The organism is Mesorhizobium sp. WSM4814 (assembly GCF_055811595.1).
Map to the genome: position 1 here is coordinate 213282 of NZ_JBVVQT010000003.1, position 113821 is coordinate 327102.

The 113821-nt window shown below is 59.6% G+C and carries 104 protein-coding genes and 3 pseudogenes (2 of these 107 only partly in view); 64 read left to right on the top strand and 43 right to left on the bottom strand.

What is annotated here, in order from left to right; all coding sequences use genetic code 11:
* The 3 genes from AC0L2V_RS07385 to AC0L2V_RS07395 all read left to right on the top strand — a co-directional run.
* Positions 1-835, top strand: partial view of a malonyl-CoA decarboxylase gene (locus AC0L2V_RS07385; RefSeq protein WP_473509475.1) — the 3' portion only. The gene continues 560 nt to the left of window position 1, outside the view; only the last 835 of its 1395 coding nucleotides appear in the window; the start codon falls outside the window, past its left edge; the stop codon is at positions 833-835.
* Between the two features lie 22 nt (positions 836-857).
* On the top strand, positions 858-2378 hold the full coding sequence (locus tag AC0L2V_RS07390; protein WP_473509477.1) for a malonate--CoA ligase: 1521 nt from the start codon (positions 858-860) through the stop codon (positions 2376-2378).
* A 222-nt stretch (positions 2379-2600) separates the two neighbouring features.
* Positions 2601-3950 (top strand): SLC13 family permease, encoded by a 1350-nt coding sequence (locus tag AC0L2V_RS07395; RefSeq protein ID WP_128172146.1) that lies wholly within the window; start codon positions 2601-2603, stop codon positions 3948-3950.
* 164 nt (positions 3951-4114) lie between these two features.
* On the opposite strand, the gene hutC is transcribed toward AC0L2V_RS07395, so the two are convergent.
* The 8 genes from hutC to AC0L2V_RS07435 all read right to left on the bottom strand — a co-directional run bounded on the left by hutC (position 4115) and on the right by AC0L2V_RS07435 (position 12279).
* Positions 4115-4849, bottom strand: coding sequence for a histidine utilization repressor (gene hutC / locus AC0L2V_RS07400; RefSeq protein WP_287307349.1), 735 nt, complete (start codon positions 4847-4849; stop codon positions 4115-4117).
* Positions 4846-5868 (bottom strand): zinc-dependent alcohol dehydrogenase, encoded by a 1023-nt coding sequence (locus AC0L2V_RS07405; RefSeq protein ID WP_473509479.1) that lies wholly within the window; start codon positions 5866-5868, stop codon positions 4846-4848. The genes hutC and AC0L2V_RS07405 overlap by 4 nt, the downstream gene beginning before the upstream one ends.
* Positions 5869-5874: 6 nt before the next feature.
* Positions 5875-7197 (bottom strand): histidinol dehydrogenase, encoded by a 1323-nt coding sequence (gene hisD, locus AC0L2V_RS07410; protein WP_473519791.1) that lies wholly within the window; start codon positions 7195-7197, stop codon positions 5875-5877.
* Positions 7198-7232: 35 nt separating this feature from the next.
* The gene (locus tag AC0L2V_RS07415; RefSeq protein WP_473509483.1) at positions 7233-8033 is read right to left on the bottom strand and encodes an ABC transporter permease; all 801 of its coding nucleotides are present in this window, start codon (positions 8031-8033) and stop codon (positions 7233-7235) included.
* Entirely contained in the window at positions 8030-8974 is a 945-nt protein-coding gene (locus AC0L2V_RS07420; protein WP_473519792.1) for an ABC transporter permease, read from the bottom strand. Before AC0L2V_RS07420 ends, AC0L2V_RS07415 begins: the two co-directional genes overlap by 4 nt.
* Positions 8975-9102: 128 nt before the next feature.
* Positions 9103-10209 (bottom strand): ABC transporter substrate-binding protein, encoded by a 1107-nt coding sequence (locus AC0L2V_RS07425; protein ID WP_473509484.1) that lies wholly within the window; start codon positions 10207-10209, stop codon positions 9103-9105.
* A 35-nt stretch (positions 10210-10244) separates the two neighbouring features.
* Positions 10245-11390 (bottom strand): ABC transporter ATP-binding protein, encoded by a 1146-nt coding sequence (locus AC0L2V_RS07430; protein ID WP_473509486.1) that lies wholly within the window; start codon positions 11388-11390, stop codon positions 10245-10247.
* A 115-nt stretch (positions 11391-11505) separates the two neighbouring features.
* The gene (locus tag AC0L2V_RS07435) at positions 11506-12279 is read right to left on the bottom strand and encodes an SDR family NAD(P)-dependent oxidoreductase (protein ID WP_473509487.1); all 774 of its coding nucleotides are present in this window, start codon (positions 12277-12279) and stop codon (positions 11506-11508) included.
* 236 nt (positions 12280-12515) lie between these two features.
* Between AC0L2V_RS07435 and AC0L2V_RS07440 the strand changes: the two genes are divergently transcribed.
* Positions 12516-12764 (top strand): plasmid stabilization protein, encoded by a 249-nt coding sequence (locus AC0L2V_RS07440; RefSeq protein WP_473509489.1) that lies wholly within the window; start codon positions 12516-12518, stop codon positions 12762-12764.
* Between the two features lie 212 nt (positions 12765-12976).
* On the opposite strand, the gene AC0L2V_RS07445 is transcribed toward AC0L2V_RS07440, so the two are convergent.
* On the bottom strand, positions 12977-13219 hold the full coding sequence (locus AC0L2V_RS07445) for a hypothetical protein (protein WP_473509491.1): 243 nt from the start codon (positions 13217-13219) through the stop codon (positions 12977-12979).
* 524 nt (positions 13220-13743) lie between these two features.
* Between AC0L2V_RS07445 and AC0L2V_RS07450 the strand changes: the two genes are divergently transcribed.
* Together AC0L2V_RS07450 and AC0L2V_RS07455 are read left to right on the top strand one after the other, a co-directional pair.
* Positions 13744-14370 (top strand): transglutaminase-like cysteine peptidase, encoded by a 627-nt coding sequence (locus tag AC0L2V_RS07450; RefSeq protein WP_473509493.1) that lies wholly within the window; start codon positions 13744-13746, stop codon positions 14368-14370.
* A 302-nt stretch (positions 14371-14672) separates the two neighbouring features.
* Complete coding sequence (locus tag AC0L2V_RS07455; RefSeq protein WP_023799626.1) at positions 14673-15410, top strand: TylF/MycF/NovP-related O-methyltransferase; 738 nt, start codon at positions 14673-14675, stop codon at positions 15408-15410.
* Between the two features lie 135 nt (positions 15411-15545).
* Here AC0L2V_RS07455 and AC0L2V_RS07460 read toward each other — a convergent pair whose 3' ends face one another.
* Together AC0L2V_RS07460 and AC0L2V_RS07465 are read right to left on the bottom strand one after the other, a co-directional pair.
* A complete protein-coding gene (locus AC0L2V_RS07460) occupies positions 15546-15947 on the bottom strand; it encodes a class I SAM-dependent methyltransferase (RefSeq protein WP_473509495.1) in 402 nt (133 codons plus the stop codon).
* A 172-nt stretch (positions 15948-16119) separates the two neighbouring features.
* The gene (locus AC0L2V_RS07465) at positions 16120-17052 is read right to left on the bottom strand and encodes a GSCFA domain-containing protein (protein ID WP_473509497.1); all 933 of its coding nucleotides are present in this window, start codon (positions 17050-17052) and stop codon (positions 16120-16122) included.
* A gap of 405 nt (positions 17053-17457) precedes the next feature.
* On the opposite strand from AC0L2V_RS07465, the gene AC0L2V_RS07470 reads away from it, so the two are divergent.
* The 8 genes from AC0L2V_RS07470 (at position 17458) to AC0L2V_RS07505 (ending at position 27097) form a co-directional block, all read left to right on the top strand.
* Positions 17458-18105: an FkbM family methyltransferase gene (locus AC0L2V_RS07470; protein WP_473475395.1), complete on the top strand. Its 648-nt coding sequence runs from the start codon at positions 17458-17460 to the stop codon at positions 18103-18105.
* Positions 18106-18266: 161 nt separating this feature from the next.
* The gene (locus tag AC0L2V_RS07475) at positions 18267-19247 is read left to right on the top strand and encodes a glycosyltransferase family 2 protein (protein WP_473509499.1); all 981 of its coding nucleotides are present in this window, start codon (positions 18267-18269) and stop codon (positions 19245-19247) included.
* Between the two features lie 305 nt (positions 19248-19552).
* Entirely contained in the window at positions 19553-21358 is a 1806-nt protein-coding gene (locus AC0L2V_RS07480) for an ABC transporter ATP-binding protein (protein ID WP_473509501.1), read from the top strand.
* A 201-nt stretch (positions 21359-21559) separates the two neighbouring features.
* Positions 21560-22543, top strand: a complete 984-nt coding sequence (locus AC0L2V_RS07485; RefSeq protein WP_473519793.1) for a hypothetical protein — start codon at positions 21560-21562, stop codon at positions 22541-22543.
* An 8-nt stretch (positions 22544-22551) separates the two neighbouring features.
* Positions 22552-23736 carry a glycosyltransferase family 9 protein gene (locus tag AC0L2V_RS07490; protein ID WP_473519794.1) on the top strand — a complete coding sequence of 395 codons (1185 nt, stop codon included), beginning with the start codon at positions 22552-22554 and terminating at the stop codon, positions 23734-23736.
* Entirely contained in the window at positions 23726-24898 is a 1173-nt protein-coding gene (locus AC0L2V_RS07495) for a glycosyltransferase family 9 protein (RefSeq protein WP_473509506.1), read from the top strand. The genes AC0L2V_RS07490 and AC0L2V_RS07495 overlap by 11 nt, the downstream gene beginning before the upstream one ends.
* Before the next feature lie 154 nt (positions 24899-25052).
* Positions 25053-26126: a hypothetical protein gene (locus AC0L2V_RS07500; RefSeq protein WP_156942598.1), complete on the top strand. Its 1074-nt coding sequence runs from the start codon at positions 25053-25055 to the stop codon at positions 26124-26126.
* Positions 26127-26500: 374 nt separating this feature from the next.
* Positions 26501-27097 (top strand): sulfotransferase family protein, encoded by a 597-nt coding sequence (locus AC0L2V_RS07505; protein ID WP_473519795.1) that lies wholly within the window; start codon positions 26501-26503, stop codon positions 27095-27097.
* Positions 27098-27118: 21 nt separating this feature from the next.
* Here the strand turns inward: AC0L2V_RS07505 and AC0L2V_RS07510 are convergent, their stop codons facing one another.
* Positions 27119-28036 carry a sulfotransferase family protein gene (locus tag AC0L2V_RS07510; protein ID WP_287258369.1) on the bottom strand — a complete coding sequence of 306 codons (918 nt, stop codon included), beginning with the start codon at positions 28034-28036 and terminating at the stop codon, positions 27119-27121.
* A 174-nt stretch (positions 28037-28210) separates the two neighbouring features.
* Here AC0L2V_RS07510 and AC0L2V_RS07515 point away from each other — a divergent pair, with 174 nt between their 5' ends.
* From AC0L2V_RS07515 to AC0L2V_RS07545, 7 genes are all read left to right on the top strand, one after another.
* Entirely contained in the window at positions 28211-29380 is a 1170-nt protein-coding gene (locus AC0L2V_RS07515; protein WP_473509510.1) for a glycosyltransferase family 4 protein, read from the top strand.
* Between the two features lie 107 nt (positions 29381-29487).
* Positions 29488-30303 (top strand): glycosyltransferase family 2 protein, encoded by an 816-nt coding sequence (locus AC0L2V_RS07520; protein ID WP_287341683.1) that lies wholly within the window; start codon positions 29488-29490, stop codon positions 30301-30303.
* 78 nt (positions 30304-30381) lie between these two features.
* Positions 30382-31113, top strand: coding sequence for a glycosyltransferase (locus AC0L2V_RS07525; protein WP_091589996.1), 732 nt, complete (start codon positions 30382-30384; stop codon positions 31111-31113).
* A 1444-nt stretch (positions 31114-32557) separates the two neighbouring features.
* Positions 32558-33277, top strand: a complete 720-nt coding sequence (locus tag AC0L2V_RS07530) for a Crp/Fnr family transcriptional regulator (protein WP_473509511.1) — start codon at positions 32558-32560, stop codon at positions 33275-33277.
* A 409-nt stretch (positions 33278-33686) separates the two neighbouring features.
* The gene (locus AC0L2V_RS07535) at positions 33687-34457 is read left to right on the top strand and encodes a response regulator transcription factor (RefSeq protein ID WP_473509512.1); all 771 of its coding nucleotides are present in this window, start codon (positions 33687-33689) and stop codon (positions 34455-34457) included.
* 59 nt (positions 34458-34516) lie between these two features.
* Positions 34517-36457: a GNVR domain-containing protein gene (locus AC0L2V_RS07540; RefSeq protein WP_236473250.1), complete on the top strand. Its 1941-nt coding sequence runs from the start codon at positions 34517-34519 to the stop codon at positions 36455-36457.
* Positions 36458-36890: 433 nt separating this feature from the next.
* Positions 36891-37757, top strand: coding sequence for a sugar transferase (locus AC0L2V_RS07545; RefSeq protein ID WP_236473089.1), 867 nt, complete (start codon positions 36891-36893; stop codon positions 37755-37757).
* Positions 37758-37830: 73 nt separating this feature from the next.
* Here the strand turns inward: AC0L2V_RS07545 and AC0L2V_RS07550 are convergent, their stop codons facing one another.
* Positions 37831-38073 (bottom strand): hypothetical protein, encoded by a 243-nt coding sequence (locus AC0L2V_RS07550; protein WP_473509514.1) that lies wholly within the window; start codon positions 38071-38073, stop codon positions 37831-37833.
* Between the two features lie 438 nt (positions 38074-38511).
* Positions 38512-38730 carry a hypothetical protein gene (locus tag AC0L2V_RS07555; RefSeq protein ID WP_473509516.1) on the bottom strand — a complete coding sequence of 73 codons (219 nt, stop codon included), beginning with the start codon at positions 38728-38730 and terminating at the stop codon, positions 38512-38514.
* Positions 38731-39095: 365 nt separating this feature from the next.
* Between AC0L2V_RS07555 and AC0L2V_RS07560 the strand changes: the two genes are divergently transcribed.
* Positions 39096-40745 carry an FG-GAP repeat domain-containing protein gene (locus tag AC0L2V_RS07560; RefSeq protein WP_473509732.1) on the top strand — a complete coding sequence of 550 codons (1650 nt, stop codon included), beginning with the start codon at positions 39096-39098 and terminating at the stop codon, positions 40743-40745.
* A gap of 35 nt (positions 40746-40780) precedes the next feature.
* Positions 40781-41107, top strand: coding sequence for a hypothetical protein (locus tag AC0L2V_RS07565; RefSeq protein WP_473509517.1), 327 nt, complete (start codon positions 40781-40783; stop codon positions 41105-41107).
* On the opposite strand, the gene AC0L2V_RS07570 is transcribed toward AC0L2V_RS07565, so the two are convergent.
* Positions 41093-42790: a glycosyltransferase family 39 protein gene (locus AC0L2V_RS07570; RefSeq protein WP_473509519.1), complete on the bottom strand. Its 1698-nt coding sequence runs from the start codon at positions 42788-42790 to the stop codon at positions 41093-41095. The two genes, AC0L2V_RS07565 and AC0L2V_RS07570, sit on opposite strands and share 15 nt — an antisense overlap.
* A 396-nt stretch (positions 42791-43186) precedes the next feature.
* Here AC0L2V_RS07570 and AC0L2V_RS07575 point away from each other — a divergent pair, with 396 nt between their 5' ends.
* The 5 genes from AC0L2V_RS07575 (at position 43187) to AC0L2V_RS07595 (ending at position 48786) form a co-directional block, all read left to right on the top strand.
* Complete coding sequence (locus AC0L2V_RS07575) at positions 43187-44647, top strand: UbiA family prenyltransferase (RefSeq protein WP_473509521.1); 1461 nt, start codon at positions 43187-43189, stop codon at positions 44645-44647.
* Positions 44648-44670: 23 nt separating this feature from the next.
* Entirely contained in the window at positions 44671-45096 is a 426-nt protein-coding gene (locus AC0L2V_RS07580; protein WP_473509522.1) for a GtrA family protein, read from the top strand.
* Positions 45097-45164: 68 nt separating this feature from the next.
* Positions 45165-46409, top strand: coding sequence for an FAD-binding oxidoreductase (locus AC0L2V_RS07585; RefSeq protein WP_236473090.1), 1245 nt, complete (start codon positions 45165-45167; stop codon positions 46407-46409).
* Positions 46406-47152, top strand: a complete 747-nt coding sequence (locus AC0L2V_RS07590) for an SDR family oxidoreductase (protein ID WP_473509524.1) — start codon at positions 46406-46408, stop codon at positions 47150-47152. Before AC0L2V_RS07585 ends, AC0L2V_RS07590 begins: the two co-directional genes overlap by 4 nt.
* A gap of 221 nt (positions 47153-47373) precedes the next feature.
* Positions 47374-48786 (top strand): hypothetical protein, encoded by a 1413-nt coding sequence (locus AC0L2V_RS07595; RefSeq protein WP_473519796.1) that lies wholly within the window; start codon positions 47374-47376, stop codon positions 48784-48786.
* A gap of 205 nt (positions 48787-48991) precedes the next feature.
* Here the strand turns inward: AC0L2V_RS07595 and AC0L2V_RS07600 are convergent, their stop codons facing one another.
* From AC0L2V_RS07600 to AC0L2V_RS07615, 4 genes and pseudogenes are all read right to left on the bottom strand, one after another.
* Complete coding sequence (locus AC0L2V_RS07600; RefSeq protein WP_473509527.1) at positions 48992-49582, bottom strand: flavodoxin family protein; 591 nt, start codon at positions 49580-49582, stop codon at positions 48992-48994.
* A 213-nt stretch (positions 49583-49795) separates the two neighbouring features.
* Positions 49796-50104, bottom strand: a pseudogene (locus AC0L2V_RS07605) (ATP-binding protein); the annotation flags it as partial.
* Between the two features lie 222 nt (positions 50105-50326).
* On the bottom strand, positions 50327-51523 hold the full coding sequence (locus AC0L2V_RS07610) for an acyltransferase family protein (RefSeq protein ID WP_473509529.1): 1197 nt from the start codon (positions 51521-51523) through the stop codon (positions 50327-50329).
* Positions 51524-51644: 121 nt separating this feature from the next.
* Positions 51645-53081 carry a polysaccharide biosynthesis/export family protein gene (locus AC0L2V_RS07615; protein WP_473509531.1) on the bottom strand — a complete coding sequence of 479 codons (1437 nt, stop codon included), beginning with the start codon at positions 53079-53081 and terminating at the stop codon, positions 51645-51647.
* Positions 53082-53547: 466 nt separating this feature from the next.
* Here AC0L2V_RS07615 and AC0L2V_RS07620 point away from each other — a divergent pair, with 466 nt between their 5' ends.
* The 4 genes from AC0L2V_RS07620 (at position 53548) to AC0L2V_RS07635 (ending at position 58049) form a co-directional block, all read left to right on the top strand.
* Complete coding sequence (locus AC0L2V_RS07620) at positions 53548-54831, top strand: glycosyltransferase (RefSeq protein WP_473509734.1); 1284 nt, start codon at positions 53548-53550, stop codon at positions 54829-54831.
* A gap of 233 nt (positions 54832-55064) precedes the next feature.
* Positions 55065-56048, top strand: coding sequence for a class I SAM-dependent methyltransferase (locus AC0L2V_RS07625; protein ID WP_473519797.1), 984 nt, complete (start codon positions 55065-55067; stop codon positions 56046-56048).
* A gap of 25 nt (positions 56049-56073) precedes the next feature.
* Positions 56074-57033: a glycosyltransferase family 2 protein gene (locus AC0L2V_RS07630; RefSeq protein WP_473519798.1), complete on the top strand. Its 960-nt coding sequence runs from the start codon at positions 56074-56076 to the stop codon at positions 57031-57033.
* A gap of 26 nt (positions 57034-57059) precedes the next feature.
* The gene (locus tag AC0L2V_RS07635) at positions 57060-58049 is read left to right on the top strand and encodes a hypothetical protein (protein ID WP_473519799.1); all 990 of its coding nucleotides are present in this window, start codon (positions 57060-57062) and stop codon (positions 58047-58049) included.
* Here the strand turns inward: AC0L2V_RS07635 and AC0L2V_RS07640 are convergent.
* The gene (locus AC0L2V_RS07640) at positions 58036-58284 is read right to left on the bottom strand and encodes a hypothetical protein (RefSeq protein WP_473519888.1); all 249 of its coding nucleotides are present in this window, start codon (positions 58282-58284) and stop codon (positions 58036-58038) included. The genes AC0L2V_RS07635 and AC0L2V_RS07640 overlap by 14 nt on opposite strands.
* A 219-nt stretch (positions 58285-58503) precedes the next feature.
* Between AC0L2V_RS07640 and AC0L2V_RS07645 the strand changes: the two are divergent.
* Positions 58504-58732: pseudogene (locus AC0L2V_RS07645) on the top strand (transposase); the annotation flags it as partial.
* A 26-nt stretch (positions 58733-58758) separates the two neighbouring features.
* On the opposite strand, the gene AC0L2V_RS07650 reads toward AC0L2V_RS07645, so the two are convergent.
* The 4 genes from AC0L2V_RS07650 to AC0L2V_RS07665 all read right to left on the bottom strand — a co-directional run bounded on the left by AC0L2V_RS07650 (position 58759) and on the right by AC0L2V_RS07665 (position 63744).
* Complete coding sequence (locus AC0L2V_RS07650; RefSeq protein ID WP_473509541.1) at positions 58759-60204, bottom strand: lipopolysaccharide biosynthesis protein; 1446 nt, start codon at positions 60202-60204, stop codon at positions 58759-58761.
* Positions 60205-60992: 788 nt separating this feature from the next.
* The gene (locus AC0L2V_RS07655) at positions 60993-62216 is read right to left on the bottom strand and encodes a class I SAM-dependent methyltransferase (RefSeq protein WP_473519800.1); all 1224 of its coding nucleotides are present in this window, start codon (positions 62214-62216) and stop codon (positions 60993-60995) included.
* On the bottom strand, positions 62213-63466 hold the full coding sequence (locus AC0L2V_RS07660; RefSeq protein WP_473519801.1) for a class I SAM-dependent methyltransferase: 1254 nt from the start codon (positions 63464-63466) through the stop codon (positions 62213-62215). The genes AC0L2V_RS07655 and AC0L2V_RS07660 overlap by 4 nt, the downstream gene beginning before the upstream one ends.
* 20 nt (positions 63467-63486) lie before the next feature.
* Positions 63487-63744: a hypothetical protein gene (locus AC0L2V_RS07665; protein ID WP_473519802.1), complete on the bottom strand. Its 258-nt coding sequence runs from the start codon at positions 63742-63744 to the stop codon at positions 63487-63489.
* Between the two features lie 398 nt (positions 63745-64142).
* On the opposite strand from AC0L2V_RS07665, the gene AC0L2V_RS07670 reads away from it, so the two are divergent.
* Both AC0L2V_RS07670 and AC0L2V_RS07675 read left to right on the top strand, forming a co-directional pair.
* Entirely contained in the window at positions 64143-64562 is a 420-nt protein-coding gene (locus AC0L2V_RS07670) for a PIG-L deacetylase family protein (RefSeq protein WP_473519889.1), read from the top strand.
* Between the two features lie 34 nt (positions 64563-64596).
* On the top strand, positions 64597-66876 hold the full coding sequence (locus AC0L2V_RS07675; protein WP_473519803.1) for an FG-GAP repeat domain-containing protein: 2280 nt from the start codon (positions 64597-64599) through the stop codon (positions 66874-66876).
* Between the two features lie 208 nt (positions 66877-67084).
* Here the strand turns inward: AC0L2V_RS07675 and AC0L2V_RS07680 are convergent, their stop codons facing one another.
* Positions 67085-68425, bottom strand: a complete 1341-nt coding sequence (locus tag AC0L2V_RS07680; protein ID WP_473519804.1) for a nucleotide sugar dehydrogenase — start codon at positions 68423-68425, stop codon at positions 67085-67087.
* A gap of 325 nt (positions 68426-68750) precedes the next feature.
* On the opposite strand from AC0L2V_RS07680, the gene AC0L2V_RS07685 reads away from it, so the two are divergent.
* Together AC0L2V_RS07685 and AC0L2V_RS07690 are read left to right on the top strand one after the other, a co-directional pair.
* Positions 68751-69713, top strand: coding sequence for an NAD-dependent epimerase/dehydratase family protein (locus AC0L2V_RS07685; protein ID WP_027153593.1), 963 nt, complete (start codon positions 68751-68753; stop codon positions 69711-69713).
* A gap of 23 nt (positions 69714-69736) precedes the next feature.
* On the top strand, positions 69737-71017 hold the full coding sequence (locus AC0L2V_RS07690; RefSeq protein WP_473519805.1) for a glycosyltransferase family 4 protein: 1281 nt from the start codon (positions 69737-69739) through the stop codon (positions 71015-71017).
* Between the two features lie 565 nt (positions 71018-71582).
* Here the strand turns inward: AC0L2V_RS07690 and AC0L2V_RS07695 are convergent.
* Positions 71583-72626, bottom strand: coding sequence for an NAD-dependent epimerase/dehydratase family protein (locus tag AC0L2V_RS07695; protein ID WP_473519890.1), 1044 nt, complete (start codon positions 72624-72626; stop codon positions 71583-71585).
* The gene (gene rfbF, locus AC0L2V_RS07700; RefSeq protein WP_036262410.1) at positions 72562-73401 is read right to left on the bottom strand and encodes a glucose-1-phosphate cytidylyltransferase; all 840 of its coding nucleotides are present in this window, start codon (positions 73399-73401) and stop codon (positions 72562-72564) included. Before rfbF ends, AC0L2V_RS07695 begins: the two co-directional genes overlap by 65 nt.
* Before the next feature lie 89 nt (positions 73402-73490).
* On the opposite strand from rfbF, the gene AC0L2V_RS07705 reads away from it, so the two are divergent.
* The 4 genes from AC0L2V_RS07705 to AC0L2V_RS07720 all read left to right on the top strand — a co-directional run bounded on the left by AC0L2V_RS07705 (position 73491) and on the right by AC0L2V_RS07720 (position 78603).
* Complete coding sequence (locus AC0L2V_RS07705; protein WP_473509553.1) at positions 73491-74315, top strand: PIG-L deacetylase family protein; 825 nt, start codon at positions 73491-73493, stop codon at positions 74313-74315.
* Positions 74316-74922: 607 nt separating this feature from the next.
* Complete coding sequence (locus tag AC0L2V_RS07710; protein WP_473516140.1) at positions 74923-75459, top strand: FG-GAP repeat domain-containing protein; 537 nt, start codon at positions 74923-74925, stop codon at positions 75457-75459.
* 57 nt (positions 75460-75516) lie between these two features.
* The gene (locus AC0L2V_RS07715) at positions 75517-76365 is read left to right on the top strand and encodes an FkbM family methyltransferase (RefSeq protein WP_473519806.1); all 849 of its coding nucleotides are present in this window, start codon (positions 75517-75519) and stop codon (positions 76363-76365) included.
* A gap of 153 nt (positions 76366-76518) precedes the next feature.
* Positions 76519-78603 carry an oxidoreductase gene (locus AC0L2V_RS07720; protein ID WP_473519807.1) on the top strand — a complete coding sequence of 695 codons (2085 nt, stop codon included), beginning with the start codon at positions 76519-76521 and terminating at the stop codon, positions 78601-78603.
* 555 nt (positions 78604-79158) lie between these two features.
* Here AC0L2V_RS07720 and AC0L2V_RS07725 read toward each other — a convergent pair.
* Positions 79159-80415: a glycosyltransferase family 4 protein gene (locus AC0L2V_RS07725; RefSeq protein ID WP_473519808.1), complete on the bottom strand. Its 1257-nt coding sequence runs from the start codon at positions 80413-80415 to the stop codon at positions 79159-79161.
* A gap of 411 nt (positions 80416-80826) precedes the next feature.
* Here AC0L2V_RS07725 and AC0L2V_RS07730 point away from each other — a divergent pair, with 411 nt between their 5' ends.
* On the top strand, positions 80827-81744 hold the full coding sequence (locus AC0L2V_RS07730; RefSeq protein ID WP_473519809.1) for a glycosyltransferase family 2 protein: 918 nt from the start codon (positions 80827-80829) through the stop codon (positions 81742-81744).
* A 161-nt stretch (positions 81745-81905) separates the two neighbouring features.
* Here the strand turns inward: AC0L2V_RS07730 and AC0L2V_RS07735 are convergent, their stop codons facing one another.
* Positions 81906-83486, bottom strand: a complete 1581-nt coding sequence (locus AC0L2V_RS07735; protein ID WP_473519810.1) for a DUF4214 domain-containing protein — start codon at positions 83484-83486, stop codon at positions 81906-81908.
* A gap of 271 nt (positions 83487-83757) precedes the next feature.
* Here AC0L2V_RS07735 and AC0L2V_RS07740 point away from each other — a divergent pair, with 271 nt between their 5' ends.
* From AC0L2V_RS07740 to AC0L2V_RS07755, 4 genes are all read left to right on the top strand, one after another.
* Complete coding sequence (locus tag AC0L2V_RS07740; protein WP_473519891.1) at positions 83758-84918, top strand: glycosyltransferase family 4 protein; 1161 nt, start codon at positions 83758-83760, stop codon at positions 84916-84918.
* A gap of 165 nt (positions 84919-85083) precedes the next feature.
* A complete protein-coding gene (locus tag AC0L2V_RS07745) occupies positions 85084-85338 on the top strand; it encodes a FitA-like ribbon-helix-helix domain-containing protein (RefSeq protein ID WP_473519811.1) in 255 nt (84 codons plus the stop codon).
* Entirely contained in the window at positions 85335-85772 is a 438-nt protein-coding gene (locus tag AC0L2V_RS07750) for a PIN domain-containing protein (protein ID WP_473519812.1), read from the top strand. Before AC0L2V_RS07745 ends, AC0L2V_RS07750 begins: the two co-directional genes overlap by 4 nt.
* Before the next feature lie 116 nt (positions 85773-85888).
* A complete protein-coding gene (locus tag AC0L2V_RS07755) occupies positions 85889-86344 on the top strand; it encodes an NUDIX hydrolase (protein WP_473519892.1) in 456 nt (151 codons plus the stop codon).
* A gap of 58 nt (positions 86345-86402) precedes the next feature.
* Here the strand turns inward: AC0L2V_RS07755 and phnF are convergent, their stop codons facing one another.
* The gene (gene phnF / locus AC0L2V_RS07760; RefSeq protein ID WP_473519813.1) at positions 86403-87188 is read right to left on the bottom strand and encodes a phosphonate metabolism transcriptional regulator PhnF; all 786 of its coding nucleotides are present in this window, start codon (positions 87186-87188) and stop codon (positions 86403-86405) included.
* Entirely contained in the window at positions 87185-88366 is a 1182-nt protein-coding gene (locus AC0L2V_RS07765; protein ID WP_473519814.1) for an alpha-D-ribose 1-methylphosphonate 5-triphosphate diphosphatase, read from the bottom strand. The genes phnF and AC0L2V_RS07765 overlap by 4 nt, the downstream gene beginning before the upstream one ends.
* 120 nt (positions 88367-88486) lie before the next feature.
* Here AC0L2V_RS07765 and AC0L2V_RS07770 point away from each other — a divergent pair, with 120 nt between their 5' ends.
* The 3 genes from AC0L2V_RS07770 to phnE all read left to right on the top strand — a co-directional run bounded on the left by AC0L2V_RS07770 (position 88487) and on the right by phnE (position 90978).
* Positions 88487-89344, top strand: coding sequence for a PhnD/SsuA/transferrin family substrate-binding protein (locus AC0L2V_RS07770; protein WP_091590049.1), 858 nt, complete (start codon positions 88487-88489; stop codon positions 89342-89344).
* A gap of 97 nt (positions 89345-89441) precedes the next feature.
* On the top strand, positions 89442-90191 hold the full coding sequence (locus tag AC0L2V_RS07775) for a phosphonate ABC transporter ATP-binding protein (RefSeq protein ID WP_023799564.1): 750 nt from the start codon (positions 89442-89444) through the stop codon (positions 90189-90191).
* Positions 90184-90978 (top strand): phosphonate ABC transporter, permease protein PhnE, encoded by a 795-nt coding sequence (phnE, locus tag AC0L2V_RS07780; RefSeq protein ID WP_473519815.1) that lies wholly within the window; start codon positions 90184-90186, stop codon positions 90976-90978. The genes AC0L2V_RS07775 and phnE overlap by 8 nt, the downstream gene beginning before the upstream one ends.
* A gap of 67 nt (positions 90979-91045) precedes the next feature.
* On the opposite strand, the gene AC0L2V_RS07785 is transcribed toward phnE, so the two are convergent.
* Positions 91046-92155, bottom strand: coding sequence for a calcium:cation antiporter (locus tag AC0L2V_RS07785; RefSeq protein WP_473519817.1), 1110 nt, complete (start codon positions 92153-92155; stop codon positions 91046-91048).
* Between the two features lie 396 nt (positions 92156-92551).
* On the opposite strand from AC0L2V_RS07785, the gene AC0L2V_RS07790 reads away from it, so the two are divergent.
* Positions 92552-93208: a TerC family protein gene (locus tag AC0L2V_RS07790; protein ID WP_023799561.1), complete on the top strand. Its 657-nt coding sequence runs from the start codon at positions 92552-92554 to the stop codon at positions 93206-93208.
* Positions 93209-93319: 111 nt separating this feature from the next.
* Here the strand turns inward: AC0L2V_RS07790 and AC0L2V_RS07795 are convergent, their stop codons facing one another.
* The 3 genes from AC0L2V_RS07795 to AC0L2V_RS07805 all read right to left on the bottom strand — a co-directional run bounded on the left by AC0L2V_RS07795 (position 93320) and on the right by AC0L2V_RS07805 (position 95437).
* Complete coding sequence (locus AC0L2V_RS07795; RefSeq protein WP_473519818.1) at positions 93320-94450, bottom strand: site-2 protease family protein; 1131 nt, start codon at positions 94448-94450, stop codon at positions 93320-93322.
* Between the two features lie 279 nt (positions 94451-94729).
* Positions 94730-95167: a CBS domain-containing protein gene (locus AC0L2V_RS07800; RefSeq protein WP_473516127.1), complete on the bottom strand. Its 438-nt coding sequence runs from the start codon at positions 95165-95167 to the stop codon at positions 94730-94732.
* 12 nt (positions 95168-95179) lie between these two features.
* Positions 95180-95437 carry a hypothetical protein gene (locus tag AC0L2V_RS07805; RefSeq protein ID WP_473519819.1) on the bottom strand — a complete coding sequence of 86 codons (258 nt, stop codon included), beginning with the start codon at positions 95435-95437 and terminating at the stop codon, positions 95180-95182.
* On the opposite strand from AC0L2V_RS07805, the gene AC0L2V_RS07810 reads away from it, so the two are divergent.
* Complete coding sequence (locus AC0L2V_RS07810) at positions 95428-95838, top strand: DUF427 domain-containing protein (protein WP_473519820.1); 411 nt, start codon at positions 95428-95430, stop codon at positions 95836-95838. The two genes, AC0L2V_RS07805 and AC0L2V_RS07810, sit on opposite strands and share 10 nt — an antisense overlap.
* A 59-nt stretch (positions 95839-95897) precedes the next feature.
* Here AC0L2V_RS07810 and AC0L2V_RS07815 read toward each other — a convergent pair whose 3' ends face one another.
* The gene (locus AC0L2V_RS07815) at positions 95898-96311 is read right to left on the bottom strand and encodes an HD domain-containing protein (protein WP_473519821.1); all 414 of its coding nucleotides are present in this window, start codon (positions 96309-96311) and stop codon (positions 95898-95900) included.
* A 144-nt stretch (positions 96312-96455) separates the two neighbouring features.
* A complete protein-coding gene (locus tag AC0L2V_RS07820; RefSeq protein ID WP_473519822.1) occupies positions 96456-96710 on the bottom strand; it encodes a hypothetical protein in 255 nt (84 codons plus the stop codon).
* 251 nt (positions 96711-96961) lie between these two features.
* Here AC0L2V_RS07820 and AC0L2V_RS07825 point away from each other — a divergent pair, with 251 nt between their 5' ends.
* Positions 96962-97303, top strand: a complete 342-nt coding sequence (locus AC0L2V_RS07825; protein ID WP_473519823.1) for a hypothetical protein — start codon at positions 96962-96964, stop codon at positions 97301-97303.
* Between the two features lie 67 nt (positions 97304-97370).
* Here AC0L2V_RS07825 and AC0L2V_RS07830 read toward each other — a convergent pair whose 3' ends face one another.
* The 4 genes from AC0L2V_RS07830 to AC0L2V_RS07845 form a co-directional block, all read right to left on the bottom strand.
* Complete coding sequence (locus AC0L2V_RS07830) at positions 97371-98777, bottom strand: PAS domain S-box protein (protein ID WP_473519824.1); 1407 nt, start codon at positions 98775-98777, stop codon at positions 97371-97373.
* A gap of 170 nt (positions 98778-98947) precedes the next feature.
* A complete protein-coding gene (locus AC0L2V_RS07835) occupies positions 98948-99112 on the bottom strand; it encodes a DUF3309 family protein (protein WP_023799553.1) in 165 nt (54 codons plus the stop codon).
* A gap of 286 nt (positions 99113-99398) precedes the next feature.
* A complete protein-coding gene (locus AC0L2V_RS07840) occupies positions 99399-99620 on the bottom strand; it encodes a hypothetical protein (protein WP_023799552.1) in 222 nt (73 codons plus the stop codon).
* Between the two features lie 8 nt (positions 99621-99628).
* Positions 99629-99811: a hypothetical protein gene (locus tag AC0L2V_RS07845; protein ID WP_091590065.1), complete on the bottom strand. Its 183-nt coding sequence runs from the start codon at positions 99809-99811 to the stop codon at positions 99629-99631.
* 170 nt (positions 99812-99981) lie between these two features.
* Here AC0L2V_RS07845 and AC0L2V_RS07850 point away from each other — a divergent pair, with 170 nt between their 5' ends.
* The 5 genes from AC0L2V_RS07850 to AC0L2V_RS07870 all read left to right on the top strand — a co-directional run bounded on the left by AC0L2V_RS07850 (position 99982) and on the right by AC0L2V_RS07870 (position 103534).
* Positions 99982-100413, top strand: a complete 432-nt coding sequence (locus AC0L2V_RS07850; protein WP_473519825.1) for a hypothetical protein — start codon at positions 99982-99984, stop codon at positions 100411-100413.
* A gap of 338 nt (positions 100414-100751) precedes the next feature.
* On the top strand, positions 100752-100958 hold the full coding sequence (locus tag AC0L2V_RS07855; RefSeq protein ID WP_023799550.1) for a hypothetical protein: 207 nt from the start codon (positions 100752-100754) through the stop codon (positions 100956-100958).
* Between the two features lie 117 nt (positions 100959-101075).
* The gene (locus AC0L2V_RS07860; RefSeq protein ID WP_473509615.1) at positions 101076-102428 is read left to right on the top strand and encodes a Do family serine endopeptidase; all 1353 of its coding nucleotides are present in this window, start codon (positions 101076-101078) and stop codon (positions 102426-102428) included.
* A gap of 159 nt (positions 102429-102587) precedes the next feature.
* Complete coding sequence (locus tag AC0L2V_RS07865) at positions 102588-103025, top strand: DUF2267 domain-containing protein (RefSeq protein ID WP_091590070.1); 438 nt, start codon at positions 102588-102590, stop codon at positions 103023-103025.
* A gap of 44 nt (positions 103026-103069) precedes the next feature.
* A complete protein-coding gene (locus AC0L2V_RS07870; RefSeq protein WP_473509617.1) occupies positions 103070-103534 on the top strand; it encodes a YbhB/YbcL family Raf kinase inhibitor-like protein in 465 nt (154 codons plus the stop codon).
* 26 nt (positions 103535-103560) lie between these two features.
* Here AC0L2V_RS07870 and AC0L2V_RS07875 read toward each other — a convergent pair whose 3' ends face one another.
* Positions 103561-105036: an FAD-dependent oxidoreductase gene (locus tag AC0L2V_RS07875; RefSeq protein ID WP_473509618.1), complete on the bottom strand. Its 1476-nt coding sequence runs from the start codon at positions 105034-105036 to the stop codon at positions 103561-103563.
* Between the two features lie 269 nt (positions 105037-105305).
* Here AC0L2V_RS07875 and AC0L2V_RS07880 point away from each other — a divergent pair, with 269 nt between their 5' ends.
* Positions 105306-106058 (top strand): hypothetical protein, encoded by a 753-nt coding sequence (locus tag AC0L2V_RS07880; RefSeq protein WP_473509619.1) that lies wholly within the window; start codon positions 105306-105308, stop codon positions 106056-106058.
* 136 nt (positions 106059-106194) lie between these two features.
* On the opposite strand, the gene AC0L2V_RS07885 is transcribed toward AC0L2V_RS07880, so the two are convergent.
* Positions 106195-107253, bottom strand: coding sequence for a LacI family DNA-binding transcriptional regulator (locus AC0L2V_RS07885; RefSeq protein WP_473509620.1), 1059 nt, complete (start codon positions 107251-107253; stop codon positions 106195-106197).
* Positions 107254-107463: 210 nt separating this feature from the next.
* On the opposite strand from AC0L2V_RS07885, the gene AC0L2V_RS07890 reads away from it, so the two are divergent.
* The 6 genes and pseudogenes from AC0L2V_RS07890 to AC0L2V_RS07915 form a co-directional block, all read left to right on the top strand.
* Complete coding sequence (locus AC0L2V_RS07890; RefSeq protein ID WP_473509621.1) at positions 107464-108453, top strand: substrate-binding domain-containing protein; 990 nt, start codon at positions 107464-107466, stop codon at positions 108451-108453.
* 89 nt (positions 108454-108542) lie between these two features.
* Positions 108543-110057, top strand: a complete 1515-nt coding sequence (locus tag AC0L2V_RS07895) for a sugar ABC transporter ATP-binding protein (protein WP_473509623.1) — start codon at positions 108543-108545, stop codon at positions 110055-110057.
* Complete coding sequence (locus AC0L2V_RS07900) at positions 110050-111051, top strand: ABC transporter permease (protein ID WP_473509625.1); 1002 nt, start codon at positions 110050-110052, stop codon at positions 111049-111051. The genes AC0L2V_RS07895 and AC0L2V_RS07900 overlap by 8 nt, the downstream gene beginning before the upstream one ends.
* Positions 111048-112043, top strand: coding sequence for an ABC transporter permease (locus AC0L2V_RS07905; protein WP_473509627.1), 996 nt, complete (start codon positions 111048-111050; stop codon positions 112041-112043). The genes AC0L2V_RS07900 and AC0L2V_RS07905 overlap by 4 nt, the downstream gene beginning before the upstream one ends.
* Positions 112044-112048: 5 nt before the next feature.
* Entirely contained in the window at positions 112049-112897 is an 849-nt protein-coding gene (locus tag AC0L2V_RS07910) for a sugar phosphate isomerase/epimerase family protein (protein ID WP_023799537.1), read from the top strand.
* A 4-nt stretch (positions 112898-112901) separates the two neighbouring features.
* Positions 112902-113821, top strand: a pseudogene (locus AC0L2V_RS07915) (FGGY family carbohydrate kinase) (it continues 540 nt past the right edge of the window).

The window sequence follows — 113821 nt, forward strand, 5'->3', positions numbered from 1 at the left end:
GATCATCAGATACGAGGCGGTGCATGAAATCGCCGGCTGGGAGGAACTGCGGCGGAGGCTAGCTCCAGCCGACCGCAGATGCTTTGCGTTCTTCCACCCGCGTCTCGCAGATGATCCGCTGATCTTCGTCGAGGTTGCGCTGACCAGGGCGATTCCCTCCGCCATCGCTGATGTGCTCGATGTAAACCGTTCGCCGATCACGGCCCAGGACGCCACCACCGCTGTCTTCTATTCTATCTCCAACTGCCAGGACGGACTGCGTGGCATCTCTTTCGGGAATTTTCTGATCAAGCAGGTGGTGGAGGATTTGCGCCGCGACCTGCCCGGCTTGAAGACCTTCGTGACGCTGTCGCCGGTTCCGGGTTTCGCTGGCTGGCTGGCAAGACTGCGCAAGGCGGCCGATGCCAGCCTCGATGATCGGACCCTCAAGACGCTCGAGCTGCTGGACGATCCGGGCTGGGCGGACAATCCGCAGAAGGCACAGGCCGTTGAAGCGGTGCTTCTCCCGCTCGCCGCACGCTATTTCATTAGGGAACGGGCCACCGGCAGACGGCCGGTCGATCCTGTGGCGCGTTTTCATTTGGGCAACGGCGCTCGCCTTGAACGGCTGAACTTCCTCGCCGATCGCTCCGCCAAGGCGATGCGGCAGTCCCACGGCTTGATGGTCAACTACTTTTACAAGTTGGACGACATCGAGGCGAACCACGAAGCCTTGGCGCAGCATGGCGAAATAGCCGCTTCGCCGGAGGTGAGAAAACTGGCGGCAACCGCTTCGACCGACACCGATATCGCGGCCCCGATTCGTCGACGCCGCACAGAAATGCAGAAAACCTAACAAGCAGATTGGGAGGAGTTCAATGAGCAATCATCTGTTCGACGCCATGCGAGCATCCGCCAAGTCAGGCGAGTCGATTTTCATCGAGACTATTGATGGTCAGCGTTGGACCTATGCAGATGCGCTGCGGCTCTCCGGACAGATCGCCAGCGCAATTGATGTGCTCGGCGTTCGCCCGGGCGACCGCGTCGCGGTCCAGGTGGACAAGAGCCCGCAGGCTCTGATGCTCTATCTCGCATGCGTGCGCTGCGGGGCGATCTATCTGCCGCTGAATACCGCCTATACGCTGACTGAACTCGACTATTTTATCGGTGACGCGGAACCGCGGCTCGTCATCGTCTCCTCGAAGTCGCGAACTGATGTCGAGAGGATCGCGCACGGCTACGGCGCGATTGTCGAAACGCTCGATGCGGACGGCGCCGGGTCGCTCATGGAGTTGGCCCGGGACGAGTCTGACGATTTTCTCGACGCGGCGCGCGCGCCTGACGATCTCGCCGCGATCCTGTACACATCTGGAACCACCGGCCGTTCCAAGGGCGCAATGCTGACGCACGACAACCTTTTGTCCAATGCAATAGCACTGCGCGAATGCTGGCAGGTGACGGCAGCCGACCGGCTGATCCACGCGCTGCCGATTTTTCACACGCATGGGCTCTTCGTGGCGACCAATGTCACGCTCATCGCCGGCGCCTCGATGTTTCTGCTGCCAAAGTTCGATCCGGAGGAAATCCTTTCTCTGATGCCGCGGGCGACGCTGATGATGGGCGTGCCGACCTTCTATGTCCGGTTGCTGCAGCATGAGGGCCTGAACCGGGAGACGGTCGCCAACATCAGGCTGTTCATCTCCGGCTCGGCGCCGTTGCTCGCTGAAACGCACGCCGCATTCAAGCAGCGCACCGGTCACGCCATCCTCGAACGCTACGGCATGACCGAAACCAACATGAACACCTCAAACCCCTATGACGGCGAGCGAAGGGCAGGGACAGTAGGTTTCCCACTCCCGGGCGTGTCGGTGAGGGTCACCGATCCGGCCACCGGCGAGACGCTCGGACCAGGCAAAACCGGCATGATCGAGATCAAGGGCCCGAACGTTTTCCGGGGTTATTGGCGGATGCCTGAAAAGACCGCGGCGGAGTTCACCAAGGACGGCCATTTCATCAGCGGCGATCTCGGCAAGATCGATGAGGCAGGCTATCTCCACATCGTCGGCCGCGACAAGGACCTGGTGATCTCCGGCGGCTACAACATCTACCCGAAGGAGGTCGAGGGTGAGATCGATCAACTCGACGGTGTCGCCGAGAGTGCGGTCATCGGCATTGCACATCCGGATTTCGGCGAGGGGGTGACGGCCATCGTGGTGCTCAAGCCCGGTGCCACAATGGACGAAAAGGCGGTGCTGAACGCGCTGCGCGACCGCCTTGCGCGCTACAAGCAGCCGAAACGGGTGATCTTCGCCGAGGACCTTCCGCGCAACACCATGGGAAAGGTGCAGAAGAACCTTCTGCGCGACCGGTTCAGCAACCTTTACATGCCCGCCTCCTAGAGCATGATGCCGAAAAGTGTGAAGCGGTTTTCGGACGACATCATGCTCTATCTCTTTGATTTAGAACCAGATTCAGATTTCAGGTCAACTCCTGAAATCATCCGGCTCTAGGAGGCGCTGACGACCCTGCGTTGGTGCTTGGGAGCGAGACCAACGCAGGCTGATCTACCACCGATGGAAATGAGAACGGGCGCCTGAAGGCGTTTCCCGAGGGAGGAAGCTATGAACATTCAGATTCTGTCGATTGCGCTGCTGATCGGCATGTTCGTGATCGCCACCATGCAGCCGATCAACATGGGCGCGCTCGCCTTCGCATGCGCCTTTCTGGTCGGCTCGCTCGTCATGGCTATGAAGCCGGCGGAAATATTTGCTGGCTTCCCGAGCGATCTCTTCCTGACATTGGTCGGCATTACTTACCTGTTCGCCATCGCCCAGATCAACGGTACTATCGATTGGCTGGTCGAGGGCGCGGTCAAACTGGTGCGCGGGCATGTGGCCTGGATTCCCTGGGTCATGTTCCTGGTCGCGGCCGTCATCACCGGCTTCGGTGCGCTCGGACCTGCGGCGGTCGCCATCCTGGCCCCGGTGGCGCTGGGTTTTGCGTTCCAGTACCGCATCAATCCGGTCATGATGGGATTGATGGTTATTCACGGTGCACAGGCGGGCGGCTTTTCGCCGATCAGCGTCTATGGCGGCATCACCAACCAGATCGTCGAAAAGGCGGGGTTGCCGTTCGCGCCGACATCACTGTTTCTCTCCAGCTTCTTCTTCAACCTGGCCATCGCCGTCCTCGTATTCTTCGTCTTCGGCGGCTCGAAGGTGCTGCGTAAGTATTCGGTCGCGTCGGGACCGCTGCCTGACCTCCACCCCGAAGGCGTGACGCAGTCAATCGTCGGCCACGGCGGCACGCCGGCTACTCCGATCAGCCATCACGTCTTTGAGGAGCAGACAAAAAATGTGTCGGCGCTTTCCGGCCTGACTACGGAAAGGCTGACGACATTAGTCGGCCTAACCGCGCTCGCGGTCGGCGCACTTGTCTTCAAGTTCAATGTCGGCCTGGTGGCGATCACCGTCGCGGTCGCGCTCGCGCTCCTCTCGCCGAAGACCCAAAAGGCAGCGATCGACAAGGTCAGCTGGTCGACGGTGCTCCTGATCGCCGGCATCATCACCTATGTCGGCGTCATGGAGAAGATCGGCACGATCGACTACGTCGCCCAAGGCATTTCAAGCCTGGGCATGCCGCTGCTGGTTGCACTCCTCCTCTGCTTCACCGGCGCCATTGTATCGGCATTCGCCTCGTCCACGGCATTGCTGGGAGCCATCATTCCACTGGCCGTGCCCTTCCTCCTGCAGGGACAGATCAGTGCCATAGGTGTGGTTGCGGCGATCGCGATCTCCACCACCATCGTCGACACCAGCCCGTTTTCGACCAACGGTGCGCTGGTCGTCGCCAATGCCCGGGAAGCAGAGCGCGAGGGCGTGCTGAAGACGTTGCTGATCTACAGCGCGCTTATCGCCATCATCGGCCCTGTCATCGCCTGGCTGGTTTTCGTGGTCCCCGGTTTGGTTTGAACGGTCGGCCAATCAGTCTGGCCGCTCCGGTGCAATTTGACCGGCGGCCAGGCTTGACCCGAAATGATCTGATCGGCGGCGGCGCAGGCGGAGCTGATTGCCTATCAAGGCAGCCGTTTGGCCGATAGCGCCGCCGCCCGCCCTGCCTGGCGGGCCGTCGCTGCTCATGCGGCGGGTGAGGGCGCGTAGCGGCTGCCCAGCGAATAGCGGCTGCCGACATAGGTGAGCTTGTTGACGGTGGCGACCGCCGCGCCCGACCAGGTCCGCCGATGCAGGAGCAGGCAGGGGTCGCCGGGTCGGATCATCAAATGGCGGGCCGCCATCTCTTCTGCGGCGACGGCCGAGATCACATGCTCCACTTCCGTCAGCGGCGTCGCCCGCTGCAGGTAGTCGTAAGTGGTGGTCGCCACGAAATCTTGCCGATGGTAGTCGGGTGCGAGCGCCGGATTGACAAAGCGTTCCTCGAGCTGGACGGGCACATCGTCTTCGAAATGCACGATGATCGAATGGGCGACCGGTCTGCGGCGCGTGAACTCGAAGGCGACGACGAGGTCCAGCGCCGGATTGCGGATCTTCTCGAGGACGATGACCTCGGCCCTGTGGCGTGCGCCGCGCGCGGCGATCTCGCCGGCGATGTTCCTGATTTCGATGAGGGCCGATTGCGGTTTCGGCGGCGCCACAAAGGTGCCTACGCCCTGGATACGCAGCAGGTGGCCTTCCGAGGTCAGTTCCCTCAGCGCCCGGTGCACCGTCATCCTCGAGACGCCGAGCGTGCTGACCAGCTCGTTTTCGGAAGGCAGCCTGCGGTCCTTCGGCCAGTTGCCGCTGCCGATATTGCCAAGCACGTAGTCCTTGACCTTTTCGTAGAGCGGCCCGGCGGTTTCGGTAAGCCTGATCATCGTCCGCTCTCCATCCGGACGATGGTCTTCAACCCGCCGCTCACGCCGGCGATCAGGCGCTGGTAAGCGGCGGGAATTTCGCCGATCGCGATCTCGTCGGACACGAAGCGCGACAGCGCGGGCGCGAGATCGCCAAGCATCGAGACGGCCGGCGCAAGCTCGTCGGCGAAGGCGTGGCAGCCGACAAGCGCGATCTCGCGCTCGACCAGCAAGTTGGGGTCGAGGTCGAGGCGGCCATGCGAAATGCCGACCAGCGCCAGCGTGCCGCCGCCGGCCAAGACATCGAGCAGCCGCGCCATCACCGCCACGCTGCCCGTCGCGTCGATGGCATGGCGCGGATTGGGGGCATGGCGCAGATTGGGATCACAGGGCAGGGCGTCCAGGTCGACGACGGTCGCGCCGCTCACCTCGGCCACAAGCTCCGCACGCGCTGCATTGCGGTCGGCGACGAGCACCGGTCTCTCGCTGCGCCGCGACAGGAGCAGCGCCGCCAGCCCGCCGATCGGGCCGCAACCGGCAATAAGCACCGGCGCCCCGGCCGGCGCCGACAGCCGCCGCACTGCGTGCAGGGCGACCGCCAGCGGCTCCGCCATGGCGGCGATTGCGGGATCGAGCATGGGGTCGTGGCGCACAAGCAGCCGCGCCGGCAGCTGCGTCTCTTCCGCGAAGCCGCCGTCGCAGACCTCGCCTACAAAGCCCAGTGTGGCACAGACATTATGCCGGCCGCCGCGGCAAGCAGGGCATTCGCCGCACCAGAAGCGCGAATCGGCCACAACCGGGTCTCCGAGCGCAAACTGGGACACGCCGGCCCCCACGGCAGTCACTTCGCCAGCGAACTCATGTCCGGCGACGCTCGGCGCGCGGCTGATCCACTGACCGGTCCGGAAGTTGTGGAGGTCGGAGCCGCAAATGCCGGCGGCCGTCACCTTGAGCCGCACCCAGCCAGGCGCTGGTTCGCCGGGAGATGGCACGTCCTCAACCCGCAAATCACCCGCCGCATGGAGTCTGGCCGCCTTCATCGTCCGCTACCGCGCCAAATATCGGTCGCGCACGTCGGAGACGGCGTGTTCATGCGAGGAGAAGCCTTCATAGCGGGCAAGTGTGCGGGCATGGCGCGCGAATTCCGGATAGGCCGCGGCCGTCACGTAGCCGATCGAAGAGCGTTTGACGAAATCCGTGACCGAGAGCGGTCCACAAGTACGCGCCCAGCGACTGGTCGGCAGCACGGCGTTGGGGCCTAGCCCGAAATTGCCGATCGAGACCGGCGTGTGCGGTCCCATCAGGATCTCGGCAGCTTCGGTGATGTGGCCAAGGTGCGCGAAGGGGTCGGTGGAGAGGATCTCCAGGTGCTCCGGTGCGTAGTCGTTGATGAAGCGGTAGCTCTCCTCGATCGAGGCCGTCAGCACAATGCCGCCACAGGCGCCGGTCAGGACCGCGGTGGAGAACGCGACCCGTTGCTCGCTCATGCGCGCCCAGTGCTCCGGCAGCGCCGCCAGTGCCTCCTCCGCCACGCGGCGGCTGTGGGTCACCAGATAGGCAGACGAGTCCGGTCCGTGCTCCGCCTCGATGAGGAGGTCGAGCGCGGCCAGCCCGCCATGCACGCTGTCGTCGGCGAGGATGATCGCTTCGGACGGGCCGGCGGGAAGGCCAGGGTCGATGACGCCGGCGAGCAGCCGCTTGGCCGCAACCACCCAGGGGCTGCCCGGACCGACGATCTTGAGCGCGGCCGTGACCGTCCCTGTGCCGTAGGCGACTGCGGCCACCGCCTGCGCGCCGCCGCATTTGTAGACCGTTTCGACGCCGGCGAGGCGCGCCGCAACCAGCGTCGCTGCGTCCACCGAACCATCGGGCGCCGGCGGCGTGACGATGGCAAGCTCCGGGACGCCCGCCACCACTGCGGGCACTGCGGTCATCATTGTCACCGAAGGGAACGCCCCTTTGCCGCGCGGGACATAGAGCGCCACCGAGCGGATCGGCGTGAAGCGGTCGCCGGCAAAGGCGCCGGGCCGCATTTCCTTGAGCCACATCGCTTCCGGTTTCTGCTCTTCGTGGAAATGCCGGATGTTGTCGATGCCGAAGCGAATGGCGGCGATCACGTCCTCGTCGACCATGCCGAAGGCGGCGTCGAACTCGGTGGGGCTGACCTTCAGTCGCCTGGCATCGAGATCTGCCTTGTCAAAGTCGCGGGCGAAGCGAACGAGCGCGGCGTCGCCTTCTGTTCGGACCGCCTCGATGATCGGTGCGGCCTTCTCCATAAAGCCAGAGAGATCGGTCTCTGAGCGCCGCATCAATGCCGAACGAGCGGCGGCGTCGAGTTGGCTCAGATCGTGGAATGATACGTTTGGCATAGGATTTCCTTTGCGGCCCGACGAGCCGGCTTTCCTCATTTCGATTTCAGGAAGATGTCGAGCCCGACCAGCCTGTCGAGCAGGAAAACGGCGACGGCCGAGCAGGCGATGAAGACCACGGAGATCGCGGCGAGATCCGGCGTGATGATCGAGCGGATGGAGTTGTAGATCAGCACCGGCAGCGTCACGATGCGGGCATCGACGAGCAGCAGGCTGACCAGGAATTCGTTGAGCGCAAGGATGAACATCAGCAGCGAGCCGGTGATCACCCCCGGCATGACCGCCGGCAAGGTGACGGAGAAGAACACCTGGAGCGGCGGCGCGCCGCAATTGGCGGCGGCCAGTTCAAGGTCCGGGTCAAGCCCGGTGGCGCTCGCCGTCACCGCCCAGATCATGAAGGGCAGGTTGATGACGCAGCAGGCGATGCCGACTGGCCAGAGCTGGCCGAGAATGCCGGCGTTGCCGAAGATCAGCATGAGGCCGATGCCCGATCCGATCAGCGGGATGGTGAATGGCAGCAGCAGATAGATCTGGATCGTCTTCTCAAAACGCACCGCATATTTCGCCAGCGCGATGCCGGCCAGCGTGCCCACTGGAATGGCAACGATCGTGCAGACCGTCGCGACCTGGAGCGTGCGCAGGAAAGCGTTGCGCAGGTCGGAGGCCTGCGAAATACGCGCGTACCACCGCAGCGACAGTCCATCCGGCGGAAACGTAATGATGTTGCCGCCGGTAAAGGAAGCGCCGAGCACAACGATCGTCGGCGCCGAAAGCGTCACCAGGGCGATCGTCACCAGGGTCCACAGGACAATCGATTTGCTGCGCGAGCCGATCACGCCCGCGACCTCCCCATGGCGAGCGTTCCGGCTCCAAACAGCGCGAACACCAAGCCGACAAGGATTGACCCGAGAGCGACCAGCATAAGCGCCAGCATCGCGCCGAGACCCTGGTCGGAGGTGCGGAAGAACTGGTCGTAGATGGCGTTGGCGATAAAGTCCTGCGAGCCGCCGCCAAGGATCGCAGGGACTGCGAAATCGGTGAGCGAAAGCGTCAGCACCACCACGCCGGCGCCGACGAAGCCTGGACGAGCGAGTGGCAGCACGACGTGGATGAACGTGCGAACCCAGTTCGCGCCGAGCGATCCAGCGGCTGCCTCCAACTCTTCGGGAATGGCGGTGAGTGCCGGCGCCAGCATCAGTACGGCAAACGGCAGCATGTATTGCATGAGGCCGAACAGCACGGCGGGGTAGTTATAGATGAGCCGCATCGGGGCCACCCCGACAAGGCCGAGCGCCTCGTTCACCATGCCCTGGTTGCCGAGGATGATCAGCCAGCCATAGGCACGCACCACCTGGCCGATGAAGAACGGCAGGAACAGCGCGATCAGCAGGAATTTGCGCAATCCCGGCGAACGCGTGCGCACCATCAGATAGGCGTAGGGAAAGGCGAAGACGAGCGTCACCGCGGTGACGATCAGGGCGGCAACGAGGCTGCGCTGCGCGACGACCAGGAACAGTGGCTCGGTCAGCGCGCGGCGGAAATTGGCGATGGAATAGTCGTCGGAGAACTGGAAGGTGGTGGTGTCTAGCGTGCGCAGGCTGGCATCCGCGATCTGGATGAGACCAAGCACGAGCAGCCCGACAAGCAGCACCGCCGGAAGCAGCATCAGATAGGGCGTAGCGCGCCTGAACCGCGCCGGCCAGATAGCGGCGGCAACGCCTTCCAACGCATCCATGATGCGCCATGTCAGGGGATAGGCTGTCCTGGCTGCCCGCATGAAAATCCGTATCCGACGTCGTCAAGGAGCCGGTGCCGCGCTAGAGCAATTCCAGGAAAAGTGTATAGCGGTTTTCCGTCCGGAATTGCGTAAAAACAAAGAGTTAGCGCAGCACCGGCCGACCGGCGTCAGCCCTGCATGATCGCCTTGAACTTGGAAAACCACTCGCTCTCATTCTCGACCTGGATCTTCGACGAGATGCGGATGAGGCGCTGGAAATCCGCTTCGGTGGTCGGATAGGACGGATCGCCCACCAGATCCTTCGGCGGCGTGAGGCCCGGCACCACGCCCGGCAAGCCAAGCCCGTCCAGCCAGATCTGCTGGGCTTCCTTGGTCAAGGCGTGATTGATGTACTGCTTGGCCCAGTAGAGTTCGTTTTCCGGCAGGCCCTTGGGGATCCACAGACCGTCAGTGTCGAATTTTGCACCCTCTTCCGGCACCACCCATTCGATTTTGACGCCGTTCTTGCGCGCCTCCCGGGCGTTGGTCGAGATGGTGCAGGCGGCGTCGATCTCGCCGTTCTGGAACCAGGTGGTGAAGTCGGGATCCTCGCCCAGCAGCGGCTGCTGTGCCTTCATCTTGGTGATGAAATCCCACGCCGGCTGCATGTTGCCGGGAATGTCCTCCAGCTTGCCACCACCGGCGACCTGGGCGGGGAAATGGAAGCCGATGCCGTCATTGTAGAAGGCAAGCCGACCCTTGAACTTCGGGTCGAGCAGATCTTTCCAGGACTTGGGCGGTCCATCCGGGAATGCCGCAGGCCGATAGGCAAGCACATAGACATAACCGTAGGTATTGACGATCGGGAAGCCTTCCAGGCCGGCCGGCTTGGCAAGGTCCGTCACATTGGCGAGGTTCGGCAGGTCGGAGAGGTCTTCCGTCACGCCGCGCAGTGCCGATTTCGTGGCATTGGTGGTGGTGTCCCAGTTGATATGGATCGGCGGGACGCGTTTCTGCGCTACGGCCGCCCAGACCTTGGGCTGAATCTCGTTGTCTTCGGTCAGGTCGTGACGGACAGCAATCCCCGTCATTTTGGTGAAGCTGTCGGACACGCCAGCCTTCAAACTATCCACCCAGCTGCCGCCCCAGGCGCGCACGATGATCTCCGCCGGCTTTTCCGGCTCCTGCGCATAGGCGCCGCGCAGGCCGAGCGCCGAGGCGCCGCCAAGCGCGGCGGTGGCCTGAAGGAAGGTTCTGCGGGAAAGATGGGATATCTTCGGCTTAAAGCGCTTCATCTGCATTCTCCTCTGGGTTTGACCGGTTTCCGGTTCTATCGAAAAACAAGCATGTCCCTGGCGTTCCACCCCAGGAACACGCTTTCGCCTATGTCGAACTGCGTGTGCGCGGCGGGATCATGGTCGAAAACGCGAATGACCTCGTCGCCAATCGCGGCGCAGGCGACCTCGTAGACCATGCGCTCGCCTTCGAAGATGGTGTCGGTGACAGTTCCGGCCAGCATGCAATCGAGCTTCGACAGCTGCGCAGCATCGCCGGCGAGACGGATCTGTTCGGCGCGGATCGCTCCCGATGCCTTGTCGCCCTCGGCAGGCGGATTGACCGGATCGCCGACCTTTCCGGCAAGCATCAGATCGCCCCGAAAGATAGAGACGTCGCCCGCTTCCGATACGGCCCGTACCGTGCCGGCAATGAAGTTGGTGACGCCGATGAAATTGGCGACGAAGGCGTTGCGGGGCTGGCGGTAGGTGTGGATCGGCCGTGCCTTCTGCTGGATCTCGCCCTGATCCATGACGACGATATCGTCGGAAACCACCAGCGCCTCGCGCTGGTCGTGGGTGACATTGATCGTGGTGACGCCGAGCTCACGCTGGATGCGGCGGAATTCGAGCTGCATTTCCTCGCGCAGCTTGCGGTCGAGTGCGGCGAGCGGCTCGTCGAGAAGCAGCAGGTCGGGCTCAAACACCAGCGCGCGCGCAATCGCGACGCGCTGCTGCTGCCCGCCGGACAGTTCGTGAATGCGCCTGCCGCCGTAGCCTCCGAGCCGGACCAGCGCGAGATATCGCTCGACGCGGTCGGGAATGGTGCGTGCGTCGCGCCGACGCATCTTCAGTGGGAAGGCGACATTCTCGGCCGCCGTCATATGAGGAAACAAGGCAAGTCTCTGAAAGACCATGCCGATCGACCGCTTGTGCGGTGGCACCGCGCTCACCGCTTCACCGTTGATGAAGATCTCGCCGCTGCTCGGGGTCTGGAACCCGGCGATCATGCGCAGGAGGGTTGTCTTGCCGGACCCAGACGGCCCGAGAATGGTGAGAAACCGGCCCTTCGGCAGATCGAAGGACGCATTCTTGACGGCTTGAACCCCATCGAAGTCCATCCCGACGTTGCGGACCGTGACGGCGATTTCCCTGTCGCCTTCCGCTTCGTGCGAAGCTGCGGCCCGAAAACGCTCCTGCATTGTGGTTCCCCTTTTGTCGCCGGTCGCATGCAAGAACGTCCAGCGTGTCAGGTGGTATATACAACCATATACAAGCTCGGTCTACACAGTCCTCGTTGCGCCGCATCTCAGTCGCTCAGATGGATGCGAGATAGCCGCCGTCGACCGGGAGGCAATGCCCGGTGACATAGGCGGATGCCCCGCTCGCCAAAAACACGACGGCGCCGGCCAGATCCTGCATCGTGCCGAAGCGCCGCTGAGGGATCTTGGCCAGCATCGCCGTCTGCCAGTCGGGATCCTGGTAAAAGGCGTCCGTCATCGCCGTATGGAAATACCCCGGAGCGATGGCGTTGACGCGGATGCCGAGCGATGCCCATTCCGCGGCGAGTGCGCGGGTCATGCCCAGAAGCCCGGACTTGGACGAGCCGTAGGGCACCGCGGTCGGAATGCCGACATAGGAGGTCAGCGAGCAAAGATTGATGATCGCGCCACCGCTGTTGTCGTCAGCCATCCGCCGCGCCGCAGCCTGCGCGCAGAAGAAGGCGCCCTTCAGATTGGTCGATACGATGCGGTCCCATACCGCCTCGTCCACGTCGAGCGAGGGCTGGACTTGTTCGTAGCCGGCGTTGTTGACCAGAATGTCGAGCCGACCAAAGGCATCCGCGACCTCGTCGACCACCACGCGGATGCGATCGGTGTCGAGCACGTCGAGAGACCGGCAAAGCGACCTTCGCCCATGTGCGCTAATTCGGTCCGCCGTTTCACGAAGGGAATTTTCGTCGCGGGCGGTCACCGCCACATCGGCGCCGGCCGCCGACAGCGCCTCCGCCAATGCCTGGCCGATGCCGCGGCTGGCGCCCGTCACCAGCGCCTTTTTTCCCGTCAGGTCGAACAGGCGAGCGGCGTCCATGGCGGTTTCCTGCATTCCCGAAAAAAAACCATGCGGTCGGATTGGAAACGAACACCAGTTGCGGCCGGTTGTCTATACATCTTGCGCTATTGCGGGGGTGCCACCAAACGGCGCGGCGCCGGTTTGCGGCGATCGCTTGAACGACGGCATCCCGGATGGCCCCCCATCAGAACGCCATCAACTGGCGTCTCGCTAGCAAAGCCATTAAGCTCTATCAACGGCAAAGGGAGTCCCATATGGTCGAAGCGCGGCTTTCCGTGCGCAGCGCAAAGGCGCGTGATCTTGCGCACCGGCTGGCTCGGCGCGAGAACCGCTCGATCGCCGACGTGGTTGAGCGCGCGCTAGAATCCTATGAGGTCCGGCACGCCGGTCGTGAGCCGGCGTCGACGTTCTACGCGCGTATCGCTAGCGCTTATGGCGTCGAAATCGACCTTGAAGCGACGATCAGGGGCGCTCGGCAGGTTGATTCGGGACCTGAGCTTTGATCTTCCCCTGCTGCCAGGGTCATTTCCGAGACGCTGAAGAAGTCGCCCGAGCCTGCCTTGTCGCATGGTTGTTCGCCATGGCGCCTCGACACGCTCGCCTGAGAAATTGAATTCACCCTATCGGCGCGATTTTCCCGGGCGCCCTTGTCCAACCACCCCCGCTGAATGCGGGGTGATTGGACAATTTTGCATGGGAGGAAAAGTTCAGCGCATCAACGGCCGCCCGCCCATGGCGCACGACCCCTAAGGACCTTGCCGGGCTGTGGCTGTTCTTCTTGCGGAGCGACCACCGGTTGAGGCAAGGAAGCCGTGTGACTGGTATCCAAGGTCATTCCGCTGTTGTCGACGCCAGTAGCGAAGCCGCGGGTCGGGTCGCGGTCCGGGTTTTGATTGGCAGCGAGCGAGACTCCTGTCGACAGGCCGAGGAGGGCGATAGCGGTTACAAGTTTGTTCATCGTACTGTCCTTTCATAATGAGCAGACCCGCCGACGGCGGCTCGCGCGGAATTGACTCCTGCTTTGCGAAATCCCGTCGGCTCTCTGTCTCGCCATCATGACGAGGCTTCCTGCTCACGGATGAAACTACGCTGGGCCTGTCGCAGAGGTTTGCCCGAGTGCTATCGAAGTGTATCCGAATGTATGAGAATCCATGCGAGGTCCCGCAGCTCTTGGACTTCGACAAATTTGGCTACAATTTTTTTGGCCGCCTGTCGGCGTTTGCGCGGCCAGATACCTGTCGGGCGCCGTCATCAGGTCCAGGTAAGCGGAGCTGCCGAAGAACGCCGATGACGTAAAAGCGGGACAATTCCCCTGATCGGGTGAACGCATAATTTGCTGATCGGGCGACCGCGCGGCGCCCACCATCAGGTGGTTCGCGACCGTCGCTTTAAAATGTGCGGCGGCTGTGTTGATGCGCTTATGAAAAGATGGTAACGCGATATTAAAGATTGTTTCGGGTTGTTACCTCTGGGGCGGGGCGAATGGGATTGGTGGTACCGCGGGCATGGCTGTGTGCCGGCCTACTGATAGGCTTGATGATGTCCGCGACGCCGATGGAGAAGGCTTCGGCCGACGTCGTGCCTGGCGCCATGGCCACCGGGCAGCCAACCTCCATCCCTGTCGGCTACATCGAATTCTGCAGACGGCGGGCCGCGGAGTGCGCGATACGATCAGGCAGGAGCGCTCCAGTCCTTCTGTCGGCGGGCATGGAAGGCAAGCTCGCCTCCGTCAACAAGCTGGTGAACAGATCGATCAGGCCCGCGAGCGATTTGGACGTTCACGGCATGATGGAATTCTGGTCCTATCCTGACCACGCGCTCGGCGACTGCGAGGATTATGTCCTGCTCAAGCGCCAGTTGCTCAGGCAGCAGGGCATATCGCTGTCGAACCTTCTGATCACCGTCGTCAGGAAGCAGGACGGCGAGGGGCACGCGGTGCTGACCGTCAAGACCGACAAAGGCGACTATGTGCTCGACAACCTCAACGACGATGTGAAGCCTTGGTCGCTAACTGGATATCGATTTATAAAAAGGCAGTCGTCTACGCATACCGGGCGCTGGGTCGCGATAATCGAACACCCCGATGTTCTGGTCGGGGCAGTCGACTGAACCTCCCGAATTAGCGATCGACAATGCCTGGCGCTGGCGCTCATGCCGGAGAACGGCCAGGGAAGCCCGGCTGCGCGCCTGTTTCCGCACCGGCCCAGGCACATGACCCGTGATCTTGAGTCGCACTGCATGGGAGTTCCATTCCAGGCATAGGCTTATTACGAGCACCGGAAAGCGCTTCCTTGCGGCGCTCGATAAGCTAATGTCCCTCAGCCGGAACTCGATTTCATTCCGCGCCTGATGCCGGTAGAGCTTACTCTTCTGCCCGTGTTATGGACATGTCGAATGCTGGAGGATACAGGATGAAATTGAGAGACGCGGCACTTGCTGTCATTTCGAAAAAACGCAGAGGCGTGGCCTGGTATAAGGTCTCTCAGAAGAAGGCCGACAAATACGGCTTCTATGTTTATTCCAGTCATATGGTCTGGAAAGACCAGCCGTTTTTCCGAAAGGCGCTGCAGCGGGTCAAAAACATCCGTGGGATTCCAGATCCCCGGGCTTTCGTCCTGCAAAGCTGCTTGCGATCGATCGAGCGTATCGACGGCGATGTGGCCGAATGCGGCGTAAGGCAAGGCCGGTCGACGATATTCATGCTGATGAGCGATCTTCGGCCACGGCACTACCACCTTTTTGACTCGTTCGCTGGCCTCTCGGAACCGACCGCAGAGGACCGCAAGCCAAACGGCCGAACGCCATGGAAGTCCGGCGATCTCAGCACCGACGAGAAGGTAGCCAGAGAGAATATTTCCGACTTCAGCAACACCACTTTTCATGTCGGATGGATACCGGAAACTCTTTCCAACGTATCTGACCGGCGTTTCGCCCTGGTCCATATTGACGTCGATCTTTACGAGCCGACACGTGACGCGCTCGCCTTCTTCTACGATCGGGTCTGCGCGAATGGCATGATCATATGTGACGACTACGGCTCTGCGCTCTGTCCTGGAGCCCGAAAGGCCTTTGATCAATTTTTCGAAAACCGCCCGGAAGGTGTCATCGAACTTCCAACGGGGCAGGCGATTGTCGTAAAGGCAAGCTAGTGCGCGGCATTCTAGTGGCGATGAAAAGCCTGAACCGTGCAACCGCGCGGCGACTGGTGGCGATGAGATATGCTGAATCCAGCGCCCTCGATTAAAGACTGAAGACGAATATCTTTTTCTTTTGGAACCGCGCCACTACGGTCTGTGCGCGGTTGACGATGTCGGCAAAGATGCGATCAGCCTTATCCTGGCCCAATCCCTGCGGACATGCTGGTAAACAGCGAGGAGCAGAACGACATCATAGCTGTCCCTGAGAACGGATGGAAGCTTTCGGCTCCCCAAGTTCATGGCATCAAATCGGCTTTCGACGCCAGATCCCAGAAAGATCGAGCGAGCCACGCCGATATGCGGTTTCAGGATATCGATGCCGTGGATGTAAGCCGGCCTATGCTTGGCGATTTCATAAGCGACGATGCCCATATTGCAGCCGACGTCGAGGATCGTCTTGCCGGCGTAGTCTACCCCGCACGAAAACAGCCCGTCGAGTCGATCCTCCCACGTTCCTGCGAATTTCTTGCGGGTGTTCCAAAACGGCATGAATTAGCCTCTCATGGCTGGATAGGTCGGCGGCGCTATATCGGTCAAGAGCGCGCTGCGCTAGTCTAGTTTCCGTCCACAAACGTCTAGCGCTGAATGGCTGCGGCTACTCTCCATCGACACGAAGAGACGATGTCACGGCGGCAGGCACGGGGTGTCCGTACGATGACGCCTACGACGGAGCAAAGTACGCGTTGAAGAACTGTTCAACGATGTCGTCGACGACTGATCTCTTTACGTGCCGTAAGTCCTCTTCGTAGCTACGAGTGAGGCCTCCATAGGTGACAAGCTCGAATGAGGGAAGGTAATGGACATTGTCCCGTTCCCGGCAGACTTGACCAAGCACAGCCCGAAGAACGGATTTGCCTTCAGTGTTCGCCGTGACGACATCCGCGTCTTGAAACGTCCGAGCCAATGCAACCGGTGAGACTGTGAGAACTATCGGTGCATCGGGTTTGTGTTGACGGACCATGTCCACGGTAGCCATCACGTTGGCATAATTCTCCTGAAAGCTGCTGACGTGAAGCGTCGTTTCCTGCATTCCGCCTCCGCCACGATAAAGCGGTTTCTGTGCTGCTACCTTGCCACTGGCCCTGTTGATGAAGACCTCAGTCATTCCGAAGGTAAATATGAATGCCGTGGCCGAATCGAAGCCAGCCCGCATCTCCCTGTTCATGCTCTCGATCACCTCTTTGAGAACTTCCGGAGATTTGGCGAGGATGAGACGGCGGTAGGGGTCCTGAAAGCAGATCGGACCCCAAGGCGCAGGTTTTTTGATCTGCCACCAGTCGTCATTGGCTTGATCCCACAAGCCGAGCATTTGCTCAATCTGAAGGCGAACAGTGAAGGTGTTATAGAAGTTCATATGCTCTCGCCCGGGCAGCTCATCTACAATGGCTTGCGCTGGGTCGAAACTGATATTTCTGTAAGACGGAACGCAGGCGACCTGCTTGCTTGTTAAGGCAAGACGAATTTCCTCCGCAAAGCAACTTCCCATCGTGAAGAATATATCGTTTCGAGTGAATACTGCGTTTTTACGGATTGTAATGACGCCTGAACTGGAAAAATCGCCATACTTGTTATTCAGTTTGTCCGCAGCCGCCAAATGGATAGGTTGAATGTACCCTAGTCGCTTGCGGAGCCGAAGATACTTTCGTCGAACTCGCTCTAGCAATGTCACATCGCTCCATGATCGTCATACTTGGCCGCTGACAGCAATGCCCGACATTTAGCCCGCTTCCCCGCTGGCCGCAATCCGGCCGGCACGCCGCCAAAGCCGTCGTGCGGAAGCCCATTATCGTCGCAAACGCTCGCTTCAAAGCCAACCGAAAATAGGCCCCAAGCCCCGATCATTAAAGCGACTGCTCTAAGACACGCCAAGAATCGCGGCGACGCTGTTGCAGAGCAGCACCAAAATTGGCATAGAACGTCTCCCTCTCGTCTGGATTTTGCGCATAGAGGATTTTGGTGCCGACGTTCAGTGGAGTCGACAGGATCTTTTTGTGTGACTATGAACGTTAAATTGCTAAAATATCACGCTTACAGCCGTTGGTTCGGGCGTCCCTCATGGAATGCTTCGTATCTGTTCGGACGGGCCTGCCGGCGGCTGAAGCCAGGCGATATTGTCATAGATGCCGGCGCGAATCTGGGTGAGATCACCTCGGCCTTGGCTAAGACGGGCTCGACGGTTCATGCCTTCGAGCCAGACCCCTACACCTTCGAACGGCTGCGCAAGAACGTTGGAGCGTTCAAAAATGTCCATCTCTATCAGCAGGCGCTTGCCGACCAATCCGGGACTGCGAAGCTCTACCGGTCACGTAAATTCAGTTCTGACCCAGACTTTTGGTCGCAATCCTCTTCCTTGTATGCCGACAAATCTAACATCTCGAAAGACGACTACACTGAGGTTGAGCAGTTAAGCATAGTTGATTTCGTTAGAGGGCTTGGATCTCCAGTGCGGATACTGAAGATTGATGTAGAGGGCGCGGAAGTGCCAATGCTCGAATCGATATTATCCTGCGGATTGATGAACAAGATCGATATGATCTTTGCTGAAACCCACGAGAAAAAAATCCCACAGCTTGCAGAACGTACGCGCGCGCTCCGCGAAGCAATCAAACGAGATTGGGCCAATAAAATCAACTTGGACTGGCACTAGTCATCTCCACTGGATGTTGACGAGTTGGATCACGCCTTCATAGCACCTTTGCCATCACCTATAACAAGTCGAGTGATGAGCGACGTTCGAAAAAAACATGGCGATCCGAACATGGCCGCTGCGACCTTGTGCGGACAGCCCCTTGAAATTTGTGAGCTCAAATGAAGAAAAGAAGCCAGTTTCATATTTTCCGTAGATCGATTGCCGACACAATTCAGTATAGATTTCGCAATGCGCTGAGGAAAGACGATTTAGAAGCGCGTGGAAATCTATCGCCAGTTTCTCAAAAAGAAATCTTGCTTGTGGCAGTCGTCAGGAACGAATACCCTGAGATAATTCCATTCCTTGATCACTATCGATCGATCGGCGTTTCCAGATTTGCCATTGTCGATGACCGTTCTGAGGACGGGACACGGGAATTTCTGTTGAGCCAACCAGATGTGGACGTATTCATCTCACGAAAGACCTATGGAGAAGCAGGGCGCGGAACTTTCTGGCGACAGGATATAATCCGCAGATACGGGTTCAACCGGTGGTACGTGATCGTGGATGCGGATGAATACCTGGTTTATGATGGCATGGATCGCCACGATCTGCATGACCTTGCCGGTTGGATCCGAAAAAGAGGCATGAAGCACTTGCTGGCGCCGATGATCGACATGTATCCAGCAGGAGACTTAAGGGACTTTCCGTTTGACCCAAAACGCACTCCTTGGGAGATAGCCGATCATTTCGATGCTTCGGGATACGACTACACAACGAGCCCGCAAAATATCAAAATCCGAGGTGGCCCGAGAAGTCGGGTGTTTGGTACGCACACCCTAACGAAATATCCGTTCGTATACGGGGATCGATTGACGATCTTAAATTCAATTCACGCTCCGCTACCCTATTGGCGTAACCACGTGGAGAGTTATGGCGCTCTTCTTCATTTTAAGTTTTTCTCTAATTTCACGACGAAGGCTCAGGTCGCCGCCGATGAAGGCCAATATTGGAACGGTGCTTCAAAATACAAGGAATACCTTTCCGCCACTATCGACAAGCCGGACTTCAATGTGATGAGCGATATTTCGCAAAGCTATTCGGGTATTCAGGATATAATCGGTGCGGGCCTGACCCAAGCTATTTCTTGGAATGATTAGATCGATAACCCGGTCCTTGGCTGCTCACCAATTCTCGCGGTTGGGAGCCCGATTTTGCCGGAGGCTCTATTCCAAAGCCCAGGCGATCATTCCTCTTGGACCCGGAGAGTTGTGTATGCTCCCATGGTCGCCGATCCCGTCAACGCGGGCTGGCATCCGGATTCGGCATTGACTGCACGTCCGAACAAAGTCACAGACAAGCGATCCGACATAGATTTATAGCAGATGTGCGAGCGGTGTCGCGAAAGTCGCATGGATCGGCAAAGGCCAACTGACACCGACGACACATCGCAGCAGGAAACCGAATGAGCGCAAAGAGACGAATTTCAGCGGCCTTGGCGTACCCGCTGGTCAAGCGCCTGATCCTCGAGAACCTGCCGCCGCACATAAAGCTGTATCTCGCCGGTTTGCTGTGCACGATTGCCGGTGCGGCGGCGACGTCCGGATTTGCCTGGATCATGCGCGACATGATCAACAGCGTCTATATCGACAGGAACGCCGCCGCCGTTTGGGGTATCAGCGCGGCAATCATTGGACTTTCCGCTGTCAAGGGCATCGCGGCATACGGTCAAACCATTACGACCGGAAACGTCCGCAGGGCCATCGTGTCGGACCTCCAACACCGGCAGTTTTCCCGGGTGATGCGCCTCGACATTGGCCATTTCGTCAATCAGCATCCCGCCAAATTCATTTCCAAGATAATGTTCAATGCGCGCGCCGGTGCGTCCGTCATCATCACGCTGACGAGCAACACGGCCTCCGACGTTTTGACCCTGGTCGGACTGGCAAGCGTCATGGTCGTACAGGATCCGACCATGTCGCTTGTATCGGCGGCTGCTTTGCCGGTGATCTTCCTCTCGGTGAGCACGATCACGCGAAAGATCAAGTCGCTGGCAAGGGGCGAGACAGAGCTGGCGGCACAGGTTCAGTCGATCGGCACGGAAGCCATAGACGGCATTCGCACCATCAAATCGTTCCAGCTCGAGGACAAGGCGATCGCCAGCTTCGCTAAGGCTGTCCGCAAGATGGAAAGGCGCGGCGTCCAGATCAACCGGACATCGGCGTTGATGAGTCCATTGATGGAGACAGGCGGTGGCTTCATCATCGGCCTTTTCCTCATTTATGCCAGTTGGCAGACCCTCGGCAACGGCAAGACCCCGGGCGAATTCATGGCCTTCATAACCGCCTTTCTGCTTGCCTATGAGCCCGCCAAGCGGCTCGCCCGGGTCAATGTCGACATTCAGAAGCAAATGGTTGCCGTCGAGCAGATGTATGATTTGATCGACACGCCCGAACAGCGACAACTCGCAACCGCAGGCGAGCACCTCACCGGCGCCGAGGGCGGTATCCGTTTTGAAGATGTGGCTTTCTCCTATGGCGGCAACAGCCCGGCGCTGCACGGTGTTTCCTTCGAGGTCCGACCTCGTGAGAAGCTGGCGATCGTTGGCCGCTCCGGCGCTGGCAAGACCACCATCGTCAATCTGATCCTGCGCCTGATGGAGCCGGACAGGGGTAGGATCTTCATCGACGACAAGGACATTGCGAAGATCAGCCTGGCTGACGTTCGCGACAATATCGCACTGGTGTCACAGGATATCTTCCTGTTCGAAGGTTCTATCCGTGACAACATTCGTGACGGACGCCCGAACGCCACGGATCAAGAAATCGATTCCGCGGCGGAACTCGCCCGGGTCACAAGTTTTGCTTCGAACCTTGAAAACGGGCTCGACACCCTGGTAGGGCCGGGCGGTACCAATCTGTCGGGCGGGCAGAAACAACGAGTTGCCATCGCGCGCGCCCTGCTCAAGGATGCGCCCGTGATTGTCTACGATGAAGCAACATCCGCGCTCGACGGCGAAAACGAACGGGCGGTCATGGAGGCTGCGTTCGACGATGCATTTCAGCGTACGGTGATCTGCATTGCGCACAGGCTTTCAACGATCAAGGCGGCCGATCGTATTCTGGTGTTTGACGCTGGCATCCTCGCGGACTCCGGGACTCATGACGAGCTCGCCAGGCGCAGCGAAATCTATCGCTCGATCTTCCATCTGGAGGCGTCCGCTCCGCTCGTCGAAGGCGGCAAAACGCTGCGGCAGAGCGTATTGCGCTGAAGGCCGATGACCAGTTTTTACCACGGTTCCTACATCCGGTATGTGATTAGTGGATTGGGCCTGCAGTTGCGCCGGTACACAAAGGCCGTGCGGACGCTGTTTGCCGGCTCCAGGCCTCGTTCCGTTCTTGAGCAGCAGGCCAAGGTCGACGCGCTGATTGCGCGCCGGGACTGGACAGGGCTTGAAGCAAGTACCAATGAAATGGCCATCATGGCCGATCGTGCCCGCGACCCCGAAATGTTGCAGACGGCGGGCCAGGCGTTCGAACGGCTGGGCAACTTCGCACGGGCGGCCGAGCTTCGGCTTTCCGCTCGCCGGCAACGAAAAGGGAAAGGTGCCAATGAGTGGACTGGAGAAGACCTCGGTTCGGATAGGCTGCTGATCGATCTTGTGGAGGATGACCCTCGCAGTCTTGGCCGGGTTATCCGCCATGCGCGACTGGCCGGCGCCGCCGCTGCATGTGCGCAAAGTGCGACGATTAGGGTCGAGCCGCGCCTCGTATCGCTTGTGCAGCGGACGTTCCCCAACGCGACCGTGGTCCCAGCGCAGCAGAATGTCGTTGGTGACAAATTTGCGACCTTCGAAAATCTCGCCTGGATTTTCGGCCGCGATGCCGAAAGACTAGCCGCCGACTTCGTGCCGCTGCGGGCAGATCCTGAACTCGTCGAGATCTTCCGCAAACGCTATCGCTCGATGACGGACCTGCCACTGGTGGGTCTGTCCTGGGGCAGCAAATCACACACCAAGGACGTCCCTGATTTCCCCGAATGGGCACGGTTCGTCGCCCGGACACAGGCGACGTTCGTTTCCCTCCAATACGGACAGATCAAGCCGGCGCTGCGGCGCCTGCGCAACGGCAATGACGCACGGCTTATCTATGATGACAGTGTCGACCAGATGCTTGATATGGACCGTTTCGCCGCGCAGATCGCCGCGCTCGATGCCGTGGTGACGATCAGCAATACGGCGGCCCATCTGTCCGGAGCACTCGGCGGGCCGACCATTTTCCTGATCGATGACAAGTTTCAAACAGCGTGGCCGGTGACTGGCAATCGAACGCCCTGGTATCCGACCGCCGTCGTCATGCGCAAGGAAGGACGTCCGTGGCCGGTGGTGCTCGACGACGTCGGCCGGCGGCTCTCGTCGATTCTGACGGCGCGTTCGACGCTGTCTAGCGATAGTTGAGGGTCGCTGTGCCGAGCAGACGGTCCATCCTTGAAAAGGCAAAAGCCGCCGACCTGCGCCCGCAAGGTGTTGACGGCAAGCGGCTGCAGAAGGTTCTCGATCGGGCAAAGAAGTTTTTTAAGCGCCCCTCGCGCCATGCTGACGAAAGCGTCAAACGGCATGCGAGCCTGATGGCGCAGAGTGTCGAACGGCGTGACTGGCAGGCGGCCCGGGAACATGCGCTGGCACTCGGCCTGCTCGGTGAGCAGCTTGGCGATCGCGGGCTTGTCAAAAAAGCCGGGCGTGGACTAAGACGCCTCCGCGGCGGCAATCGTGCCTGGCAGTTGATTGCGTCGAGCAAGCAAGTGCCCGGCCGGCCCGAATGGGATGGCAGTGATCTTGCGGGTCGCAGGCTTGCCGTCGAGCGGCGCGAAGGCGATCTCGCAATCTTCCTCCAGTTCGCGTCGCTGCTTGGCCCGGTGATCGCGGCCGCCGACCGGTGCACCGTCCTGATCGAGCCGCGACTGGCGCCACTTTATCGCAGAACATATCCCGCGCTCGATGTCAGACCAGAGGCGGAAGCGGCGGCGGCGGTCGACGCCGATGTCTTCGCCTGCTTTGAGACACTGGCGAGGCACTTTTGGCCGGATGAGCCGACAGCGCGTGCGCCCTTCGTTCCGTTGGAGCCGGACCGCCGGCTTGTCGCCGAGTTGCGCGGCGCCTATCTCGATCATGGCCCGGGGCCCCTGATCGGCTTTGCCTGGGGAAGTCTGAACAAAAGCAAGGACCTGCCGGTTCTGGATGACTGGCGGGCGCTGCTCGGCGGTCTGCCGGGCCATTTCGTCAGCATGCAATATGGCGATGTCGGGCCGGCGCTCTCCGAATTCGAGCGGTGGGCGCCGGGACGCATCATCCATGACGCGTCCGTGGACCAATTGTCGGATATGGACCGCTTCGCCGCGCAAATCGCCGCCCTCGACGCGGTGGTGACGATCAGCAATACCGGTGCCAATCTGGCGGGAGCGCTCGGTGTGCCGACCGTCGTCCTGCTCGACGATGGGTTTCGGCTGTCGTGGCCTGCCTTCGGCGAGACCGTCGCCACATATCCAAGCGTTCGACTGGTGCGAAAGGGCGGCCGGGCGTGGGCGTCCGCGATGCGGGAAGCAGGTGGACGGGTTGCGCAAATCATCGGTGGAGTTGGTGATGGAAGCTAGTCAACTGCTTCGCCGGGTTCGCCGCTTTGTCGCGCTCGCAGGCTACAATTACAAGGTCTGGTTCCGTCGTCACCGGCGGCAGCTTTTCCTGCGCTGGCGCGATGGCGACATTGCCGATCAGATGGCGGATTATAGGCGAAGCATCGAGGCGCGCGACTGGTCGGCGGCGCTGCCGAAAGCCCTGGCGCTGGGATCGATCGCGAAGTCGAGGCGCGAGGTCCACCTTCTGGACGAGCTCAGCAAGGCGCTGATGCGCATGGGCGCCTACGGCCCGGCGGCCGAACTCAAGATCGCCCGGCGCCACATCGTCGAGGGCCGCGCCGACGGCGAATGGCTCGGCCAGGATATCTCGGGCCAGGTCCTGCTCGTCGATCTGATGGAGACCGAAAAGCAGGGTCTGGCCACCGCGATCCATCATGCGAGTTCCGTCGGCCGCGCGCTCGCCCGGGCCGCTCGTCTGATCGTCCTGGTCGAGCACCGCTTGGTGCCGCTGTTTCAGCGGACATTTCCCGCCGCCGATGTGCGGGCCGTCGGTCAGGGGACCAAGGCAGCCTATGGCGAGGCCCACCTCTTTGCCGGCGTCCAGCATCTGACCGCCGTGTTCGAGACGGATGAGACCACGATCCGGGAGCATTTCGTCCCGCTGAAGCCGGACCCGGCGCGGGTCGCTGACCTTCGCGCCCGCTATCGCAGGAACGGCCGGCCGTTGGTCGGCGTCGCATGGGGCAGCTCCAATCCCGGCAAGGACCTGCCGCCACTCACGGCATGGCGCGGCCTGCTCGGTCGACAGGACCTGCAGTTCGTTTCGCTGCAATATGGCCGGATCGAGCCCGACCTGAAAATCCTGACCGATGGTGATCCCGCGCGCATCTTGCACGACGTCTTGGTGGATCAACTCATCGACATGGATCTTTTCGCCGCGCAGGTCGCGGCGATGGACGCCGTCGTAACCATCAGCAACACCGGGGCGCATCTGGCCGGCGCACTTGGCATCCCTTCGGTCTTCATCCTTGGTGACGGCTTCAAACGTTCCTGGCCGGTCGAGGGCGACCGCACGCCTTACTATCCTTCCGCCGTGCTGGTCTCGAAGCGGGAACGACCCTGGGCTGCGGTGATGGAAGACGCACAAAACCACATGGGCTCACTCATCAGCACTGTTTGAATCCACCACCCAAGGCATCGCGAGTGTCCCAGGCAGGTTACAACCAGCGGACAGTCAAGCGCCTTCTTGACGGCGAGACCAGTGTAAACTAACCGGCGGGCGGCCGTTCTAAATTTTCACGGGCAAGAGGCGATGCATATCTTTGGGTAGTAGTTTGGGAAACAAGGCGTCTTCTCCTGTCAGCGATGGCTTTGTGCAGCGGCTCCTCGCGGCGTACCGGCTTGTGCATCCAGGAAATCTGTTCAAGCGCGGGCGTATCTACGCTCGCGGCAGGGCAGCGACGAGGACGGTCTACTTCGTCCCACACAACCGCAACAATGTTCGGCTGCTGGCTGACGCGGCAGAAATTCTGGGTGACCGCGGCATCCGCTGCGTGTTCGCGCATCTCGATGGATTGAAACGCGGCGGCGTAGCGCGACCTGAACTCAACGCCCGAGGAATATCGCATATCGGCTTTGCTGACCTCGAGCGGATGATCAGGCCCGGTGACATGCTGGTGACTGGAAGTGACTTTGCGCCGCAATTTTTTAGGCGATTCATCGACTCCATCAACTTCGGCATGGTCCGTGTGGTCGGCCTCATCGGAGGTGCGCGAGAGCTGCGGCCGCATCGATTTGTGAGAGCTGACTACATCCTGTCGATGGGACCAGCGGCGCTGCAGCAAAGGCGACAGCCGACATATGTTGTCGGCTCCCCGGTCATTGAGCGTGCCGCCGCAAGCGCTGGTGCCAGGCACGACGAAGGGCTTTTTGTGCTGGTGAACTTCAAGGGGAATATCGAGGACCCCGCAGATCGCCAGGCGATTGAAGCCGTGGCAGCCGCATGTGCGAAACTCGGCCTTGCCCATGTCGTTAGCGTCCACCCCACGATGTTCGCAAAAGTCGACATGCCGAACAAATCGCCGCTGGATTTCGCACAGCTGCTCCCGGACGCTCTGGCGCTCGTAACGCGCCCAAGCACCACTGTTTACGAAGCAATCGCCTGCGGCATTCCGGTGGTGCTGTTTCCGCCGGTTTCGCCCATGGTCGAGTTCGACAGGCCCATGGGCGCCTTCAAACCAACATTGTCGGAGCATGACCTCGTCGAGGATATCCGCGCTGCGGTCAGGTCAAGACCGACCTATTTTGAGCAAAGCCGGGATTTCCTCAATGCCAATCTGTCGATTGATCCAAAGGTGCCGGCTTCGCAACGGATCGCCGAAGCCTTAATCGATATTTACAATCGCTGATCCTCTCGGAGTAGTGCTTGACGATCTGGGCGTGGCCGAACAGAAAAGCCTGAGGGACATTGCGCAAATCGACCCGACAAATCTCGCAGCAAACGGCTCCTAGCGCGACACTGCGGTGTCTGATATTTCAGGCGCAAGTCACGTGCGAAAGATTGCGCTTTCTGCGCTATGAAGATATGCGGCGGGATACAAATGATGCTTGCCCGGCTCGACTACTGGAAATGGCTCGATGAAGCCTTTCAGCGGCATGGCAGATCTCATGCCGACGACAGGGCAGGTGTGAATTGATCCGATGCAAAGGCTTTGTCTGCGGATGCGGGCATAGCGGCACCACGCTGATAGCGACGATCCTTGCCTCGCATGGCGATGTCTTTTTGCCATTCGAAGAAACCAACGTGTTTTTCAAATGGACCCCACTTGCGCTGTATCGCTACTCGAAGCTGAAACAGGCGGCCATTGGGGCGGGCAAGTCGGTGCTGCTTGAAAAGACACCGCGTCATATCAGGCGTGTCGACCGGATACGACGTCTGGTGCCGGGCGCGAAGTTCGTGATGCCGGTACGCGATGGGCGCGATACCGTTGCTTCGCTGACCAAGCGGCTTGGCGATGCGACCGAGAGCCTGGATCGCTGGATTTCGGACAACACAATGGTGCTTGCCGAGCTCGGCAGCACGGACGTCCTGATTTACCGCTACGAAGATCTTGTCAATGACCCGGAAGCGACCATCGAAAAGATCTGCACCTTCCTGGGATTGTCGTTCGACCAGAGTTTGCTCGACTATCATCGGAACCCGCAACGATGGTTCACACTCGATGCGCAACCCCAACATGCCGCGCTCCGCAACCAGCAGGTCAACAAGCCAATTTATGATGGCCGCGGCCGCTGGAAGACCGAACTGGGTCAAATGGAATTGAAGGAGCTTACCGAGGGACGCGGCAAACCGCTGATGCAGGCGTTCGGGTATGTTTGAGGGTTCCGTCGCGCGGATTGTTCACTCTGGAAGCGCGCGCGGATAGCCAAACTGATCGAAGTCGCGCTCATAGGCGCGGTAGATCGTATCGGCCAGTTCTGGCGTGAAATAGTCGGCAAGCCTGCGGCGCGAGGAGGTGTGCAGAGGTGGCATCGCCGCGCGTCGCATTTCCTCGCTTGCACCGACATGATCGAGAACCCGTTCGAAATCTCGTGCGAAAGTCTCGGTTTTGCCGATGAGGTCGAACACAACGCCTGGAAGGTCGACGATGTCGCTTTGCCTCTGCCAATGCTTGTCGATGCGCCATGTCGAGGTCGTGCAGGCAAAGGCGACGAAATCAGCAAACGACAGGCTCTTGTCAGCACCGACAGGCAGCGACGGATCCGCCCTTTCGCGATGGGCCAGATAGACCTCCACCCTGCCATAGCCAGGCACAAGGGGGCGGTCGCGATATTGGTCGGCCCAGCACGACAACAGCCTTGTATAGGGATTGCGAACGAAGGTGAACCGCAAGGCTTCGGGACTTGTGGCCATGCGATGGAACTGCACGATGCCATGGCGAGGCGCCTGCAAGCTCGACGCTTTTCGGTTGTGCACCTTCCAGTTCTGGTCGCTGCGCCACTCCGACACGGTGTCATTGCCGATCATGGCTGCAAGGTTGCTGCGAATGCGGCTGCTCGCCGCCTTCGGCGTGGCGAGATACAGGATCTTGAGTTGCGGGACGACGTCGATCAGGTCGTCCGGCAGATAAGCGGTTTGCATCGCTCTGCGGTAGAAAGCCAGAGCTTCCGGATGCGCCCAGGCTAGAAACGGCTCCTTGACCAGACCGCGGAGATTTCGCAGCCCCGGTCGCAACGAGCGCTCCAGGCGGCGGACCACGCCGACTTTGCGTTTGCCCGAGACGGTCTTGTCGGCGGGCGAGACATGGCTGGTGGTCATCGGCAAAAACCCTCGCCTTGAAAGCAGTCTACCGTCGTGGCATAGCCGCAACCACGCGGAACTATACGCCAGCGCCCCTATCCAGGACCGGCTTGCCACGCTTAATAGACTGCGAGCAAAGTCCCGCCAAGTTCGAAAGCTTGATCGGGGTGCAAAAGGGCGTAGCGAGGTCGCATGGATTTGTCACGGCATGATCAACGGGATCAAGCTGACCCGAAGAAGCCTATCCTGTTCGTGCGCCAGCGTTACGCGCCCTTTGGCGGAGGCGAGATCATGCTGGAAAACATCATGGCGGCGTTCGCCGCGCGTCAACGGCCGGTGGCCGTGCTGTCAGGCGACTGGCCGCGACACGAAGGCATAGAGTTCATCCAGTGCGCCGGCCGCCGCTTTCCCCGCTCCCTGCGGGCGACGTCCTTTGCTCGAGCCGCCTGCCGCAAGATCGCCGAAATGCCGCCGGCCCTGGTGCAGAGCAACGATCGCCTTCCGTGCTGCGACGTCTTCCGGGCCGGGGAAGGCGTTCATGCCGCCTATCTTGCCGAGCGACGGCGTTTCGAGACGCGGCTTGGCACGGCAGCGATGGCGCTGAGCCCGTTTCACCGCCAGACGCTGCGCCTCGAGCGCGCGACCTATGGCAGCCCACGGCTTAAAGCGGTGATTGCCATTTCGAAAATGGTGGCGCAGGACATTGTCCGTCACTACGACTATCCGGCCGAACGCGTGCACCATATTCCCAACGGCGTCGACCTGGAGCGCTTCAACCCTAAGTTGCGCCAACAGCATCGGGCCGTGGTCCGCTCACGGCTTGGCGTCAACGATGACAGGCCGGTCGTTCTCTTCGTTGGCTCGGGTTTTGCGCGAAAAGGACTTCTTGCCTTGATGAAGTCTGTCGCAATGCTCGATGGTGAGCCGGAGTTATGGGTCATTGGCCACGATTCGCGCGCCGATACGTTCCAGCGGGCCGGTGACAGGCTTGGTCTTAGTGCAAGGCTCCGCATGCTGGGGCCGCAAAAAGATACGCTGCCATGGTACGGCGCAGCCGACATTGCGGTGCTGCCTTCCATCTATGATCCATTCGGCACAGTGGTGATCGAAGCCATGGCCAGCGGATTGCCCGCCGTCGTCAGCACCGGGTGTGGGGCGCGCGAGCTTGTCGATCGCTTCGAGCCGACGCTTGTTTGCGACGCAGCCAGCGTAAACGACCTCGCCGCCGGGCTTGCCCGCGCCTTGCTGCTGTCGTCACGGCCCGAGACTGCGGCCAGGGTCAGGGCGGCAGCCGAACACTACGATTTCAACGTCATGATCAGGAGAATGATAGCGCTGTACGAAAATCTCGACCTGAAATAATTTTCGACATATTTTTTGAATCCGTTAGGATCACCGGAGTGCCAACCGGCCGGGGGACAGTTTCATTTGAACAACAGTCGCAGTTTTGATGCCGGAACCGTCTGACCGTGCCGGCGCTCTCAGTCGTCATAATCAGCCGCAATGAGGAAGCGTGCATTGCACGTTGCCTTCGCTCGGTACTTTTTGCCGACGAAATCGTCGTCCTCGACAATAACAGTACTGATCAGACCAGGGACATCGCCAGCGGGCTCGGGGCCAAGGTGCTGATCACCCTCGATTGGCCGGGTTTCGGCGCGCAAAAAAACCGCGCCCTCGCCGCGGCGACAGGCGATTGGGTCCTTTCGCTCGATGCCGACGAATGGGTCGAGCCGCCGCTGGCCGCGGAAATCAGGGCCGCAATCGCCAACCCGAAAGGCTGTGACGGCTTCGAAATACCAAGACGATCGCGTTTTTGTGGGCGCATTGTCCGCCATGGCGGCTGGTCGCCCGATCTGGTGCTTAGGCTTTTCCGTCGCCAGTCCGGCCGCTTCAGCAACGACACCGTGCATGAGAAGGTGGTGGTGAATGGCAAGGTCTCGCGATTGTCCCATCCCCTGGAGCATGACTCCATCGCCGACCTGGCGGACGCGCATGACAAGATCGGCAGATACGCGCAAGCGTCCGCCGCGCGGATGCTTGCCGAGGGGAAAAAAAGCTCGATCAGCAAGGCGGTTTTGCGCTCGGTCTGGGCTTATATGAACAGCTATGTCTTCAGGCTGGGGTTTCTGGACGGTTCGACCGGTGCGATGGTCGCCGCTTATTCGGCCGGCTACACCTATCAGAAATGGGCGCTTGTCGCGTTGGGTGGCAAGTCGAGGTGCGCCGAGGAAAGCCGGGCCGGGGTGAACGGCAAATCCGCGGGTTTCAGAAATCGCCCTGGCTAATTTCCGCGCCATTGTTGCCGAGTTGTTGCCAGACAGTTAGTGTGTGCCCGTTTTGAAATTGGAGCCAAGGTACTGAATATGACTGATGCGTTTAGGGTATTCGTTGGATGGGACAGCCGTGAGCCGATCGCCTACGACGTGGCGCGGCACTCTTTGCTCAAAAACGCTTCGGTGCCCGTCTCCGTCATTCCAATCAAGCAGGACGAGCTGCGTGCCCGTGAACTGTATTGGAGGGAGAAAGATCCGCTCGCGTCAACAGAGTTCACTTATACGCGGTTTCTCACGCCTTTTCTCGCCGACTATACGGGCTGGGCTTTGTTCTGCGATTGCGACTTCCTGTGGCTCGGTGACGTTGCAGGTCTGCTGGAATACACGAAGTCGAACAAGGCGGTCTATTGTGTCCAGCACGACTACACGCCGAAGGCCACCACCAAGATGGATGGCGTTGTCCAGACATCCTACCCTCGAAAAAACTGGTCCTCGCTGATGCTGTTCAATTGCGCGCATCCTGCGGTTAAATCGCTTACGCCGGAGGTCGTGAACCGCGAAAGCGGCGCCTACCTCCACCGAATGCAGTGGGTCGCCGATGAGGATCTGGGCTCGCTGCCGGTAGAGTGGAACTGGCTTGAAGGTTGGAACGAAAAGCCGGCGCATGGCACACCCAAGGCGGTCCACTATACAAGTGGCGGTCCGTGGTTTGCCGAGTGGCAGAATGTCGACTATGCGGATCTGTGGATAGCCGAACGCGACGAATTCCTGAGCAGTGCCGATCAAGCAGAGGCTGCTCTTTCGCGCTCGGCGAGCCGGTAGCCCAGCCAAAAAGCCCCAGCGGCTGGCGGTGGCGATGCCTAACGCCGCTTGGGGTTCCCGCGCAGACGGCCGGTCTTCGCGCCGTGCTGCGGCACGACCTCGCCGAACACCGGGTTGGGCGCGCTCTTCGCGGGCGCCGGGACGGCCCGTATCGTTTCGACCAGGGTCGGGCGCTGCTTCGCCCCGGCACAAGCGCCCTCTACATCTGCCCGTCCAGCCATTCCCGCAAATCGCGGTCCTGCTTGTTTTCGGCAACGGGCAGCGAGGGCCGCCTCCAGACATACCAGATGGCGGCAAGCACCCCGGCAGACCACGTGCCGGCGAAAACATTCGCAATGAGGTCGATTGGAACCTCCCAAGCCGGCTAGAACATTAGCACGGCATCATTTAGGAGGGCGACACCAATTAGGAGTAGAGCAGAGCGGGTGGAGCCGTAGGAGCCTCACGGCCATCCACCGTCTCAACCAGCTGTCCCTTGCGAGGTCGCGGCCAAGAAGGCGATGAGCAACAGCCATGCGGTCACCTTGAAGACGGCGCGTAGCATTCTTCGTCAATGGCAACGATCGGACGCAACGCTGCTCAACATGTCAAGGCGCCGAGCAATCCAGTGCGGTTGAAGCGGCCGCTCGCAGCGTCAGACATACCCCCTCTTCAGGGTACGTGGCGAGTGGTCTCTTCGCAGTTGCGAGGCAAGCGGGGGGCGAAGCTAACGCGAATGGAGTATACCTCGCGCCTGTGTCGCGGCTGAACCCGGAGACAATTTGGCTCGAAGGAGGGACTGTCAATCGACCTGTTCCGGTCCTGGAACTGCAGCGAAGGTTACTCATCGAGTCGCCGAACCTGTGAACGAACGCTCTTGTCCGTTCAAACCTCGTCACCGCAATGAGGAAATCTCGAACCGGGCCCAGCGCGACCTGCCGGTTTTGTGACGCATCTGGCCTGCGGCGGTTGCACTTGAGTGACCCGGTGTTGCTCGATCTGGCGGAACCCCGAGGTGCAATCTGCGAGTGAAATCAGAACGTTGCATGGATGGGGTAGCGGCACGTTCCGCCCGATTTTGAACGACCGCCGGTTCGCCCCCGACAACGTCAGCGCGACCGCAAGTCAGCAGCAATGCCTGGCATTGCTGTCGGTAGGGCGAGCCAGTCACGCCGAAAGCCGTAAGCGATCCGGAAGGGTGGCGTGTTCGAAAGTTGCACGGTGCCACCAATCGCATCGGACCGCCGGAGGCCATGCCATTCGAATGGATGGTGCAGAAAGTCGGTCGAATTCTATGATGAATTCGGGTCGTACTGCGCTCGACCAGGCGTGATCCTTGCTTTTTTGTGAGAGTGCAGTGCAACATCACCCAATGGTTGTAGCCCGTGCAGGGTACTCAACACGTCAAAGCTGGAGTACGTTTTTGCCCAGGGAGGTATCTAGGGGAGGATTGGCGGGGTTTCGAATGACGTATGCTACAAGCCTTTCATTGAGTGAGAATGAAAACCGTCCGACGTCAGTCGCAGTCAAAAGCGACGATAAGGCGTATATCAAGGCGCTAGGCTTCGTGCCGAAGCGATATGCGGCGGAGACCGCTATCGTCAATCAGGGGGAGGACGGCGATCGCGTCTTCATGATCGAGTCTGGCTGGGGTTGCATTTCTCATGACCTTGCCGGTGGACAGCGACAGATTTTGGACTTTGCCCTGAAGGGCGACATTGTCCTGCCACAGACCTACACGGGCGCTGCTCTTCAGACATTTGTGGCTCAAACCGACCTTGCGGTGCTGGAAGCCTCGGCTAAGACGCTTGCTCTTGGAGCAGCGAAGTCGCCACACATAGCCTCGCTTTTTCTTGAAACGCTCGCGCGCCAGCGAGCGCTTGTTGCCCAACACCTCACCAATATAGGCCGACGCAGCGCCCTGGCGCGTACAGCGCACTTGCTGCTCGAACTGAGAGCGCGCTTGGAGCGCGTCGGCGCTGCCAGCCGCACTGGCTTTGCATGCCCTCTCACCCAGTACGACCTCGCGGACGCGCTCGGCCTGACGCCGGTCCATGTCAATCGAATGCTGCGGGAATTACGGGAACGCGGTTTTTTGGAGTTCCGCCAAGGTCATGTCCGCGTGCTGGATCGGCTGGGCGTAACGAAGTTTGCCGAGTTCGACGACAGGTATATCGATGGTTGACACTTGTTTTGGCGCACGATGCAAACGCGGCGCGACGCGCCTTGAAGCCGCACTGGCTATCGGCGACGACGACTGTCTTTACCGACGGGCTACCCGCGCCTGGCAAACAACGCGCGGTCCAGATCGCGGTCGGTGTGTTCTCTGGCTAACCCCTCCTAGACCAAATTACTACGGCCAAGTGAAGGGGTAAAATTTTTTTACGTTTTGTTAACCTAAATTAGTGAAGGCACAGCTTTTAGGCTATAAACATTAGTGACGGGGTAGTGCTGTCCAAGGTGGGGCTTTGGGAAATCCCGCAGTTATAGTGAAGGCGACGCGAACAGAACACTGTTCGCGGGAAATAGTATTTGCCTGAAGTATATCTCGTACTGGATCTCGAAACGTTGGGTAGAGTTTGGGGAGTAAGTTCATGGTTCCGACAATTCAACTGGATAACAAATCACCCGGTGCACTGGAATTCGTATCGCGCAAGGCCGGGAATGGAATACATCTGCATAGACACGGCTTGACCGAATCCTGCCTGGCTCTGCTGGACGAGCGAGTGCTTGACCGACAATGTCTTGCGCAATGCCTGACCGCCTATGGCATCGGGAAGGAAATCCTGTCGTTCGGTTCGATCGAAGAGTGGCGGCATCAAGAGAATGCACTGTCGATATCGGCCATTCTGCTGAACGTGGGCAGCCGAAAGGTGACAGATGCAAGGACCGGCAGCGAAATTGCCGATCTTGTGAATGAGGCCCACCCGGTTCCGGTGGTGATTTTGGCCGATACCGACGATCTGGAGCAGATTCTCAAGGCGTTGAATTATGGCGCAAAAGCCTACATCCCTTCATCGATCCGGTTCGAGATCTGTGTTGAAGCCGTAAATCTTGTCCTTGCCGGTGGCACATTTGTCCCTGCAAGCAGCGTGCTTGCCCAGCACAAGGCAATCGACACGTCAGTCGAAATGACAAGGCCCATGGCGAGTGTGTTCACGGAGCGGCAAGAAGAGGTCGTCCAGGCTCTCAGGCGTGGGAAGGCGAACAAGATAATCGCTCATGAGCTCAACCTCCGCGAGAGCACGGTCAAGGTCCATATCCGCAACATCATGAAGAAGCTGAAGGCGACGAACAGGACGGAGGTCGTTTACAAGCTCAATGAGATGTTTCCTGGCGCCCACCTGTTGGGCCGATCGAGCTAAACGGTTGTCATCATAACAGTGGCGCGGCTGCATGCTCGAACCGGGACCCATCGGTGGCGATGCTGCTCGACCGTTGCAGTTCGCCGCTCTTTTTGTTGCAGATATGGATTGAAGCCATGCTAGACCGGCCGTCGGCGGCAATTGCTCACAAGCCATGGCTCGGGGCGGACGCACCGCAGGACTTTATCAGCCTCGCTGACGTCGTCTCGTTTGCTCGGCAGTATCTTTTCTCGATTCTGGCGTTCGTCGTCGCCGGAATCGTTTTCGCCACGTTCTACTTTGCAACCTCGGATCCGATTTATTCGGCGCGCACCCAGATCCTAATCGAACCGAAGATACCCAAAAACCTTCAGCAGCAACCCGCCGAAGTGAACCTGTCGCTCGATACCGCTCAGGTCGAGAGCCAACTTGCAGTGCTGCGCTCCCAGAAGATCGCGATGATGGTGATCGATGACCTTGGACTCATGGACAATCCAACTTTCGGAGATCTGGACGGTCCGACCATAGGCGAGAGGTTTCGCAGAGCCTGGACGAGCATCGTCGATGCCGGCGGGCTCCATGCCGGCAATGCTGCGCTGACGGATTTCTTCCATCGCGTGCTTCCCTGGCCGGATCGAATGGAGGCGAACAGCCCGCAGCTGGAATCCGAGCGTCGGCGTCAGGCGGTGGAGATGTTCAGCGATGGCCTGGATATCCAGCGTGTCGGTGTCTCCTATGCAATGGACATCACATTCCAGTCTCAGGATCCGGCATTGGCGGCACGCATCGCGAACGCCACGGCGGAAGCGTTCGTGCGCGAGCAAGTGCAAACGACAACGGCAACGGCTAGCGAAGGCATCGCATGGTTGGAAAGGCGGATGCGGGAGGTCGGTGATCAGATGAACCGGGCGACCCGGGTCGCCCAGCAGTTTCGCGCAAAACACGACTACAGCATAGGTCAGGACGAGACGTCCGTCGCCGGACAGGACCTCGCACACAGCGAAGGACAGCCAACACACCAGATTACGCTGGAGCAGTTGGAGGTTACCGCCGACACCTATCGAAAGATGTATGAGAGCCTGCTCGCGGCGTATACAAACTCGGTCGACCAACAGCCTTATCTGATCGCCAATGCTCGCGTCATCACGTCCGCGACGAGCCCCAAGACGGCAAGTCGGCCGCGCAAGACGCTGATCCTCGCCTTTGGCACACTTGCCGGGATGGTAGCTGGCATCGGGTTCGCCGTGGCGCGACGCGGGCTCGATCGGAACGTGAGGACCCCGCGTCAGATCCGTCGCGAACTGGGCCTGGCCTGTGTTGGAGAATTGCCGCCGGTCAGCTTCAGGCGGGGTGGTTTTGGCCGGCTTGACGAGGTGCTCAGGAACCCGGACTCTTCATTCAGCGGCAGCCTCAGGAGCGTCAAGGCGATCATGGGCCTGGCCGGGGCCAACCCTTCACGGCGTCGCATCGGAATTACATCCGTGTCCCCCGGCGACGGAAAGAGCACCATTGTAAGCAATCTGGCGGCGCTGTGTGGGAGAGCGGGCACAGCGACCCTCGTGATCAACGCCGACGATAAGTCGGCACTGGCCAACGAACGTCTCTTTTCCGCCGATTTCAATATGATCGATCGGGATTCCGGCAGCCCCAAAGACATCGGCAAGCAAATCCGATACATTGAAAAGGCATCGTTTTATTACTTGAAGAACGATGCGTCGAATTCGGCGAATTTGCTTGTTCCCGATAATATGGAGAAATTGCTGAACGAAGTTGGTAGTTACAATATCGTCATTGTTGAACTCCCGCCGTTTAGTTCAGGAGCCGAAGGCCTTGCTCTCTGCCCGCTTCTTGATGGCGTGATTGTGGTGGCGCAGTGGGGCGTGACGTCGCTTGATCAACTGGAAGACCTGACGCAGACACTCAAAAGCACCAATTCTTCCGTCCTTGGCGTGTTGATGACACGTGTTCGTACTGTTTCGGCTCGGCGTTACCGGAAGCGCGCAAGTCAGGCGCCGCGCTGACATCCTGTCCTCCTCGCGGTGGCGTCGAGCTAATGCATGTCGCGCAAAAGCATGCCCTCCGGCTCGAACCGAGGGTGCGCAGCGGTCTCGCGCGACGACGACATGCATCAGACAAGAACTTAAAGCGCGTCGCATGAATCCGTTCAAACGCGACGCGCTTTAGAGCCCAGCGGCAAGTCTCGACGCCGCCCCGTCAATCCGGCACCTGTCAAAGTGAATCCGCGCCCCTTCAGGGCGTCGCGAGCCGAACAATCGATTCCGAAATCATGCCAGGCATTGGACGGAGCAGCCATTCGTCCGTACCCGGCCTAGCAACTAAGCGGTAGGCCACGCTGCCAAACACCCCCGATCTACCACCTTTTCCCTGCTTGCCGGAGATCAACCGTCGTCGCCAAAATGCAAACGAAAAGTTGAAATCGAGCGCAAGCGGAAAATGTCCAACGTGATCGAAAGTAACCTGCGGCAGTGCGAAGACCTGGCTATTGAAGGCTGGGTTCTACTGGTCGGAGCCAGGCCCGCCGCGACTTCGCTTCTTCGGCATGAAAGCGATGCGGCCGCGAGATCGAATACGCCAGACCTGTCGTCGCCTCAACTCAACGCAAGCCATGACCATGGCGCCGTTCCGTTTGAGCCGGACATGCGCACGGCGAGCATTGACGATGGTCCGCGGAGCGAAGGCCGACAGCCGCTCGGCGGTTGGGCCAAGAGGCTGCTGGATCTGATGGTAGCCTCGACAGCGCTCATCCTGGCCGGTCCGATCCTGGTTGTGATCCCGCTTCTGATCAAGGCGACCACAGGCGGTCCGGTGCTGTTCGTTCACCAGCGCATTGGTTTCGATGGAAAGGCCTTCGACTGCTACAAGTTCCGCACCATGGTGCGGAATGCCGAGGAGGTGCTCGAACAGCATCTGAGTTGCAATCCACAAGCCGCCCAGGAGTGGGCGGCCAATCAGAAGCTGAGCTGCGATCCGCGTATCCTGTTTTTCGGAAGGATGCTTCGCAAATCGAGCCTGGATGAGCTGCCGCAGTTGTTCAATATCTTGCGGGGCGACATGAGTTGCGTCGGCCCGCGTCCTGTCGTTGCCGACGAATTGCAACGCTATGGCGCAGCATCGCATGAATATTTGAAGACGCGGCCAGGACTGACCGGCCTCTGGCAGATAAACGGGAGAAACACGACCGAGTATTCGCATCGCGTATTGCTGGACACGCAGTACGTTCGGACATGGTCTCTACGCCGCGATCTTTCGATCCTGATGCGGACGATACCGGCCATGATGAAGTTCGATCAGACCTCCTGACCCTTGGCTATGTCAGAGGGCGCGGCAGAAACGGCCTCAAGCGATTGTCGCCCACAACGCATTGTCGCCCACTCTATTGTCGCCTTGGGCGATGCCGCAGCACGGCAATTGCAAGGCCGACCAGGTAGGCAATTTGGGTGACGACAACGAGATAAAACGTCGAGCGGATGGTGTTTGGAACAGACAGGTGAAGAAAACTGCCTACAGCGACGCTGGCGACGATCACCACCAAGGTCGCCACGATCAGCGCCGGCGCGCGCAGCGTAAACCCTATTGCCAGGGCAAGACCGGCAACGCCGACAATGGCAAGCAACACGGCGACCTCCTCCCAGGGTCAATCGACGCCGCGCAGATGAACCCTGTCCCAAGGAAATCAGAGTCGCTCGTTTTTGTGAAGCCCAACCTTTTAGCTCGGCGGTTCCGGCGGCGCAGTCAGGGTCTGGACCATCGATCGTCGGAGTGTGAAATGCAGGTTTCCGTCGTAGTGGCATTGATTTGCACGGGAATCCTGGCCCTCGTCGTCTATATGCGCTGGTCGATGATCACTGCGCTCATAGCCTCTCTGGCGTTTGCTGCGACGGCAATCGGGACAATAGCCTCGAGTCTCGCTTGGCGGCTCTTCTGTTGGCAATGCCGGTGGGGGCGGGGTGGTCGCGGAGGTCGACCCGATCGCGTCGAGTGTCCGCGCTTGATCCGCAGCCGAACCCTCATCAGGCCAACGATCTGGCTTTTTTGGCGGGCAAACGCAGCCACTTCAGTCTGCTCTGTACGGAACCTCGTCGAACATGAAGCCGGCGAGTTTAATGATGCGTAGGGCTTCCATCACCTGACGATCATCTATCGCGCCTTCCCAACTGGAGAGTATGGTGTCGACTTCGAAGTCGAAGCCGTGCAATCCCATGACATCGGCCAGGTTCCTGCGGATTTCGGCCCTGATGGCCCCATCCAAAGAAATGATGTTGTCCTTGCTCATCGCCGAACAACATTAGCGGATCTTAATATTTCCGGTACTTGACCGAAAGGGGGAACCCTTCATTAGCCAACTCGCGAAGGAGCCGATCGCCTTCACCTCAACCACGGTTCCGGCTTTGCCAGGACCGCGCCCTCAAACGTGGTACACATACTCCCTTTGGGCCTCTAACGGCCGCCTAGCCTCACGTGCTTTGCTCGGGCGACTTGGAGGCCGGATCATTCTCGGAGAAACGGTGGCCAAAAAGGCCCAGTCGAGGTTTTCCTATTCGAGCCGATGTCGTGAGCATTAAGGTCTTTCAGATGCTGTTGAGCACATTGGAACGGCGGAGACGGCACTGTGCCGCTTGGTGGACCTGCTTGCTGGCAATGGCCGTGATAGTGGGGTGCACGAAGTTCACGGCCAGCGAGCCGGTGTCGCTGTCGTCGGCTGCGCTGTGGGATGGCCTCGAATTTCGAATGCAAGTCGTCGACGATCGATCCGGCGACGTAAAGATGGTTGGTGACATTGACGGCGACGGCCTCTTCGACCTCGTGATCGGAGGCGAAGTCAAGGAAGCGTTGGTCTGGTATCGTGCACCGGGTTGGCGTCCATATCTGATCGGACGGCCCAAAAACCAGTTTACGACCGACGGTGCGTTGGGCGACATCGACAGTGACGGCGATCTTGACATAGTCGTTCCCGATGGGCCGGAAGGTGCCAATCTAGTGGGGTTCCAGAATCCACTGCCAAGCGGAGACCCTACCGATGGCGCACAATGGCTCCGTCGCGAGATCGGAGAGATCGGAGGTTGGGGCAAGGATGTCAAACTCGCCGATTTCGATGGTGACCGACGTCTAGATATTGCAACGCGGTCGCAAGATAGCGTCATCATCTTTTTCCAGAATGCTGACGGATCATGGATGGGCCGCCCTTTGACGAGCCGCGACTTTGGTCAGGAAGGGTTGGGTATAGGGGACATAGATGCTGACGGCATACAGGACATCGTCGTAAGTGGAGCCTGGCTAAAAAATCCAGGATATGCACAAGCACGAGTGGACAAATGGGAGAGTTATTCGATAGGGCCGGCACCTGAAAACTTCAAAACGGTCGTTGCAGATATCGATCAAGACGGCCAACCCGACGTCTTGTATTCATCCTCGGAGGACGTTGCAGACATCGTGTGGTACAAAGCCAAGGATGGAAATCCCCGAGGATATTGGAAAAGCAACAAAATATTGCCTCTCGTCGAGAAGGCGCACACCCTGACCGTCGGCGATCTGGACGGAGATGGCGATCCAGACCTCATGGTGGGTCAGATGCATACCTCCAGCGACCGATTGATCGCCGCTGTCTACAATATCGACGGGCGTGGTGAGATGTGGAGGGTCCAGGTCATCGGTCAGGGTGGAGTCCACAATGGCGTTCTCGCTGATCTCGACGCTGATGGTGATCTTGATGTTTACGGCTCCAATTGGGTGACGAATCCGCCAGTTCACATCTGGGTCAATGCGCTCGATTTGCCCCGCGACCGGTTGCCTCTGGACCGATGGGAACTCGCGGCTTCAATAGACACAGGGCAGCAAACATGCACCCTCTCAACAGACGACGTCGATGGAGATGGTGTGACCGATGTGGCTTGCGGCGCATTGGCATGGCGCAACACTGGAGGCGATCTTGCAGAGGGCTGGCCACGAGCAATCAACGCCAAGATCAAAAACTCCGCAAACGATGAATCGAATGGGCCGCGGCTAGTGTCACCCGATCTTGCGCCTCTGTCGGCTGCCGACCTCAACAGCGACAATGCGCCGGATGTGATCGCGGCGGGTACTACTGGGTTGGGCGGCCTTTATATCCTCGCCGACCATGGCAACGGTCGTCGAGGCCTGCAGTATATTAGCTCCGGCAGTTTTGTGGCCGCGCGAGCCGTTGACCTCGATGTCGACGGCGATCTCGATATTGTCGCCCTCTCCAATGGCGAATTTCCGTCGCTTTGCATTCTGCGCAATCTTGCGATTTCTCGCGATCGTCGGGGCTAAGAGAGTGCCGTCCACAAAACGGCTGGAGGCACTTTTTGAACAGCCTGCCGCGAACTGCGGGTAGACATCGCAACAAAAAGAAAATGCCGGGATCCGGCGACAGCAAGGAGCGGTCGCGCTTCACCGTAGAATGCGGCCCGTGGCTCCGCCTGCGGCATGCGCGTCGGCTTCGACAGGTCGAAGCTGACGCAAAAAAGCAATGTCATATTTCGGTCGACCTGCCCCATGCTTCGGAGCTGCACTCAGGAGAATGTCCGCTTGCTTCGAAACTGCAAAGGATTAACAGGCGCCGTTCGGGCACGCGCAAGCCGCCTGCTGCGTTGGTATGGCACGCCGAAGGTCAAACCTTAATCATCGCGTAGTTCACCCTGTGCCGTCGGATCGTGAGCGGAGTAGCAGGTATACTTTGACCAGGGTCCGGTTTGTGTCGCGTGGCAATCAACGCCCTCAATATCCTCCATGACGGTATGATCATATACTGCCGAGAATCCGCGCTCGCGAATTCGCCTGATCTTGCCTTCGAGGTCAGACGGTATGGGGTCGGGAGAGGGCCCCGGAAAAATGCTCCAGATGAGACCACGTCCAGGCTTCTCACTGAGAAAGCTGATGAGATGCGGCCTCGGATCGGAGTATCCCTGATAATCGGGAACGAACTCCCGGACCCTTACGTCGGCTCCGGCGCGGGAAAAATAAAAGCCGAACACTTTGGGATGCAAAAATTCGGGGTAGGGAGTTGGGAAGCCCTGATCGAGGATGAAAAGGACTTCCGAGACTCCAGCGTCCTTCAAGATCGCGCTTTCGTGCTCCCATGTCAGGTGTTTGTTAATTTCTGTAGAGCTTTGGACCCCCCAGATCAAGGCACCTGCAAAGAACACGGCAACTGTCGCGTAGCGTGCGCATAAGCGAGTGCTCGGCATTGCGTCGATGAACCATATCAAGCCGAGGAAAAGGCCAGGTGCAAAGGGGAACAGGAAGCGAGGCATGAAAGTAGGTCGAAGTACTGCAATGCCGAGAAAAAGGCATAACCCAAGGAAGCTTACCAAGGCGGTCAGGAATAGCGGGGATGATCGGATGGAGTTGCGCAGGCGCGCTATCCACAACAACGCGACGTTGGTCACGCGATAGCGGCGCAGCGTGCCTTCATTAGCCGCGTTTTTGGCATCGATGAGAAGCGCCGCACCAATGATGCAGACCAGGAGGAGGGCGACATAGATTTCGCCTGCCAGGAACTTCAACGCACGTCCGAGATCGAAGAGCGACAACGGCTTGAGCCAGAAGTTCTGAGAAGTGGTTATGTGCAAAATGGCTTCGTAGTGGCTCAGGAAGACCGCGGCAACTGGCGTGTAGGCAAAACCTGCAAAGGCAATCGCGAGGGGCCGCGTTCGCCAAAAAAGAAGAAGAAGCGACACCCCCTGGACTGCTGACATGACCAAGGTCGTGTAATGGTTCAGTCCGAGAAACAGCCCCGACAGCGCCCACCCGGTGATGTCCCCGGTCTCGTCTTTGCCCCGTAGCGCACGAAAGAAGAAAACGGTTTGCAACACGGAACCGAGCACCGTGAAGGCGTAGCTTCTCGCCTCTTCGGCGTAATACAAGCTGGGAATCCACAGCGCGATGATGATCGTGAACAAGGCCCTTTGATGCAGTGGCATCCGTCCGCGCAGCAGCATCCATGCCATTAATGGCGCAGCGGCGGTGGCAATCATGCCAGGCGCACGAATTGCAACGTTAGACACGCCGAAGAGTTGCCCCCACCCCCAGACAGTCAGGTAGTAGAGGGGTGCGTTTACATCGATCCCCAGAATCTCACGTGCCCCGCGCCAGTCCTGCAGTGCAATCGTCGCGGTCCACACCTCGTCATACCAAAACGCCTCGTCTGAGTTGACGAGCCAACGCAACATTGCCCCCATTGCAATGGCGGCAAAGACGCAAAATAGGGTGAACTTCCTGTCAATTCCGTCCTTGGGCTCTGAAGCGACACTGTTACCATCGATGGAATTGTTCTGAATGTTATTACCTGGCTCGACTTTGAGAACACTCACCATTGCCCCTGATCCCGCCATCGTTATTCAGGACGCATTTGTAATATTGGCTAACATAGAGATTTATCGCCGTTATGGATGCAATTTTGAACGCGGTCTAAACGTCTGGAGCTCCCGCGGTGCGCTACCAAGTTTTTGAACATCGCTGTGGCCAGTTCGAGACGAATTTCCATATGTGCCAAAGCTTTGTGCGGCCCAGCCGCCCCCGCTGCAACGCATCATAATTCGTCGAAACTCACACGATGGTGGTATCGTTTACTTCGTTTTGCGCGCTACGCTTCGTCAATGAGCGCAAAACTCACACGATGGTGGTATCGTTTACTCCGTTTTGCGCACTACGCTTCGTCATGCGCGCGTGATCTGCTCAGCTCTGCAAACTGCAGAGTGGGCGAAGCGCAAATGGCGCAAGAATCGATAGATGTCGAAGTTGCGGCGCCGCAGCCGGCTTGCCGTCGCCCGCTCGTTGTTGATATGGACGGGACACTGGTTCGTTCAGACCTGTTGATAGAAACCGCCCTGTCGGAGTTTGCACGCCGACCTCAATCTGCGGTCGACATGTTAAAAGCACTGAGGCTTGGCAAGGCTGCGTTAAAACAGTGCGCTGCTTCCTCGGTAGAGTTCGACGCGTCTGCGCTTCCATACGACGAAGCTGTGCTCAAAGAGATTGAGGCGGCGCAGAAGGACGGGCGGCAAGTCTACCTTGCATCCGCCGCTTCCGAACGCATCGTCAGAGCTGTTGCAGATCACTTGGGCGTTTTTGATGGGTACATCGGGTCGGATGCGACCACGAACTGCTCGGGCAAGACGAAAGCAGCCAAGCTGGTCGCAGTGTTCGGCGAGGGAAGGTTCGACTACATTGGCAACGATGCCGACGACCTGGCTGTCTGGTCAAAATGCGGAACGGCAATTGCAATCCGCACATCTGGACGGGTTTCCAGAAGGCTTGCGGCAATGCCTGTCGAAAAGGAATACCTGCCCCACCAGAAACCAAGCTGGCGGACATGGGCGCGCCTTTTGAGGGTGCACCAATACACAAAGAACCTTCTGCTGCTGGTTCCGTTGCTGGCTTCCCACCAGTTCACTGCCGAGAACCTGATCGAGCTCGGAATCGCATTCCTCAGCTTTTGCCTTTGCGCTTCGAGTGTCTACATTATCAACGACCTCGTTGACCTTCAGGCCGACAGGGCGCACCCGACCAAGCGGCATCGACCGCTGGCGGAGGGCAGAATCCAACTGATCCACGCGTTGCTCGCCGCGCCGCTGCTTTTAATCGCGTCATTCATCCTCGCTACTGGTGTGTCTCCTGCCTTCTTTGCCGTCCTCCTTGGGTACTCCGTCCTTACCACGGCCTATTCGTTCTACCTCAAGCGCAAGATGCTCATCGACGTCGTTACGCTCGCGATGCTCTATACGGTGCGCATCATTGCCGGGGCTATCGCGATCGGAGTGCACGTCTCTCCGTGGCTTCTGACCTTCGCCATCTTCATTTTCTTGGCGCTGGCCCTGGTCAAGAGATATGCCGAACTTGCCACACGCCTAGATCTCCAACTGTCCGAGCCTTCGAACCGGAACTACAAGTTCGAGGATCTCGGCGTGGTTGCCGCGTTTGCAGCGGCCGCGGGCTACAATTCCGTCACCGTGTTCGCGCTGTACATATCCTCGCCGGACGTGAACGTGCTCTACCAACGGCCGCAAATGCTCTGGTTCGTCTGCCCCGTGCTCATCTACTGGACCAGCCGTCTGGTGATGATTGCTCACAGGCGCAGCATGACCGAGGATCCGATTGTGTTTGCGATGACCGACCGCAACAGCCTGCTGTCATTCCTCATTGCCGGGCTAGCTGTCGTGGCGGCGGTCTAGGCAACGCGAAATGGTGTAACGATATGCGTTCCCTTCAATTCACAACATACGCGACCCGTTATGCGACTTTCGCAGTCATCGCGACGGCAGCCAACCTCCTGTTGCAGGAGGCAACAGTTCGCGCCGCACCGTTTTTCACTCTCTTCGTTTCAATCACGGTCGGCACCGTCGGGGGATTTGTCGTCAAATATGTTCTCGACAAAAACTACATCTTCTTTGATCCGTTTGAAGGCAGGTACCAGGAAGCCCGCAAGGTAACGCTCTACGGGGTGTTCAGCGTACTAACGACGATTATCTCCTGGGCCTTCGAAATAGGATTCTGGCACATTTGGGGGACGTCTCTTGCCAAATATTCGGGCGCGATTCTCGGACTTGCCATCGGCTATGCAACCAAGTTCGCCCTCGACAGCAGATATACCTTCCGTTCCGGGAGGCCACAGTGGAGCTAAGCGGGTGGGGACGGTATCCGAGGCACAGCAGCAACGTCGTCAGCCCGGGATCTCCTCGCGAACTGGCGATGCTGCAGCGGCACATACCGACCTACGTGGCGCGAGGCAACGGACGCTCATATGGCGACGCCGGTATCGGTGCAGGAGTGACGCTCGATATGCGGCGCTTCGACCGAATGAAGGGTTTCGACGAAACCTCGGGCTTACTGACAGTCGAAGCTGGTGTGTTGCTAGCTGACCTAATCGACAGGTTCCTGCCTCGAGGGTTCTTCCCTGCCGTGGTACCGGGCACGCGCTTTGTCACGATCGGCGGCATGATTGCTGCGGACGTTCACGGCAAAAACCATCATTGGGTCGGGGGCTTCGGCGATCATGTAGAAGCGCTGAAACTGATGTTTCCCTCGGGACAGACGGTCCGATGCTCCCGGGATGATAATTCTGACCTCTTCAAAGCTACGATTGGGGGGATGGGCCTGACTGGAACGATTGTCGAGGCTACGATCCGGTTGATCAAGGTCGAAACAGGATGGATGAGGCAGAACACTGTACGAGCTGAGAATATATTATCGGCCGTGCAGCTACTGACAGCTAATGAAGGCGCCAGCTATGCCGTAGCTTGGGTCGATTGCCTTTCCAGGGGAAACGCGCTTGGCCGCTCGCTGGTTTACCTCGGCGAACATGTCAGCCTTGACGCTCTCCAGGAAAGAAACCCGGGTGCACCGATCTACCCGAATACCCGTGGTCGCGGGATTGCTGTGCCATTGGATGCCCCGGGATTTCTTCTCAACAGGCACTCCATCCGAGCCTTTAATGCGCTCCGTTACGCCCGCGCACGCACCAAGGATGAACTGGTGACGTGGCAATCCTATTTCTTCCCCCTGGACGGCCTTGACCAATGGAACCGGCTCTACGGCCGCCGCGGGTTCCTGCAATACCAATTCGTTCTCCCCCATCAGACAGCGTCACGCGTCTTGCCTGAAATCATGGGAGAAATTGCCACAACGAGGGACCCGTCGTTCCTTGCCGTCCTCAAGACGTTGGGCAAGGGTGGCGGCCAGCTTTCATTTCCTATGCCGGGAGTCACGCTGGCTCTCGATTTTCCCGTATCCGACAGCATCTTCTCACTTCTGGATAGATTGGACCGCTTGGTCGTCGAAGGGGGAGGGCGGCTCTATCTGGCTAAGGACGCCCGCCAGCGGCCCGAAACGTTCGAGGCGGGCTATCCGAATCTTTCTGTATTTCGTCAGCAGCGCCGCGCGATTGGGGCCGAAGGACGGCTCGCGTCGATGTTGTCGAAAAGGATCGCAGTATGACGACACAACCGGGAACCGCCTTGATCATAGGCGGCACTTCGGACATAGGGAGGGCAACGGCCCTCGTCTATGCCGAGCATGGCTGGAAAGTGATCCTTACGGCCCGAAACGACGAAGAAGGCCTGCGGGAGGTCAACCACCTTCTCACCGCCTCGCAGGCCAAGGCCGAACTTTGCCGCCTCGACATCTTGGATACTGAGTCGTTCGGGCCGTTCATCAATTCACTCGGCACATTGCCCAATACAGTCGTCTGCGTGGTGGGAATGCTTCCAACCCAGTCGAGAGCGGTTGCCGACACGGCATACGCCTCACTGTCACTCCGTACGAATTTTGAGGGACCCGCAATTCTCCTTGGCATGCTGGCGGACCGATTCGAGAAGCGGGGCACCGGCACCATCGTTGGTGTCAGTTCGGTCGCCGGAAACCGCGGCCGCGCCTCCAACTATGTCTACGGCTCCGCCAAAGCCGGATTGACTGCTTTCCTGTCGGGGCTTCGAGGTCGATTGTGGCGCTCAGGCGTGAGGGTGGTGACGGTCATGCCGGGTTTCGTCCGGACCCGAATGACAGACGGGATGAAACTGTCACCATTTTTAACGGCAGAACCTGATGAAGTAGCCGAAGCCATCTACGAGGCTGCGGAATCGCGGCACCGCGACATCATCTACGTGAGAAGAAGCTGGCGTCTTGTCATGGGGGTAATCGCCGCGATGCCTGAGGGCGTTTTTAAGCGGGTCAAGTTCTAGGGGCATTGTGCAGATGAAGCCATTGCGCGCCGCTGCTGGCGAGATAGCTTCGGCAAAAGGGTTCGAAGCCTGCAACGATATTTCCGCCCCAGCGCTCGAATTTTGCGTACAGACTATCTGGATTTCTTATCCTGAACGATGTCCCGCGTCGCTGCAATGTTCCTACTATCCAAACGCAAGTCAAAGCGATCGGTTCACGCCGCTGGGTTGGACATAGCGTCATGCAGGTCTCGTTCATCGGTCTCTTAGTTTGTACTGGAATATTGCTTCTAGGATGCTATTTCCGGGCTCCATTAATCATCGGGCTCATTGTGTCGCTGACATTCGGTGCAACAGCCGTTGTTACGCTAAGTTCGCTTGGGGGATCGTCGCCACTCATCTTCACGTTCTTCGCTGCGCTTCTGGTGACTGCCGTCGCCTTCAGGCGACGAATTTGGCGGCACCTCGGCGATGTATTCGGCGAAATCCGACCGATCTGGGCCCTCTGCGCGCTGATGCTCTATGCCATGGTCGGCGCCTGGTTGTTCCCGCGCTTCTTCGCGGGAGATACTATTGTCTTTGTACAATCGACAATGCGACGCGGAGTCGTGGAGGCTCCGCTTGCACCCGTGTCGGGCAATATCTCACAAACCGGATATTTCGTTTTGGGGGGGCTCACTGCTATTGCCCTGTGCGTTCTGCTTCTGCACAAGGATAGAATGGACCAAATTCGGCGCGCATTCCTTCTCTCATGCGGTCTCCACTGCGGGATGGGATTGATCGACCTAATCGGCAAGCTAGCAGGAGCAGGAGATGTCCTTCGGCCGATCCGCACAGCCAACTACGCGATGCTCTCAGAAGTTAAGACGGGTGGTTTTTGGCGCATTGCGGGTGCCGCCTCCGAGGCATCGGCCTTCGGCGGCGGATCACTCGCCTGCTTAGCATTCTGTTATGTTTACTGGCGCAAAACGAAGTCGCGGCTGGCGGGGGGGCTGGCTGTTCTGGTGCTTGTCCTTTTGGCCCTTTCCACGTCTTCGGTGGCCTATGTGGGACTAGCCATACTGAGCATTCCTGTTGCGATCTCTATCTTGCGCTCATTCCTTTCCGGCCGCTTCGACAAGACCGAAATCTTGATCCTCACCGTCGTTTCGCTTGGTGTTTGCATGGCCTTGGCGATCGGCCTTTATGATGAGGGTTTCTTCACTCCATACGTCCAACTACTTGATTCTATGGTTATAAATAAGGGAAATTCCTCCTCTGGCCAGGAGCGAGCGTACTGGAATGCTAAAAGTATGGAGGCGTTCTTCGAGACGAGCGGTCTCGGTGTAGGCTTGGGCAGTTCGCGTGCATCTAGCTGGCCGATCGCAGTTGCGTCACAGCTTGGCTTGGTCGGCGGCCTGATGATGGTAGTACTCTTGGTGGTGGTTTTTCGGGGCATGGGAAGCCTCAAACAGTATGTCGATCCAGAAACCAACGCAGTGGTGTCAAGCGTACGAGCTTGTGCTCTGGCTTCCATTGTTGCCGGCTCTCTGGCCGGTGGGAGCGCCGATCCGGGTATCGGCTTTTTCATTGCTGTTGCGGTCATCTGCGCAACCAGGGTCCGTGCTCTAGGCGCAAGTACGCCCGTCACGCGGCTCCCGACGCAGGACTCCTAGGTTCGGCCCGCGACCGGCGGGTCGGATCGCCTGAAGGCTCCTGATACGGAGATCCTTGTCAAACGGCGTTGAAGATTGACCCCTTATCGGCGTGCAATATTGACCCCTAAGGTCGGTGAGCTGATCCGATCCGTCGAGGCTGCTCGGGGTTGCGCACCTGGGCGGTCGTGTCTCACCACGCGAGGAGGTAAGAGATGTGCCGGTATCACCTGCTCCCGACCCACTGCCGGATCTCGTCAGCCAATTGCTCGAGAACGCCCATCGTCCCGTCGGGGAGCGGGTCCGGAAACCGTTGCTCGGGATACGCGAGCGTTCCCCCCAGATGGACCGGCTGGACGCAGGGCATCTCGTGCTGTTCGAAAAACTTGATCATGTTGTCCGCGCATAGGCGCACACTCGGATCGTCCGCGGGATCGGTGGCGCCGTTGACGATGACCGCTCCGAGTTTTCCTTTGAGCTGTTGTCCGTCGCGCCACAGGGGATCCGATCTGTTAAGCAAGACGACGCCCAGGGCCGGCGGCATTCCGAAGCAGGTGGGAGTAGCCATCAGAATCACGTCCGACTCTTTCATGAGTGACAGAACACGATCGATCCCGTCGCCGTGGTATCCGAACGTTTGATAACACTGCTCGCACCCGAGACAGTCGATACGCTCATCGGCCAGACGCACCTGTTCCACGACCTTCACCCGCCGATTTCTCTCGAGCGAGCGAAAAACCTCGCCGAGCATCCGCGCTGAGTTACTGGACGCGCGTGGGCTGCAGTCTATTCCAATGATGGTCGTCGCTTTGTCCATGTGAGGATCCCTAGTAAGGCGTGACAGCTCGATACCGAATGGCACGGGGCGAAGTTTTGAGTATCCCCACCTATGGCCTCAAAGTCGACGATACTCGCTCTTTACCTTTGAATTTTCCGGATCACAATATTGACCCCCCTAAGGTCGGTGAGCTGATCCGATCCGTCGAGGCTGCTCGGGGTTGCGCACCTGGGCGGTTCAGCGGGTTGGGGTTCAGGCGCGGTTCTTGAAGCGCCAGCTCTCGTTGCCGGTCTCGACGATATCGCAGTGGTGAGTGAGCCGGTCGAGGAGCGCGGTGGTCATCTTGGCGTCACCGAAGACCAAGGGCCATTCCCCGAAGGTCAGGTTGGTGGTGACGATGACCGAGGTCTGCTCGTAGAGGCGGCTGACCAGGTGGAATAGCAGTTGGCCACCGGACTGGGCGAATGGCAGATAGCCAAGTTCATCGAGCACGACGAAGTCTTTGCGCCCGAGATAATCGGCCTTGCGTCCCTGCCGGCCGGCTCGGGTTTCGGCCTCGAGCGAGCCCATCGGCAACATGCCGCCGGCCGAAGCCGAGGAACGCTACGACGCCATGTTGGATGAACCAGCCATAGCCGCGTGACTCAAACGAAACAGCTTCGATCAACTCGGGGCGGTTCACATTTACGGGCGCCGGCTCTTTGCAAAGGTGTTGCTCCCGCGCCGCGCTGGCAGAGTTGGCAAACAAAAGCGAGAGGAAAGCAAGAGCAATACGCACTGTTGTCATGTCGGCATCTCGGAAATTTGCCCGGTGGGAGATCGCAGATTGTGGATATCCAGGAAGCGGCGTTCGAAAAATCGGAATGAAAGTTCTGCGGCGACAATCGTCAGAAGGTATGCCAACAAGAACAACGCGATCCACGTATGGATTGGCCTCGGGTTCGCCGAAAAGTCCATTATCGGAGAGAGGGCCAACTTGGCCGCGACGACCGCAATCGCATGGTAAATGTATGCGCCATATGAAATCTCTCCAATATGTTGGAGAGATTTCAGTCTCAAAAGCCAGTGAACGGAACGGTGCTCCACAGCGGCAAGGCTTACAAGGCCGGCAGAGGCGGCGGCTAGCGCACTGTAAAGGAATACTTCGCGATACTGCCCCCACAGAATTCCGGAGAGGACGTTTTTTAGAATGTCGATGCCCCGCGCTTCCACGACATAGTAGTTAATGCTTGTGTAAAGTATTACATAGATGAAAAGTAAGCAGGTTCCAACTATTGCAACAAATGGAGCTTTTCTTTGGAGCATTCCATATTTACTTAAAAAAGCTAGCAAACAGCCCGTCGCAAAGGCGTCGGTATGAAGAAATGATCCAGCGTAGACCGCGTACGCGCTGGTTTCGGCACCCCATCCGATTCTGGTTAGGCCAATCGATACGGCTAGGCGCAACATAGGCGCCAAGATGAGCATAGAAAGTAGCAGCAAGACTACGGTGCGGCGGGACATCAGGAACAGCGCAAAGCCGTAGATGACGTAGAACTGCATCTCCACTGAGATAGTCCACAGGTGCCCGACGGGCCAAGAATCAAGCTCACCTCGCCCAAGCGTCATGGCCAGATTGTTGATAAACCCCAGTAGCGAGCCAAGAGCGATCAGGTCGAGGCTACTCCCACTCACAAGGATGGTCACGACACCTGCGCAGATGTAGGCGAAATAGACAGGGACGATCCTAAGTGCGCGCCTGCGAAAAAACCCTACCAACCTTTCTAGCGCCGGTTGATCGCTTTCCCGGCTTATCACCGTAAGGGTAACAACGTATCCGGAGATCACGAAAAAGAGCCACACACCCGTCCATCCAAATGGTAACAATCCGCAATGCTGTGCCACGACCGCCGTCATGGCTAAGCCTCTCAATGCGTCAACTGGGCCAACTCGCTGGCTGTTTTTCGGCATGTACGGAGACATCATCGACTGCGTTGGCATGCTCATATTCCTTCGGTCCGAGCTTCTCCCTCCTGCTCAGGTGGCTGAAGGCGCTTTTGTGGCTTCTCCTCGTCGCCTCTCAAAGTCGTCTGCCTCATCCTGCCAAAAATCCGCCGGGAGGCTACGGAATGCCTACAGTGTCGCCGGCGGTCTCTGCCTTGAGTTCTATTCCCGGCGCCTCATGCCGCTCGGTCGATGTCAGGTCCAGCGCGCCCGTTTCATCCTCAGCCAGTGGTATTTCAACCTTGATCGTGTCTCCGGGCTCGACGGCACTCGTTTCGTCAGCTTGGATTTGCACTGTCGCACCGTCCGCCGACGGCCGGAAAATCGTGTAGATCGGCGCAGCCAGCTCCGCGTCGGCTCGGCGGGCAAGAAGGCTCGGGGCAGATACCGCGGACTCGTACAATAGCCGCCTTGTCGTCTCTGTCTTGCTTTCGAGAGCATCGAGCTCAGCTTGCGTTTGACGCAGATCGACCGTTATCTCATTTTCGCGCCCATCCTGGAGCTCGAGAATTGATATGTCAGTTTTACTGATTTCCTGGCGCCCGCGCAGCAGACTGGTTTCCGCCGACAACCTCTCGCTCTGCGCCTGGGCAAGGGCCCGCTCCAGAGAAAACTCGCGCGGCGCCGCCGCAAGACCTTTGGCGACAAGCGCCGAAACCGCTGTCAATTCTTTCTGGATTGAGCCGATCTGCTTGTCGAGAAAAACGAGTTGCGCTTCCAGCGAGGCAAGTTCCTTCTGGAGGAACTCGCGGAGACCAAGAAGCGCCTTGACCTGAGTGTCCAATCCCTCGCTGCGCGCCTGGAAGATCAAGCGTTCCTGCTTCAAGAGCACGGCAAAGACGTCGTCCTGAATACGCGACGTCAACTGGGCCGGAAACTGAATGTCGCTGGCATGCGAGAGTTCCGCCTCGAGCCGTGCCTTGCGAGCGAGGAGACTGGCCTCGCTCAGTCTAAGCAGGCTCACATCCCCTTGGCCCTGGATCACCTCGCGCTCGAACCTGGCATCCCTGTCCTCTCGAGTCCGCAACCCGCCCGCGATGCTCAATGCCTGCAAGATGGTCAGCCCGGGCCGGTATGCGAATTCTCCCGACTGCGTCACCTTGCCGACGACGTAGAACGGTCGGAACTGGACGATTTCAACAGCGGTGTTCGGTTTTCGCGAGAGGCCGACGCTTTTCATGAGGCTGTCGCCGATCGAGTTCGCGATCTCACCGGTGGTGAGTCCGGCAGCCTTGATTTCGCCGACCAGCGGTAGCGAAACGGAGCCATTGGGACCGACTATGTATTCGTCATTGAGAGCATCCCAGCCAAAAATCTTGTCGCGTGATGCACGCCATTCGTAGACCTTGACGCGGAGCTTGTCCTGCGGGCCGAGCACATAGTCTGTGGGGTTTGCAGCCGAGGCACCCAACATGCAGGCCAGGGACATCCCCGCATACACCACGACGTGGAGAATGCGCCAACCGTTGCGCCGAGCCGACAGGTTGCCCAGGCGCCGAACTCGATGATTTGAACGAGCGCCGCTGTCGACGGAAAAAGGCAGTTCCTGGAGCATCTCTTACCTCTGCACTAGATCTTCAGATTCTACTCGGGCTCCACCCAGCCCCTTGCGACTGTGAAAGAAGCCGAGTCACTTGTTCCTTGCGACCAAACGTTGCGACGATCACGACCACTATCATCGACGATCAACTCTCCTCGCGGGCAATGGGTACAGATACGGCGCGCGACCACTGCTTGCGAAGTGAGCGCGCCATGATCCTAATCCGCCGGTCGCGCCGATACAGCCTGCGCATAAGGTTAGCGTTGATGCGTGCTTAGACCCATCGAAGTAGGAGGCGTACCTCGTTGGAGTACATCGGGCCTCGGGAGGGTGCGGCGCTTAACCCGATAGGCAGCTTGTTTGGACGGGGCGGACGACACACAGTCGCTGAGCATCCGGGCAACAAAGAATTCCGGAAAAAGGTGCCAACATTCCGGGAGGGCAATGCATGCGCCATGTGCGACAGCCGAAAGCAACCACCATGGTGGGCCGGGATACCAAACATTTGCGATCGATCAGCAAGACGCCATTTGCCGGCATCGACCGCAACGCGCGCATCGCCGTCGTGCATGATTGGTGCCCGAACTTTCGGGGAGGGGAGCAGGTCCTTGCCCGGATCTGCAAGATTTTTCCGAGAGCCGAGGTTTTCACCCTGTTTGATTTTCTCCCGAAGGAGATCAAGGAAGAGTATTTTCCAGGCGTAATTTTCCACGTTTCCGGCATGAATCGACTTCCCTTCGTGGAAAAGTACTACAGGTCACTATTCTTTCTCTGCCCGTTTATGATCGAACAATTTGATGTCACGGGTTATGACGCGGTAATTTCCTCTTCGGCCGCATTCTCTCGAGGCGTTCTGACCCGCCCGGACCAACTACATTTGTGCTATGTGCACAGTCCGGTGCGATATGCGTGGGACGAGCAATTCTCCTATTTGCAGCAGGCCCGCTTGGGATTTGGGCCGAAGGGTCTCGTCTTTCGCTACATGCTTCACAGGCTGCGGACCTGGGACACGAGAACGGCGCACGGTCCTGACCTGATGCTGGCAAACTCGAATTATGTCCGCTCTCGAATCGAACGGATTTACGGCCGCGACGCGCGGGTCGTCCATCCGCCCGTCGCCACCGAGGATCTTAAACTCGTCGTCAACAAGGATGACTACTACGTCACGGCCGCGTTCCACGCCCCGTATAAACGAACGGATCTGATAATCGAGGCGTTCAGCAAAACGCCGTTGCGTCGCTTGGTTGTTGTCGGCGACGAAGTACAATCCAAACATCTGCGATCGCTTGCCGGCCCCAACATAGTCTTCACCGGCTATCTGCCGCGGCATGAATACATCGAAAAAATCGCCAAGGCTCGTGCGATGGTGTTCGCCGGATGCGAGGACTTCGGGATAACGCTTGCCGAGGCCCAGGCGTGCGGCACGCCATTGATCGCTTTCGGCCGCGGCGGCGCGCGCGACATTGTCCGGCCGCTTGGCGAGAGCGCCCATCCGACAGGTGTGCTCTTCGACCGTCAGGCCATCGATTCCGTAGCTGGGGCCATTGATCTATTCGAGAAAAATGCGCTGTCCATTACGCCGCACGCCTGTCGCGTGAACGCGACCCGGTTCTCCGAGGAAAGGTTCGACCTGGCGATACTCGACGCCCTTGGCCTGGCCCAGTCTGTCCAACTCGCTCGCGCGACCGAGTACAATGAACTCTTCGGAGCCGAGAGCTCGACGCGCGATATAACCGGTTCACTTGTCGAGCCAATTTTACAATGAATTCGGTTGACCTTCACATGGCAAGCAACAGAAAAGCGCTTCGACCGGCCGCGTGCCCGTGCTGCTCGGCGCCGGTCAGCCGGTCAATCTACCGGGTCGAATCCATCCCGGTGCATAGTTGTGTCCTGCTGAACTCGGCCCGAGAAGCCCACGCCTTTCCCCGCCGCGACCTTGACCTCGCATTCTGCGACGCATGCGGATTCATATTCAACAGGGCCTTTGACGAGACGATCATGGGTTACTCGACCAATTTCGAGGAATCCCAGCATTTTTCCAGCACCTTCAACAGTTTCGCGAAAGGACTTGCACGCGAGATTGCACAAAAATGTGCGATAGCCGGCAAGCACGTGTTGGAGATCGGCTGCGGCAAGGGTGAATTTCTCCGCGAACTTTGCATATCGGGCGGCTCCACCGGGCTCGGTATTGATCCAGCCTATCGAGCCGACAAAGGCCGCAATGATGAGTACGGCGACGTCAAGATCATCGTCGACTATTTCGGACCGGACTACCAGCATCTCCAGGCGGATACGGTCCTCTGTCGCCACACGCTCGAACACGTCAGCTCGGTGTCGAGTTTCGTGCGGCTGATCCGCAAGATGATCGGCAAAAGGACCCAGGATTGGGCGGTCTTCGAGACGCCTGATGCAAAACGTGTGCTCGTGGAGAGCGCGTTCTGGGACATTTACTATGAGCATTGCTCCTATTTCAGTCCTGGCGCGCACGCACGCCTGTTTCGCCAGGAAGGTTTCGACGTTACTGATCTGGAGCTCGTCTATGACAACCAGTACATCGTTCAGTACGCCCGGCCCTCAGCCGGCCGGACGATGCCGAGACTACCGCTCGAGCACGATCTGGAAGTGATGCACCGTTTGGCGGAAACCTTTCCCGCTCGCGTGCGTGCGGTTCAGGATTTCTGGCAGGAGCGCATCCGCGCCGCATACGCCGCCGGCCGGCGGGTCGTCCTGTGGGGCGGCGGCTCCAAGGCAGTGTCGTTCCTGACGACCTTGCAGCTTGGAGACGAAGTCTGGGCAGCAGTCGACATCAACCCATACAAGCAAGGCAAGTTTACGCCCGGGACCGGTCACCCGGTCATCGCGCCAAGCGACTTGTTGGACGCTCCCCCTGATCTCGTCATCGTCATGAACCCGATATACGTGAACGAAGTGGCGCAATCCTTGATTGCACTGGACCTGCGGCCGGAAGTTGTCGCGGTCTGACGTCCACCCCAGAAGGAGCCTGGAAATGGAACATTCCAAGTCGCCAAAGGTATCCCTTGGTTTACCCGTCTACAACGGCGAGAATTTCCTGTCCGATGCGATTCAGTCGATCCTCGAGCAAGATTTCGGCGATTTCGAACTTGTCATCACCGATAATGCTTCGACGGACAGGACAGCGGATATATGCTTGGAATTTGCGCAGCGGGACAGGCGCATACGCTATGTCCGAAACGTTCGCAACTTGGGAGCCGGTGCCAATTTCAATCGAGCGTTCCAACTGAGCACAGGCGAATATTTCAAATGGTGCGCGCACGATGACCGCTTGAGCAGTGGTTTCTTGACAGACTGCGTGCGTGCGCTTGACGCAAATGCCCGCCACGTCATTGCCTACCCGCGACTGCTGGGGATCGACGAAACTGGGCAACTGACTTCCTATGTCGAAAGGGTGCTGCCGGACATGGGAGGATCGACGCCCGCATCCCGCTTCCGGTTGATGGTTGCTGCGCACGGTTGGGATGCTGCGATGTTCGGCCTCTGGCGCCGGGCGTCGTTAGCTAAAACGACACTGCACGAGCCCTACTACGGCTCGGATTGTGCGCTTCTGGCCGAGATGGCTCTTCTCGGGACGTTTGTTCATGCGCCCAGCGCGATACTATACAGCCGTGATCATCCGACGCGCTCGGTGCGATTGCCAAGCTCCGAGCGACTGGCTTGGCAAAATCCTGGTGGCTCCACGGCGAATGCCTTTGAGTTGTCGAGGCGGCTAAAACACCTCGTCGCAATTGCCTATCGGCACAGGCGCAAAGCACCGTTGGGCATGACACTGCTTCATCTGGTTGCGTGGATCTTGGATCCGCTGCTTATCGCGAGACTGTTCCTGGAACTTGTAGGCGCTGTTTCTCCGCAGCTTCGTACCAAGCTCCGCGGCGCTGGCTTGGGAGCGCTGAAGCGCATTGATGCCGCGTCCAACCGATCGCCTGTCTAGAAACGTGACCCGCCGGGAGGCCTTGTATGAACCTTCGCCAAGTCACGCCCGCGGCCGCAGCAGTGTCAGACTTCCGAAAATTGCCAGAGGGTTCGGGCAAGAGAAATCTGGTGATCGTCCGGGCGGGGCGTAGCTCTTTGCATGCCGGCTGGACTGAGGGGGCGGGCGACGCCGACTTCGATCTTCTCGTCGCCGCCTACGAGGCTGGCGTCTCCCATGGACAGAACGATTTCAGTGTATTTCTCCCGGGGCGCAAGATCGCCGGCTATCATGCCTTGTTTCAATGCTACCCCGAAATTGTGACGCGATATGATCTCATTGCACTGATCGACGATGACATCGAGACGACGAAGCTGGACTTGAATCGTCTGTTCGCCATCGGCCGCCGCTATAAACTTGATCTGTTTCAGCCAGCACTGTCTTGGGACAGCTATTTCTCCTACGCAGCGACGCTTGTCAGCGGCAAGCGATACTTGTTGCGATATACCAACACGGTCGAGATGATGTGCCCGGTGTTCAGCGCCAGGTGCCTGCAAACGGCGTTGAAACTGTTCGGGCTCGGCTACGAGACGGGAATAGACCTTCTTTGGACCCGCCTGACTGACATGCCTTGGTTGCGGTACGCCATCGTTGACGATGTCGTTGTAAGACACACGCGGCCGGTCGGGACGACAAAGACGCTTCAAGGTTTCGCCGCCAACGAGCGTTATGACGTGCAGATGGATGCGGTGCTGAAGAGGTTCGGCGCTGCGTTTCGCGGGTTCGTAACCTATGCAGCGGTGGACCGGCGCGGGCAGCTCATCCAGTCTCGTTTTCTGATCGGCCTTAACTCCCTGTCCCTTTGGCGGGCGCTGTCCAAGACGCCACTTAGATGGCCGCAGTTTATGCGCGGCTCGACCGACTATACGCGACACTGCTGGCTGAGGCCGGTCAACCTGCAACGGATCGACGTCGATGGAGTGATAAAGTCAGGCCATCAGCCGCAAAGGGTGGATCGCAGGATCAGGCAACGATGATATCGGGCGCAAGACCAAGCTTGTGTGCCGCCTGGGCAACTTCGTCTCGATAGAGCGGGTTCATCATGATGATTGACCGCACGGGTCGGCCGCGCAGGCTCTCCGGCCCAACCACAGTTGTGCCTGTGCCTGGAGAAAAGCGCCCTTGCTTGTGCGGGCTGACGTCGACGAGAGCGCTTATCCGCGCTCGGGAACGACGTTGACGAAAGTGATGCCCTTTGATCCCGCACCCCAGACAAGGTAATGGGTAATCGCGCCACCAGGGGCGACTTTGTCGCGATAGTTTTGGTCGAAGCGGCGGACCAAGGTATCAATCCTTCCAGGGCTTGAAAGACCAGCGGTCATCCCGGTTTCGGGAGGCTTGCTTCGATGAAGAGATACTGGTCACGGTCGCGTCCCCACAGGAGCGAGCGAGCGGCTTTGCGGTGGTCATCAACAGAACCTACGCGCGCTCGTGGAGAAGACTCCGGAATTCCGATCTCTTGCGCGAGATGATTGGCTTTACCGCCGAGCGGCTGATGGAGCTGGAGGTTGGGGCCGCCACCGGCACCGGCCATGGCGAGAAGAACCCGTTGCGCACGGCCCAGCGCAACGGCTATCGCGAGCGCGACTGGGAGACGCGCGCCGGCACCGTCGAGCTGCGCATCCCCAAGCTCAGGAAGGGCTCCTATCTCCCCGGGTTCTTCTAGAGGTCACGCCCGACACCAAACTAGCCGCGAAGCCTGAGGAACAAGTCTCGCGCATTGAACAGGTCAGAGCGCACCAGCACGAAGAGAGCCGTACAATAGACAGCGGCTCCAAGGCCAATTGCGCTAATAAGAAGCGTCTCCTGCGCGGCGTGCTCAGGCGCGCTGCTTAGCCACGCGCTGACGGCGCCGAACATCAGGAGGGCGGCGAGAGCCAGTCGTGGGAAGATCTCTAGGGGTCTCAGCACGTCGATACGCGCGATGCGCTGAGCGTAGAAGAGGAAGACTGGTAGGAGGACCAGGCCGCAGGCTACGAGCGCCACCATCGTCATCTCAAGGCTGATCTGCGCAGTGACGGACAACAGCATCGTTGCGACAACAGAGTAGGCAATGTTCAACTTCAGGATCAACCTGGAGTGACCCATTGCAAGGATCGTAAACGCGCAGAGGCTGTCAATCGTGCGTTGCAGGCCCAGCAGCATGAGAATCTGGACAGCGACGACCCCGCTGGCCCATTGCGGGCCGAAGATAAAGGGGACCGCGATCGGTGCGATCGCGGCAAATCCGATGAATGCAGGAAACCCTGCTATCCCGGCGATGCGGACGGTCGTGTTGAAAAAACGGTCGATCTTTTCGGGTTGATCTTGAATCCGTGACACGGTGGGCATAGTGACAGCCATCAGCGGACTGAGGAATACTTGCACCAGAAGGTCGAGCGGACGACGGGCGAGAGCATAGACTCCGACCGCGTGGGGGCCGAGGAACGTGCCGAGTAGGACCTTTGGAATTTCCTCATTCAAAAAACTCCAAAAAGTCTGGACGATAAGCGGGCCGCCAAATCCTAATAGGTCACGAACCTTTGCATAGGAGAAGGTCAGACGGGGCCGCCAAGAACTGCCAACGAGAAGGACAGCGGTTTCCACAGCCGCTTTTGCAAGGTGCATCCAAATCATGCTCCATACGCCGAAACCGGCTATTACCAAGACGATGCCGAGTGTGCCGCCGACGACGGTGCCGGCAAGTGTACGCAACGCGAACAAGCGGAACTCGAGTTGGCGCTTCAACACAGCCGCAGGTACCGACGAGAGGGCCTGAATTACGACGACCACGCTGCTCCAGCGGATGAGATCTTCGAGAATGGGCTGTCCGAACGCTGCAGCAATCAAACCGGCAGACATCCAGATGAGCCCGCTAATCACTGCGCCGCTCGCGGCGAGAAGCCAGAAGGCCGAGTCAAAGTGTAAGGACTCAATTTTAGGGTGCTGAATGAGTGCCTCCGGTATTCCGATCGTGACCGGAACAGCAAGAATGACGGGTACAACCATGGAGAGGGCGGCGAGGCCGAATGCCTCAGGTCCGAGGTGCCTGGCCAACACGACAAAAATGGCAAACATGGCTGCTTGCCGCCCCCATGTTTCGACTGCTGTCCAAGCTGCGCCGCTGACAATCTTCGCGCCGATCGATGTCATCGCATGTCTCTTTGCCCGTTGGAGGACGGAACTGCGACCTTCGATCGCGCAGTCAAGGCTTTCCGTCTTCGTCTCACGGCTGCGCCGTTAGCGATCTGGCCTGGTCTACGTGAATAAAAAGGAGAGCCGTCGATCTCTCTCCGGCCATCGTTTATCGAGCTGGAGTCTCGCGAACGCACAGTCGTCGCGGGACACAGATGGCGTTTCGCATGTTTGCTCGTCATTCTATTCCACCATCCACAAGCACGCATGGCTGAGGATGCTGTGGTTGGCGAGGAAGGGTGGCTGCATCCAGTTCTTATTGGTCATAGGCAGCTCCTCTGGAAATCCTCTTTGTAGCGCAATCAAATTAGGCGGTGTTGGCTGATATCCTGATGATATCGCTGCGGCCGCGTTGCCGGGATTCGAATTCGTTCGAGTGCATCTTGCAAACCTTACGCCGGAGCGTGGGAACGTAAACGTACCCAAACGACGTATGTCTTACGCACCCGGGGCAGTTTGGTGCAGTCCGATTACCGATGGACCATCCCGCGTCCCACACGCCCATCCGCGCAGGCGATCAAGAAGCGCCTCTTTCAACGCTGGCTGATATTCAAGGGCAAACGAGGTGCGCCGCGGCAATCAAAGTGAGAGCGCCTCTCTGCCAGATTGTCGGGCTATAACGAGGCGAGAATGTCCGATGACCCTTGGTGGAATGGCCATGTTGACCTCGACCGGCACGGTCATTGGAGTGTATCCCCCACCAATCCCGTTCTGCGCTTTCGTGCCGCCGCGGTTGAATTGAACTTTCATGCAACCGCAATCTCGGGTGTGAAGCCGAGTTCCGCTACGAGACTGGTGATCTCCTCGCGGTAGAGCGGGTTCATGACGATGATTGATTCGACTGGCTGGCCGCGCAACGCCTCCGGAGCGAGGATCGGAGTGCCGGTTCCTGGCGCAAAACGACCTTGCTTGTGCGGATTCACATCGATGATCGCGCGGATCCGATCGGCGCCTGGCACCACATTGACGAATGTAATGCCCTTCGATCCCCCTCCCCAGACGACGATCTGCTGGGGATTGCGCCTCGCGATGTAACCACCCAATCGCTCGATCTTGTCGCGATAGGCGCGCTCGAAATCGCGGACGAGCATCTCGATTTCGCGGCTGTCAACGGAAGTAGCGTACTTGGGGGCAGCCGGCCGCGCCTCAATGTAAAGATACTGGTCGCCGAAAGACGTCCCTGCATCCAGCACTCGAAAGCCAGCCATCTCGAACGCCGCGTTCAGCGAAGCGGGCGTGAAATAGGAGGCGTGCTCATAAATGAGGTCCCAGATTCCCATATCCCGGAGCGTGTAAAGGACATTCGGGACTTCAAAGAAGAACACCGTCTCCGGTGCGATGCCCGGATGGGCGCGAAGGGCGCGCAGGAATTTCACCGGCTCGGCGATATGTTCGAGAACCTGGCGGCATACCACCAGGTCAGGACGCAGATCCGCGTAGGAATCGCCGAACCAGTCTTTGATAAATCGTACTCCAGGGACCGCGTCCCCCCGGTTGTCCTCGAAGCTCTTGTCGAAACCGATTCCCTGCGCGCCGCTGATCAAGCTTAACCGCTTCAGGAAATCCCCCTTGCCGCATCCAATATCGACGATCGTCTTCCCCGAGAGCGCGTAGGTCCTGCTCAGGCGCTCGGCCAGCGTTTCAACAAACGCCACGAAACGGGGGGAGTAATGAAGCGAATTCTCGTAGCTTTGCGTATAACCGATGCGATTTTCCTCGAATGAGGCGTTGAAGACGTGCGTGCAGCCGAGGCAGAAGGTAGTCGCAAATCTGCCGGTCTGTGCCGCGCGTGCCGATGCCGCGTCCGCACAAAGCGCGTTGCAGAGCAGGGGCAACGCTTCGAATAGCACCGAATTGAGCAGATTTCGCTGACCGCAGACCAAGCAATCGGTTGGAATGGAACCCGTCGACTGCATCGGTCCATCGGCTTTCAGGCAAGCCATCTGTGCGCGGTCCGCCTGTTTTGTCATATGATTCTCGGCGTTGGGACGGGGAGGATGAATTTTCCGCCGCGTGCACGATACTCGGCCTGTTGATCGAGAATTTCGTCTACGAAATTCCAAGCAAGGAGAAGCACGTAGTCGGGTTGCACCTCGAGAAGCGCTTCAGTCGAGCGGATCGGCAGGCGCTGTCCGGGCATATATTTGTTGTGTTTATAGTCGTTGCGATCCACGACGAAGTCCACGAGGTCGCGTCCGATGCCGACGGTGTTAATCAGCGTTGCTCCCTTGGCTGCCGCTCCATAGGCGGCAATCGTGGCGCCCTGCGACTTTAACCGGCGTAAGAGCGTGGAAAGGTCGCGCTTCAGCGCGTCGACCTTGCTGGAGAAATCGCGGAAATAGCCGATCGCATCGATCCCGCGCGAGGCTTCATGGGCAAGCTGGTCCTTTACTGTCGCACCCACGTTCTCGCGCGATTCCACGTAAAGGCGCAGCGAACCGCCATGGATTGAAAGGTGCTTGACCTCATTGAGGTAAAGCCCGTGGCGGCGAAAGAGCTTATCCAGTGCAGTAACTGAAAAATAGCAAAGATGCTCGTGATAGATCGTGTCGAACTCACAATGTTCGATCAAAGGTTCGACATAGGGTGCCTCGATAACCGCCACACCGTCATCCTTGAGAAGTCGGGCAATTCCTGCCACAAATCCGTTGGTGTCGGCCACGTGGGCGAGCACGTTATTGGCATGGATAACGTCCGCGCGCATGCCTTGCGCGCGCAGCGTTTCAGCGACATCGCGGGTGAAGAATGCACAGCGCGTGGGCACGCCGACCCTCTCGGCAGCGGCGGCAGGTCCGTCGGCCGGATCAATTCCGAGCACCCGAATTCCCGCCTCGACGTAGTTCTTCAGCAGATAACCATCATTGCTCGCCAATTCGATGACAAGGCTCTCCGGGCCAAGACCGCGGCGGTTGATCAGATCAAGCGCATTCGCACGCGAATGCTTTAAGAGAGCAGGGGAGAAAGAGGAATAATATGGATAAGAATCGGCAAAAAGAATTATCGGATTCACCGTCTCGGTGATCTGGACGAGGCTGCAGTCTTTGCAGAACGCGACGCGCAGCGGAAAACTGGGCTCCGGTTCGCCGATGTCGCTGCTGGTGAGAAGGCGATCGGCCAGTGGCGTTTTACCGAACTCGAGAAACGTCTCAATGCCAGTTCCACCGCAAGATCGGCAGGCCCGCTCGGTTACCGACTTCGCATCTAGGCACATCATGTCCATATCGTCCCCCTTAGCCCGGCTCAGTCTGCTTTGGCCAGAACGGGAACGCGACCAGGTGCTCGTCCAGTTCGCAATCGCGGATCAGCTTTTTCACGTGGGCGATGCGCTTGAAAGCGCTCCCCCTCGAACTCTTCAAGCAAGAGACCAACAATGCCGAATGCCTCGTAGAACTGCGCGACGTCGCGTCGGGCCGTCCGTTGCGGCTTGAACACGTGCAGGCTCTCTGTTTCCTCGGCCAGCCGTGTCCCAAATCCGCCCGCGAGGATACCCACTTTCATAAAGTCTTCCCCACCAGCAAACACACGTCTCGAACGTCCGTGAGTCCTGTTACCATGGGCGATCGGGGTTCAACAACGCGAGCGAACGGATGATGGAAACGCACCAATGTGGACCTTTAGGCGGACCTTCAGCACCATGCTTGATAGTCAATTGCGACTGCGACTTAGGCCGTTTGAAGTAGGAGACTGGTCAGCGTCGGCTGTCATTGTTGCGCCGCATCCGGATGATGAGACGCTGGGTTGCGGTGGCGTTGCGGCCAAAAAGATTGCCTTGGGTGCCTAGGTCCGTTTTGGTTTTTGTCACCGATGGCGCCGCGTCCTCATCGCGACCTTAGGCATCCTGAAACCTTGCGGACGACACGCGAGGCCGGAGCCATAGAAGTGAAGTAGTTCATCGTCTGGGCGCATCATCCGAAAGTGTTACATTCTTACGCCTTCCAGGCGGGGCGGCCAATCATCACGTTCATGAGATAACACATGCGGTCGTGTCGATGCTCAACACATGGCGGCCGCAGAGCGTTTTCGTGAACTATGCAAAGGATCCGACTTCCGATCATGTCGCCGTCAATGCAGCAGTTCGCGCGGCGCTTCGTGCTTATGGTCGCCCTGTTACGGTATTCGAGTATCCAGTCTGGATTGGTACCATTGCGTCGTCCACGCTCAATAGCCTCGCCTGTCTTGGCGATGTTATCGGCGTAATGCGGGAAGCGCTGGCGGCGCATGCGTCGCAGATGCAGCGCCTGGAGAACCAAGATGAATGGCAGACGCTGTCGGACTTGTCGGGGGGAGATTTCGTCGGGCGGTTGCTGGCCGACTAGGAAATGTTCACACGCTACGAAATCAACATTTAGCATGTTCGGCCGCCTGATCGCGGTCCTGATGATCGGCTACACCCTCGCAAGTTGCGAGGCCGCTCAGGGACAGGGACCTCCCGAAGAAATTCTACAGTCGGGTCTTGTTTTTGAACGCAAAGAGATTGCCCCCTATTCAGGAGACGTAAAGCTTGTTGGCGATATAGACGGCGACAGTCGACTGGATTTCGTTCTTGGCGGCTTCCCCGAGGATGCGATGTCTTGGTGGCGGTGGCCCGATCTGGTTCACACCGTAATCGCGAGGCCCCGCGTCGAGTTCACCACCGACGGAGTGCTTGCCGACATCGATGGGGACGGTGATCGCGACATCGTCACGGCCGATGGGCCCGATGCTGTCAATCTCGTCTGGTTCGAGAACCCGCGGCCGAATGGTAACCCGACCCACGGTCCCAGCTGGAAGCGTCGGGAAATCGGTGCAGTCGGCAGCTGGGGCAAAGACATCAAGGCCGCTGATTTCGACGGGGACGACCTCGTTGATATCGTCGTTCGAGCGCCTGGCGAAGTGATGATTTTCTTCCAGGAAAGCCCCAGCTCCTGGGCCCGCGTGGGCTTGTTCTTCAACCTTGGCGAAGAGGGAATGGCAATCGGCGATATTGACGGCGATGCTGATGTCGATCTCGTCCTGCACGGAGTATGGGCGTCGAATCCAGGCGCAGCGGCAGCACGCGATGCAGCACTATGGCGCAGCTACGAGCTTGGTCCGTTCAATCCTGCATTCAAGGCGCTCGTCACCGACCTTGACCAGGACGGCCGCGCCGACATTCTGACTTCAAGTTCCGAGCACACTGACGACGTTGCCTGGTTCCAGCCCCTCGCCGGACCGAAGGGCCGCTGGATCCGCCATGTCATTCAGCCTTCTGTTGCGGGCGCCCATACGCTGCAGGCCGCCGACATGGACGGAGACGGGGACAACGATGTCGTTGTCGGGCAGATGCATACGACCGAGGAGCGCAAGCTCGCGATCCATTACAATGTCGACGGGCGAGGAACGCGCTGGGCCCGTCAAGTGATCGACGATGTGGGTCTCCACAACGGCGTCGTCGCCGATGTCGACAGGGACGGTGATTTTGACATCTATGGGGCGAACTGGGTGGGCAACCCGCCTGTCAGAGTGTGGATCAATCGGCTGGATCCGCCTGCATCGGTCCGCCTCGACCGCTGGACCTATCATCGCATCACGAACGGGCACGTCCGCTCCTTTGGGATCGCTTTTTCCGCCATCGATGGTGATGATCTCACTGACATCATCTCGGGTCCGTTCTGGTACCGTCAACCGTCCGAAGCCTGGAACACAGAATGGGAACGGACCCCGCTTGCCGAGGGTGTGGACGCGGTCGCAGCCCTGGATCTCGATGGTGACGGGCGCGGGGAGGTCATAGCACAGCGCGGCGGAGGCAGGGCGCTGCACCTGGTGTGGCTCCACGCCGAGGACATTGAAGCGCACCGCTTTGAAGAGCACGAGATCGGAGAGGTTCCCGCCGCCAGTCATGAGCTCGGCTCTCAGGGCCATGTGCTGGCCCAGGCCGTAGAAGGTGGGAAGCCGGAGCTGGCGGTCTCGAGTGGCGGTGGGGTTTTCTATTTTAAGATTCCTGACGATCCAACAGTCGAGCCATGGCCGCGCACCCGCATCTGCGCCGAGGCGTCTGATGAAGGGATCGCATTCGCCGATATCGATAGGGACGGTCTACTTGACCTTGTCGCGACGACCGGCGATGCAAAGACGGCCGCATGGTGGCGCAATCCGGGTGACGGCTCGCCAGACTGGGAGCTTCGGCATGTTGGAAAAGTTCCTGAAATGGTCTATCCCGACCGCGTCGCGGCCGCCGATCTTGATGGCGATGGACGTGCGGACATCGTCGTGACCGAGGAAAATGGCAAAGCCGACAGCGCTAAGGCGTATTGGTGGCACAACCCCGGCGACAGCTCCTCCGACTGGAAGCAACACGAAATCACCTCGCGCGGTTCCCTTAATAGCCTTTCAGTGTCCGATATGACTGGCGACGGCAGGCCGGATCTTATCATGGGCGAGCATCGCGGCGCACTTCGTCTCTCGAGCTGGCATAATCTGGGTGGGGGACGGTTCATCGAGCAGCTGGTCGGCGAAGGGATGGAAAGCCATCTGGGAGCAAGGACGGTCGACCTCGACGGTGACGGGGATCTCGACATTGTGTCGATCGCATGGGACGCATTCGAAGCGATCCATGTCTGGCGGAATGACGCGGTCGGCAAGGATGCTGATGGCGACCAAAAGGCCCGCTGACGAGGAGGGGTGAGCACCTGCCGGCGCCGCATGAACCGTAGCGAACTCGGCCGGCTCCACCTGTTTGCACGGCTGCGCAGGCGCTCATGCCTCGACGCTCAAGTCCGGGAAAGTGCGATGCGCTGAATGAATTCAACCGCTCGACGTGCTAAACCATTCGACGTTGTCGCTTAGCAGGTTCACCAAGCCAGTGCGCAAGTCGGGCCGCTCATGCCTTTACGACGTTGTCGGTGCGTGACTGACTACGCGCACAAGCATTTCGGGTATCGAGCACCAGCTTTGCGTGCTTGGTGATGTTCTGCCAATCGATCGCATCGTGATCTGTCGAGATGACAACGGCATCATACGATGCCAAACTGCTAGCGCAGATATCCACAGAGGGGCGACCTGCCAGGTTGGCGTACTCTCTTGTTCCGGGTATCTCCGGTACGTAGGGGTCGTGGTAATCAACGACTGCCCCGCGTCGCTCCATGATGTCGATCAGCTTCAACGATGGGCTTTCTCGTGTGTCACCCACGTTTTTCTTGTAGGACATCCCGATCACCAAAATCCGCGAACCGCTCAGGCCGCGGCTCGCTCGCCGGTCCAAGGCCTCCACGAGGCGGTCCACCACATAATGCGGCATGTTCGTGTTGATTTCACCGGCAAGCTCAATGAAGCGTGTTGTTACTTCGTACTCTCTTGCCTTCCAGGTCAGGTAGAATGGGTCGATCGGGATGCAGTGCCCGCCGAGGCCGGGGCCTGGATAAAACGCCATATATCCGAACGGCTTGGTCTTGGCGGCTTCGATCACCTCCCAGACGTCGATGCCCATCCTGTCAAAAATCACCTTTAGCTCATTGACCAACGCAATGTTCACAGAGCGGAATATGTTCTCGGTCAGCTTCACAGCCTCTGCCGTTGCGGTGGAGGCCACGGGAACGGTTTGCACAATGATCTGATCATACAGCTCCTTGGCAACTTGTAGGGACGATGGGTCGTCGGCGCCTATCACCTTTGCAACTTTGGCGGTGGTGTGTACGTCGTTGCCTGGGTCCACCCGTTCGGGCGAATAGGCGAGAAAAAAGTCCTTTCCTAGAGAAAGATTCGTCGCCTCGAGCAGCGGCTGCACGATCTCTCGCGTCGTTCCTGGCCAGGTCGTCGACTCCAGAACGACAAGTTGACCAGGACGCAGCCGCTCCGCGATCGCACGTGCGCTGTTTTCGACGAACGAGAGGTTCGGCTCCCGGTTTTTGGTAAGCGGCGTTGGCACCGCTATCAAGATCGCGTCGGGTTCGCCTAGATCGGCGAAATCGCTGGTGGCGCGAAACCGCTTGCTGTCGACAGCCACTTTGATGGCAGCACCAGGCAAATGATCTATGCCTGTTTCTCCGCGGTTAAGAAGTGCAACCCGAGACGCGTCAATGTCGAACCCGATGACTTTGAACCCCGCGTCCAGCGAGATCATGGCGAGCGGCAGACCAACGTAGCCGAGGCCCATGATGCCAATGGTGTAGTCCCGCGTTCGGATGCGGTTAACCAGTTCCTGAAGGTCTGGAGCAGTCTGCATGAGATGCTGGCAACTTTCGCTTCAATGTCGACAATAAAGGATCGCCTCAATTACCGCGGGGAAGCAGTTCACAGCAATCAGCAAAATGTATGCGCTTAGCCAACCCCAGAGCTGAAAACAGCACGGATTGCACCATTGGGAGAACAGCCGAAATGCTTACCCAAAACCACGTTGTCAAATAAACCTGGCGCTGCCACATTTAACTTTCAAGCGACGTCCGAAAGGATCTGGGAGCCACCTTCGCTCGCGAGATCGAAGATGTCGCGTTTGGCGAAGGGACGCACCCTGCGTCAGTCGATTAAACTGTTCGGTTGAGGTGGGGAATATGACGCAATCGATCCTGGTAACTGGTGGAGCGGGCAATATCGGCAGCGCCCTCACTCGCGCGTTGGTCAAGCTACCTCAGACCCAGGTGGTCGTCGCTGACAACCTGTCGACCGGAAGTCGAGACAAGGTACAAATAGACGCGGGCAATCTGACCGTAGTCAAGGCGGATGCGAACGATTTCGACGACATCTCATCGTTGTTCTACCGCTTCCATTTCACCCACGTCTTCCACTTCGCAGCCGTGGTCGGTGTGCAGCGGACTTTGGCAAATCCGTTGCTCGTGCTGCGCGACATCACCGGTATCGAGAACGTGCTGAGGCTATGCAAGAACACCGGCGCCGAGCGTGTCTATTTCGCTTCGTCATCGGAGGTATATGGCGAGCCTTTCGAGATTCCTCAAAACGAGAGCACCACGCCGCTTAACTCTCGTCTGCCGTATGCAGTGGTGAAGAATCTTGGAGAGGTCTATCTGCGCACTTTTCAGCGTGAGTTTGGACTGCCATTTACCATTTTTCGCTTCTTCAACACCTACGGACCACGTCAGAGCGAGGATTTCGTTCTGCCGCGATTTGTGCGTGCCGCCCAGCGCGGCGAGCCCCTGACGATTTACGGGGACGGTTCGCAGACCCGCACCTTCTGCTATGTCGACGACACGGTTGACGCTTGCATCGCGGTTCATCGAACGCGCGCGCACGAGAACGAAGTGATCAACGTGGGCAGCGACGTGGAAATGAGCATTCGACAGCTGGCCGAGTTTGTCATCGAAGTGCTGGGCTCGTCATCGAAGTTGGAATTCCGACCGCCCCTTGCGGAGGGCGACATGACGCGCCGCTGTCCTGACACGAACAAGATGAAAGCTATATTGAACCGTCCCCTGGTGCCGCTCGAAGAGGGCATTCGCCGCCTCGCCGACCACCTCTCCCGACCGGAAGACCGCCCTGCACTTAGAAGAGTCGCCTGAACGAGCTGACGGTGGGGAGTGACATGAAGCTCGTATACGTCGGTCAGCCGTACGATAGACTTTTTCCGCCTGTTCAAAACTCAATCGGTCTGATCGTCTACAATACGGCGCTGCGGCTCGGCGAGGGCCTGCAGATTACGCTCTATGGCAAGCATTATCGAGACGACACGGTGCCCGCGGACCTGCCGTTCGCGGTGCGGCGGGCTGCGGCGCGGCGTGACCGCGCGCTGCAGCGGATCATCCGCCAGTTTCCGCGCCTGGCGCGCTGGCTGCGGCTGGATCGGAAGGCAGATGACCACTCGCAATATCGTAACAAGGTTCGTCGCTACCTCGCCGTCGATCGACCAGATATCGTCCATTTGATGAATTACTGGGCATGGTGCCGGGAACTGAAGGCAGCCAGCTCATCCCATCGGCTCGTGCTTGAGATGCAGTGTGAGTGGCTGTCACAGCGTGACCGCGATCAGGTGGCCCGTCAGCTCAAGGTGGTGGATGCGGTGGTCGCCGTCAGCGACCACATCGCAAGCACCTTTCGTTCTGCATTCCCGGACTATCCTGGCGTCGTTGCCACCGTCGGCAATGGCGTGGACGTTTCTTACTTTCGGCCGAGCGAGCAGCGGGCTTCCGCATCCACCAGAACCCGACGTGCCATCTTGTTCGTTGGGCGGGTATCGCCAGAGAAGGGGCTTCACACACTGATCGAGGCCTTCAGTGAGGTTGCGGCCAGGTTTGCGGACGTCGACCTTCGGATCGCAGGGCCGCAATCGCCGCTTTCGGTAGACTTCCTGACCAGCCTCTCGTCGGATCCGCGGGTTACCGCATTGAACCGTTTCTACGATTACTGGGGCAATTGCAAATATCGGGAACACTTAGAGGAACTCATCGAGCGCCACGGGTTACGTGATCGAATTCACTTCGTGGGCAACGTGCCCCACAAGGACCTCGTAGCGACGTACCATGAGGCCGACATTGTGGTGAATCCGTCACTCAGCGAGAGCTTCGGAATATCGGTCGTGGAGGGCATGGCCTGCGGGATACCGGTAGTTGGAACGCGCGTGGGCGGGATGTGTGAATCCATTCTAGCTGGCAGCACCGGGATGCTGGTCGAAGTCGATGCTCCTGGCGAGCTCGCCCAGGCATTGATCACGATGCTGGAGGATGCGGTCCGGGCGAGCGAAATGGGAAGCGAAGGGCGCAAGCGTGCCGTCGAGCTGTATTCGTGGGAGGCGCGCGCCGAACGGCTCAAGTCAGTCTATCAGAAACTGCGCCCAGGCACGCCGGTCCATATTCCACAAAGATCGTGAGCCATTGAGCCTTAGCGGTGGGCGGCGCTCGCCAAGTGCCTCGCAGCATGTAGGCCGATGTGATGAGCATGCGGCGACCCTCAGTGTAGCGCTCAACCCGGTATCGGTTCGGCTTGAAATGGGCCAGTCGGGCCCGCCGTTCTCTTCCCTAACGGGCGTCAGGGGCACCCAGCCCAAAGGGCGGAGAGAGGCCGAGTGAACCTGTTCTACAATTCGCAACACATTGCTGGTGGCGAGGCGGTGGCCTCGGGATCGTAGCGCGACGCGGCGACCAGATTTTGCGCGACGCATCCAGAAAAGCCGGCGTATGGGCTGGTCGGAGTTCGAGACCCTGACGGCGCGCGGGTCGCGAAGAGCCGAGTGCGGGAAAGCCGCACGCCCGGATCTGTGAGGCGAAAGCCGAATGGCTGAGCTACTCGACCTTGAGGGAAAGCCTATCGGCTAGGGGCGTCGTGCCGAGCTTCAGGAAAGTGTCGATGTGACTTCCGCCGCAGGAGCGGCAAACCTGCTCGGTTACAGAGCCTGCACCAGCAATCATCATGGCCATGGCTCTGGCTGTGTTTGTTCAAACCGCTACCGCTAACTGCGACGTGCGGCGCAGATCGGTATCCAGTTCGCCATCTTGGATCAGCTTCTGCACATGGGCGATGCGCTTGAACCGCTCGCCCTCGAAATCCCCAAGTGCAAGGCCCGCCGCGCGAAATGTGTGATAGAGCTGTTCGATACCGCGCCGCGCTGTCCATTGCGGCTTAAACCCGTGCAGGCGGCGACCAATATAGGTGCAGTCGACGCGATAGCACCGTTTGTCTGGCCCGGCGTCGGGCGCGAACTTCACCCGGCTGTCGGGAACGATCGTTTGCACCAACTCCGCGATCTCCCGAATCTGATAGTTTTCCGTGGTCAAGCCGACATTGAATGCCTCGTTGTGGACCAGCTCTCGCTCGGCCTCGAGTACCGCGATATAGGCCAGCGCAATGTCTTCCACATGGACGATCGGACGCCATGGCGAACCGTCGCTCTTGAGATAGACCAGGCCGGTCGTGTAGGCCCAGGCGGTCAGGTTGTTGACCACCAGGTCGAAGCGGATGCGAGGCGACAGGCCGTAAGCAGTGGAAGCACGCAGGAATGTCGGGCTGAACGATCGATCCGCCATCGGCGCGACCGCTCGCTCCACATTTGCCTTTGAGGCGCCGTAAGGCGTAACCGGGTTGAAGGGAGCATCTTCAGTTAGAAAGCTGTCGCCGGCCGCGCCGTAATTGCTGCAAGAGGAGGCATACAGGAACCGCTGGACGCCGGCGGCCTTGGCGAGCTGCGCAAGCCTTACCGAAGCGCCGCAGTTGATTTCCTCGGTAAGCAGGGGTCGGTAGTCCCCCAACGGATCGTTTGACAGTCCGGCGAGATGGATGATCGCGTCGAAGCCGGCGACGTCGTCGATGTCGATGTCGCGGATGTCTTTCTCGATCGTCGGCACTTCGGCCAACGTCCCTACGAAAGTGCATGACCGGAAGATGTCGCTGTCTAGGCCGGTGACGTCATGGCCGCGTTCAAGCAGCATCGGAGTCAGGACGGAACCGATGTAGCCGAGGTGGCCTGTAACCAGAACTTTCATCGATCGATTCCCATGTTTTCCAGGGCGCTTGCCCGCTGTCCCACAATTTTTGAAGGAGATGCTTTTCACGGATGGTGTCCATGCATTGCCAGAAGGATTCGTGGCGATATGCCATCAGTTGGCCGTCAGTCGCGAGCCGCTGCATTGGCGCGTGTTCGAACATGACATCGTCGCCGTCGATATAGTCCTTTATGCCCGGCTCGAGCACGAAGAAGGCGCCATTGATCCACCCCTCCGAGGCCTGTGGCTTTTCCGTGAAGTCGACAACGCGATGGCCATCGAATTCGATGTGCCCGTAGCGTGCCGGCGGACGCACCGCCGTCATCGTTGCAAGCTTGCCATGCGATTTGTGGAAGGCGATCAGTCTATCAAGGTTGACGTCCGAAACGCCATCGCCCCAGGTGAGCATGAACGTCTCGTCGCCCATCCAGTCGATCAGGCGTTTTATGCGGCCGCCCGTCAGCGTATTCAGTCCCGTCTCCACAAGATCGACGGACCAGTCAGGCAGCGAGTTCGAGTGGCGCTTGACGCTTCCCGATGCGGCATTGACAGTCAAGCTGCCATCGAATGCGACATAGTCGCTGAACCAGCGTTTGATGTATTCGCCCTTGTATCCCAGCGCGACGGCGAATTCGCGGTGTCCATAGGCATAATAATGCATCATGATATGCCAAAGGATCGGCTTTGCTCCGATTTCGACCATTGGTTTCGGCCGGATCTCGGTTTCTTCCGCCAGCCGTGTTCCCAGTCCGCCAGCAAGAATTCCTACCTTCATTGTTTTCTCACCCCAATCGCCTACAGTGTTTTGCTACCATGCGCAGGTCGGGTTGAACCACACCGAAGAAGGGATGATCGGAACCATCGATGCATGACGTCAGGCATACGATTGGCGCTATGCTCGATAGAGCGATGTGTAACCAGTCTCATCCATTCGACGTAGCAGACTGGCAGGCATCGGCGGTCATCATCGCACCCCATCCCGATGATGAAACGCTGGGATGTGGAGGGGTCGCCAGCAAGAAGCTTAGCTCGGGCGCCGATGTCCAGTTTATTTTCGTCACCGACGGCTCGGCGTCGCATGCACATCGAGTTGAGGGCCAGGCCCTACGGATCATCCGTGAGGGCGAAGCGATCGAGGCGGTTTGCCGGTTGGGCGGATCTGCTGATCGGGTGAGATTTCTGCGAGTTCCCGACGGCATGGCTAAGCATCATGTCGGCAAGATCGCAGACGCGATCGCTGAGTTGCTTTTCGCTTGGCAACCACAGAGCGTGTTCGTCACCCATGCAAAAGAGCCGCCGGCGGACCATGTTGCCACCAATCTTGGCGCGCGAGGCGCGCTGCAACTGTATGGCCGGCGCGTGACCGTGTTCGAATATCCCGTCTGGTACTGGTATCAGTGGCCGTGGGTTCGTCTGCACGATCGAGTGCGTGGATTCAATCGCACCGCATTGCGGCAAACGGTCCGGACCCTTGCCGGCTTGCGCGGCGTTAAGATGTTCAACTCCCACGCTTTTATCGGCGACGTGATAGACGTAAAACGTCACGCGCTGGCAGCTCACCGGTCCCAGATGGAGCGGCCGGCGGGACTCGACGACTGGCCTATCCTGGCGGACGTAGGTGGGGGCGATTTGCTGAATCGGCTGCTGAGCGAGCACGAGATGTTCACGCGATACGAGCTTAATGCGTGAACGTAGGCGGCCTGAAGCGTCTCGGGAGGAAGTCGGCGGGTGGCCATGACCTGTTCGGGTTCGACCCAAAGCTGCGGTGCGGCTTCGATCCCTCTGCGACTTTACTTGCGGCCCGTTTTGGATGCGCCGCCGTTCCATCCAAAGACAGAGCCTCGGGTCCGTTCTGGTATCGCCGGCCGGCCGATCGCTGGCAAGGTGAATGGGAACAGATACGGCTCGGCGAGGGAGTGGATGCGATCGCGGCAATCGATGTTGACGACGGACGCGCGGAAGTGATCGCCAGCGCGGCGCAGGCGAGACGCTGAACCTGGCGTGGCTTCAGGCGCAGCAGGCGTCAGCGCGCGGCTTTGAGGAACGTGCAATCGGCGAGGCCGGCAGCCACGAGCTCGGGCTCAGGGCCATGCACTGGCGCAGATCGTCGAAGGCGGCCGGCCGAGCTTGCGGTCGCAAGCGGTGTCGGGGTCTTCTACTTTGCCATCCCCGACGACGCGGCGGCGGGGCCTTGGCCGCGAACCCGCATTTGCTCCGAGGCCTCCGACGAGGGAATCGCCTTTGCCGATATCGACGCGACGGCCTGCTCGACCTTGCGGCCCGCCAAGGAGATCGCATGGTGGGGCAATCCGGGGATGGCTCTGCCGACTGGCGGCGCCGCGACGTCGCCAATGTCCCCAACATGGTCTATCCGGACCGCGTGGCGGTCGCCGATCTGGACGGCGACGGACGAACCGACATCGTCGTGAGTGAAGAAAACGGGCAGACCGACCACGCAAAGGCCTATTGGTGGCGCAATCCCGGCGACCTCAAGCAAAACTGGGAGCAGCAGGAAATCACCTCGCGCGGCTCGCTCAACAGTCTTTCGGTGGCCGATATGAATGACGACGGCCGGCCGGACCTCGTCATGGCCGAGCACCGCGGCGCACTGCGCCTTTCGCTCTGGCGCAATTTGGGCGGCGGGCGGTTCATCGAGCAGTTGGTCGACGAGGGCGTCGAGAGCCATCTCGGCGCCCGAACGGCGACCTCGACGGCGACGGCGATCGTGAGATCGTTTCGATCGGGTGGGGATGCTCCCCACGCGATCCATGTCTTGCGCAACGATGCCACCGTTCCATCGGACCGGGAGGCCGGGCAGGTACCCCCAAGATGAGATATGGCCCGACAATCGGAGTAGCGATCAGCCGGAGGGAGTAGGAGTCGGCCACCGTTGTCGGGCTCGATCCCGGGCGCGCAATCTGTCACCTTCGCGGCGAGCGGCACGGGCTGGGCCCGTCCCGAGGCGTCGCAGAATGGGGAAGAGCGCGTGACATTGACGGCAAGGTTCCTCAGCGTGTTCGGCGACGCGCGCGTCATAGCCAAGGGTGAGGGCGCCGGCCTCAAGCTCGTGGCGAAGCGCGCCGACCCCAACTTTGTTCGCGGCACCTACGAGCCGCCCATCCAACAGGCGATCGCGGCAAACTTGGCGCCTGGGGACGCCTTTTTCGACATCGGCGCGAATATAGGTTTCTTCAGCCTCATCGCCGCGCGCCGCGTCGGGCCGCGCGGCCAAGTCTATGCGTTCGAACCTGTTCCCCGCAACGCCGCCGCTGTCGCAGAAAGTGCACGGCTCAGTGGGTTCGACACGATACGGGTGTTTGCCGAAGCCGCCGGCGCCACATCCGGCCGTGGCCAGCTTCTGCTCGCCCATCACATCGGCGGCGCCGCGCTTGCCTCGGCGGGAGCACCGCCGGACATGAGTGGCCGGCTGGAGGTCAGCATAGTCGCTATCGACGATGCCATCGCCCAGCGAGGCCTCAGGCCGCCCTCGCTGGTCAAGATCGACGTGGAAGGCGCCGAAATCGACGTCCTGGGCGGTATGACGGAGACGCTGCGGAGGCACCGTCCGAAGGTGATTTATGAGGTCGACGATGCAACGCGCGAGGGGCTCGACCGCAAGGCCCGAAAGATCGCGGAACTCCTGACTGCTTCCGGCTACGCATTGAAGCCGCTGCCAGCCTCCTATGGCAATGGGGAATGGCGGGTCGAACACGTCTTGGCGCAGCCGGTGGGCGCTTAAGAACTGGATTTGCGGCGTCATGGCAGGGATTCCACGCAGGGACAGCAAGCCTGATCAACGGGACAAGCGAGGCAGTGCGCGACTTCTGTCCGGGACTGCGACACGACATCGATGCCTTGAAGAATCTCGTACGACGACGTGAGGAGGATCTTGTTGTTGCACCGTCATGACTGGGTAGAAACTGCTGAAGAGGCTGGGTCCGGAGTTGCCCGGCCGGAGGTTCTTGTCGCAGACGATTTTCAGGATGAACGCGCCCGCGGTGCGGTAATTGGCACCTTGGCAGTCAAGGGAGGCGTCAGGCGAGGACGCGACATCGAACGCCAGATCGCGATCGATCACGGCGCACTTCGTTTCCAGCCGCTCGTCAGGCCAGGTTGGGGCCGGCAGGGGATCTCGTATGGTCCCTTTCAGCGAGAGGCTGGTCTGGTGCTATTGGTCTCGATCACCAACGGCCACAACACATCCCAGGGATCGCCATTGCCTGATGACCTCGCCAGGCGAGTCTACCGTTGGCTGCGAGGACCCGGCATTGATCCATGGCCCGGCCGTCTGGTTTCCCTGATACATGCGCCGCGAAAGAGGCTCACCCTTCGCCGTTTTTGGTGGTGGACGCTTAGCACCTCCAGAACCTACCGGGGACCGAACATCGACGAGAACCTGGCTGTCGGTTGGTTCCCCAGTGAGGCGCCGATTAATCCCGTGGAAGAGGGCTGCGGCTTTGTCGTTCATGCCGCCGAAGGCGAAAACGGCGAGCTGTGGGCTCGTGTAGGAAAGCAATGCCTGAGTGCGTTTCGGCGCCTAAAGAACGTTCATGTCTATTATGTCGTGGCGTTGCGAGAGCAGGGCGCTGTCTATTATGCGGCCGCCGACCAAAAAGCCCACGGTCTTGCCGCTTTTCCGATGATGCGTCCGATCGCGATCGATCCTTTCAACAAGGACGAAAAGCTGTTTGCGGGTGTTCATCAGTCGGCACTTGGCCAGATCGGGTTTCGGGTCGACACACGCGTCCAAGCGGTTCAAGTCGGGCGGATACCTGAATTTTCGACGCTGTTTGGCACCGCCCACGCTGCCGATGCACTCGTCGAAGGCTGGCCGGGGCAAATCGCTGCAATCGGGGGGCGGTGGCATTTTTCGCAGGACGCTGGCGATAACCTATCCGTCGTCGATCCTGGTCGCCCTTCAGGATTGATCCACGGACTGCTGGCAATTGGCGCCATCTCGGATGTGTGTGGTCTTGTCTGTCGGTTTCGGGACAACGACAATTTCTGGGTGCTGAAACTGTCGACGCTCGGATGGACCTTGGTGCGCAAGCAATCGGGCAAAGAGATTACGATCGCGACCGGTACGGAACACGCTTTGCGCAAGTGTTCTATCCATTCGGTCCAGATTCTTGACTGGAACGGTCAGCTGAGCTGCTTTCTTGACGGGGTTCGCCTCTTCGAATCGTCTGTCAATGCCGATTCAGTTGAAAACGCTACAGGAGTAGGTATATGGAAAAGCTTCGACAGCGAGCCGCGCTGGCATAATTTCGAGGCTCATCCTTGCGAAGTTCCCATCCCCTTGATGGCGCCTCTGGAGGCGCCTTGGAACCAACTCGGAACAAGCCTGTCCTACGCCGACGGCTTTGCCGGTATTGCCGGCGAACTGGATCGCCGCACGTCGGAGTTGGGCGACGGACAATGGGTCAGAACACTGGGCGCCGGGGTCATCGACGTCGACGGGCTGGGCAGCGCCCGTGTGCGCGCGAGCGTGGACAGACCGAACCCGGGTCGAACATTCTATTCGCTGCCATGGGATCTACCGGGATTCGCCGATCTCGAGGTCACCATCGAGCCTCCTGGGGAGCGCCGAGGACAAGATCAGCGCAGCCGGGCAGGACTGCTCTTCTGGCAAGACAGCGACAACTACGTTTGTGTCACGACCTGGCTCGACGATGTCCACCAGGGTGCTTCGATTTCGGTGTTCATCAAGCGGCTCGGCTTTGAGGAACTTTATGACGCGGTTTGGACCAATGTGGCGGACAAGGTCGTTTGGGGAAAACGCTTTTGCATGCGCGTTGCATTCGACGGAAATCGGTTTGCGATCCTGATCGACGAGGAACTGGTGATGCAGCGAAGCCTCACCGACATCTATCCCGACGATGCTGCCCTTCAAATTTTGCGGGTCGGGCTCGCCGTCAACTGGGAATGGGAAGATGACACGGGCTCGGTGTTCACGTCGTTCAAGGCCCGGCGCTGAGCGAAAGAAGGTTTTCGCTTTCCAAGCCGTGAACGGTGGGTGACGATTGCCTTGTCATACAGGTCCCGGGTCGACTGGGCTATTTTTTCCCAGGCATAGAGATCGGCGACGGGCGGCTCCCCGGCGTCCGACTTCATTGCTTGACTCAGGATCGGCGAAAAGGCGGACGTTGCGTTCGAAAGTGCGGCCGGATCATTTTTTTCGTTAATCCGATTCTCCATGCAACTGAGGAAGTGTTTGCAGAAGGCTGATGTGAGAACGCCGGTGTCGCCCGAAGCCAGACGAGGGGCACGGTTTGGCCCATCGCGGGCGCGGCATGTTCGTTTGACATGGATCCACCTTGGCGGAGACTTTCACGTTAACACCGCCGTAGCCGGCCAAAGCTGGTGCTTTCGTTCGCCTTCGAGGTTGCGCGGACGGGTCCGACCAAGATGTCAGGGTGTCGAAGCAGCCAACGTCAAGACCGCCAGGCGGCCGCCCTTTGACGCGACCGGCATGCCGCCCCCGATCGACGGCCTCCGGTTCGAGTCGTTCGATAGGCTCAGCGGACCTTGATCAGCGCAGAGCCATTGCGTCCACCTGCAGCATCAGCTCGAGGTAGATTTCAGCGATGGAGCGCCAGGAATAGCTGAGGGATTTTTTATGGCCTGCCTCGATCAGACGTTGGCGCAAATCCGGATATCGCTGGATGTCGAGTACCGCTCTGGCCCAATGTGCCAGATCATCCGGATCGGCATAGAGCACTGCGTCCTGGCAGACCTCGGGGAGGCAAGGCGATGTCGAGGCCACGACCGGGCATCCGATCCTCATGGCTTCGACGGCAGGCAACCCGAAACCCTCGATCCTGGACGGAAAAAGAAAGCACAATGCACCCGACAGAGCTTTCTTGAAATCATCATCACTGATCCGTCCGAGGAGCCGGAGATTGTCTGGCTTCGGCTGCGCAAACCGGGAAATCTGCGCTTCGTCGATTTCGCCCGCCATCCACAGGTCCAAGCCCAACGCGTCAAGCAGCGGAGCAAGCCGGACCAGCAATTCGGCGTTCTTGTATTTTTGATCGCGCCCCAGGCATAGCACATAGGGGCGGTCGGGCCGGATTTGCAGCTTCGATCGATCGGCATCCCATCGTTCCGCATGGTCGCTGCCGTTATATGTGACGGTGATCTTCTCCTGCGGTGCGATGCCGTATTTGATGAGATGCTGCCGCGAAAGCTGCGAGACGGTAGTTATATGTGCGGCCCGTCGGCCAAGCAGCGGAAGAATGAAACGGTGGGCCCATCGGAAGCCGCGCCCATAACTCTCCGGCATAAGCCTGGTATGCAGGTCGTGGATGCATGCGATTTGCCGTGTCAGCGCCACCGGCGCCAGATTGCAGAAGCTGAGCAACCCGCCCTCAACGTGGCGTGGCAGTTGCATCTGCACCCAGAATTGCGGAAGGCGCGGTTTGTTGAATTCGGGGACGACCCGAATGCCAATCGCCTGCAGCGGCAATTGCTCCCGACGCGGGACTGCCAGATCAAGTTCAAGTCCCTGCGCCAACGGATGGCCCTCGTCCAGGAGAGCGTCGAGCGCAAGCGTGACCTCGCGCGCATAGCGGGCAACGCCGTTTGGAGGCAGCGCGACGAAATCGCCATTTATGGTCCAGCGCCTGGTGCGGCCACCGCGGGCCCCCCCGTCCTCAGCGGGAACCGCCGGAAATGAGCTCTTGCCATACCTCTCGAATGGAAGCGGGTCGGCGCCGATTGTCCCGGCCGCCCTGGCGGCCACGGCGGCAGGTCTTCCGTAATTTCGCTGTCCCATAAAGTGCACCATGTCGCGCGATCCACATTCAACCTAGCATCCGGGAGACAGTGCGAACCTCTGCACCTTCGAAGTATGAGCTTATCCCTTGGCGTTAATCCGAGGTCCGCACTGCCTCGCGCTGCTGACGGAGCAGAGTCATGCCCGCGACATTGAAATGAGATTGGTCGTGCCACCTGTCCGGCCGCGTGAGGCGTTCACCCTGGGAAGATTCGGGCACCAATTGTGGAAGGCCGTGAACTGCGCGGCCGCTAAGCCCAAAGGAGAGGCCATGCGATCCGAAGATGGGGTTGCTACACCTATCGAGGCAGGCGGTAGCGCCGGATTAGCCCCGCAGCCCCCCTTTTTAACAGGCTGTCTGCCCCCATCCCAGGGCTTACCGTCGCAGCGAAATCGCCCTTGTCGCCTCTAGCAGGATTGCGCATGAAGCTCGTCGTGATCATTGCAACCCTTGGCCGCGGCAGCCAACTTTGCCGATTGCTATCGCATCTGCAGCGCCAGACTCAACCACCTGACGAAGTCGTCGTTTCCGCGCCCGATGCCACGCATGTCGAGCTTCCCGAGACAAGTTGCTTTCCGGTTTCCCTTGTCTTCGGGAAGAAAGGGTCATGCGTGCAACGCAACAGCGCGCTCGATCACACAAGCGGACGTTTCGATATCGTCACCTTCTTCGACGACGATTTCGTGCCGGCCGACGACTATCTCGAGCGCGTCACGAGAGCTTTCGAAGAGCATGACGACTGGGCTGTGGTCATGGGCAGAGTGGTCAAGGACGGCGCCGTCAACTCGGGGTTGGATTGGCACGACGCCATGCTGGCTCTCCACCAGTCGGAGCAGGAGCCGCCGCCACAGCCCGAGGTCGTCGATCATCTCGGCGCCTATGGTTGCAACATGTCCATCCGGGCCGCCAGGATTGGCAAGCTGCGCTTCGACGAGCGCCTGGTACTCTACGGCTGGCAGGAGGACATAGATTTCAGCAGCCAGTTGAGGTCATGCGGCCGCGTCGTCGCGGTGAATACGATCCGCGGCATCCATCTTGGTATCAAGACCGGGCGCGTGAGCGGCGAGCGGTTCGGATATTCGCAGATCGTCAATCCGGTTTATCTGATCAAGAAGGGAACCATGCCCGCTACATTCGCTCTGCCGCTCATGGCGCGCAATGTCGCCGCCAACCTTGTGCGCAGCGTGCGGCCAGAGTCTTACATCGACCGCCGCGGAAGGCTGCGCGGCAACATCCTTGCCATGCTTCATGTCCTGACGGGGCGCATCGAACCCGAATATGTTCTTGATATGGGCAGAATCCGCCATCCCGGAGATCCGCAAGTGGAATCCTCGTTATAGGCGTTGCTCGTTCCGGCAGTCGCGAAAAAGGCGGCAGGGGCGCCGCTCGGGCCACAGGACAATGCGCAAAGATGGTGCTCATGGCGAACTGCCAGCATCATGTTTCGACCGCTGTCCAGGACACCCCAACGACAATCTTGCGGCCAGTGATGTTCATTGAACTATTGAGGCTCGTTCGGAAACAGGACCGTGTGTCTGGAGCGGAACTCATGTGAATGGATCAATTCCGCCACGATCCGTTCTCCACTCGCCTCGCCGCTGTCCAGTTTCGACACGTAATCAGAAAGCCCATGGCCGTCTGGCTCCCGTCCCAGCAATGTCCGATAGAGAATGGCGATATATTGCGCATTTCCAAGACCAACTGGCTGATTGTCGGTCCTGAATTCGACCGAAAGCAACAGCTTTGTCAGTATCGGAAATATGGATGGATCCTTCTTCATCGCGACGACCTCGCGCCATTGCTCGGCTGGAGACGGCATGCGATGCAAGATAACGCAGTAAGCATACGCAATCTGGTTGGCCGGGAGGGCAGACTTGTCGAACGCATCAAGCGAACAGGGCTGAAATGTGTCGGCCACGGGAACCGGAGGCACCGACATCTGGCCCGCAGGCGGCGGGCTGTCCCTCGCGACCGTCGACGAACTCGAGCCTGCATTGCCGTTCGCAATGGCCTTCTTTACGGCATCGTATGCCGGCTTTCGCCCGCTCGGAGCCCATAGCCCATCGCCGCGCTTCTTCAGGTGCACGAGGCCCATAAAGGCCTCGTAGCTTGGCGCCCAGTACGGCTCGTCGAGCAGTTCATAGATATGGGCAGCTTCCAATCCATATGGAGATTGATATCTGCGCAGCAGCGTCATCGTCCGGACGAGAGCGTCCGCCTGCTGATTTTCTCCCCCCTGGCTGCCCCCAGGGTAGTTGAATTCGGTCAGCCAGATTGGACGACCGAGAGTGACCAGGAACTTGAATGCTTCCTCGGGGTCGCCCCCGTAATCATGCCAGACTGATATATCCCATCTGATGCCGTCCTGCAGCATCCGGGTGAACGCTCCGCGGTGCCCCCAGCCGGCCGTTCCCATTGCTTTTCTTATGGTCGGATCCACCGCGACGGTTGCATCCGACAGACCGCGCAGCACTGCGCTCACCTTGGACCAGCGCGGGCTGAAGTAATGGGATGTCTCGGTGCCGCCGGCAGGGCCCCAGGAGCAATTGTATTGTATTCCGCCTTCCCGCATCTCGCAGGGCATCAAGATGGCATAATTCTCCATCTCGTTGCCAAGCTCCCAAACGCGGATGTCGTCTTTGAAGCGGGATACCAGTGTCGACGCGAGATGGTAGGCCTGCGCATAGAGGTCATCGACGGTCCCATTGTCCAGGTCGAGGCCGGGCGTGATTACCGGCAGGATCTCGACTCCGCGCTCCTTGCCCGCCTTGACCAGTTCGGCAAGTTTGGTGGCGCTGTCGAGGCTGGAAATGTTGACGCGATACGACTTCATGCCGAGGTCGCGGACATAATCGAGTTGCTGTTCGATCGATATCCCGGGATAGGCGGTAAAGGGATGGCCATTCACCCCCCAGAGCAGATCCGCTGCGCACGAAGCTGTCATGCCCAGCAGGCATGCCAGGGTTGTCCACAAACGTCTGGTCGCGGCGACGGCCCGTCCAACGGAACCTGGTTGCGATGGATTGGTCGGCCGCTGCATCAGCGCGAACTTGCATGTTTTGCGCCAGACATCATGCGGCATCACTCCACTCGCTGAACTCGCCTGACATCCATCCGAGCACGACGATCGAGATCTGCCGCACTGCCCAACGCAGTCTATCAAAACCGCGCCACGCAGAACCTCACACATTTGGCGTAAACGCCCATGATTGGCCTCGCCATTCGGATGAGAGCTGCCGGGAAGCCTCTGAAGCAAACGACCGGGTGCGTCCCAAAGGCCAGGATGACCCCGCTGTCCTGGTCGTCCAAAGTCGTGGAACTGAGGCATGGCGCTGGTGATCAAAAACCCTGTGATGACACGACATTGGACAATCAACGGCCGCTTTCTCGCGCAGCCGACCACCGGAGTTCAGCGCTACGCACGCGAGATCGTTTCGGCGCTGGACGCCTTGATCGTTGGCCAGGCTGCCTTGACACGGGATCTGACGGTCGAGTTGCTGGTCCCGCCGGGGGCGCTCGACAATATGCCCCTGGCAGCGATCCGTGTCCGGACTGTCGGCAGCTTTGGCGGGCATTTATGGGAACAGGCTGTGCTTCCGGCCTGTCTTCGCGGTGGGCTGCTTAGCCTCTGCAATACAGGCCCTGTGACGGTTCGTCGACAAGTGTTATGCATTCACGACGTCAATACACGGGCATGCCCGCAGAGCTATTCATTTCCATTTCGGCTTCTCTACCGCACCTTGGTTCCTGCCTTGGGCCGGGCCGCGCATAAGATTACGACGGTGTCGAAATACTCTGCGGGTGAACTGGCGCGCTATGGCGTGTGCCCGGCGGCAAAGGTCGAAATTGTAGGCAATGGGCATGAACATGCGTTGCGATGGGCTCCTTGCCACTCGCAACAAACACTGGCAGTGGCCGGCCCTGGTACGATCGTCGTGCTTGGCAGTTCTATCCCGCACAAAAATGTCGGCTTGATCATCGGCATGCACGAGCGTCTTGCCGCGGCGGGGCTGCAGATTGTTGTTGTGGGCGCTTCAACGTCCCGCGTTTTCGCCAGCAGCGGCGACCAGAAATCGCAAAACGTCATTTGGCTGGGAAGAAGGTCGGACGCGGAACTCGGCGCGCTTCTGCGCGATTGCCTATGCCTCGCGTTCCCCTCCTTGGTCGAGGGTTTCGGGCTACCGCCCCTCGAAGCCATGGCACTGGGATGTCCGGTGGTCATGTCGGACCGGGCCAGCCTGCCCGAAATCGGCGGCGATGCGGTCTTGTACGCATCACCTTGCGATGAGAATGCATGGTTCGATTGTTTCATGCGGCTGGTCCACGAAGAAGGCCTCAGAACCAACTTGATCGCACGCGGTCGCGCCAGGGCGGCGCGATTTCAGTGGGCCGCGTCGGCTCAGCGCTATCTGGAGCTGATGGCGAGCGTGGATGGATTTCCGTCACTAACACCGCTCATGGAAGTCGAATGCGACCCGAATGAGCGACTTGCGGCGGCGGCCAGTATCATTTGAGATCGTCTCGAGCCCGACGGAAATTTGCCATTCAGGCGCACCACTCCCGTTCAACTCGCATGGAGTAGATGGGGATCGGGACCAGATGTTTCCGGTCAGGGTTGCGCCTATTGTTGCACTTGCGTAGAATGCAAGCATGTCAATCATCTTGAGGGCTTGCAAGCAATGCCATCCATCACAGTCCGCAACGTGCCCGACGAAGTGCACCGCGCCTTACGGGTGCGCGCAGCCATGCACGGGCGTAGCGCAGAAGCCGAAATCCGCGACATCCTGGAGAAGGCGGCGCGGCCCGAGGGCCGTGTCAAGCTCGGCTCGCTCCTGGCCGCCATCGGCCGCGAGGCCGGACTTGCGGATGAAGACGTGCGCGCAATACAGGAACTCCGCGACAAGACCCCAGCCGAGCCGATGAAGTTTGAATGATCCTCGTCGACACAAACGTGATTTCCGAGCCGTGGAAGCTCGCGCCCGACCCGGGTGTCGTGGCGTGGATCGACGCGCAGGCTATCGAAACGCTCTATCTATCGGCCATCACTGTAGCCGAGTTGCGTTTCGGTATCGCAGCGCTGCCTGCCGGCAAGCGCCGCGAAACCTTGCACGAGCGCATGGAGCGGGGCGTGTTGCCGCTGTTCAGGGGGCGCGTGTTGCCCTTCGATCTTGACGCTTCGCAAGCCTATGCCGAACTGGCAGCGAACGCCAAAGCGGCCGGCAAGGCAATCGGCAAGGCTGATGGCTATATCGCCGCCACAGCCGCTGCACGGGGCTTCATGATCGCGACACGCGACACCAGCCCTTTCGAGGCTGCGGGGCTGAATGTCGTCAATCCCTGGGTTGGCCAAACAACGAGCGAGATTTGACCTGGCGTCAGTAGCCGGTCGCATCGACGCAGGGCAGGGCAGTCTTTCGACAAACGGAACATGTCCCGTTCAGCCTGCCTGCGATGATAGGCTGGATGGCGGAGGCATATGAGGCGATGGCGAAAAGAAGTGCAGGCGTCCTGCCTTACCGCAGATCAACCGGTGAACTGCAGGTGCTGCTTGTCCATCCTGGCGGGCCGTTCTGGCAAAGCCGGGATATTGGCGCATGGTCGATTGCAAAGGGCGAGTATGGTGATGACGAACAGCCGGAAGCTGCGGCGCGCCGCGAATTTGTCGAGGAAACTGGCTGGGAGCTTGAGGCAGCACTGATTCCGCTAGGGGAACTGCGCCAGCCCGGCGGCAAGCAAGTTACAGCCTTTGGGGCCGAAGGCGATTTCGATGCCGGCACCTTGCGCAGCAACATGTTCGAGATGGAATGGCCGCCGCGCAGCGGCCGCATGCAAACCTTTCCAGAGATCGATCGCGCAGGGTGGTTCGGCCTCGAAACGGCCCGGGAAAAGCTGCTTGTCGGCCAGCGGCCTTTTCTCGACCGGCTTGTGGTGTCTGTCTAAGGGTCGACCCAATGGCCCGACTGACGTCCTTAACTGGTCGTGTTGACATGCGCCATAATCAGAAGACGAATTCGACGGATGTCAGCGGCCAGCAGCCGCGGGTCCATTCGATTGGTACGCCGTTGCGGTCCTCGTTGACAGCATTGATGCGGAATACTGGCGTTCCGGGCGTCAGCCGCAGGATTTCCGCTTCATCGGGGGATGCAAAGCCGCCACTGATGCGCGTCTCGGCCCGCCGGTAGTTGTCGATGCCATGCGCGCGGAAAACATCGGTCACCGACTGACGCACATCGTATCTCTGCTCGAAGTCGGGGAAGAGATGCGCCGGAAAGAACTTGGTATTGACGTAAACCGGCTGCTTGTCCGACGTTCTGATCCGGCACAGCCGGATAATGGTGGTGTCAGGTGCGAGACGCAACCGTTCCGCCACGGCCGCTTCGGCCGGTTCCCGGACGATCAGCAGCGTATTGGTGCCGATTTCCTGGCCGTGGGCTTCGAAATTGTCGAGAAAGCGCTGTCCGTCGCGAACAGTGAATGTCGAGGGCAGGTTTCGCACGAAGATACCGACGCCCTTGCGGGCGGTGAGGTGGCCCTCATGCTGTAACTGCTGCAGCGCTCGGCGAAGCGTAATGCGGGTGACCGCGAGTTTCTCTGCCAGATGCGTTTCTCCGGGAAGCTGGCTGCCCGGCGCAAGACTGCCGCTCTCGATCAGATCGAAGATGTGATCGTAGATCTGCTGCCAGATCGGCGTATCGCTGCGTGGCCGAAAGACCAGCCCGTCAAAGGCCAGAAGGCGATTGCCATTGCGCTCGTGTGGTGTTGATATTTTCGTGTCCAAGGTCATGAGACCTTATTCACCCGCGACCGCCGTGCAGACCGTCGGTCTGTGCGGGAGAGCCCGGAGCTATAGACAATTTGTCCATGGACCATGGTGGCCACCACACGCGGATGCTCTGGATCGCCAGCATCGACCAGGATCAGATCCGCCCGGCGGCCGGCAACAAGCGAGCCGCGATCGTCGAGGTCGGCCACCCGGGCCGGGTTTGCCGAAACCAGATTCCAGATCGAGGGGAAGTCGCCGGCGTCTGGCGAAGACAGTCTGAAGGCCGCATGCAGAGGCGAAGGGTAGTGGTAATCGCTGGTCAGCACCGTGCAAAGTCCGGCTCTGACGGCCTCGGTGGCATTTAGCGCTCCATTATGGCTGCCGCCGCGCACGACGTTGGGCGCGCCGAGGATCACATCCTCGCCCATTTGCCGCGCGGCCTTGGCCGTTTCGAGCGTTAGCGGAAATTCCGAGGCCTTTGCGCCGAGGGCGCGAAAATACATGCGTTCCTCGGGAGACGCTTCGTCATGGGCAAGAAGCACATTGCCATTGGCCCGCGCAGTTGCGGCCAGCTTCCCGATCGCGATCTCAACCTCGGCGCGGCGGGACCAAATCTGGCCGAGCAACGTCATGTATTGCTCGCGGCTCAAGCCAGACCGCTCCGCCATCTGACCGATCTTGCGGGCAATCGTGCCGTTCAGCACCGACCCCGTCGTATGATCGTTGACGGCGATGATCGGCCGTGGCGAAAGCGAGAGCCATCGTACGACCTGCGCCATCTGATCAAGCGCGAAGGTCTCCCAGCGCAGATGCAGACGCGTATCGCAGCCAAGGCTATCGCGGAGATCGCAGACCGCGCCGATCAGCTGTTTGGCAGCGTCGAGCGAGCGAAGTCCAGGCTCCCACGACACCGTGACGCCGTGAAAGGCCGTGGTTACGCCATTGGCGACAAGCTGGCGGTCCGTATCTTTCAGCGCCAGCGCGGTGTCGAAGCGGACACCGGGCCGCGGCATGATCTGGCGCTCGAAGCCGTCGCCGTGAATATCGACGATGCCCGGAAGCACGAGCAGACCATCGGCATCGATTGTGGAGGCATGGGCCGCCCGCAGCTCTGACAGGGCGCCGCCGGTGACGCTCAGGTCCGCGGTTTCAAATCCCCGTTCGGTAAGGATGCGACCACCCTGGATGTGCCAGTTCACTGTATCCCTCAAAAAGCAAAGTCTGCCGGTGGCGCCGGCGAAATGTCACGAGCACGTCATCTGCTGCGTATACGGATTAGCGGGTAACAGTTTCCTGTCTATACAGCAAAGGAAAAAACGATGATCCGCAGCATCGCAACCGCACTCGCCCTGACGCTTGCCTCCGCTCTTCCAGTGTTTGCGGAGCCGGTGAAATTCGCGGTAACCGACATGGAGGGACTGGAGGCTCTTCAGCAGGAATTCGGTGCTTTCCAGACCGCTCTTGAAGAGGCGACCGGCCTGGATGTCGAGCTGTTTCCGGTCAGTTCGCGGACCACCGCCGTCGAGGCGATGAATTCCGGGCAGGTCGATCTTGTCCTGACCGGTCCTGCAGAATACGTCGTCATGAAGGAATTAAGCCAGCCGAAGATTGTTGTCGCCTGGCAGCGCCCGGACTATTTCGCTCAGATCGCCGTGCTGGCGAATGGACCGATCCGCTCGGTCGAAGACTTGAAGGGCAAGAAGGTCGCATTCGGCTCGGTCGGCTCGACGTCCCAGCACCTCGGCCCCGCCCAGGCGCTGGCCGATTTCAACCTGAAATATGCCACCGATTACGAACCAGTAATCATATCGCGCAACATCGCGGCTGAGGCTCTCATCCGCGGCGACATCGCCGCTATCGGCTTGAATTTCGGCTATCTGAACTCGGTCCGGGAAGCATTCCCTGGCGTTGCCTTCTCGGTCATCGCACGGGGCCGCGATCTGCCGAACGACATTCTTGTCGCCCGCAAGGACATTTCAGATGACGTGTTCGTCAAGATCCGCGATGCCTTTGCGAAGAATGGCAATGAGCTGATGAAAGCGATCTTGACCGGCGAGGACAACCAGAAATTCAAGGGCGGTTTCTTCCTGACTGATGTCAGGGACTCGGACTACGACTATGTCCGCTCGATGTACCGCACGATCGGAATCGAGACCCTCACCGACTTCGTAAACTGAGGCTTGCTCCTTTTTCATCGACTTGCTCCTTTCAGCGACAAGGCCGGCGGCTAACCGCCGGTCTGTTTCGCAGTTCGGTCTGGGCCAAGAGGTCACTATGACAGCCATCATTCGGGCGCACGATCTTGCGAAGAGCTATGCGAACGGAAAGGTCATTTTCTCCAGTATCGGCCTCACCATAGCATCGCGCGAACGGGTTGCCCTGATTGGCTCGAACGGTGCTGGAAAATCCACCCTGCTCAAATGCCTCATTGGTCTTCTACCGTCGAGCGGTGGCGAGGTCGTCACCCTCGGCGAGAGCTTCCGCTCGGCGCCGTCCGTCGCCCAGCTGCGGCGCATTCGCAGGCAGATCGGATTTGTCTTCCAGCACCACGGACTGGTCAGCCGCCAATCGGTTCTTACAAACGTTTTGCAGGGCAAGCTCGGGCTGCCCGGCGGCTGGCGCGGCTGGCACCATTCCATCGCAAAGCAACACTGGCGCGAGGAAGCAATGCAGGCCCTCGCCGAAGTGCGGCTTCTCGGCAAGGCGGGCGCCCGCGCCGACGCGCTTTCTGGAGGGCAGGCGCAGCGGGTGGCGATTGCCCGTGCGTTGATCCGGCGTCCGAAGCTTTTGATAGCAGACGAACCGGCGGCAAGTCTCGACCCGGCGGCTGGACATGATGTGATGCGCGTCTTCTCCGAGCTGACCCAGGAACAGGCGATCACTTTGGTCTACACCACGCACGACATGGAACATGCTCTCGACTACTCCGACCGCTTGATAGCGCTCAAGGCGGGCAAGGTCTTCTTCGACCGACCGACGGCGCAGGTGACCCGCGCTGATCTGAAAGACGTCTTCGATGCATGACCGCCTTTCGCCGAGCCGGATTCCATCGATCTCGCCCTTCACTTTCAGCTTTGCCGTCGCTTTGGCCGCTCTCGTGATCGTTTCCGCCGGGCAGGTCGCACCTTCGCCGGAACAACTGGCAGGCGGGGTGCCCCGAATGGTCCATCTCGTCGGCCGCATGATACCCCCAAATGTCGAGCCAGGGTTCCTCCTGAGGGTTTTCTGGCGCATGGTCGAAACGTTTCAGATAGCGCTCGTGGGGACAGCAATAGGTGTCGTCCTCAGCTTGCCGTTTGCCTGGCTCTCGGCCAAGGACATAACCCCGATCGGCCCGTTCCGGCATATCTCCAGGATGCTGGTCTCGTTGTTCAGGACTGTTCCAGATTTGGTCTGGGCACTACTTTTCGTGTCAGCCGTTGGTCTCGGGGCGGTTGCCGGCACCATGACCATCGTCGTCGATACGATCGGCTTTTGCGGGCGCTTCTTCGCCGAGGCGATGGAGGATGCCGACGAAAGACCTCAGGAAGCGCTGTTTGCAATCGGCGCCGGACGATTCTCTGTTCTGTGCGGGGCAGTACTGCCTGACGCCATGCCGTCCCTGATAAACACCACGCTCTTCGCGCTTGAAAAGGCAGTGCGCTCATCAGTTGTTCTCGGCCTCGTTGGAGCCGGTGGCATCGGCCAGGAGCTGAAGGTCGCGTTCGATCTTTTCCAATACAGGAATGCCTCGACCATCATTCTCGTGATCTTCGCCATCGTGGTGTTGATGGAGTTCGTGACGGATCGCCTACGCTCGAAGGTCCAGTAATGCAGGCTAGGCATGTGCGCCGCAAATCGACAGAACGCAGCGATGGCCGAAGACGGCGGGCGATCACCTACGGCACGAAGATAAGGAACAGATAGGCGACAAACACGACGAGATGAACGAGCCCCGTCAGCATCGTTGTTCGGCCCGTCCCAAAGCTCACGATGCTGATGGCAAGCGCGAGGAGGAGAAGCACGGTATCCCCCGGACCCAGACCAAGAGTCAGGCTTCGTCCGGTGAGCAGGCTCGCCGCACCGATCGCCGGGATTGTCAGGCCGATTGTGGCGCAGGCCGAGCCGAGGGCGACATTCAGCCCTCGCTGAAGCTCGTTATTGAGCGCTGCCCGAACCGCGGATACCGCCTCCGGCATAAGCACAAGCGCAGCGACGAAGAAGCCCACGATGGCGTCCGCCTGGGTAACTTGAAGAAACTTGAGCCCATTCTCGATGCTGCCGGCCACCTGCTCGGTCAGAAGAACGATCCCTGCCAGTCCGACAAATAAGAGGAGCACATTGGTGGTCACTTTCCCACCCTCAGATACATGCTTGTCATGTTCCGCGCTGGAGGTCAGGTCTTCGATAAAATCGCCCCGATGGCGCACCATCTGGGCAAAGACGAAGGCACCATAGAGGAGGATTGAAAGAACGCTCACGAAAGCGAGCTGCGAGGCGGAGAACGTACCGGGGCTTGTTGCAAGCGTGTAGTTTGGAAGGATCAGCGTAAGAACTGTCAGCGCCATAATGACGGCAAGCGAGGCGTTGGTGCCCTGTCGTTTGATGTCCTGATATCGATGCTTCAGCCCACCCAGGGTGAGGCAGACCCCGACGACGCCAGCGCAAACGATCATGACCGTCGAAAACACGGATTCGCGTGCCAGCGTCGGGTTGTTCTCGCCGTGCAGCATCATCGAAACGATGACCGATGCTTCGATGGCCGTCACCGAAAATGTCAACAGCAGCGTGCCATATGGTTCACCGAGCCGCAGTGCGACGGCTTCTGCATGATGCAAAACCACAAACACTGTCGCGAAGATGAAGATAGCGACGACGATCAACGCAAGGATCTTGATCGAGAGCGGCGAATGCTCGATCGACGCGGCGCCGAAATGAATGAGTGCGGCCAGGCCCAAGGAGCCGATTGGGAACAGATATTGGCCGATCGGTCGCCGATGAGCAGCCAAGACGGAATTCCCTTCATCGCCATCGACGGTCGCAGATCGGGTGTTGGAGAAATTGACCGAAGCCCACTGTATCAACCTTACTTGCGGCTGCCGGCCCGTTCAATGGCCGCGTGGCTGATCGACCTGGCTTAACCAGCTTGCCGAGCGATGCCGCATATGCGGATCACAATTAAGCCTTGAGTTTTTGCGCTTGGGGCAATAGCTAGGTGCTACCAGGCCGGGCCCCTCTGGCAGTCCTTCAGGACTGCGATGTCGGACTGGAATTCCAATCCGGGTGGCCTGGCTTTGAGTTTTCTTCAGCTGTAGCGGCATTTCTCTTGTCATACGCGGTGTCCGCGTTGCTCTACGGTTATACTCGCAAGCCGCGTCACCCCTAGCTGAACGCAAGGGTGCCGTATGACAGATTTTTTCAGTCCCGAAGCAATGACCGCTCTCATGCAGGTCATCATGATCGACCTGGTGCTGGCCGGCGACAATGCCATCGTTATCGGCCTTGCCGCGGCCGGACTACCCAAAGAGCAGCGCAGAAACGCAATCGTCGTTGGCATAATCGCAGCGGCCGTTCTGCGCATCGGCTTTGCGGCCGCGACAACCCAGCTCCTGCAGATCGTCGGGCTGCTGTTCGCCGGCGGTCTTTTGCTGTTGTGGGTCTGCTGGAAGATGTGGCGCGAACTCCGGCAAAACCATGCGCAGGAAGCACAGGCGATCGAAGCGCTTTCGGAAAGCGACGTCGACTACGATGGCGTCGTAGCTGGCAAGGCTCCGCGCAAGACCTTGGCCCAGGCAACCTGGCAGATCATCATCGCCGACGTCTCCATGTCACTCGACAATGTTCTGGCGGTAGCCGGTGCTGCGCGCGAACATCCGAACGTGCTGATCTTCGGCCTTGTCCTCTCCGTAGCGCTGATGGGTATCGCTGCAAACCTCATTGCCAATCTGCTTCAGAAGCACCGTTGGATTGCCTATGTCGGCCTGGTGGTGATCCTCTACGTCGCTGGCGACATGATCTATCGCGGTGCGCTTGAACTTCTGCCTCATGTCGGGGGCGCTTGAGGCACAGAAAAAAGGGCCGGGACGACCTTCGTTCCGGCCGATTTCTGCTTATCGCTCCGCTACGATTTAGAGCGCACTCACCCGATCCGGCGGTGAAAAGAACACTTGTGCTCAGATCCGTGTGAATCGTGGCTTGGCCCCACGCAAACGACCAAATCGGAAGGCATCCGACACGGCCGAGCGGATCATGAGCATCTCGCCTATGGTTTCGTGTGTCATGAGCCCGACCAGCCGGTCGGAACTGTCGACGACGGCTACAGCAGGCACATCTGCCTGCTGCATCAGCCGCAGGCTTTCCTCGAGACTTTTGCGGTAATGTATTTTCGGGATATCGTGCCGCATTGCGCTCGCGACCGGTGCGGCGGGTCCCTTTTCCTTCAATGTCCGGATCATGTCGTTGCGTGTCACCAATCCTTCAAGATGGCCAGCGGAGTCGACGACAGGGAATTCGTGCTGCGTCGTCGCGAGCAGCATCTCGATTGCCTGGTCGAGCGTCGCCGACCGTTCCAGCCGGGCGAACTCGGTGATCATCACATCCGCGACAAGGACGCTTGTGGCTACCTCCCGGATCTGTGCGTTTTGCGCTTCCGCTGCCGCGGCGAGATAGACGAAGATGCCGATGAAGATCAGCAGCGGATTGTAGAACAGCCCAACGAAACCGAAAACGAAGGCCAATCCTTGCCCGATCGTGGCTGCGATCTGGGTCGCGCGCGACCACGACAGGCGGGCGGCGAGTGCGGCGCGCAGGATACGGCCACCATCCATCGGGAAGGCTGGGATCATATTGAAGATGACCAGGAAGACGTTGACCCCGGCAAGCCTGGCGAGAAAACTCATACGCGGATCCTCGATCCCGGCCATCTGTTCGACGCCCGCCGACCCGCCGAGCAGGACGAAGATCAGTGCGGCGATCGCGACATTGACCAGCGGCCCCGCGACCGCGATCACGAACTCCTGCCCCGGCTCTTCGGGCATGCGTTCGAGCCTGGCGACGCCGCCGATCGGGAAAAGCGTAATGTCCGGCGTGTTGATGCCGAAATACCGCGCAGCGGCGATGTGGCCGAACTCATGCAGGACCACGCAGGCAAAAACCGCAATGATGAAGGCAACGCCTTGCCAGGCCGCTGGCGTGCCGCCGATCTGATAGTGCGTCAGCCAGATCCAGACGAGCAGAAGCAGGAAGGTAAAGTGAACGCGCACGGTGGTGCCGGCGATCGTCCCAAGATTCAGCGAGCAACCCAAATCCGTCCACTCCGAGAGGCCCCGCCTTCGCAACAGGCTTTGGCAGGACGCTTGCAATCGTTCGAGAACATCAGGTGCTCAAGCTCATCGTCTGCGACCAAGGGCTGCCCGGCCGCAAGATGCCCGTCACAAGAAGAGCTTATCACGAAATTATACTCCGGTGAGCGTCCGCGCCTGCACGATGATTTCGCCCCGCCGCGCTTTTTTCGGCGCTGAAAGGTGCTTCGGTGCGTCATCCATGGATTTGCTCCTGAACCTTGCTCCGGCGGGGCGCCAGCGTCAGTGGGCTGTCTGCGAATGCTCGCCACCCGGCTTCGAGATGTCGCTTAAAGCCTCTCCGGCTTCTGCCGCTTCGGCTTTCGTCGCGAGATCACTGAGCGAGACGATGCCGACGAGCCTCTTGTCTCGGTTCAGGACCGGGAGCCGACGCACCTGCAGGTCGCCCATGTTCTCAAGCACATGCTCTACGTCTTCATCATCGAAGCAATATTTGACCTCCGGGCTCATGACATCACGCACTTTCGTGTCAGGCCCCTTACCCTGTGCTACGCCGCGGATCGCGATATCCCGATCGGTGATCATCCCGACCAGCCGGTCGTGGTCGCCCACGGGCATCACTCCGGCGTCAAGCCTGCCCATGGTCTCAGCTACTTCGCGAATGGACTGTTCAGGGTTAGCGATCTCGACATTCCTCGTCATGCAGTTGCCGACCTTCATGGCAATCTCCCTTCATTTTTGCGAAGCCCCGCCGCGATGACCAATGAACGAAGTTTTCGGCGGTAACGTTCCCTTGAAATGTGGATTGGATAGCACGCACAGGGTTTTCACCTGGCTGGGGTGGCCTGGCAAAGCCCGCGTCGCGGGAATTCTTGACTTGAAGTCGAACCCAATCATCGCGCGCCCGAGGCACTTGTCGCCGTTGGAACCCCGATGGGCGAAACGACGTTGCAGCAGACAGGCAGCCACGGAGAAGTCGAATGCAGCCATCAACCGCAAATTCCGCCAGCCGTCCCGGCGCGCTGACGATCACCCCGTTCAATGGAACCGTGACGGTCAGGTTCTCCGACGCGATCATTGCCTCAACCGAGCGGGCAAAAGTGCTTCATGAAGAAGGGCACGATCCCGTCTTCTATATCCCGTTCGAGGATATCTATTTCGACCTTCTGGAGAAGACCAACACCACAACCCACTCCCCGCTGAAGGGCACGGCCAGTTACTGGCGGGTCCACGCGGTCGGCGGAGCGGCCGACGACTTCATGTGGGCCTACGAGACGCCCGACACGCCGGCATTGGCCATCGCCCGCCATGGCGCCTTCGATCCCAGCAAGGCGCGGATCGATGCCGATCCTGCCGAGGACAAGCGACATACGCCTCACATCCCCGAATAGAGCCTCGCATGAAGGTCGCACATCGGCCGATCGCGCCACAGGCGACAATCCTTTCGTCATCAGGAGAATTCTTCGTCGAGGATCCGCAGTCCGTCTTCATATTTCGATGTCGACGCGCCAATCTGCTGTGCCTGCCATAAATTGTCGGTAAGATCGGCGCGCTTGACCGGCCGCGCCAATGGGTTGGCTGCTGCTCTGCGCACGAAAGCGAGGTCGTCCTCGTCCGGCCTGCGTGTCATCGCATCGACTGCCGATACGATGGATGTTCCGAAACCAGCCGCCTCGAGCCGCTCGCGATCCCAATCGTCGCTTTTCTCAACAACGTCGTGGAGGTAGGCAACGGCCTTCTGGTCGAGCGTTTCGACGGCATCAACGACCCGGCGGCAATGCTCGATATAGGGCTGTCCGGTTTTGTCGGTCTGCCCCGAATGAGCTTGCTCGGCGATTTTTGCCGCGCGGTAAAGGAAGCTCACTGCCTCGATCCTTGCTGGCCTGTGTGATGATGCAACCGGCCCTGTTCCGGTCCACAACATGCCTCACCGAACGCACGACGATTGCCTGAAGTTCCACAGGGCAAGGCTCCGGCGCCGAAGCATCTCTAGCGCCGCGAGGCAACCTTATAGCTTGCCGCCGCCCTGGTCGCGAGACGCTCCATCGCCAATGCCGGAATTGGGCAGAATTCCAAAATCCTGCGACTTGGCACCTTGTGCTGCCGTCAAGAATCCGTCCGCGTGGAGACCGCGCCGCAGCAACTCTCTCACGGCCGCCGAGCGGCTTGGCATGCGCGTTTCGAAGCGCCAGTTTTCCAAAGCAGCCAATTCCTCCGACGTTAGCATGATCTGCAGTCGTTCGGGTCTTTCCAGCTCGGCCATTTCTGCCCTCCAGCCGCTCAAAGTTAGTATTTGTCTAAGAAGTAGGAAAAGCCTCGCCAGCCGTCAAGACCGGCTAATTGGCCATCGGCGTGAAAGGCTCACAGTTACCGTCAAGCGTCGATCGTGTAGCCTGAGCGGTATGCTAACTTGTTGATTTTGTGTGTTGTTTGATGGATTACGCTTGTCATTCGAGCTGCTATGGCACATGCTGATCTTGAGGGACAAACCGCTCCTGAAAGGAAGGGGTTTCCATGAGAGACGGTTATTCGGCCCATTTGTGTCACGACGTTAACCTGCAAGTTTGGACCGCCGCCCGGTGTAAGGGGATAGTCAATGTCACTGCGGTGGCCGAGGCTGTGCGGCTGCGAAACCTCGCAGAAAACGTTGCGCTTGAAGACGTCGAATGCTTGGTGTTGCAAGCCGCCCAGTTCTACGGGGCGGCCATGGAATTCGACAACCTGACCGTGTTTGAACCAGGTAACGTCGATCGGCACTCGCTTGGCTGCGATGCCCTGCCTGGAAGAGGCGACGTCGATGTTCTGGAGGACTGGGCTGTTTCGCCTTATTTTCGCCCGCCGGACCAAACGCAATAGGTCTGGCCGAACACAGTCGGTCGCGGGGAAGGGCTCAGCTTCACGTCACGAGCGCGGCGAAATTCCTTCAATCGGCCGCGATTTCGGCCAGTGATGTCTGGACGAAATGCAGCGGCGCCTCGAGCGTCCAGGTGATGCCTCGGGCGTGGAACTCCAGCCGCCCGCTGCCGCTGAGAGCCTGCGGCGCCACTCGCTCGAGCACGACCAGTCCGAAACCGCGCCCCCTGACAGCGTCCAGGATTGGCCCGTCCAACTCACGCCAGACCAGTCGAAAGGTCTCAGCGCCGTCGCCCGCAGGGACCACGTGCCAATCGATCTCGACGCGTCCGCCGTTGCACGACAGCGCTCCATGTTTTGCCGAATTGGTGGCGAGTTCGTGAAAGGCTATGCCGAGATACTGGACGGCGTTCGGCTGCAGTACCACCAGTGGCCCGGCCATCGACACGCGGGACTGCGCTGCGAACGCCTTGAGCTGTGCCTGGATGAGCTCGCCGACCGTCGCGCCGCGCCATTCGGCATTGACCAGGAGATCATGGGATTCCGAAAGCGCCAGGATGCGCTCTCGAACTTGCCCGAGGAAAGCCTCAGGTGTGCTCGTCAGCTTGCTTGTCTCGCGGATCATCGAGATGATGACCGAATACTGGTTCTTCACCCGATGGTTGACCTCGCGCATGAGCAGTCGGATGCGCCGTTCGTTCTCCTTGTGGGAACTGATGTCGCGCGCGATCTTGGAGGCGCCGACGACCCGCCCGATCCCGTCGCGGATCGGTGAGACGGTGAGCGAGACCGAAACGAGCGTGCCGTCCTTGCGCAGGCGCATCGTCTCATAGGAGGGGACGCGTTCGCCGGCGCGGATGCGACTGATGATCGAGACTTCCTCGTCGATACGGTCAGGCGGAATGAGCATCGTCACCGGCCGGCCGATCGCCTCGGCAGGCGTGTAGCCGAACAGGCGTTCTGCAGCATAGTTCCAGCTGGTAATGATGCCATTCATGTCCTTCGAGACGATGGCGTCCATCGACGACTCGACAATGGCGGCAAGACGCATGCGGGCTTCATCGCCCAGCGTCTGCGTGCGCAGGTCGAGCAGCGTGTTGATGGCCCCGACTACATTGCCCGCTTCGTCGCGAAGCAGGCGTGGGTGAGCCCTGAATGGGACCAGGTCGCCATCCGGCCGCTCCGCAATCGCCTGGTCCCAGGAGACATCCCGCCCTTCGCGCAGCGCCACGGCCATCGGACACTCGCCATGCGCCATATCCCGACCGTCCAGATGACGAAGCTTCCACGAGCCACACCATAGGTCCCGACCGATAACAGGACGATGGCCCCAGAGCTCAGCTGCGGCTTCGTTGAAGAAGGTGATGTGTCCCTGCCCGTCGACGGTGTAGATGGCGACCGGCAGTGCCTGCATCAGATCGGCAGTGGGAATGCCCGGAACTCCGAGGCCGACATCGGCTTGTTCAACGAAGTTCACTTATGGCGCCATTCTCGTGGATTTCTGAGCGGCTATAATGCCCTTGAGCGGTTTCGGTTCCGTCCGGACAATCACGTGCGGCCCCCTTTGCCCGCAGTCGCGGCGACATTCCTGGGCAAGGCATCAGGCCGACACAGGATCATCGCCAAAATTGTCCGCCTAATCGTGTACTAAATGCGCCCGAGAAGGACCAGGATAATAACGATCAGCAGCACGAGACCGAGGCCGCCGCCACCATAATAGCCGGTGCCGTAGAACGGTCCACCACCCAAGCCGCTGAACCCGCCGAGCAAGATAAGGATCAAAATGATGATGAGTATGGTTCCGAGGCTCATGGTGGTTCTCCCATTCGTGCGCTGCCGCGCCGTACAAGGGCACGTCCATGCGCCTGTTGATGACGGTATGAACTCCCAGAGGGGGCTTCCTGTTCCACCGGAAGTAGCATCGCTGTCGCTCGTCTCGCGGGAAAAGCCGGTAGGCTGACGAGACAGCCCGCCGGCCGGGAGCCCGCGGGCGACAGGCTTTCTCAGCCTCGGACCGCCTGGAGGAACGGCGATCACAGCAAAAATGCCTGACGCAGTCGGAAGTTGCGGCGGTAGGCCAAAGTAGGCCACAGCCACTCTACCGCCCTTTGTTTGCCGGTCGGGTGCCGCCGCCCTTCTTTTCGGGGTCATGAGTATGGTGGCTGTCGCGTTCGCCTCCGCCACCTGAGATCTTGCTGCGGCTGCGCAGATCGGAATCGGCTGGCGGCTTTTCTATCACCAGCGGCTCCTTGGCGTTTTCGTGCGATGCGCCAGGACCGCCATGGCGAATACTGGCGCGGGTCTTCTTCGACGTGGACATGAAATCACCTAACGGTCCTGCTGATGGCCTTGATGGGTCGTATTGACCTTCGTGTTGCCCTGCTGGCCCTGTTTGTCGGGATTTGGGGCGGAATGGCTGTGCTGCGTCTGGTCGACAGGAACCGACTTCTTGTCGCCCGGACCCTTTGGGCTTTGGTTCTCTGTCGGAACGGGTGGTGGTTTTGTGCTCATGACCGTCTCCTTTCACTAGCCAAAACAAGCAGGCCCCCGGGAAGGTTCCTGATACGAACCGGGCGAGGGGCAAACTCCTGACATTGCCAATTCCGGCCTTGTCGGCGCGTCGCAGCGCAATAATCTTCTGTTAGGGCGTGGGCACTTCCACCTGTTGAAAGGAGCCGACCATGAAACACCAAACACTCGACCAACTGCAGACACTTGCGAAAGTTGAGCCCTCGGCGACATACCCGGTCATGACTCGGGCGCAGCGGATCGAGCGTTGGGCAGAGCTTCTCGAACAAAATCCACGGCGTTGCCTCGGAGCCCTTTCAGGCACCGAATATCTCAGTCCTGAAGCTCGTGACGTAGCGCGTGGCGCGGGGTCGCCGATCACCGTTGCCTATGAGGATCCGGTGCTGCGCGCCATGGGTCTGAAAGATGATACCTACGGTGAGGCAAAGCGCTTCTTCGAGCTAAGTGACTGGCAGTTGCACAACATCGTCTGTCACTGTCACGTTGGTGCTACGATGCAAGCGCGATGGGCTGCCGCCAGAGTCCGCCGGACGATTACCGGGAACAGACTTCTGGCCTGGCTGAGGGCAAGGTTTGCGCATTGAGGCCAGCCCAGAACGGTGACGACAAGTCTTGGTCGTCCTCGTTAGCGGCTGGCCGGCAAAAGGCTGGTGGCATCGCCGGTGCCGCAGTGTTGATCGAGCCGACGCCTTGCATTCAGGGCGGCCGGACGAAGGCTCATGGCCGGGTCCCTTGTCGGAGGCAGGAAGCTCTCGATTCATGTGAACACGGCCCGCGCTCCTGATCCATGCCACCACCGATGCATCGTTGGCGGAATCTCGTCCCTGTGACATGCCCGCAATCGCGTCTGGGAACTTTTCTGGAGGCACATGGTTGGAATGTGCGGCTGAAAGAATCCGGGCCTGTGCCAAGGAGGTTCGCCATGAAGCTTCGCGAGTTGATGGACCAAGTGAAGGATCTGCCCCCGGATACCCTCGTCTGTGCCGCCGAGATTGACGAGGCCTTTGCGGCCAACATTGCCGGCATAGAAACAGTAGAAGGTGCCCGGATCGAAAGCCGGAAACCGGACGGCACCGAAGCTGTCGAACTCGCCAACGGGAACGACAGGGTTGTCGTAATCCGCTGGTGAACCGCTGGCTCATGCCGGAGCGGTCGCACGCTTGATCACTGAACGCTGGAGGAGTCGCAGGCCATGTTACCGGTATTGAACAAAAGACTTTGCGCCGGCCTGATCGCCGGAACTCTGATGCTCTCGGCCGGCGGCTTTGCTCCGCTCGCAGCTCAGGAAATCCCAAACGACTTCACGGCGATCGTGCGCGAGAAAATTCCGGCCGTGGTCGCAATAACGACCAAACAGATCATCCAGGACCAGGCGACGCTGGGCGACTTTCTTAGTCCTTTCGGCAGTCCCGGCCTCGGACCGGCGCAACCGCAGGTGCGAGAGGCCCTTGGTTCCGGCTTTGTGATCAGCCCCGAGGGGTACATCGTCACCAACAACCATGTCGTTGCCGATGCAAGCGAAATTCATGTCGTATTCTCCGACAAGGAGACGTTGCCTGCGCAACTCGTCGGCCGCGATCCGGCAACCGACCTCGCGGTGCTGAAGATCGATCCGCGGTCCAATATGACAACGACCGCCTGGGGTGACTCCGATGCAGTACAACCCGGCGCATGGACGATCGCTATCGGCAGTCCGTTCGGGCTCGGCGGGACCGTTACCGTCGGCGTGCTTTCGGCCCGTTCGCGCGACATCAATGCCGGTCCTTACGACGACTTTCTCCAGACCGACGCCTCAATCAATCGCGGCAATTCCGGCGGCCCGCTGTTCAATGCTCGCGGCGAAGTGATCGGGGTCAATACGGCCATCGTATCTCCCACAGGTGGCAGCATAGGGATTGGCTTTGCGGTACCATCCCGCACCGCCCGGAACGTCGTCGACCAGTTGATCCGCACTGGCCGGATCGAGCGCGGTTTCATCGGGGTGCGTCTCCAGGAGATCACCCCGTCGATTGCCGAGGCGCTTGGAATACCCGGCAGCAAGGGAGCGCTGGTCGCCTCGGTCGAACCCGGCAGTCCGGCAGAGCAGGCAGGCATACAGGCGGGAGACGTGATCACACGCTTTAACGGCAAGGACATCCAGAGCGTCCATGATCTGACGCTCGCGGCTGCGAGCCAAAAGCCGGGAACAAAAACGACGCTGACACGGAACCGCGGAGGCAGCCAACAGGAAATAGCTCTGACCATCGGACAACGCAACGATGAGGAGCAACAGACCAGCGCCGTTCCGAAGTCGGAAACGGCCGACACGCGTCTTGGATTGTCGCTCAGCCCAATCCCGGATGAGGCACGCCAGCAGCTCGGACTCCAGCCGGATACTACAGGCGTGTTCGTCCAGGAAGTGGCTCCAAACAGCCTCGCCGCCGAAAACGGCGTTCAGCCTGGCGATGTGATCGTCTCGGCCAACAACCGGGATGTGACACAGCCGTCGGACATCCAAGAGGAGTGGGCGAAATCCCGCCAGCTGAACAAGCCGATGTTGTTCCGCATCAGCAGGCAAGGGCAATCTCTTTTCGTTGCCGTGGCCACGGCCAAATCTTGACGGGCCAACTCTCGATGGAAACGCGTTAAGCTTGGCGAGCGTAAACTTGGCCGAGTAGATCACACGCTTTCGCGAGAGGCGGCCTTTAGGGACGGGAACAACAGCCGACCAAGGCCGTTTCGTCCAAGAGTCATTCAACCTGTTGAAAGGAGGCTTCCGATGAGCGCCACCGGACTCGACGTATTCGACAAGACGCTGCAGACAACAAACATCTGGCTCGACGAGATCATGACCGAGATCGGACCGGATCGGCAGGTCGCATGGCATGTGCTTGGAGCGGTGCTCCACGCCTTGCGAGACCGCATGCAGCCGGATCTTGCCGCCCACCTCGGCTCGCAGCTGCCGATCCTCGTGCGCGGCGCCTATTACGACCAATATCAGCCCTCCACGACTCCCGAGAAGTTGCGGTCGCTCGACGAGTTCCTGGCCAAAATCAAGGCGGAGTTGGAATTCACCCGACCGGTCGATTCCAAGGATGCATTCAGGGTCGTATCCAAGGTGCTCGCTCACCACGTGGGAGAGGGGCAGATGATCAAGGTTTGGGAATCCTTGCCGGCAGAAATCAGGCGCGTCGCGGCAGCTCAGCAAGCGGCGTGAAATAGCGCCAGATACAGTTGGTCTCGTTTCTTGGGGAGATGGAAATGCCACTCACCCTTATCAGTCCTGCGTTCCCGGCGGGCGGGAAAATCCCTGAAAGGCATACCCGCGACGGCCAGAACGTCTCACCACCGCTAAAATGGTCCGGTGTCCCGGACGGTACCAAGAGCCTTGTTCTTGTCGTGCAGGATCCCGACGCGCCGAGCGGGGTTTTCGGGCATTGGGCGGTGTTCAATATCCCGCCCGATGCCGGCGAGCTTGCCGAGGCGCAAGACGGCAAGCCAGGCCCGTCGGCACTCAGGCAAGGCACCAACGATTTCGGCAATGCCTATTACGATGGCCCGCAGCCACCGGTGGGACATGGCGTCCATCATTATCATTTCCGGCTGGCCGCGCTCGACGTGCCGAGCCTCAGTGTGCCGGGACAGGCGGGCGTGCAGCTCGTCTGGAAGGAAGCCCAGAAGCATGCGCTGGAGCAGACCGAGTTGGTCGGAACCTACGCACGGTAACACCGGCCCGTGCCGGTGGCCGCCGTTTACAGCGCAGCCGGATCAAGCGGCTTTCGAGCCGGGCCGTGGATGACCGAGCCGTCGGCCGCAAAAACCGAGCCATGGCAGGGACAATCCCAGGTGTTGTCCGCATTGTTCCAGGTCACCGTGCAGCCCTTGTGGGTGCATGTCGCCGAAACCGGGTGGAGCACCCCTTCAGCGTCTCGCCACGCCGCGATCTTTTCGTCACCCCTGACGATCACACCGCCCATGCCGGGCGCGATGTCGTCGAGGCTTGAGACAATCGATTGGCTGCGGCCATTCTGGTGAAAGTCCTCGGGATAAGACCGCGCCGGGTCGTAGAGCCTTTGCCATGGACTCGGCCGCGCGCAGATCAAATCCGCGATCATCATGCCTGCGGCCGTTCCATTGGTGATGCCCCAGGCGTTGAATCCCGTGGCGATATGAAAACCGGAGGCTTTGTCCGGATCGGGTTCGCCGGCATACGGAACCCTGTCGGCGGTATCATAGTCCTCATTGCACCAGCGCCACGCAACGTCCCCAACGGGAAGGCTCATTCTTGCCCATTGTTCCAGCTCGACAAACCGTTTCGCCACATCGCCGTCCTGGCCCGTGTCGAACTTGGGGCCGAGTGCGACAAGCAGCGGGCCTTCGGCGTCGCGGCCGGTGCGGATGGAATGCGTCGGATCGTCGATGCCGATGAACATGCCGTCGACGGCAAGAGGGTCATCGATCCGAAACGCCATGGCAGTGTGGCAGCGCGGCTGGGTCCGGTTCGCCATGCCGACGGGGCTCTTCACTGTCATGTTGGTGGCGACGACCACATGCTCGGCGTGAACGGTGCCGCTGTCGGTAACGACGCGCCAGCGGCTTGCCTCGCCAATCGAGATCGCGCGGCTGTTTTCGAAAATCCGCCCGCCACGGGCCGTCACCGCTTGAGCCAGGCCAACCAGATACATCGCCGGATTGAACTGCGCCTGGTCGGAAAAACGCAGAGCGGCGGCCGTTTCGAAAGGCAGCGGCGCGCGCTCCAGGATATCGGCGTCCAGCCCAACCTGGCGCGCGGCCTCCGCCTCGGCCACGATCTCCGCGCGCCGGTTTGCATCGCAGCTGTAGGTATAGGCGTCCTTGGCCTCGAGATCGCAGGCGATGGCATAGTCGTGAACCCATTCCCGGATCTGCACGGCGCCGGCGGAATTTGCTTCGGCATAGGTCTGCGCCAGGTCCGGCCCAAAGGTGTCGATGAGATGGCGATAAATCAGCGCGTGCTGCGTCGTGATCTTGGCCGTCGAGCGGCCGGTCACCTGGCCGCCTGTCCGCAGGCCTTCGACGGCGATCACCGATCGACCGGCCTCACAAAGGCGAAGCGCCGTCGTGAGCCCGACAATCCCGGCGCCCACGACAACGGCATCGGCATGGACCGAGCCCTCGAGCGGAGAATAGTTCGTAGCGGTGGCTGCCGCCACCCAACAGCTTCCCGGTTCTCCCGAAAGAATGGCCATTTTTCTCGCGTCCCATGCTTTCGATGCATCTCCATGACAACCCGCGCCGGCACGAAAACGTTCCGAGATCTAAGGTCTTCAATCGTGGTTTCCACAGGGAATCCTATCCATCAATGATGGAACTCCAGCAGATGATCGGGGCAGTCGAACGCAGCAACGGACGTGAATTGGTATAGGCTGATGCCATTACTGTTAGGCCGGCGGCCGAAGACTGCGCCGTTACGGCCTGTGGCGAAGGTCACCTGCGCGCGCCCGGCAAAGCCTGAAGAATGGTTCGAGCCACCCGCATCCAGTATTTTGGCGATAAAACAATTCGTACCTTGTTTTTCCCCATTGCAATTGCCAACCATGGAAAGGGATTGATTCGGAGCTTGTCTATGCGTGGACTGCAAGTGGCCCTGGCTGCGGTGATCTTGGGCATTTCAGTCAGTTCTGGACTCGCCGATGACAATTCTCCCTTTATCTATTTTGCGACCCAGGACCCTTTCGCAGACGGTTTGCCGACCAAGAATGATGTTTATGTCTTTGGTGGCGTCTTTGCGCACGGGGCCTTCGGCGACGCGATCAATGTTTTGGATGCCGACTACACGGACAACTATATAATCGGAGCTGCATACGGTCGCGATTTCGTCGATATCGGCGCTGGCTTCGTTCTTGGTGGCGTCGCCGGCGCGGCCATAAGATTTGGCGAGGACGATGATACGACTGGCGAACTTTGGGCCGGAGCGCGACTGCGCCACCACGGCCTGGTCATTGGTGATTTGGCGATTGCGCCCGCACTGACTGCTGGATTCAGTGCCGTTACCGGCCCTACCGAGATCGAGCGCGAACGCGAAATCGTCCACGATGGCGATGCATCATTCCTCGGCTTCGTTGGTGCGGAGCTTTCGTTCAGAGTGAGGCAGGCTCCCAACGTCGAACTCGTCTACCAACTCCACCATAGATCCGGCGCCGATGGCACGTTTGGAGATATGACAGAGGGTTCCAATGCGAACGCCCTTGGAATCCGTTATCGCTTCTAACGCTCGGTGCTGTGGACCTTTTTACAGGCGCCTACGCACCCACCCAGTTGGCTCGTGCTGAGGACGGCGACACTCCCGTGAGAGTCGGCACGATGAACCACTGAAAATCTCAAGGCGGTGTAGCGCCGGGTCACCCTCAGGCTATATCCTTCAGCGTGTCCAGCGGCCCTTTCAATGCAGACCTGGGCTGGATCAACTCTGGCGCGATCAGGAAGGTCTGCGGTGCCGTCGGCGGTTCATCGATCAGCTCGAATGCCTTCGTGATCATCGCCTCAACATTCTGCCGCACCATGATTACGGGGAAGGGCAGGAAGGAGCCGAAGGGGTCATAGTCGTAGCAACCGACGACGAGTTCGCTGAACATTTCCGCCGGCCGGCCGGCCATGAAACGCAGCAGACCTTCCATATTGATCGACGAATTGATGAACAGCGCGCGCGGCAGCTTGCCACGGCATTGGTAAAACGCCTCGAAGGCACGCAAAGTTATATCAGGCGAATACCCAGAGGACTGCACACCATCGTCAGGGTCGGCGCCCAGCAGCGCCTTCTTGGTCGCATGGAAAGCGGCGATGCGTTCGCGGCTGGCGTGGTCGTTGCGGCCGCCAAACAGAAACAGCTCGTCCGGCCGCAGAGGATCGTCGTTGCCGAAGCGGCGGATGATTGCTTCCGTCAGCATCCGCGCGCCCTGATAATTGTCGCTGATCACCGAATGCGCCTTCGCTCCCGGCAGGTCGATGTTGATATGCCTCAGCCCCGCCAGTTCGCAGACCTCGTGCACGCCATCGGGATCGGTGGCGCCGACGATGAAGAGCTGGTCGATTGAATAGGAGATCAGCGTCTCCGCGGTCCGCCGTTCCTCTTCGGGGTCGCGGCTGGCGCTAACCACGACCGGGCATTGGCCGCGGCTGCGCGCATGCCCCTCAAACGTCTGCGCCATGGAGGAGAAGTAGCGATTGTCGTGGACGGGCAGCATCAGGCCGACCAGGCCTGATCGCGAGCGTCGCAAGCCTCGCGCTTGCAGATTGGTGGTGTATTGGTGGAGTTCGGCGAGGCCGAGAATTGTTTGCGCCGTACTTTCCTTGATGCGGCGCTTGCGCCAAGTGCCGTTCAGCACGGCACTCACGGTCGACGGCGAACTGCCCGACAGCACGGACAGGTCATAGATCGTCGCCTTCTTCTTGACCCGCTGATCCATCTGGCGCCTCCGGCGCGTCTATTTAGAGCAATATCCCGCTTGACGAGAGCTTCTCGATGCACAATAGTTTCTGCACCATCGATTGTGCAAGCGAAAACCGGTGGATGATCGATGGGGAAGTGCCCCGTCTTTTTCGGGGAGTTTCTAACGGCCGCCGTCGTTCGACGGCTCGAGTGTGTTCCCACTAGGAACGTTATGGGAGGAGTACAGATGAAAAAGCTCTTGATCGCGGCGCTTGCCGCGACCCTTATGATTGGCGGATCATTCGCTGCGATGGCACAGCAGGCCGGCAAGGTCGGCGTCGTCGTCAAGATCGGCGGCATTCCGTGGTTCAACGCAATGGAGGCGGGCATCAAGGAGCGCGGCGAGAAGCTCGGGATCGACGCATTCATGGTCGGCCCGACCAGCGCTGATCCAGCACTGCAAGTTCGCGCCATCGAGGATCTGATCGCGCAGGGCGTCAAGGTCATCGGCGTCGTGCCGAATGATGCGAAAGTGCTTGAACCGGTCCTGCAGAAGGCCAAGGACGCCGGCATCGTCGTCATCACACATGAATCGCCTGGCCAGAAGGGCGCCGACTGGGATTTCGAACTCGCGTCTGCCACCGGCTTCGGCGAGGCTCACGCCAAGCTCCTGGCGGAGAAGATGGGCGGCAAGGGTGAGTATGCAGTGTTCGTCGGCTCGTTGACGGTGCCGCTGCACAATGCCTGGGCCGATGCGGCAATCGAGTATCTGAAGAAGAATAATCCCGACATGAAACTCGTCGGCGAACGTTATGGCGTCGCCGAGGATGTAGACAAGAGCCGCAGCACTGCGCTTGACCTGATTTCCGCAAATCCCGGCCTGAAGGGCTTCCTCGCCTTCGGCAGCCAAGGCCCGATCGGCGCTGGCCGAGCAATCGAAGAGCGCCGGAAGGTGGGCGAAATTTTCGTGCTCGGACCATTCTCGCCAGGCCAGGGCCGGAAGCTCATCAAAAGCGACGCGATCTCCGGCGGCTTCATGTGGAATCCGAAGCAGGCGGGCGAGGTTTTCGTCACGCTGGCCGACCATCTCATGAAGGGTAAAGAGATCAAGGATGGCGATACGATCGAAGGGCTTGGGACAGTTAAGCCCGACTTCGAAAACCGTAACATCATCGTCGATCAACTCGTCCCCATCAACAAGGATACTGTCGACGATCTCGCGGCGATGGGCCTGTAAGGCCTCCCAGGGCTAATGGCAGTCGGGCCCGGCCTCGAACCGGCCCGGCTGCAGGATTGCAAACGCGATTGGATCCAGGTTTCGACTCGATGGCTGATCAGGCACTCGATGGCGCCGCACCACGGCCGCTGCTGTCGCTCCGCAACGTCAACATGACGTTCGGCGGCGTGAAGGCGCTGAAGAATGTCAGCTTTGAGGTGTTGCCGGGCGAGGTGCATTGTCTTGCCGGCGAGAACGGCTCCGGCAAGAGCACGCTGATCAAGGTCATTACAGGCGTGTACAAGCCCGAGGCGGGTGCCGAAATCGATTATGATGGCCAGAGCTACTCCCATATGTCGCCGGTTACGGCGCAGGCCAGCGGAATTCAGGTCATCTGGCAGGATCTCGCCCTGTTTCCCGAGATGACTGTCGCCGAGAATATCGCGTTCCAGACCGTCATCGGCCGCTGGCCGCGGCTGGTGAACTATGCCGAGATGCGTCGGGTCGCGATCAACGCCTTGCAACGTCTTGGTGTTACCTTCGATGTCGATCTGGCACTCCACCACTTTCCCATCGCACAGCGGCAGATCGTAGCAATCGCCCGCGCCCTCGTCGGTGAGGCAAAGCTCGTCTTCATGGACGAGCCGACGGCGTCGCTCACCCAATCCGAAACCGACTATCTGCTGGACGTTGTGCGCAATCTGTCGGCGTCGGGCGTCGCCGTTGTGTTCGTCAGTCATCGCCTGGCGGAGGTTCTTGAAATCTCCAGCCGCGTCACCGTGCTGCGCGACGGCGCCCTGGTTGGCGTCTATCCAACCAAAGGCCTGACCCAGTCGCGCATCACCGAGTTGATGACGGGCAAGACCTTCGACTATTCCGTCCTGCATCGGGATTTGAGCAGGAGCCCGGTCATGCTTGAGGTCAAGGAACTGTCGCGGCCCGGCGAATTCGACGACGTGTCCTTGACAGTCCGGCGCGGCGAGACGCTCGGCATCACCGGGTTGCTCGGGGCAGGGCGCACCGAATTGGCGCTGACATTGTTTGGCATGCGCAAGCCGAAATCGGGCTCCGTCGCCCTGGATGGCAAACCCGTTCGCTTCGGTTCCAACCGTGACGCGATCGCCGCCGGCGTCGCCTATCTTTCGGAAGACCGGCTGTCGCTCGGTCTCATTCAGCCCCAGGCAATCGCCGACAACATGGTCATCGCCTCGCTGGACAAGATCCTTTCAGGCGGTTTCATTTCGAGCGATCGCAAGCGATCTCTGGTCAATCGCTGGATAAGGGACCTCGGGGTCAGGATCGGAAAGCAGGACGACGCGATCTCGACCCTGTCAGGGGGAAATCAGCAACGTGTCGCCATTGCAAAATGGCTGGCGACCGACCCGAAGCTGCTTATCCTCGACGCACCGACGGTCGGCGTCGATGTCGGCGCGCGCGCCGGCATTTTCGACATCGTTTCCAAGCTGGCGGACAGCGGCCTGGCCATTATCCTGATCTCGGACGAGGTGCCTGAAGTCTATTTCAACGCGGACCGTGTGCTGCACATGGCTCAGGGGCGCATTGTCGGCGAATTTACGCCGGGCGCTACGACCCTCCATGCGATGGAGGAGGCGGTCTATGCGTAGGTTTGTCCGCTCCCACGCAACGGAACTGGCTTTGCTCGCCGTTATCGCAGTCATCTGCGTCTTCCTTTCGTTCGCGACGGACCGGTTCTTCACCCTCGGCAACGCGTTTGACCTTCTGAACACCAGCTCGGTCAACATCATCTTCGCCGTTGGCCTGCTGGTCGTGCTGATCGCCGGCGGCATTGACATCTCCTTCGCGGTTGCTGCCTCCGTTGTGCAATATCTGACCGCGACCGTCCTCGGCTGGATCGGCGGTGGGAATTGGATTGTCGGCTTCATCATCGCTGGCGCATTGGGCGTCGCGTTGGGCTGCATCAACGCCTTCCTGATCCATGGGTTCAGGATCATCTCGATCGTCGCCACGATTTCGACTTTCAACATTTTCTTCGGCTTGCTGATGTTTTTCACGGGCGGCGTGTCGATCTACAACCTGCCGGACTGGCTCACCACCCGCGTCGTGCTGTTCGAGCGAGAGATGGCTGACGGGACCTGGGCGGAGATCACCCTTCCTGTGCTCATTATGGCCATATGCGTGTTCGCTACCTGGGCGTTGATCACGCGCACCACCACCGGCCGCCAACTCTACGCATTTGGCGACAATCCGGAGGGCGCGCGCCGCTTCGGCATCAATATCGGTGCCATGCAATTTATCGCCTTCGGCTGGCTTGGCCTGATGGCGGGTATCGCCGGTCTCGTCCAAGCGCATTACGCGCAGGAGGTTGTGCCGAATGCCCTTTATGGGCGCGAACTCGACGTCCTGGCAGCCGTAGTCCTTGGCGGCGCGCGGCTCGGCGGCGGCAAGGGCAGCGTGCTCGGCTGCATTCTGGGCGTTCTGTTGGTCTCGATTACCCAGAACGGACTCAATTTGATGGGCGTGTCGCCTTTCGCGTTCAAGATGATCGTCGGCGCCATCATTCTTGCCGCCATCACCCTGTCGAACACCAGCATCGAACGCCTGCTGCCGTTCCTGAAAAGCCGACGGGTGCATTCATGACGGTTTTGATTGAACGCGTCCGCAACGCGCTCGGCCCCGAACTTGCAGGTCCGTTTGCCGCGTTCGTAGCTGTCATGATCGTGTTTGGTTTTGCGGCGCCGAACTTTCTTTCCCGCGCTACCTTTGGATCCGTTGCCTTCCAGCTGCCGGAACTCGGCCTCCTCACACTCGCCATGCTGCTGCCGATCCTGACCGGCGGCCTGAACCTGGCCATCACCTTCACGGCCAACATGGCCGGCCTGACGCTGGCTTGGGTACTGCAAAGCCAGGGAGGCGTCGAAGCGGGCATCGGCGCCTTCCTCCTTGGCTCGGCCCTTGCCATCGCGGTCGGCGCACTGAGCGGGCTGATCATGGGGCTCGTCATCGCCTACACCAAGGCTCACCCGATCCTGGTCTCGCTGTCGATGATGATCTTCCTGCGCGGTCTCGGCGAATTCCTGACGCGCGGCGGCGACGTGTCCGGCATTCCCGGCTTCTTGGCGCCGATCGGCTACGGTTCGATTATTGGCATCCCGGTGCCGTTGCTCATCTTCATCGCTTGCGTGCTGATCTGGCACGTCTTGCTGACGCGCATGAAGCTAGGCTTCAACACCTACATGATCGGCTCCAATATCGAGGCCACGCGCTATTCCGGTATCAATACGCGCAAGGTGCAGGTTCTCGTCTACACATTGTCCGGCGCGATGTGCGCGGTCGCCGGCATCATCATGCTGGCGCGCTTCAATTCGGTGCGTGTCGGCCACGGCGAGTCTTACCTGCTGATCACCGTGCTTGCCTGCTTCCTTGGCGGGGTCAATCCGTTCGGCGGCTTCGGTCGGGTGATCCCGGTCTTCGTTGCGCTCGTCGTGCTCCAGCTTCTGTCCTCGGGACTCAATCTGATGGGCGCAAGCCAGCACCTTGCGACGGCAGTCTGGGGCATCCTGATGATCACGGTGATGATCCTGCGCTGGCTTGCCGGGCGCCTCAAATTCCTGAACACAAACAGAGGGTGAGTTAGATGCATGGTTTTGGGGTCCACACCTCGATGTGGACGATGAACTGGGACCGGGCCGGCGCGGAGAAGGCGATCGCGGCTTCCGTCAAATACGGGATGGACTTTATCGAGATCGCGCTTCTGAACGCGCCGGCGGTCGATGCCGCGCACACACGCGCCTTGCTCGAAAAGCACAATCTTCCTGCCGTTTGCTCGCTTGGCCTGCCGGAGCGCGCCTGGGCCTCGGTGCGGCCGGATGCCGCCATCGAACATCTCGAAGTGGCGATCGACAAGACTGCGGAAATGGGCGCGCTGGCGCTTTCCGGCGTGATTTTTGGCGGTATCGGCGAACGCACCGGCCTGCCACCGACCGAAAAGGAATACGACAATATCGCCCACGTGCTGACCGTCGCCGCCAAGCATGCCAAGAAGCGCGGCATCGAGCTCGGAATCGAGGCGGTGAACCGCTACGAGAACCATTTGATCAACACCGGCGCGCAGGCCGTCTGGATGGTCGAGAAAGTCGGGGCCGACAACATTTTTGTTCATCTCGACACCTACCACATGAACATCGAGGAGAAGGGGGCCGCCAACGGCATTCTGGCTGCCCGCGACCACCTGAAGTACATCCACTTGTCTGAGAGTGATCGCGGCACACCAGGCACCGGCAACTGCCCCTGGGACGAGATTTACGCGACGCTGGCGGCGATCGGCTTCAAGGGCGGACTGGCCATGGAAAGCTTCATCAACATGCCGCCGGAAGTCTCCTACGGCCTCTCGGTCTGGCGGCCGGTTGCGAAGGACGAGGCCGAAGTGATGGGCAATGGCTTGCCGTTCCTGCGCAACAAGGCTCGCCAATACGGTCTGATCTGAGACGATGGGTGACGGGCAGAAGGCGGACGGCGCAAGGATCGCCGTCTTCGATGTCGGCAAGACCAACATAAAGCTCTCTGCAATGACGCTCGACGGCGTGCTCGTGGAGAGCCTCTCTGTCCACAACGAAGTGCGGCCTGGTCCACCTTGGCGGCAGCACGATCTCAACGGCATTAGCGACTGGCTGTTCGGCTCGCTCGCCAGTTTGTGCCGTCATCATCCGCTGGAAAAGCTGGTCGGCACCGGACATGGCTCTGCGGGAGTTCTGGTGAACGCAGATCCCGACGAGACTTGTGTCCTGCCGATGATTGACTACGAGCAGGATCTGCCGCCTGCAATTCGCGAAGGCTACGCACCGCTTTCGGGCGATTTCTTCGATCGCGGCAGCGCGATCATGCTGAAGGCCGCTCACCAGGCACGCCAGCTGTACTGGATGCAGCAGGTTGATCCGGAGCGCGTCGCTCAGGCTCGTTGGTATCTGGGCTTGCCTCAATATTGGGCCTGGCGGCTGTCAGGCGTGCCATCGGCCGAAACGACGATCCTGTCGGCGCAATCCCATCTGTGGAACAATGTGCGCAAGCAGTGGGCGCCCATTGTGGCGGGGCAGGGATGGCAGCGCCTCATGCCACCATTCCATCCGGCCTGGGAGAGGCTGGGGCCAATCCGGCACGATCTGGCGCGCCGGCACGGCATACCGGAAGAGCTCTCTGTCCTGACCGGCGGCCACGACAGCAGCCTGAACCTCTACCGCTATCAGGCGGCAGGCATGCACGACGCCTGCGTGATCTCTACCGGAACCTGGATTGTCGGAATGTGCGCGGCGACACCTCTCGACCGCCTCGATGAAATCGCGGAATGGTGCTGAACAGCGACGTGACAGGACGCCCGGTCGGCGGCGTTTTGACCATGGGCGGACGAGAGTTC

What these genes read in the sequence shown, in the direction of transcription:
- hisD (WP_473519791.1), bottom strand. Translation starts at nt 7,197, where the DNA reads ATGCCAAACGTATCATTCCACGATCTGAGCCAACTCGACGCCGCCGCT.
- AC0L2V_RS07390 (WP_473509477.1), top strand. Translation starts at nt 858, where the DNA reads ATGAGCAATCATCTGTTCGACGCCATGCGAGCATCCGCCAAGTCAGGC.
- phnE (WP_473519815.1), top strand. Translation starts at nt 90,184, where the DNA reads ATGCATGACCGCCTTTCGCCGAGCCGGATTCCATCGATCTCGCCCTTC.
- AC0L2V_RS07510 (WP_287258369.1), bottom strand. Translation starts at nt 28,036, where the DNA reads ATGACCACCAGCCATGTCTCGCCCGCCGACAAGACCGTCTCGGGCAAA.
- AC0L2V_RS07395 (WP_128172146.1), top strand. Translation starts at nt 2,601, where the DNA reads ATGAACATTCAGATTCTGTCGATTGCGCTGCTGATCGGCATGTTCGTG.
- AC0L2V_RS07725 (WP_473519808.1), bottom strand. Translation starts at nt 80,415, where the DNA reads ATGGTGCACTTTATGGGACAGCGAAATTACGGAAGACCTGCCGCCGTG.
- AC0L2V_RS07455 (WP_023799626.1), top strand. Translation starts at nt 14,673, where the DNA reads ATGAAATTGAGAGACGCGGCACTTGCTGTCATTTCGAAAAAACGCAGA.
- AC0L2V_RS07460 (WP_473509495.1), bottom strand. Translation starts at nt 15,947, where the DNA reads ATGCCGTTTTGGAACACCCGCAAGAAATTCGCAGGAACGTGGGAGGAT.
- AC0L2V_RS07435 (WP_473509487.1), bottom strand. Translation starts at nt 12,279, where the DNA reads ATGGACGCCGCTCGCCTGTTCGACCTGACGGGAAAAAAGGCGCTGGTG.
- AC0L2V_RS07485 (WP_473519793.1), top strand. Translation starts at nt 21,560, where the DNA reads ATGGCCATCATGGCCGATCGTGCCCGCGACCCCGAAATGTTGCAGACG.
- AC0L2V_RS07660 (WP_473519801.1), bottom strand. Translation starts at nt 63,466, where the DNA reads ATGGACATGATGTGCCTAGATGCGAAGTCGGTAACCGAGCGGGCCTGC.
- AC0L2V_RS07910 (WP_023799537.1), top strand. Translation starts at nt 112,049, where the DNA reads ATGCATGGTTTTGGGGTCCACACCTCGATGTGGACGATGAACTGGGAC.
- AC0L2V_RS07840 (WP_023799552.1), bottom strand. Translation starts at nt 99,620, where the DNA reads ATGTCCACGTCGAAGAAGACCCGCGCCAGTATTCGCCATGGCGGTCCT.
- AC0L2V_RS07555 (WP_473509516.1), bottom strand. Translation starts at nt 38,730, where the DNA reads ATGAGCAAGGACAACATCATTTCTTTGGATGGGGCCATCAGGGCCGAA.
- AC0L2V_RS07540 (WP_236473250.1), top strand. Translation starts at nt 34,517, where the DNA reads ATGCTGCTCGACCGTTGCAGTTCGCCGCTCTTTTTGTTGCAGATATGG.
- AC0L2V_RS07675 (WP_473519803.1), top strand. Translation starts at nt 64,597, where the DNA reads ATGTTCGGCCGCCTGATCGCGGTCCTGATGATCGGCTACACCCTCGCA.
- AC0L2V_RS07625 (WP_473519797.1), top strand. Translation starts at nt 55,065, where the DNA reads ATGGGTTACTCGACCAATTTCGAGGAATCCCAGCATTTTTCCAGCACC.
- AC0L2V_RS07650 (WP_473509541.1), bottom strand. Translation starts at nt 60,204, where the DNA reads ATGACATCGATCGGCGCGAAGATTGTCAGCGGCGCAGCTTGGACAGCA.
- AC0L2V_RS07905 (WP_473509627.1), top strand. Translation starts at nt 111,048, where the DNA reads ATGACGGTTTTGATTGAACGCGTCCGCAACGCGCTCGGCCCCGAACTT.
- AC0L2V_RS07900 (WP_473509625.1), top strand. Translation starts at nt 110,050, where the DNA reads ATGCGTAGGTTTGTCCGCTCCCACGCAACGGAACTGGCTTTGCTCGCC.
- AC0L2V_RS07755 (WP_473519892.1), top strand. Translation starts at nt 85,889, where the DNA reads ATGGCGAAAAGAAGTGCAGGCGTCCTGCCTTACCGCAGATCAACCGGT.
- AC0L2V_RS07865 (WP_091590070.1), top strand. Translation starts at nt 102,588, where the DNA reads ATGAGCGCCACCGGACTCGACGTATTCGACAAGACGCTGCAGACAACA.
- AC0L2V_RS07635 (WP_473519799.1), top strand. Translation starts at nt 57,060, where the DNA reads ATGAACCTTCGCCAAGTCACGCCCGCGGCCGCAGCAGTGTCAGACTTC.
- AC0L2V_RS07860 (WP_473509615.1), top strand. Translation starts at nt 101,076, where the DNA reads ATGCTCTCGGCCGGCGGCTTTGCTCCGCTCGCAGCTCAGGAAATCCCA.
- AC0L2V_RS07800 (WP_473516127.1), bottom strand. Translation starts at nt 95,167, where the DNA reads ATGAAGGTCGGCAACTGCATGACGAGGAATGTCGAGATCGCTAACCCT.
- AC0L2V_RS07570 (WP_473509519.1), bottom strand. Translation starts at nt 42,790, where the DNA reads ATGGTGAGTGTTCTCAAAGTCGAGCCAGGTAATAACATTCAGAACAAT.
- AC0L2V_RS07580 (WP_473509522.1), top strand. Translation starts at nt 44,671, where the DNA reads ATGCGTTCCCTTCAATTCACAACATACGCGACCCGTTATGCGACTTTC.
- AC0L2V_RS07845 (WP_091590065.1), bottom strand. Translation starts at nt 99,811, where the DNA reads ATGAGCACAAAACCACCACCCGTTCCGACAGAGAACCAAAGCCCAAAG.
- AC0L2V_RS07730 (WP_473519809.1), top strand. Translation starts at nt 80,827, where the DNA reads ATGAAGCTCGTCGTGATCATTGCAACCCTTGGCCGCGGCAGCCAACTT.
- AC0L2V_RS07620 (WP_473509734.1), top strand. Translation starts at nt 53,548, where the DNA reads ATGGTGGGCCGGGATACCAAACATTTGCGATCGATCAGCAAGACGCCA.
- AC0L2V_RS07595 (WP_473519796.1), top strand. Translation starts at nt 47,374, where the DNA reads ATGCAGGTCTCGTTCATCGGTCTCTTAGTTTGTACTGGAATATTGCTT.
- AC0L2V_RS07440 (WP_473509489.1), top strand. Translation starts at nt 12,516, where the DNA reads ATGGTCGAAGCGCGGCTTTCCGTGCGCAGCGCAAAGGCGCGTGATCTT.
- AC0L2V_RS07805 (WP_473519819.1), bottom strand. Translation starts at nt 95,437, where the DNA reads ATGGCTGCATTCGACTTCTCCGTGGCTGCCTGTCTGCTGCAACGTCGT.
- AC0L2V_RS07475 (WP_473509499.1), top strand. Translation starts at nt 18,267, where the DNA reads ATGAAGAAAAGAAGCCAGTTTCATATTTTCCGTAGATCGATTGCCGAC.
- AC0L2V_RS07820 (WP_473519822.1), bottom strand. Translation starts at nt 96,710, where the DNA reads ATGGCCGAGCTGGAAAGACCCGAACGACTGCAGATCATGCTAACGTCG.
- AC0L2V_RS07590 (WP_473509524.1), top strand. Translation starts at nt 46,406, where the DNA reads ATGACGACACAACCGGGAACCGCCTTGATCATAGGCGGCACTTCGGAC.
- AC0L2V_RS07895 (WP_473509623.1), top strand. Translation starts at nt 108,543, where the DNA reads ATGGCTGATCAGGCACTCGATGGCGCCGCACCACGGCCGCTGCTGTCG.
- AC0L2V_RS07690 (WP_473519805.1), top strand. Translation starts at nt 69,737, where the DNA reads ATGAAGCTCGTATACGTCGGTCAGCCGTACGATAGACTTTTTCCGCCT.
- AC0L2V_RS07655 (WP_473519800.1), bottom strand. Translation starts at nt 62,216, where the DNA reads ATGACAAAACAGGCGGACCGCGCACAGATGGCTTGCCTGAAAGCCGAT.
- AC0L2V_RS07545 (WP_236473089.1), top strand. Translation starts at nt 36,891, where the DNA reads ATGTCCAACGTGATCGAAAGTAACCTGCGGCAGTGCGAAGACCTGGCT.
- AC0L2V_RS07875 (WP_473509618.1), bottom strand. Translation starts at nt 105,036, where the DNA reads ATGGCCATTCTTTCGGGAGAACCGGGAAGCTGTTGGGTGGCGGCAGCC.
- AC0L2V_RS07445 (WP_473509491.1), bottom strand. Translation starts at nt 13,219, where the DNA reads ATGAACAAACTTGTAACCGCTATCGCCCTCCTCGGCCTGTCGACAGGA.
- AC0L2V_RS07495 (WP_473509506.1), top strand. Translation starts at nt 23,726, where the DNA reads ATGGAAGCTAGTCAACTGCTTCGCCGGGTTCGCCGCTTTGTCGCGCTC.
- AC0L2V_RS07790 (WP_023799561.1), top strand. Translation starts at nt 92,552, where the DNA reads ATGACAGATTTTTTCAGTCCCGAAGCAATGACCGCTCTCATGCAGGTC.
- AC0L2V_RS07630 (WP_473519798.1), top strand. Translation starts at nt 56,074, where the DNA reads ATGGAACATTCCAAGTCGCCAAAGGTATCCCTTGGTTTACCCGTCTAC.
- AC0L2V_RS07810 (WP_473519820.1), top strand. Translation starts at nt 95,428, where the DNA reads ATGCAGCCATCAACCGCAAATTCCGCCAGCCGTCCCGGCGCGCTGACG.
- phnF (WP_473519813.1), bottom strand. Translation starts at nt 87,188, where the DNA reads ATGACCTTGGACACGAAAATATCAACACCACACGAGCGCAATGGCAAT.
- AC0L2V_RS07695 (WP_473519890.1), bottom strand. Translation starts at nt 72,626, where the DNA reads ATGAAAGTTCTGGTTACAGGCCACCTCGGCTACATCGGTTCCGTCCTG.
- AC0L2V_RS07890 (WP_473509621.1), top strand. Translation starts at nt 107,464, where the DNA reads ATGAAAAAGCTCTTGATCGCGGCGCTTGCCGCGACCCTTATGATTGGC.
- AC0L2V_RS07665 (WP_473519802.1), bottom strand. Translation starts at nt 63,744, where the DNA reads ATGAAAGTGGGTATCCTCGCGGGCGGATTTGGGACACGGCTGGCCGAG.
- AC0L2V_RS07480 (WP_473509501.1), top strand. Translation starts at nt 19,553, where the DNA reads ATGAGCGCAAAGAGACGAATTTCAGCGGCCTTGGCGTACCCGCTGGTC.
- AC0L2V_RS07450 (WP_473509493.1), top strand. Translation starts at nt 13,744, where the DNA reads ATGGGATTGGTGGTACCGCGGGCATGGCTGTGTGCCGGCCTACTGATA.
- AC0L2V_RS07880 (WP_473509619.1), top strand. Translation starts at nt 105,306, where the DNA reads ATGGTTCGAGCCACCCGCATCCAGTATTTTGGCGATAAAACAATTCGT.
- AC0L2V_RS07600 (WP_473509527.1), bottom strand. Translation starts at nt 49,582, where the DNA reads ATGGACAAAGCGACGACCATCATTGGAATAGACTGCAGCCCACGCGCG.
- AC0L2V_RS07680 (WP_473519804.1), bottom strand. Translation starts at nt 68,425, where the DNA reads ATGCAGACTGCTCCAGACCTTCAGGAACTGGTTAACCGCATCCGAACG.
- hutC (WP_287307349.1), bottom strand. Translation starts at nt 4,849, where the DNA reads ATGATCAGGCTTACCGAAACCGCCGGGCCGCTCTACGAAAAGGTCAAG.
- AC0L2V_RS07825 (WP_473519823.1), top strand. Translation starts at nt 96,962, where the DNA reads ATGAGAGACGGTTATTCGGCCCATTTGTGTCACGACGTTAACCTGCAA.
- AC0L2V_RS07710 (WP_473516140.1), top strand. Translation starts at nt 74,923, where the DNA reads ATGGTGGGGCAATCCGGGGATGGCTCTGCCGACTGGCGGCGCCGCGAC.
- AC0L2V_RS07855 (WP_023799550.1), top strand. Translation starts at nt 100,752, where the DNA reads ATGAAGCTTCGCGAGTTGATGGACCAAGTGAAGGATCTGCCCCCGGAT.
- AC0L2V_RS07575 (WP_473509521.1), top strand. Translation starts at nt 43,187, where the DNA reads ATGGCGCAAGAATCGATAGATGTCGAAGTTGCGGCGCCGCAGCCGGCT.
- AC0L2V_RS07405 (WP_473509479.1), bottom strand. Translation starts at nt 5,868, where the DNA reads ATGAAGGCGGCCAGACTCCATGCGGCGGGTGATTTGCGGGTTGAGGAC.
- AC0L2V_RS07735 (WP_473519810.1), bottom strand. Translation starts at nt 83,486, where the DNA reads ATGCCGCATGATGTCTGGCGCAAAACATGCAAGTTCGCGCTGATGCAG.
- AC0L2V_RS07425 (WP_473509484.1), bottom strand. Translation starts at nt 10,209, where the DNA reads ATGAAGCGCTTTAAGCCGAAGATATCCCATCTTTCCCGCAGAACCTTC.
- AC0L2V_RS07685 (WP_027153593.1), top strand. Translation starts at nt 68,751, where the DNA reads ATGACGCAATCGATCCTGGTAACTGGTGGAGCGGGCAATATCGGCAGC.
- AC0L2V_RS07430 (WP_473509486.1), bottom strand. Translation starts at nt 11,390, where the DNA reads ATGCAGGAGCGTTTTCGGGCCGCAGCTTCGCACGAAGCGGAAGGCGAC.
- AC0L2V_RS07745 (WP_473519811.1), top strand. Translation starts at nt 85,084, where the DNA reads ATGCCATCCATCACAGTCCGCAACGTGCCCGACGAAGTGCACCGCGCC.
- AC0L2V_RS07535 (WP_473509512.1), top strand. Translation starts at nt 33,687, where the DNA reads ATGGTTCCGACAATTCAACTGGATAACAAATCACCCGGTGCACTGGAA.
- AC0L2V_RS07515 (WP_473509510.1), top strand. Translation starts at nt 28,211, where the DNA reads ATGGATTTGTCACGGCATGATCAACGGGATCAAGCTGACCCGAAGAAG.
- AC0L2V_RS07770 (WP_091590049.1), top strand. Translation starts at nt 88,487, where the DNA reads ATGATCCGCAGCATCGCAACCGCACTCGCCCTGACGCTTGCCTCCGCT.
- rfbF (WP_036262410.1), bottom strand. Translation starts at nt 73,401, where the DNA reads ATGAAGGTAGGAATTCTTGCTGGCGGACTGGGAACACGGCTGGCGGAA.
- AC0L2V_RS07470 (WP_473475395.1), top strand. Translation starts at nt 17,458, where the DNA reads ATGAACGTTAAATTGCTAAAATATCACGCTTACAGCCGTTGGTTCGGG.
- AC0L2V_RS07530 (WP_473509511.1), top strand. Translation starts at nt 32,558, where the DNA reads ATGACGTATGCTACAAGCCTTTCATTGAGTGAGAATGAAAACCGTCCG.
- AC0L2V_RS07850 (WP_473519825.1), top strand. Translation starts at nt 99,982, where the DNA reads ATGAAACACCAAACACTCGACCAACTGCAGACACTTGCGAAAGTTGAG.
- AC0L2V_RS07885 (WP_473509620.1), bottom strand. Translation starts at nt 107,253, where the DNA reads ATGGATCAGCGGGTCAAGAAGAAGGCGACGATCTATGACCTGTCCGTG.
- AC0L2V_RS07835 (WP_023799553.1), bottom strand. Translation starts at nt 99,112, where the DNA reads ATGAGCCTCGGAACCATACTCATCATCATTTTGATCCTTATCTTGCTC.
- AC0L2V_RS07420 (WP_473519792.1), bottom strand. Translation starts at nt 8,974, where the DNA reads ATGCGGGCAGCCAGGACAGCCTATCCCCTGACATGGCGCATCATGGAT.
- AC0L2V_RS07740 (WP_473519891.1), top strand. Translation starts at nt 83,758, where the DNA reads ATGACACGACATTGGACAATCAACGGCCGCTTTCTCGCGCAGCCGACC.
- AC0L2V_RS07525 (WP_091589996.1), top strand. Translation starts at nt 30,382, where the DNA reads ATGACTGATGCGTTTAGGGTATTCGTTGGATGGGACAGCCGTGAGCCG.
- AC0L2V_RS07750 (WP_473519812.1), top strand. Translation starts at nt 85,335, where the DNA reads ATGATCCTCGTCGACACAAACGTGATTTCCGAGCCGTGGAAGCTCGCG.
- AC0L2V_RS07585 (WP_236473090.1), top strand. Translation starts at nt 45,165, where the DNA reads ATGCTGCAGCGGCACATACCGACCTACGTGGCGCGAGGCAACGGACGC.
- AC0L2V_RS07560 (WP_473509732.1), top strand. Translation starts at nt 39,096, where the DNA reads ATGGCCGTGATAGTGGGGTGCACGAAGTTCACGGCCAGCGAGCCGGTG.
- AC0L2V_RS07775 (WP_023799564.1), top strand. Translation starts at nt 89,442, where the DNA reads ATGACAGCCATCATTCGGGCGCACGATCTTGCGAAGAGCTATGCGAAC.
- AC0L2V_RS07610 (WP_473509529.1), bottom strand. Translation starts at nt 51,523, where the DNA reads ATGCCAACGCAGTCGATGATGTCTCCGTACATGCCGAAAAACAGCCAG.
- AC0L2V_RS07615 (WP_473509531.1), bottom strand. Translation starts at nt 53,081, where the DNA reads ATGCTCCAGGAACTGCCTTTTTCCGTCGACAGCGGCGCTCGTTCAAAT.
- AC0L2V_RS07705 (WP_473509553.1), top strand. Translation starts at nt 73,491, where the DNA reads ATGCATGACGTCAGGCATACGATTGGCGCTATGCTCGATAGAGCGATG.
- AC0L2V_RS07870 (WP_473509617.1), top strand. Translation starts at nt 103,070, where the DNA reads ATGCCACTCACCCTTATCAGTCCTGCGTTCCCGGCGGGCGGGAAAATC.